General features: G+C 51.0%; 72 protein-coding genes and 1 pseudogene (1 of these 73 cut by a window edge). 60 read left to right on the plus strand and 13 right to left on the minus strand.

The window, feature by feature from the left end:
- The 31 genes from SPTER_RS05940 to SPTER_RS06090 form a co-directional block, all read left to right on the plus strand.
- Positions 1–753, plus strand: the 3' portion of a protein-coding gene (locus SPTER_RS05940; RefSeq protein ID WP_144349481.1) for an efflux RND transporter periplasmic adaptor subunit. 195 nt of this gene lie to the left of the window's left edge; only the last 753 of its 948 coding nucleotides appear in the window; the start codon falls outside the window, past its left edge; its stop codon occupies positions 751–753.
- Positions 754–1,075: 322 nt separating this feature from the next.
- The gene (locus SPTER_RS05945) at positions 1,076–4,759 is read left to right on the plus strand and encodes an amino acid adenylation domain-containing protein (RefSeq protein ID WP_144349482.1); all 3,684 of its coding nucleotides are present in this window, start codon (positions 1,076–1,078) and stop codon (positions 4,757–4,759) included.
- A complete protein-coding gene (locus tag SPTER_RS05950; RefSeq protein ID WP_144349483.1) occupies positions 4,756–5,856 on the plus strand; it encodes a saccharopine dehydrogenase NADP-binding domain-containing protein in 1,101 nt (366 codons plus the stop codon). Before SPTER_RS05945 ends, SPTER_RS05950 begins: the two co-directional genes overlap by 4 nt.
- The gene (locus SPTER_RS05955) at positions 5,853–8,126 is read left to right on the plus strand and encodes a bifunctional Gfo/Idh/MocA family oxidoreductase/class I SAM-dependent methyltransferase (protein WP_144349484.1); all 2,274 of its coding nucleotides are present in this window, start codon (positions 5,853–5,855) and stop codon (positions 8,124–8,126) included. Before SPTER_RS05950 ends, SPTER_RS05955 begins: the two co-directional genes overlap by 4 nt.
- A 22-nt stretch (positions 8,127–8,148) precedes the next feature.
- On the plus strand, positions 8,149–8,850 hold the full coding sequence (locus tag SPTER_RS05960) for a VOC family protein (RefSeq protein ID WP_170233172.1): 702 nt from the start codon (positions 8,149–8,151) through the stop codon (positions 8,848–8,850).
- Between the two features lie 27 nt (positions 8,851–8,877).
- A complete protein-coding gene (locus SPTER_RS05965; RefSeq protein ID WP_144349486.1) occupies positions 8,878–13,224 on the plus strand; it encodes a non-ribosomal peptide synthetase in 4,347 nt (1,448 codons plus the stop codon).
- A gap of 16 nt (positions 13,225–13,240) precedes the next feature.
- Entirely contained in the window at positions 13,241–14,032 is a 792-nt protein-coding gene (locus SPTER_RS05970) for a thioesterase II family protein (RefSeq protein WP_144349487.1), read from the plus strand.
- Position 14,033: 1 nt separating this feature from the next.
- Positions 14,034–15,614 (plus strand): condensation domain-containing protein, encoded by a 1,581-nt coding sequence (locus SPTER_RS05975; RefSeq protein WP_144349488.1) that lies wholly within the window; start codon positions 14,034–14,036, stop codon positions 15,612–15,614.
- A gap of 20 nt (positions 15,615–15,634) precedes the next feature.
- Complete coding sequence (locus tag SPTER_RS05980) at positions 15,635–16,723, plus strand: Gfo/Idh/MocA family oxidoreductase (protein WP_144349489.1); 1,089 nt, start codon at positions 15,635–15,637, stop codon at positions 16,721–16,723.
- Positions 16,724–16,812: 89 nt separating this feature from the next.
- Positions 16,813–17,964, plus strand: coding sequence for an isochorismate synthase (locus SPTER_RS05985; RefSeq protein WP_144349490.1), 1,152 nt, complete (start codon positions 16,813–16,815; stop codon positions 17,962–17,964).
- 16 nt (positions 17,965–17,980) lie between these two features.
- Positions 17,981–19,648, plus strand: coding sequence for a 2-succinyl-5-enolpyruvyl-6-hydroxy-3-cyclohexene-1-carboxylic-acid synthase (gene menD, locus SPTER_RS05990; RefSeq protein WP_144349491.1), 1,668 nt, complete (start codon positions 17,981–17,983; stop codon positions 19,646–19,648).
- Complete coding sequence (menH, locus tag SPTER_RS05995; RefSeq protein ID WP_144349492.1) at positions 19,639–20,454, plus strand: 2-succinyl-6-hydroxy-2,4-cyclohexadiene-1-carboxylate synthase; 816 nt, start codon at positions 19,639–19,641, stop codon at positions 20,452–20,454. Before menD ends, menH begins: the two co-directional genes overlap by 10 nt.
- A 4-nt stretch (positions 20,455–20,458) precedes the next feature.
- The gene (gene menB, locus SPTER_RS06000; protein WP_211367492.1) at positions 20,459–21,301 is read left to right on the plus strand and encodes a 1,4-dihydroxy-2-naphthoyl-CoA synthase; all 843 of its coding nucleotides are present in this window, start codon (positions 20,459–20,461) and stop codon (positions 21,299–21,301) included.
- 19 nt (positions 21,302–21,320) lie between these two features.
- A complete protein-coding gene (gene menE, locus SPTER_RS06005; RefSeq protein WP_144349494.1) occupies positions 21,321–22,700 on the plus strand; it encodes an o-succinylbenzoate--CoA ligase in 1,380 nt (459 codons plus the stop codon).
- Positions 22,660–23,052 (plus strand): PaaI family thioesterase, encoded by a 393-nt coding sequence (locus SPTER_RS06010; RefSeq protein ID WP_144349495.1) that lies wholly within the window; start codon positions 22,660–22,662, stop codon positions 23,050–23,052. The genes menE and SPTER_RS06010 overlap by 41 nt, the downstream gene beginning before the upstream one ends.
- Positions 23,053–23,073: 21 nt before the next feature.
- Positions 23,074–24,120, plus strand: coding sequence for a methyltransferase (locus SPTER_RS06015; protein WP_144349496.1), 1,047 nt, complete (start codon positions 23,074–23,076; stop codon positions 24,118–24,120).
- Positions 24,117–25,715 carry a (2,3-dihydroxybenzoyl)adenylate synthase gene (locus SPTER_RS06020; RefSeq protein WP_144349497.1) on the plus strand — a complete coding sequence of 533 codons (1,599 nt, stop codon included), beginning with the start codon at positions 24,117–24,119 and terminating at the stop codon, positions 25,713–25,715. Before SPTER_RS06015 ends, SPTER_RS06020 begins: the two co-directional genes overlap by 4 nt.
- 22 nt (positions 25,716–25,737) lie before the next feature.
- Positions 25,738–33,654, plus strand: coding sequence for a non-ribosomal peptide synthetase (locus SPTER_RS06025; RefSeq protein WP_144349498.1), 7,917 nt, complete (start codon positions 25,738–25,740; stop codon positions 33,652–33,654).
- Positions 33,655–33,674: 20 nt separating this feature from the next.
- Entirely contained in the window at positions 33,675–34,286 is a 612-nt protein-coding gene (gene epsC / locus SPTER_RS06030; RefSeq protein ID WP_144349499.1) for a serine O-acetyltransferase EpsC, read from the plus strand.
- Positions 34,287–34,374: 88 nt separating this feature from the next.
- Complete coding sequence (gene aroF, locus SPTER_RS06035; RefSeq protein ID WP_144352773.1) at positions 34,375–35,343, plus strand: 3-deoxy-7-phosphoheptulonate synthase; 969 nt, start codon at positions 34,375–34,377, stop codon at positions 35,341–35,343.
- 293 nt (positions 35,344–35,636) lie between these two features.
- Positions 35,637–37,022 carry an MATE family efflux transporter gene (locus tag SPTER_RS06040; RefSeq protein ID WP_144352774.1) on the plus strand — a complete coding sequence of 462 codons (1,386 nt, stop codon included), beginning with the start codon at positions 35,637–35,639 and terminating at the stop codon, positions 37,020–37,022.
- Between the two features lie 186 nt (positions 37,023–37,208).
- Positions 37,209–37,934, plus strand: coding sequence for a 4'-phosphopantetheinyl transferase family protein (locus SPTER_RS06045; RefSeq protein ID WP_144349500.1), 726 nt, complete (start codon positions 37,209–37,211; stop codon positions 37,932–37,934).
- Between the two features lie 564 nt (positions 37,935–38,498).
- Complete coding sequence (locus SPTER_RS06050; RefSeq protein ID WP_211367494.1) at positions 38,499–39,689, plus strand: HD domain-containing protein; 1,191 nt, start codon at positions 38,499–38,501, stop codon at positions 39,687–39,689.
- A 250-nt stretch (positions 39,690–39,939) separates the two neighbouring features.
- Positions 39,940–42,594 (plus strand): cation-translocating P-type ATPase, encoded by a 2,655-nt coding sequence (locus tag SPTER_RS06055; protein WP_144349502.1) that lies wholly within the window; start codon positions 39,940–39,942, stop codon positions 42,592–42,594.
- Between the two features lie 377 nt (positions 42,595–42,971).
- Positions 42,972–43,550, plus strand: a complete 579-nt coding sequence (locus tag SPTER_RS06060; protein WP_144349503.1) for a hypothetical protein — start codon at positions 42,972–42,974, stop codon at positions 43,548–43,550.
- 78 nt (positions 43,551–43,628) lie between these two features.
- Complete coding sequence (locus SPTER_RS06065; RefSeq protein WP_144349504.1) at positions 43,629–44,342, plus strand: metallophosphoesterase; 714 nt, start codon at positions 43,629–43,631, stop codon at positions 44,340–44,342.
- A gap of 32 nt (positions 44,343–44,374) precedes the next feature.
- Positions 44,375–44,896 (plus strand): hypothetical protein, encoded by a 522-nt coding sequence (locus SPTER_RS06070; RefSeq protein ID WP_144349505.1) that lies wholly within the window; start codon positions 44,375–44,377, stop codon positions 44,894–44,896.
- On the plus strand, positions 44,889–45,500 hold the full coding sequence (locus SPTER_RS06075; RefSeq protein ID WP_144349506.1) for an HD domain-containing protein: 612 nt from the start codon (positions 44,889–44,891) through the stop codon (positions 45,498–45,500). Before SPTER_RS06070 ends, SPTER_RS06075 begins: the two co-directional genes overlap by 8 nt.
- 426 nt (positions 45,501–45,926) lie before the next feature.
- On the plus strand, positions 45,927–47,621 hold the full coding sequence (locus SPTER_RS06080) for a ShlB/FhaC/HecB family hemolysin secretion/activation protein (protein ID WP_246105501.1): 1,695 nt from the start codon (positions 45,927–45,929) through the stop codon (positions 47,619–47,621).
- A 335-nt stretch (positions 47,622–47,956) separates the two neighbouring features.
- Entirely contained in the window at positions 47,957–69,622 is a 21,666-nt protein-coding gene (locus SPTER_RS06085; RefSeq protein WP_144349508.1) for a two-partner secretion domain-containing protein, read from the plus strand.
- 13 nt (positions 69,623–69,635) lie between these two features.
- Positions 69,636–69,956, plus strand: a complete 321-nt coding sequence (locus SPTER_RS06090; protein ID WP_144349509.1) for a hypothetical protein — start codon at positions 69,636–69,638, stop codon at positions 69,954–69,956.
- 93 nt (positions 69,957–70,049) lie between these two features.
- Here the strand turns inward: SPTER_RS06090 and SPTER_RS06095 are convergent, their stop codons facing one another.
- Together SPTER_RS06095 and SPTER_RS06100 are read right to left on the minus strand one after the other, a co-directional pair.
- The gene (locus SPTER_RS06095; protein ID WP_170233173.1) at positions 70,050–70,496 is read right to left on the minus strand and encodes an IS3 family transposase; all 447 of its coding nucleotides are present in this window, start codon (positions 70,494–70,496) and stop codon (positions 70,050–70,052) included.
- 201 nt (positions 70,497–70,697) lie between these two features.
- Positions 70,698–70,994: pseudogene (locus SPTER_RS06100) on the minus strand (IS3 family transposase); the annotation flags it as partial.
- 198 nt (positions 70,995–71,192) lie between these two features.
- Here SPTER_RS06100 and SPTER_RS06105 point away from each other — a divergent pair.
- The 3 genes from SPTER_RS06105 to SPTER_RS06115 are packed head-to-tail and all read left to right on the plus strand — an operon-like array spanning position 71,193 to position 73,482.
- A complete protein-coding gene (locus SPTER_RS06105; protein ID WP_246105502.1) occupies positions 71,193–72,884 on the plus strand; it encodes a hemagglutinin repeat-containing protein in 1,692 nt (563 codons plus the stop codon).
- 5 nt (positions 72,885–72,889) lie between these two features.
- Entirely contained in the window at positions 72,890–73,162 is a 273-nt protein-coding gene (locus tag SPTER_RS06110; RefSeq protein ID WP_211367496.1) for a hypothetical protein, read from the plus strand.
- A gap of 11 nt (positions 73,163–73,173) precedes the next feature.
- Complete coding sequence (locus tag SPTER_RS06115) at positions 73,174–73,482, plus strand: hypothetical protein (protein ID WP_144349512.1); 309 nt, start codon at positions 73,174–73,176, stop codon at positions 73,480–73,482.
- Between the two features lie 325 nt (positions 73,483–73,807).
- Here SPTER_RS06115 and SPTER_RS06120 read toward each other — a convergent pair whose 3' ends face one another.
- Positions 73,808–75,370 carry an IS1182 family transposase gene (locus SPTER_RS06120; RefSeq protein ID WP_144349513.1) on the minus strand — a complete coding sequence of 521 codons (1,563 nt, stop codon included), beginning with the start codon at positions 75,368–75,370 and terminating at the stop codon, positions 73,808–73,810.
- Positions 75,371–75,553: 183 nt separating this feature from the next.
- Entirely contained in the window at positions 75,554–75,700 is a 147-nt protein-coding gene (locus SPTER_RS24595) for a hypothetical protein (RefSeq protein WP_170233175.1), read from the minus strand.
- 49 nt (positions 75,701–75,749) lie between these two features.
- On the opposite strand from SPTER_RS24595, the gene SPTER_RS06125 reads away from it, so the two are divergent.
- The 4 genes from SPTER_RS06125 (at position 75,750) to SPTER_RS06140 (ending at position 78,552) form a co-directional block, all read left to right on the plus strand.
- On the plus strand, positions 75,750–76,097 hold the full coding sequence (locus SPTER_RS06125; protein ID WP_246105503.1) for a hypothetical protein: 348 nt from the start codon (positions 75,750–75,752) through the stop codon (positions 76,095–76,097).
- The gene (locus tag SPTER_RS06130; protein WP_144349514.1) at positions 76,098–76,400 is read left to right on the plus strand and encodes a spore coat protein; all 303 of its coding nucleotides are present in this window, start codon (positions 76,098–76,100) and stop codon (positions 76,398–76,400) included.
- 507 nt (positions 76,401–76,907) lie between these two features.
- Positions 76,908–77,558, plus strand: coding sequence for a SatD family protein (locus SPTER_RS06135; protein ID WP_144349515.1), 651 nt, complete (start codon positions 76,908–76,910; stop codon positions 77,556–77,558).
- Between the two features lie 136 nt (positions 77,559–77,694).
- On the plus strand, positions 77,695–78,552 hold the full coding sequence (locus SPTER_RS06140; RefSeq protein WP_144349516.1) for a DUF3307 domain-containing protein: 858 nt from the start codon (positions 77,695–77,697) through the stop codon (positions 78,550–78,552).
- A 591-nt stretch (positions 78,553–79,143) separates the two neighbouring features.
- Here the strand turns inward: SPTER_RS06140 and SPTER_RS06145 are convergent.
- Entirely contained in the window at positions 79,144–79,629 is a 486-nt protein-coding gene (locus tag SPTER_RS06145; protein ID WP_144349517.1) for a GNAT family N-acetyltransferase, read from the minus strand.
- 198 nt (positions 79,630–79,827) lie between these two features.
- Here SPTER_RS06145 and SPTER_RS06150 point away from each other — a divergent pair, with 198 nt between their 5' ends.
- Complete coding sequence (locus tag SPTER_RS06150; RefSeq protein ID WP_144349518.1) at positions 79,828–80,487, plus strand: hypothetical protein; 660 nt, start codon at positions 79,828–79,830, stop codon at positions 80,485–80,487.
- A gap of 61 nt (positions 80,488–80,548) precedes the next feature.
- Here SPTER_RS06150 and SPTER_RS06155 read toward each other — a convergent pair whose 3' ends face one another.
- The gene (locus SPTER_RS06155; RefSeq protein ID WP_144349519.1) at positions 80,549–81,388 is read right to left on the minus strand and encodes a site-2 protease family protein; all 840 of its coding nucleotides are present in this window, start codon (positions 81,386–81,388) and stop codon (positions 80,549–80,551) included.
- Between the two features lie 634 nt (positions 81,389–82,022).
- Between SPTER_RS06155 and SPTER_RS06160 the strand changes: the two genes are divergently transcribed.
- From SPTER_RS06160 to SPTER_RS06185, 6 genes are all read left to right on the plus strand, one after another.
- On the plus strand, positions 82,023–83,495 hold the full coding sequence (locus tag SPTER_RS06160; protein WP_144349520.1) for a TIGR02677 family protein: 1,473 nt from the start codon (positions 82,023–82,025) through the stop codon (positions 83,493–83,495).
- Between the two features lie 23 nt (positions 83,496–83,518).
- Positions 83,519–84,730: a TIGR02678 family protein gene (locus SPTER_RS06165; protein ID WP_144349521.1), complete on the plus strand. Its 1,212-nt coding sequence runs from the start codon at positions 83,519–83,521 to the stop codon at positions 84,728–84,730.
- Positions 84,723–88,901, plus strand: a complete 4,179-nt coding sequence (locus SPTER_RS06170; protein ID WP_144349522.1) for a TIGR02680 family protein — start codon at positions 84,723–84,725, stop codon at positions 88,899–88,901. The genes SPTER_RS06165 and SPTER_RS06170 overlap by 8 nt, the downstream gene beginning before the upstream one ends.
- Entirely contained in the window at positions 88,901–90,283 is a 1,383-nt protein-coding gene (locus SPTER_RS06175; RefSeq protein ID WP_144349523.1) for a TIGR02679 family protein, read from the plus strand. The genes SPTER_RS06170 and SPTER_RS06175 overlap by 1 nt, the downstream gene beginning before the upstream one ends.
- Before the next feature lie 666 nt (positions 90,284–90,949).
- Positions 90,950–91,588: an EF-hand domain-containing protein gene (locus SPTER_RS06180; protein ID WP_144349524.1), complete on the plus strand. Its 639-nt coding sequence runs from the start codon at positions 90,950–90,952 to the stop codon at positions 91,586–91,588.
- Positions 91,589–92,146: 558 nt separating this feature from the next.
- Positions 92,147–93,094 carry a Bug family tripartite tricarboxylate transporter substrate binding protein gene (locus tag SPTER_RS06185; RefSeq protein WP_144352776.1) on the plus strand — a complete coding sequence of 316 codons (948 nt, stop codon included), beginning with the start codon at positions 92,147–92,149 and terminating at the stop codon, positions 93,092–93,094.
- Between the two features lie 95 nt (positions 93,095–93,189).
- Here SPTER_RS06185 and SPTER_RS06190 read toward each other — a convergent pair whose 3' ends face one another.
- Complete coding sequence (locus SPTER_RS06190) at positions 93,190–94,749, minus strand: IS1182 family transposase (RefSeq protein WP_144349525.1); 1,560 nt, start codon at positions 94,747–94,749, stop codon at positions 93,190–93,192.
- A 190-nt stretch (positions 94,750–94,939) separates the two neighbouring features.
- Here SPTER_RS06190 and SPTER_RS06195 point away from each other — a divergent pair, with 190 nt between their 5' ends.
- Positions 94,940–95,956, plus strand: a complete 1,017-nt coding sequence (locus SPTER_RS06195; RefSeq protein WP_144349526.1) for a DUF3231 family protein — start codon at positions 94,940–94,942, stop codon at positions 95,954–95,956.
- A gap of 108 nt (positions 95,957–96,064) precedes the next feature.
- On the opposite strand, the gene SPTER_RS06200 is transcribed toward SPTER_RS06195, so the two are convergent.
- The 3 genes from SPTER_RS06200 to SPTER_RS06210 all read right to left on the minus strand — a co-directional run bounded on the left by SPTER_RS06200 (position 96,065) and on the right by SPTER_RS06210 (position 98,873).
- Positions 96,065–96,571 carry a nitroreductase family protein gene (locus SPTER_RS06200; RefSeq protein WP_144349527.1) on the minus strand — a complete coding sequence of 169 codons (507 nt, stop codon included), beginning with the start codon at positions 96,569–96,571 and terminating at the stop codon, positions 96,065–96,067.
- Positions 96,572–96,891: 320 nt separating this feature from the next.
- A complete protein-coding gene (locus SPTER_RS06205) occupies positions 96,892–97,449 on the minus strand; it encodes a hypothetical protein (protein ID WP_144349528.1) in 558 nt (185 codons plus the stop codon).
- A gap of 581 nt (positions 97,450–98,030) precedes the next feature.
- Complete coding sequence (locus tag SPTER_RS06210) at positions 98,031–98,873, minus strand: prohibitin family protein (RefSeq protein ID WP_144349529.1); 843 nt, start codon at positions 98,871–98,873, stop codon at positions 98,031–98,033.
- Between the two features lie 89 nt (positions 98,874–98,962).
- On the opposite strand from SPTER_RS06210, the gene SPTER_RS24600 reads away from it, so the two are divergent.
- Together SPTER_RS24600 and SPTER_RS06215 are read left to right on the plus strand one after the other, a co-directional pair.
- A complete protein-coding gene (locus tag SPTER_RS24600) occupies positions 98,963–99,175 on the plus strand; it encodes a hypothetical protein (RefSeq protein WP_170233176.1) in 213 nt (70 codons plus the stop codon).
- 46 nt (positions 99,176–99,221) lie between these two features.
- Complete coding sequence (locus SPTER_RS06215) at positions 99,222–99,548, plus strand: YnfA family protein (protein WP_144349530.1); 327 nt, start codon at positions 99,222–99,224, stop codon at positions 99,546–99,548.
- A gap of 117 nt (positions 99,549–99,665) precedes the next feature.
- Here the strand turns inward: SPTER_RS06215 and SPTER_RS24605 are convergent, their stop codons facing one another.
- The gene (locus SPTER_RS24605; protein ID WP_170233177.1) at positions 99,666–99,842 is read right to left on the minus strand and encodes a hypothetical protein; all 177 of its coding nucleotides are present in this window, start codon (positions 99,840–99,842) and stop codon (positions 99,666–99,668) included.
- 668 nt (positions 99,843–100,510) lie between these two features.
- On the opposite strand from SPTER_RS24605, the gene SPTER_RS24610 reads away from it, so the two are divergent.
- Both SPTER_RS24610 and SPTER_RS06220 read left to right on the plus strand, forming a co-directional pair.
- Positions 100,511–100,669 (plus strand): hypothetical protein, encoded by a 159-nt coding sequence (locus SPTER_RS24610; protein WP_170233178.1) that lies wholly within the window; start codon positions 100,511–100,513, stop codon positions 100,667–100,669.
- 124 nt (positions 100,670–100,793) lie between these two features.
- Entirely contained in the window at positions 100,794–101,111 is a 318-nt protein-coding gene (locus SPTER_RS06220) for a hypothetical protein (RefSeq protein ID WP_144349531.1), read from the plus strand.
- Between the two features lie 439 nt (positions 101,112–101,550).
- On the opposite strand, the gene SPTER_RS06225 is transcribed toward SPTER_RS06220, so the two are convergent.
- Positions 101,551–102,717 carry a glycerate kinase gene (locus tag SPTER_RS06225; RefSeq protein WP_144352777.1) on the minus strand — a complete coding sequence of 389 codons (1,167 nt, stop codon included), beginning with the start codon at positions 102,715–102,717 and terminating at the stop codon, positions 101,551–101,553.
- Positions 102,718–103,550: 833 nt separating this feature from the next.
- Between SPTER_RS06225 and SPTER_RS25600 the strand changes: the two genes are divergently transcribed.
- From SPTER_RS25600 to uraA, 9 genes are all read left to right on the plus strand, one after another.
- Positions 103,551–103,673, plus strand: coding sequence for a hypothetical protein (locus SPTER_RS25600; RefSeq protein WP_281289502.1), 123 nt, complete (start codon positions 103,551–103,553; stop codon positions 103,671–103,673).
- A 182-nt stretch (positions 103,674–103,855) separates the two neighbouring features.
- A complete protein-coding gene (locus tag SPTER_RS06230) occupies positions 103,856–104,602 on the plus strand; it encodes a DUF169 domain-containing protein (RefSeq protein WP_246105504.1) in 747 nt (248 codons plus the stop codon).
- Positions 104,603–104,658: 56 nt separating this feature from the next.
- Positions 104,659–105,096, plus strand: coding sequence for an NUDIX domain-containing protein (locus tag SPTER_RS06235; protein WP_144349532.1), 438 nt, complete (start codon positions 104,659–104,661; stop codon positions 105,094–105,096).
- Between the two features lie 602 nt (positions 105,097–105,698).
- On the plus strand, positions 105,699–106,196 hold the full coding sequence (locus SPTER_RS06240) for a hypothetical protein (protein WP_144349533.1): 498 nt from the start codon (positions 105,699–105,701) through the stop codon (positions 106,194–106,196).
- Positions 106,180–106,959: a 6-carboxyhexanoate--CoA ligase gene (locus tag SPTER_RS06245; RefSeq protein WP_144349534.1), complete on the plus strand. Its 780-nt coding sequence runs from the start codon at positions 106,180–106,182 to the stop codon at positions 106,957–106,959. The genes SPTER_RS06240 and SPTER_RS06245 overlap by 17 nt, the downstream gene beginning before the upstream one ends.
- The gene (gene bioF / locus SPTER_RS06250; protein ID WP_144349535.1) at positions 106,943–108,115 is read left to right on the plus strand and encodes an 8-amino-7-oxononanoate synthase; all 1,173 of its coding nucleotides are present in this window, start codon (positions 106,943–106,945) and stop codon (positions 108,113–108,115) included. The genes SPTER_RS06245 and bioF overlap by 17 nt, the downstream gene beginning before the upstream one ends.
- A 1-nt stretch (position 108,116) precedes the next feature.
- Positions 108,117–108,881 carry a dethiobiotin synthase gene (bioD, locus tag SPTER_RS06255; RefSeq protein ID WP_144349536.1) on the plus strand — a complete coding sequence of 255 codons (765 nt, stop codon included), beginning with the start codon at positions 108,117–108,119 and terminating at the stop codon, positions 108,879–108,881.
- Positions 108,856–110,235, plus strand: coding sequence for an adenosylmethionine--8-amino-7-oxononanoate transaminase (gene bioA, locus SPTER_RS06260; RefSeq protein WP_144349537.1), 1,380 nt, complete (start codon positions 108,856–108,858; stop codon positions 110,233–110,235). Before bioD ends, bioA begins: the two co-directional genes overlap by 26 nt.
- Before the next feature lie 202 nt (positions 110,236–110,437).
- The gene (gene uraA / locus SPTER_RS06265) at positions 110,438–111,748 is read left to right on the plus strand and encodes a uracil permease (protein WP_144349538.1); all 1,311 of its coding nucleotides are present in this window, start codon (positions 110,438–110,440) and stop codon (positions 111,746–111,748) included.
- A 104-nt stretch (positions 111,749–111,852) separates the two neighbouring features.
- Here the strand turns inward: uraA and SPTER_RS06270 are convergent, their stop codons facing one another.
- Positions 111,853–112,752, minus strand: coding sequence for an RluA family pseudouridine synthase (locus tag SPTER_RS06270; protein ID WP_144349539.1), 900 nt, complete (start codon positions 112,750–112,752; stop codon positions 111,853–111,855).
- Between the two features lie 477 nt (positions 112,753–113,229).
- On the opposite strand from SPTER_RS06270, the gene SPTER_RS06275 reads away from it, so the two are divergent.
- Positions 113,230–115,212 carry a methyl-accepting chemotaxis protein gene (locus SPTER_RS06275; RefSeq protein ID WP_144349540.1) on the plus strand — a complete coding sequence of 661 codons (1,983 nt, stop codon included), beginning with the start codon at positions 113,230–113,232 and terminating at the stop codon, positions 115,210–115,212.
- Positions 115,213–115,343: the final 131 nt, after the last annotated feature.

Here is a 115,343-nt window from a genome sequence, read left to right on the forward strand (position 1 = left end):
GTGCTGGCCGAAGGTATTGTCTTTCCGGTGCGTTATGCGCAGATGGTGATGCCGGTAGACGGCACCATCGGTGAAGTGTTGGTCGAGGAAGGGGAGCGGGTCAGGACCGGACAGCCGCTAATCTGGCTGGTACGCCAGGATTATCAGGCCCGGGTGGGCAGCGCCCGGGCCGATGTAAGCCGGGCTGACGCCGCTGTGAAACAGGCTAGGGTTAATGTGGCGGACACGGAGCGGGAACTTGAGCGGCAACTGCGTCTAGACCAGGCCGGAGCCACCTCCCGGCAGCAGCTTGATCAGGCCCGGACCGCCGCCGAGCGTAGCCGGGCCGCTTTGTCCCAGGCAGAGGCCGATCTAAAGACCCAGGAAAGTTTGCTGGTGGAGGCCGAAAGCTTACTGGATAAGACCGAATTACGGGCACCAATCGATGGTACGGTGGCCTATCTGGATGTAAAAGTCGGGGAACATGCCGCCAGCGGGACGGTGCTGGTGCGGATCGCCAACGAGGCGGCCTGGGAAGTGCGGAGCGATGATTTGACCGAATTAATGATTGCCAAGGTACAACCCGGCGATGTGGCGCTGATGACCTTTGACGGCATTCCGGAGCTGGAGATCCCCGGCCGGGTCAAGTTTATCCGGCCCTATGGGGAAAAAAAGCGGGGGGATATTACGTATACGGTGACCATTGACCCGGAACGCTGGGATGACCGCCTGCGCTGGAACATGACTGCCCAAATCGCCATCAGCGGCCGGTGAATATGGCCTATAATAGGTTGAGCCATAAGGAAATGCAGCAGAAAATCTTCGCTGCGCGCTATAGAAGTCATAAGAAGAAAGCACCGAAAAGGTTTTCTGCCTGGAGTGAATTGATGCAGCCTCTTGTATTAAGGCTGCATCAATTCTTTTTACCATAGTAACAATCCTTTTTGCCGTAGCAGTATATAGTAAATATATGGTAACATATTCCTTGTGGAGATAATGATTATCAATATCAATAAAAACGTTTGCTTTAACAAAAGAGCAGAACTATTGTTTGCTGATTTAGGATTATCAAATCACAAGGAGGAATGGCAAGATAATGTCGCGGACGGAAGCATTCATGAATATAGGGTACAAAGGTTGCCACGCTGTTTCGCAATCGGACCCTCAAAACGCCGGGACGGTTAATGAAAAAATTTCTGTTAGCCGCAATGAATGCACAATTGGCAGGAGCAAATGGCAGGAAATTGAAAAACACGCACATCTTTATCGGGTTTCCTTATTGTCGGTATTATTGACAGCCTTTGCCGAAATAGTGGGCAGGTGGAATTCCGGTTGTGAACTGACTGTGATTATAAACGGTGTCGGCAGTGAAGCGGATGGTGGGGTGAAGGCGGCACAGCAGGTAGTTTTCCGCCCTATGCCTGGCAAGTGCTGGCTTGAGGTATGCCGCAGGACTGAACGGCAAATAGAGAAAATGGCGAGCCGGGGCAAGGCTGCGGTCTCAGACATGCAACACAATACTGGGGAAGATAGCTGGAACAACCGGAAAGCCAGTGTTGTTTTTTCCAATAGCCTATCAGCGCTTAACAGTTTTTCTGCCGGGAAACCTGGGAATGCGCTTGCCGACTGTAATGAGAATTATGATTCGGGAGCAGTGAAACTCAATGTTGGCCTGCATTGCCGGGTATTTGAGCAGGATGAGGGTATTGGCATTGTTTGGGAAGCAGATGAGCAATATTTTCCTCAGTACCTGTCTGTTGCTATGCTGGAAGCCTATTATCAGCTCCTGAACTGGCTGGCCGGGGAAACCTGGGAAATGCCGGTTCCCGATCTGCTTCCTGATAAGCAGAGAGCGATGCGGACGAAAACGAATGATACGCGTGCTCCAGTTAAAGACCTATGTATTCATCAGGAATTTTTTGTGCATGCCCGGCGGCATCCCGAACGCGAGGCCCTGCTATGGACAGCGAATACAATGAGGCGGAGTATGACCTATGGCGAGCTAGCCGACAAGGCCCTCCGGCTGGCAGCGCTTTTGGTGGAAAAAGGTATTAAAACAGGAGAAACTGTTGCTGTAACCCTGTTAAAAGGACCAGCGCAGGTGATCGCCGTCTTAGCCGTACTGGCGGCGGGCGCGGTATATGTTCCGATCGGCGTTGACCAGCCTGAAAAACGCCAGCGCCGGATTTGCAAAATCGGTAGAATACGGTATTTGATTGCTGATCATACGAAGGCTGGGATGCTTGACGGACAGGGCGAAATTGCCGCTATTTCAGTTGATGAGGCCGATGAGCTGCTGCCGTTGCCGCAACCTGTTTTGGTAAATCCGGATGAGCTGGCTTACCTTATTTTTACTTCCGGGTCGACCGGCGAGCCAAAAGGCGTGGAAATTACGCATAAATCCGCTATCAATACCATTCTGGATATTAATGCACGTTTTTCCGTAAATCAATTTGATCGGGTATTTGCCGTATCCGCTCTTGATTTTGATCTTTCTGTTTACGATGTATTTGGTTTGCTTTCTGCCGGCGGCGCAGTTGTTCTGCCTGATGAAGCTGTCAGGCGGGAAGCGCCGGTTTGGTTTGACCTTATTCATCAAATGCAGGTGACGGTCTGGAATTCGGTACCGGCGCTTATGGATATGCTGCTGTTTGCTGCCGGCGAGAAGAGGCTGCCGGATTCGTTACGTCTTGTACTTGTATCCGGAGACTGGGTTGGCTTGGATATCCACGGCCGGTTGCGGGAAAAAACACAGAAGTGCCGTTTGGTTGCGCTCGGCGGGGCAACAGAAGCTGCTATATGGTCAAATTTTTTTGAGATTGAGTTTGTCCGTCCATCCTGGAAATCTATCCCTTACGGAAAACCTTTACAAAATCAATGCTTCCGCGTTGTGGACAGGCTTGGACGCGACTGCCCGGATATGGTGGTTGGTGAATTATGGATTGGCGGTGCAGGCGTGGCGCGCGGTTACCGGGGAGATCCCGTATTAACAAACGAAAAATTCATTGATATACGAAATAAGCGGTGGTATCGTACGGGCGATATGGGGCGCTACCGGCCTGACGGAAATATTGAATTTCTCGGCAGGGCGGATCAGCAGATGAAACTGAGAGGATTCCGGATTGAACCAGGTGAAATTGAAACTGTTCTGTGTCAGTATCCGGGAATTAGCCAGGCGGTTGCGACTGTTGCTGACGATGGCGCGACGAAGCAGCTTTGTGCCGCGGTTGTCGCCGAGCCGGTCCCGGTACTTTATAGTGTTGCCGCGGTAGGTCCTGATGCATACCCTGATGAACTGCGAGATTTATCGCGGGAAATACAGTCGAAAGTTGCTGAAGCTCTGATGGCAGAAATCCTTAATTTTGCTCAATTGTCAGGGGCTGTAACAGAAAATCCGCGCTTTATGGAGGTGTTGCCAGTTGCTGACGAATATAGGCCTTTACTCAGGATGTGGCTCCAATGGCTCGAAACACGGCAGGTGATCTATCGCAGGCAGGACAGGATACTTCCTGGTCCCCGAATCCGCGAGGCTTTGCAATATGCCGAAAATTTAAAATCGGATACAGCGTATTTTGTGCATCAGCATGACCCTGGTTTTTGGCGGATAGGCAGACGCTTGTTTGCGCGTCTGGATATCTACCGGGCGATTTTGGGCGGCGAGGTTTCTCCTGCTATTTTGCTTGATGATGAACTCCTGTCACCGGAAAGTCTGGCTTTGGGGGATCGGGGAACAATTGAGGGAATACGGGTGATTGCTGAAAACATTCGGCTTCTGGCCCGGACTGCCGGCAGCTCGGTGCGAGTGGCACTGATTAACGGGCGTAGCGGTATGGCGGCATTCAAGCTGCTTGAAATGCTTGATCCCCAGGATATCCGCTTCACTTTTTTCGATTCTCAGCCGGCAATGATGGAAACGGCGAGAAGACGTTTTTCCTCATTGTTTCATACGGTTTCGTGCCAAAAGTTGCCGGATGGGAATGTCCCGGCACAACTCCGGTACTCATTTGACGCAGTGTTAGCGATCAATTCCTTACATCGTTACCGGGAGCCTCAGCAGGGCGTTGCTTATGCTTCCTTAATGGTACGGAGAGGCGGCAAGCTATTTGCGCTTGAGCATAGTGAACTTACACCGTTTGCCGCGGTGACTGCCGCCGTACTTGACAGGGCATTTACTGACTTCGATTTAACACGCCGGCAGGCATGCAGTCCAATGCTCACTGCCGGGCAATGGGAAAATCTGTTTATTAAAGCCGGGCTTTATCAGGTGCGGTCTGTTTCGATCAAAGGCTCCTTTACGGAATTTATTGAAGGAACTTGTCCGGGGTCGCGAACAGAACTTGATTCTGCAGACATACTGACGTTTGCCGCCAAACAACTTCCGCCGCATATGCTGCCAGACCGAATTGAAGTGCTTCCCTGGCTGCCGTTAAGCACTAATGGCAAAGTCGACCGCGTGGCCGTTACTGCCATACTTACAGCCAGGGTTCATGCAAATGGCGGTGAAGAAATTTATGCTGGTCTGGAGCGGGAAATTGCTGAGATGTGGAAAACGCTTTTAAATATCGACACGGTTGGCAAAGAACAGGAATTTTTTGAAATTGGCGGGGACAGTCTGCTGGCGACCCGTTTTCTTGCCGGCGTAAAAACTGAGTTTGGGGTCGATTTTTCATTAAGGCAACTGATAGAATCACCGTCATTATTTCAAGTAGCCGCGGCAATTGAAAATAAACTAGCGGACATAAAACAGCAAATGGAGTTGATGGAAGGAGGGGAGATATGATTGGCGTCATCGGTGGTTATGGCGATGTCGGGTTGCAGGCAGTACGAATGCTGCAAAAATGGGGAAAAGTGAGACTGAAGATAGGTGGCAGAAATCCCGCGGAGGCCCGGAAAAATCTGGGTGTTGAGTTTGCTGAGACCGAATGGGTTCCGGTTGATGCTGAAAATGTCCAGAGTGTGGAGCACTTTCTGGCGGGGTGTGAACTGGTCATCAATTGCACCGGACCATCTTCCCGGTTGGGAGGACGAGTTGCCGGAATGTGTTTGGCAAAGGGATGTCACCATATTGACGCCGGGGTTAATAAAGAACTGGAAAGTCTGCATGGAGCGCCGTACAATACGATTTCTTTATATGCCGCCGGGGCTGTTCCCGGTTTATCAGGGCTGTTGCCGCGCTGGCTGGCGAAATCTTTCGATCAATTAGAATCCATGCTTTGTTATATTGGCAGCTTGGATAGATTTACAGCGTCCGCAGCAGAGGATTATCTTGCCGGTGCTTCAGGCCGGGGCAACAAACCCTTGGCAGCGTGGCAAAACGGTAGTTGCCGTTTATCGGTTTTGCGTCGGCGAGAAAGAATACAACTGCCTTTTTTTGCACGCGAAGTGACGTTATATCCCTATTTTGATCAGGAAGCGGAATTCGTGGCGTCTTCCCTATTGCTCAATAATGGCGAGTGGTACATAGCCAGTGACGGTAAGCAGGTATCGTCGCTCCTGGAAGAAGTGTGCGGCCAATTTCTGACTGAGCGGGAGACTGCCATAAGACGTCTTTGCCGGGCTTCCGAGATTGATTCGGCGGGGCGCCAGAGATACATTAACTTTATTATACAACTTAGCGGAAAAATAAATGGCTGCAGGATAGACCGCACACTGGTTTTACAGGCTGACCGGCCTGCAGTTTTGACCGGTTTAGCCGCTGCTGCTGCGGGGATGGCCGTACTGGCAGGAGAAATACCTCCCGGCGTGTGTCCCCTTGCAGAAATTGTTGATCCCTGCAGTGTGGTTACCCGGCTGGTCAATGCGAACGGGATAAAACAGTTAAAAGTTTTTGAAGGCCCGATTGAACAGCTTTTACAGCAAGTAGAGGGCGAAATATGAAAAAAAAGTTGCGTACTGTGGTATGCGGTTCCACCTTTGGGCAGTTTTACCTGGAGGCATTGAAGCTGCTGCCGGAGGAGTATGATCTTGTCGGGCTGCTTGCCCAGGGAAGCCGCAGGTCGGAAAAATGCGCAGGATATTACGGCGTAAATTTATATACGGAAATAAGCCAGGTTCCGGACGATATTGATCTGGCCTGCGTTGTGCTGAGATCAGGCGTTATGGGCGGCAAAGGAACCGATATGTCGTTAAAGTTCCTGGAACGGGGCGTTCATGTTATGCAGGAAATGCCTGTTCATCACAAAGATATGGCGGCATGCCTTAAAATAGCGCATCAAAAAAAGGTCCTTTTTCAAACAGGTGATCTTTATGTTCATTTGCCTGCCGTCAAACGCTTTATTGCCTGTGCGAGGGCTATGCTGGCACAACAAAACGCACTGTATATTGACGCGGCTTTTGCCTCGCAAGTATCCTATCCGCTGGTGCATATTTTAATGGAGGCTTTGCCGACAATCCGGCCATGGAAGACCGGAACGGTAAGCAGGGGTGAAGGGCCGTTTCATGTTATGACCGGAACGCTCGGAAACATTCCGGTCATAGTAAGAGTTCATAACGAAGTTGATCCGGACGACCCCGACAACTATCTTCATCTACTTCACCGTATTACCCTTGGGTCCGAGGGGGGAAGCCTGACACTAACTGATACCCATGGGCCTGTCCTCTGGCAGCCTCGTCTCCACATTCCGGAAAACTTGCATGTCCTTGGTGATCTCGCAACTGCGGAGATTGACCACATGCTGGAAAACAGCACAGAAATTCTGGGGACCCCGTTTTCAGCAAATTACCGGGATATTCTCGCCAAACTGTGGCCACGGGCCATTGCCGACAATTTGTCGTTAATGAAAGATATGATTGCCGGGAGCATTAATGCCGTAATGCGGGTTCAGCAGGATCTTCTATGTGCCCGTCAATGGCATGAAATAACCTCTGCCCTGGGATACCCTGTCTTGCGCAGCGGCTGCAGGCATCAACTGCTGCCAGTACAGGTTCTGCAGGAAGCTGTTGCGAAGATTGCGGATGAGGGTATAAAGCATACTGGTGAAGGTTCTTGCTTTCCTGTTAAAACTGAGGTTTCTGCGTGCACAGAATATGCCGATCATGAGTTTGGCGGCATAAACCGGGATTGTGTGAATGTCTTTGTTGAGAAGATGAAAGATGCTGTTTTTGGTGTGATATTATATACTCTTCAGGCCCAAGGAGCTTTGGTCGGCAAGGAGCGGGAGTACAGCATGACGGAAATTATCTCCGCTTCGTATGTTGCACCCCGGCACAGACCGCTCATCCGGCGCTGGCTTGAACTGTTGGCTGAATACGGGTATTTGAGAAGCAGTGCAGACCGTATTTATGGTACCGATGTCGTGTCCCAGGAAATGCTGAAAGAACGCTGGCAGACGGTGAGGACGCTATGGGACGGTAAACTTGGTCTACCGCTTTCTATGGATTATTTGATTCGCAGCGCCGAACAGCTTCCGCAATTGATGAGCGGAGAACAGCAGGCCGTCTATTTGCTTTTTCCTGAAGGAAAGATGGATTACGCCAGTGCCTGTTACCGTGATATCATGGCCCGTTACTTGAATAAATCAGTGGCTGAAGCGGTTATCCGCATTGGCACCGCAGCAAAGTTGGCGCGGCCGTCAAATAAGGAAGATATAGTAAGAATTATCGAGGTAGGTGCAGGCACAGGCGCAACTACGGAGGAAATAGTTCCGCGCATAAAAGAATACAGGGGAAATCTAAAAGTGGATTATTTGTTTACCGATGTCTCCAATTACTTTCTCACCGCCGCGCGCAAAAACTTCAGGGAGTGTCCGTGGATGCGGTTTCAGACTGTGGATATTGACAAGGACTTTTGGCAGCAGGGACTGGAGCCGGCCGGCGCGGATATCATTATTGCGGCCGGTGTGCTGGATAATGCGTTTGATGTTGATAAAACCTTGGCCGGTCTGATGAGGGTTCTGACTCCCTCCGGGTGGCTGCTTGTTACCGAACCGGTACGCGACTTCCCGGAAATGCTTATTTCCGAGGCGTTCATGATGGTTCACCCAGAGGATAGCAGGAAGACAAAAACAATATTTATGTCAGCGGCAGAGTGGCAGGAGATTTTTTACAACGCCGGAGCAGCGGAAGTCTTAGTACTTCCGGGAGTGGACCATCCGCTTGATCCGCTCGGGCAGAAACTTTTTATAGTGAGGAAACAGAATTATGCTTAAGTGCAGTCATATTGTATGCCGCGTGAACAATATTGCCGATACCGTCAGGGACTATGAATTATTGGGATTTTCCATGGAATGGGGCAGTATTTCCGCCAAGGCTCATAATGCTCTGCTATGGTTTGAACAAGGTCCGCATATTGAATTCTGTCAAATGCCTAAAAGGTTTTCTTATTTTGCCTTTCCCTTTGGTTTAATTTACGGGAAAGCAGCGGGCAGACGCTTACGTCACTGGGCAGGTCCAGGTGAAGGCTGGCGGGATTTGGCGTTGGAAATACAACGCGAATTTGATTCCGAACCATTAAGTGCCGAAAATAATCATCAAGAATTGCAGCTTATTAAAGAGGCTGTAAATAAGCTGGGAATTTCAACTTCAAGGATCATTAGGGGCAAAAGGGTCCGCCCTGACGGTGTTACGGTGCAGTTCAGTTTGTTTGCTCCGGATGATGTAGGCTTGCCATTTGTGACAACACCGATTCTTCCTCGTCCCCAGCCGAAAATTACACACCCTAATGGCGCTACCGGAATTGAATGGGTGAGAATCGGGGTAACAGAAGAACTTAGCCATCATTTGGCAAAGCTCATTCCGCAAGATCAATGGCTGAAGGCAGAGCCCGCAGAGCAAAATGGCGTAATAGAAGTGAGGCTTAGCGGATTAAACGAGCATTTGGCTATAAATCTCCTGCATGGAGCTGTATTCTCCTCTACTCACGATGAAAAATGAACAGAAAATAAATAGGAGGATGGAAACATGATGCAAAGCAGCAAAATTGATGCTAATAAGCTGATTGCGCGTATCCGCGGAGCCGGTGTGTTTTTATGGGCAGAAAGCGGCAAGTTGCGATACAGAGCACCGCAAGGGATGATGAATGACGGTGATTTAGAGCAATTGCGAAGGTATAAACAGGATATTTTGGGATTGCTTCAAACTGAAGCAGGAACGGCAATCGTGGAATATCATCCTGAAAGCCGGCATGAGCCGTTCCCTCTGACAGACGTACAGTCTGCTTATCTGCTTGGTCGTTCGGAAGCATTTGAATACGGGGGTGTCGCCTGCCATATTTATCTTGAGCTTACTTATCCGGAATTGGATGTCAAACGTACCGGGAAGGCATGGAATCAATTGATTTTGCGTCACGATATGCTGAGAGCAGTCATGAACAAGGATGGGTACCAGCAGGTTAAAGAGCAGACGCCGCAATTGAATATCGCTTATACGGATGTGAGTTCAAGGTCGAAAGCCCAAGTTGAGACAAAACTGAATCAGATTAGAGAGGAAATGGGACATCGTATTTACAATACGGAGTGCTGGCCGTTATTTGGTGTAGCGGTGACGAAAACTCCAGCTGGGGCGGTAATGCACTTTTCCATAGAGTTTCTTATTGCCGACTGGGCAAGCATCTGGCTGCTTCTTTCCGAGTTTGAAAGCCTGTATTACCAACCGGAGAAAAAACTGCCTGCCTTAACTCTGAGTTTCCGCGATTATCTCATGGCCGAACGCAGTCTGCGGGAAAGCCCTGTTTATGTAAAGGATAAAGAATACTGGCTCAGCCGGATAGGGGACCTGCCGCCGGCGCCGGAGCTGCCTGTGGCGAGTACGAAGGCGCGGCCCGGAAAGGCACGTTTTAGTCGCCAGTCTCTCCTAGTCGATTTGCCAGTGTGGAAAACATTTAAGCAAAAAGCCCAGCAACGCGGTTTGACGCCAACGATTGCAATAATGACGGCATATGCTGCGACCATTGAACGATGGAGCGTCAGTAATAAGTTTTGTTTGAATCTCACCGTTTTGAACAGACTGCCTATTCATCCGGAAGTCGATCATATCGTTGGTGATTTCACCTCAGTCAGCTTACTTGCTGTAGACTGGGAAGGCGGAACTACATTCACTGAACAGGCAAAAGCCATGAATAAACAACTGTTTGAGGATATGGATCACCGCTTGTTTTCGGGAGTAGAAGTGCTACGGGAACTTGCCCGCCGGCGTGGGCGGGATGCTGCGCTGATGCCGGTTGTGTTTACCAGCGCTATCGGCCTTATCGGCGCAACAGAAGAAAACCGGCTGAAGGGAAACGTCGGGGTTCAGAGCATCAGCCAGACGCCGCAGGTTTTTATTGACTGCCAGGCAATGGATAACTCGTCCGGCCTTCAGGTTAACTGGGATATCCGGGAAGGTGTTTTTCCCGACGGAATGACGGACGATATGTTTGCTGCGTTTTCCACTGCGCTGCACTTGCTGGCCAGCAATGACCAGGCCTGGGATATAGGGGCAATTACGGCTTTGCCGGCGTGGCAGCTACAGGAGCGCAGGCTGATGAATGATACAAAGGTACTGCTGCCCAAGGGGCTGCTGCACGGCCAGATCCTGGAACAGGCAGCAATATCGCCGGACTCTCCGGCTGTGGTTGACAGCGAAGGGGTAGTGACTTATGGAGAACTCATGCGCAGAGCTGCGGCCATAGCTGAAAAGCTGCAGGAATCCGGCTGCAAGCAGCAGGACCGGGTAGGTATTGTGCTTGAAAAGTCCGGGCATCAGGTGGCCGCGGTGCTGGGAGCGCTATTGGCCGGGGCCGTTTATGTTCCGATTGATACGCAGCAGCCGGAATTGCGCCGTTTGGCGATCCTGGAGACAACTCAGATCGGTTATGTTTTAACCTGCTCGGCAATGAAAATCAAATGGCCGGCGAGTGTTACCACCGTTGCGGTGGATACGCTGCAACCACTCCGGGACAATAGGTTCACGCCTGCCGGCGATCCTGAGCTGCCGGCCTACATTATTCATACATCAGGCTCGACCGGTCAGCCTAAAGGTGTTGTAATTACGCATTGTGCAGCCGCCAATACCATTCATGACATCAACAGGCGGTTTCATGTTGACAAGCATGACAAAATCCTGGGGTTGGCCCAACTGGGCTTTGATCTGTCCGTTTATGATATTTTCGGTATTTTGTCCGCAGGCGGAATCTTGATCTATCCGTCTGCTGAAAGGCACACCGACCCTTCCCACTGGGCAGAGCTAATGGCTAAATATGAGGTTACAATCTGGAACTCAGTTCCGGCAATGATGCAGATGCTGGTTGCCTGCCTGAACTCCGACAATAAAATAAACCTGCCGAATTTACGGCTTGCACTGTTGTCCGGTGACTGGATACCGCTGACTTTGCCAGACATCCTGATTAACCGGGTACCTTCGGTACAGGTTATAAGCCTTGGCGGCGCCACCGAGGCGTCAATCTGGTCGATTTTCCATGTTTATCAGGGGCTAGCGGCAGACTGGCGCAGCATACCCTATGGGCGGCCACTTGCCAATCAGGGGTTTCGTGTGCTGGATAAAAAGATGCGGGACTGCCCTGTGTGGGTAAAAGGAGATCTTTATATTACCGGTGAGGGGCTTGCCCAAGGATATTTCGGGGATACCGAATCCACGCAAACGCAGTTTTTTCATCTTGACGGACAGCGGCTTTACCGCACCGGCGATACGGGCAGGTATATTCCGGGTGGTGAAATTGAATTCCTTGGCCGCGAGGATAAGCAGGTGAAAATCCGGGGTCACCGCATAGAACTGGGGGAAATCGAGTCGGCACTGCTAAAGCACCCTGCGGTTGCCGAAAGTGCCGTTGTCCTGGATGACCCGGGTGAGAACAAAGTATTAACAGGTTTTGTGACTTTGAACAGAATGCCAAGCGATGCAGCCGAACTGGCGGAATTTCTTGCAAGGCGACTGCCTGCCTACATGCTTCCTGCCCGCATTCAGATTGTTGACAAGCTGCCGTTGACCGGTAACGGCAAGCTAGACCGGAAAGCGCTTAAAAAATGGATAACGCAATCGGCAGCAGAGCCGGCTGCATCATCAGCACCCCAAAGCGCGGATGGCCTGGAAACCAAGCTGGCAGAGATATGGGCGGAAGCACTGAGTATAAAGGCTATTGGCCGATCGCAGAATTTTTATGATCAAGGGGCTGACTCGCTGATTATGGCCCAGGTTGCCGGAAAACTGCGCGATGTTTTTGCCGGTGAACCGTTTAAACTGGATATTCCTTTTGATACGCTGCTCCGGCAAATGTTAAACTATCCGACGGTGGCTGCGCTTGCTGAATTTGTACGCTCACAAAGTAATAACACGAAGAATGATTATGGTGTGTCTCAGGGTACGCAACCGGTAAATAATGCTGGCAACGCCGTGCTTACTTTTTATGGCGGTGGCGATGAAGGGCCTCTCAGAGTGATTTTTCATGCCGGGCTTGGCACAATGAATTGTTTTCATTTGTTGCTTGCGCATCTGGATAAACAGCTTCTTGGCCCGGTTGTCGGCATAACTGTAGCGGATACTGATATATATTGTTCTATTGAGCCTGCGGAATTGATTGAACACCTAGCGGATGATTATGCTAAACGCCTTATTGAAACCGGGTATAAAGAAATGCAGCTTATCGGTTACTGTCTGGGTGGATTGATTGCCATTGAAGTGGCAAGACGGTTAATTGAAAAGGGAATACAACTGGCGGATTTGGTGTTAGTTGACAGCCATCCTCTTAATATTGACGATGATTTGATTATGGAATCGCTCTTTGTACCGAATCTGCATATTTCCCTTGCAGACGCCGGCTTTGGCGGTGTAGATCCGGAAGACTTTGTACGTGGCCTGGTGTACGCCTTTGAAGCCAACCAGCAAAGCTTTCCGGCCGGAGTTTCACTGACTATCGGCGGGGATCCAGGTCTTGACAAGGTGGGTGGCCTGTTTAGAAAGCTTTCTTCTATATCCCCCCCAGAACGTTTTACAGCTTATGTAGATGCATTGGCTAATTTAAGAGGAGAGCATATGCCTGTAGAGATGGCGGCGGGGATGTTTAAAATTTATTGCCAAAGCCTGCGGTCTTCCCGGTTCAGGCCCCAGCCGTATGTGGGCGACATCCGGTTTCTCCTGGCCCTTGAGCCTTCCATGCCGGGCATGAATGAATTGACCCTGGCTTACTGGGAGCAGGCCTGCCTTGGTGAATTTTCCGTGCAGGAAATTGCCGGCAATCATCTTACCTGCATTGAAACCGAGCCGAATGCCGGCAATCTGGCTGAAATCATAGGTTCGGCCCTTATAAAAAAATGACCATGAGGAGTTTATTATGAAACCGCAGACAATGTTTACGCCGTGGCTGCATACCTGCCCCGACGCTAAAGATAAAATCCGTCTCTTCTGCCTGCCTTATGCGGGCGGGGGTGCTTCCAGCTACCGGGGATGGGCAAAAGCGTTACCTGAGGTGGGGGTGTATCCCATACAATTGCCTGGCCGGGAAACCCGGATAGCCGAACGGCCCTTATATGAAATGAACCAACTTGTGGAGGCGGTCGCTACCGCGATTTTCCCCTATTTACAACGTCCGTTTATTTTTTTCGGACACAGCCTGGGGGCGAGAATTGCGTTTGAAATTACCCGGAAGCTCCGTAAGCGATGGAATGTTCAACCCTGCCGGCTGATTGTTTCCGCCAGCCGCGCTCCCCATATACCGGAGCCAAAGCCGCTGCATCATCTGTCGGACGTTGAGTTTATCAAAGAATTGAGCCGTTTTTCCGGCACACCTGAGGCTGTTTTACACAACCGGGAACTCATGGAGCTTTTCATGCCCATTCTCCGGGCCGACTTTGCTGTTGATGAAACATATGTTTATGCAGAAGATACGCCGCTTAATTGTCCGGTTTCAGCCTTTGGCGGTACAGGCGACAGTGAAGCCACCCGCGAAGAGATTGAGGCCTGGGCCGGCCATACCAATGGTGACTTTTCTCTTGAAATGATTGCAGGGGATCATTTCTTTCTGCAGACAAAAAGGGATGCTCTTTTGCGGTCTGTCAGGCGAATTATTGCCCGGCATCTGGCTTCAATGCCGTTATCATTACGGTTAGTGGAAGGAGGCGGGTAGTATGGTTATGGCCGAGATTATTGACAGGTATAAAGCGTTAGGTGTTCAACTTTGGGCGGATGACGGTCAATTGCGTTTTCGTGCTCCGGCCGGTGTTCTTAATGAGCAGCGTGTGGCTGAACTGCGCTCTTATAAAGAAGCTTTGATTAAACACCTGCAGGAACCGGAACAATCCACTGTGCAGGCCGATCCATTTAACCGCTATATGCCTTTTCCTCTTACCGACATCCAGGCTGCTTATTTAATTGGCCGTAAAGACGACTATGCTCTTGGCGGTGTCGGCTGCCATGGCTATGTGGAGTTAAGTATGCCTGTTATGGATAAAGCGCGTTTGGAAAAGGCCTGGCATTTGTTGATCAATCGGCATGACATGCTAAGGGCTGTTGTTTTTGCACAGGGCTATCAGCAAGTGCGTTCGGAAATAACCCTGCCGTCACTGCCGATGCAGGATGTAAGGGGGGCGAATCCCGTTCAGGTGCAGGCGGCAATACAACAGGTTAGGGAAGAACTTTCGAACAGGCAGTACATACCGGATCAATGGCCTTTATACGAGCTTTTTTTGACGACAATAGATGACACCAGTATTTTACATGTTTCCATAGATATGTTAATTGCCGATTTTGTAAGTATCAATATTATCCTCGCGGAACTGAACCATTTCTATCATCAGCCGGAAAGACCGTTGCCAAAACTGGATATTACTTACCGGGATCTGCTCCTATATCAGCAGGCGCGGCAAAAGCAGCCGGCAGTAAAGGCGCGAAAAGAGCGGGACCGCCAGTACTGGCTGGCGAGAATTGATCAAATGCCGGAAGCTCCCGCATTACCGCTGGCTGACAGGCAGGTAGATATGCAAAAAGCAGCGTTTGAGCGGCATCCTTTTTGGTTGGAGCAGAATAAGTGGACAGCCCTCTGCCGGCAGGCCGGGAAAAAAAAGATTACTCCCGCCAGTGCGGTGCTGGGAGCTTTTGCCGAGGTAATCGGCTTATGGTCGGGTCAGCCTGACTTCTGTATCAATATCACTATTTTAAATCGTCCGGACCTGCATCCGCAGATCAATCGAATTATTGGTGATTTTACCGAAGTAAATGTTTTGCAGGTCTCGCCGGCAGCAGGCAGTACATATGCAGAACGGATTCAGGCATTGCAGCAGCGATTGTGGCTGGATATGGAACATCGGTCCTTCTCCGGCATTGAAGTGCTCCGGGAGCTGAGGCGCCGGCGCAACAAGAGCGTTATTATTCCTGTTGTATATACAAGTACAATCGGGGCAGGAACTGTTGTTCCCAAGGAGGGTGAACTTATGCGCAATGCCCGCCTGACCTATGGCATAACACAGACGCCACAGGTATGGATTGATTGCCAGGTTTCCGAACAAGCCGGTGAATTGCATTTGAATTGGGATGTCCGGCGGGGCATTTTTCCCGAGGGGATGATTGAAGAAGCATTTACCTTTTTTAAACACTTATTAGCCGAGATGGTTGCAGATGAACAGGTCTGGCGAAACCAGACACCGTTAACACCGCCTGCCTCTGCCGGCCAACGGTATGCCGCGGAATTTTATAAAGAAAATTGTCTGTAGAGAAGGGAGGGAAAGCGCAGATGCTCAAAGCGGTAAAACCTTTACGGGTAGTTGTTTGCGGCACAACTTTCGGCAGAATTTATTTGCACGGCATCCAACAAATGCAAGATGAATTCGAACTGGCCGGAATTCTTGCCCGGGGCAGCCGCCAGGCGCAACAATGCGCTGAAAAGTATAACGTTCCTTTATATACAGATGTTGAGCAACTACCAAATGACAGCATTGATGTTGCCTGCGTCGTTATCAGGTCAACAGTGGCCGGCGGTCAGGGAACTCAGCTGGCCGACAATTTATTACTGAAGGGCATTCATGTAATGCAGGAATATCCGGTACATCATGATGATCTGGTAAAGTGTATGCGGAGTGCTCGCAGATCAGCCTGTCACTATCGCCTTAACAGCTTTTATCCGGATCTGGAAACGGTTCGCAGCTTTATTATTACGGCTCGCCAGGCTTTGCAGCAGAGTGAAGCCCTCTATATTGATGCTGCCTGCAGCATCCAGGTGCTTTTTCCGCTTGTGGATATTTTAGGGCAGTCGCTGGGCGGTTTTAGACCCTGGTCTTTTAGGACAGAAGCCAAGCCTTTATCAGAGAGCCCATTTTGCTCTTTGTCCGGAAAAATCAGGGGCATTCCCATCAATCTGCGCGTTCAAAACCAAGTTGATCCCAGTGATCCGGACAATCACACGCATTTGTTACATCGCATTGTTATTGGCACTAATAACGGCAGGTTGATGATGACCGATTCTCATGGCCTCGTCATATGGAGTCCGCGCATGCACGTGGCACGGGGCAATGAAAGGGTTCCTGGTCTGGATGGTTCTGATCATTTGGTTGATTTTCCGGTAACAGAGTTGGTGACGCCGTTTAAAATGCAATCATTTAAGACGGTATACAACAATTTGTGGCCTGAAAGCATTCAGCAATCACTGCGCAGATTCCGAGCAACGATTCTTTCGCGGGAAGACGACCAGCAATTACTACAATACCATTTGACTGCCTGCCAGGTATGGCAGGATATCGGCCAGCAGCTAGGCATGGCGCAGTTGATAAAAGCGCAGCCTCCTCACCCCTTATCCCTGGCGGAACTGCAGGCTTTAGCACGTTAAATGCGCAGGGTAGCCGAAAAGAAGCAGAATAGACAATTTCTGATGCTCAATAGGATGGCTTTCACTGTGTCAAATAGGAGGTAGGCTATTTGCAGTATAAAGCAAAACAAATTAAATTGGACAACCCGCTTTCCTTCTGGAAACATTTTGTAAATGAAGAACGGATGTTATTCTACAATCCTTTAAAAAAAGAGTGTATTCTTGGCGCCAAACGCTTAAAAATATTGCCCAGGCAAAATGGTTATACAGACTATCCATATATTTTTTCCGCCATGACATTTTTTGGTACCGTTAAAGATGAAAAGTGGGCAGGCTTTGGCAATGAATCTATCGCCTTTCAATATTATTTGGTGGAAAAGGACGGCAGGCAGACGCTGCATTACCATGGAGATCCCATAAAAATAGAAAACCAGGAAATGAAAAAATACAGGCACGCTTACCATTACCAAGAAGACGATTATGAAGACTGGTCGCAGTTATTTACCAGCCTGACGGCAGCCATAGCCGCCAAAGAAGTAAACAAAGTAGTTATTTCGCGGGAAGTCAGAATTGAATGCGATAGGGTAATCCATATAGAAAGCGTATTACAAAATCTTTTGCAAAAAAATCAAAACAGCAACAGCTTTATATTTGCCTATTTTAAGGACGGAAAAACCTTTTTGGGCGCAACGCCCGAGATATTGGTGCAAAAAGAACAGGACAATATCTTGAGTTATGCTTTGGCAGGCACAATTTCCCGCGACAGCCAGAATGATGAAGTACAAAAGGCAATCCTGTTACGCGATGCTAAAAACCGTTACGAACACCAGATTGTCATTGATACCATCGCTGCCGGGATAAAAAAATTCACCGGTGCGGTGCAGGTCGGCGATACCTCTGTTTTAACGCTGCGTAATGTACATCATTTGCAAACACCCATTTATGCCAAAGATCAGCGCGGAACCCTGCTGGAGTGGGCGGCAAGGCTGCATCCCACCCCGGCCTTGGGCGGTAATCCCGTACACAGGGCATTAGCCTTGCTCCGCCGCTACGAAAAACATGAACGGGGGCTGTATGCCGCTCCCCTTGGCATAACTGATGCCAAGGGTGATGGTGTTTTTGTGGCCGGGATACGGTCGGCCCTCATTCAGGGCAATCTGGCGTTTGCCTACACAGGCTGCGGTTTGGTGGCTAAATCGGAGTCCAGGGCTGAATATCTGGAAACCAATGATAAACTGCGTACGATCGTTGAAAGCTTATAACAACCGGGGGGAAGCAATGACAAATTATATGGCGGCGTTAGTTGACGAATTGTATCAACTGGGGGTGCGCGAAGTCGTAATCAGCCCGGGCTCAAGGTCTACGCCCCTGGCGATGCTGTTTTGCGAGCATGCTTTTAAAACGTTTTTAAACATTGACGAGCGATCGGCCGGTTTTTTTGCCCTGGGTATTGCCAAAGGCTGCGGGCGGCCTGCCGTACTGGTTTGTACCTCGGGTTCAGCCCCGGCGCATTATTTGCCGGCCCTCACCGAGGCCAGGCATTCACGGGTGCCGCTTATTGTTTTAACGGCTGACCGCCCGCCGGAGCTGCGGCAGGTGGGCGCCCCGCAGACCATTGATCAAAACAGGCTGTTCGGCGGGTTTGTGAAATATTATGAAGAACTGGCGCTGCCGGAGGAGCAGGAAAGCATGTACCGCTATGTGCGGGTGGTAATGCAGAGGGCCTATGCCAGTGCCGTGTCCGGGGAATATGGCGCAGCTCATATTAATATACCGGTGCGGGAGCCGTTGATTCCGGATTTAAGCAGGCTTAATTTTGCCGCCGGCCGGGGCAGGGACAATTTTAAGTATGTGGCCGGAACCATGCAGCCGGCCTTTGACCCGGCCATCCTTAAAGACAAGCAGGGAATTATCATTTGCGGCGGGGGCGCCGGCGCCGATTATCACCAGGCCGTGCTGGACCTGGGAAAGCGTTTACAGGCCCCGGTGCTGGCCGATCCGCTTTCCAATCTCCGCAATTATGCCGAGGATATCATTATCGACAGTTATGACGCTTTTTTGCAAAGCGATACTGTGAAGATGGCACTAAAGCCGGACTTTATCTTCCATTTTGGCCAGGTTCCCGTATCCAAGCGGTTGCAGCAGTTTGTGGCCCGCCATCAGGACGTTTTATATTTTCAGGTCGATGAAAGCTTTGCCTACCGCAATCCGGCGCTTTCCACCACCAGCTACATCAGCGCTTCGCCCAAATTGCTGGCCGCGTCGATCACTATGCACAATAATAATGCCGGCTACGCGGCAAAGTGGCTGACACTTCAACAACAGACACGCAACCGATTAAATCGCGCCAGAGATGAAAAACAGCTGTTTGAAGGCAAACTGATTCAACTGCTGCAAGAGCTGCTGCCGCCGGGAACCCTGCTGGCCGTGGCCAACAGTATGGCCATTCGTGATGTGGATTACTTCTTTGCCGCCCGCAGGCAAAATATCAAAGTAATGTGCAACCGGGGGACCAACGGCATTGACGGTACGGTTTCGACCGCGCTGGGTATGGCCGCCATACACAGCCCCACGGTGCTTTTAACCGGCGATGTGGCCTTTTACCATGATTTAAACGGACTATTAACCGGCAAAACGCATGCCCTGAATTTGCTGATTGTGTTGTTCAACAATAACGGCGGCGGCATATTTAACTATTTGCCGCAGCGGGCGGAGAAACACTTTGACTATTTGTTCCGCACGCCCCATGATATAAACTTCCGGGGTTTACAGACTTTGTACGGTATTACGTATTATGAAGCAACCGGTTATCCTGCCTTTGAACAGGCCTTCCAAGAGGCCCTGACCCTGAAGGGAATCAAACTGATTGAAGTGAAGATTGATGCCGCGGTGAGTAAGGCGCTGCATGATCAATATACCACAGGCTTGGTGACCACATGCTCATAGAAATTGCCGGCATCCATTATCATACGCACAGGAAAGGGGCAGGCAGCCCGCTTGTTTGTCTGCATGGTTTTTCTGAGAATATAAACACCTGGAACTGTCTTCAATTGGAAAACTGTGAATTAATCCTGGTTGATCTTGTCGGGCACGGGGCCAGTGACAAACCGCAGGCCGGCAAATATTACCGGGTAAACATTATGCTCAGACATTTACATAAGCTTATGAACCGCCTGGGTTTGAGAAAATATTCCCTGCTAGGCTATTCACTGGGCGGGCGGATTGCCCTGGCCTATGCCTTAGCTTATCCGCAGGAAGTTGATAAGCTGATCCTGGAAAGCGCCTCTTATGGGGAATGCGGCTGGCTAAACCGGTTAAAACGGCGCAGAAGCGATTCCTATCTGGCCAGGAGCATTTGCCGGAATGGCATAGAATGGTTTAATGCGTACTGGTCGGACTTAAGTATTTTTACATCGCAAAAAAACCTGCCGGCAGCTACCGGCAAGGAAATAAGGGAGAGACGTATGCAGAATACAGCCCATGCACTTGCCAATACCCTGCTGGGCAGCGGGCAGGGGAGTTTTCCCTGCCTGAAAAACAAAATCGCCGAGTTGTCAATGCCTGTCTTATATATCAGCGGTGAGCACGATGAAAAATACCGGCAGGCAGGCCATGAATTTTCCCAGCTAAATCCCCATATAAAGCATGAAATCATAAAAGGCGTGGGGCACAACACCCATCTGGAAGACGGTCAGGCATTTACTGATATTTTACAAAAGTTCCTATCCATAAAATATGCAAAGAAGGTGTAAAGAGTTGGACAAACTGCTATGGAAAGACATGCAGCGCCATTATGAGGATGTTATTTATGAAACTTGCAGCGGCATTGCCAAAATTTCGATCAACCGGACTGAAGTCCGTAATGCCTTCCGGCCCAAAACCATTATGGAATTAATAGATGCTTTTACCATCGCCCGGGACGATGATGCCGTCGGCGTCATCCTATTGACAGGCGCCAATCATGGACAGGGACAGGAGCGGGAAGCCTTTTGCTCCGGCGGGGATCAAAGGGTGCGCGGCCACGGCGGCTATGTTGGCGACGACCGGATTCCGCGTTTAAATGTGCTGGATTTGCAGCGGTTAATCCGGATCATCCCCAAGCCGGTCATTGCCATGGTCAACGGCTATGCCATCGGCGGCGGGCATGTGCTGCATCTGGTGTGTGATCTGACCATCGCGTCGGAAAATGCGAAGTTTGGGCAAACAGGACCAAAAGTGGGCTCGTTTGACGCCGGCTATGGCGCCGGCTATCTGGCGCGGATTATCGGCCATAAAAAAGCGCGGGAGGTATGGTATTTATGCCGCCAGTACACGGCTGCGCAAGCGCTGGACATGGGACTGGTAAACACGGTGGTTCCTTTTGAGCAATTAGAAGCAGAGACGGTGAAGTGGGCCAAAGAAATTTTGCAGCATTCGCCTACGGCACTGCGGTTTCTCAAAGCAGCCTTTAACGCCGACACCGACGGCCTGGCCGGTCTGCAGCAGCTGGCAGGCGATGCCACCCTGCTGTTTTATACCACCGATGAAGCCAAGGAAGGACGGGATGCGTTCAAAGAAAAACGCCATCCCGACTTTCAGCGGTTTCCCAAATTTCCATAAGGTATAACAGGTGGAGACCATGGAATGGCTGAAAAAACATTACGACGAGCGGCCGGAGCAACGGTTTATCAATCAACTGACGTTTCGCGAGGTCTATGAGCGTGTCGCTGATTTGGCCCGGCAACTCTATCTTTATGTGCAAAATGAACAGCGAGTTGCCCTTTATTCTCCTAACTCCGCAGATATGGCCCTGTTTTTTTTGGCCCTGCAGGCTTTGGAGAAAGAAGTGCTCCTGCTGAATACCCGTTTAACAGCGGCCGAACTGGGCAAACAGCTGAAAGCGCTGAACATCCGGGTAGTCTTTTCCCATAATGACAGGTTTACCGCTTTTCAGGAAGTGCAGCAGAGTAAAAAAACGGCTGTAAAACTGGCAACTGCCTGGAATAGAGAACACATAGCGGTGATTATGCACACCAGCGCCACCACCGGTGAATACAAAGCCGTTCCCCTGCGGTGGAAACAGTTCTATGCCCATGTACAGGCCTCCCGGCAGCGCCTGGGCGTGACGGCGGCAGATAACTGGCTTATGGTACTGCCGATGTATCATATCAGCGGCTTAAGCATCTTAATGCGCAGCCTGTACAATGGAACACAGACCACAGTTGTGGAAAGCTTTGATGAAGAGCAGATAATCAACCTGATTGAAAATGGCGGCATCAATATGCTGTCCATTGTGCCGACCATGCTCAGCCGGATCATTCACCGGATCAGGCAACATAACTTACGGGTCGTGCTGGTAGGAGGCGAGTTTGTTCCCGATGCCCTGGTGGCAGCCGGTATCAGGAAAAATATTCCGCTGCACAAAACCTTTGGCATGACAGAGACCACCAGCCAGGTTGCCACTTTTTCCGTAGCAGAGCATCCGGGGAAAATGGCGTCGGTCGGCTTACCGCTTGCGGGAACAGCTGTCCGTATTTTAAATCCCGATGAACAGGGGATTGGCGAAATCAGCATTAACAGCCCCATGCTCATGGATGGATATCTGGGAGCCGAGGGGCATCCCGGCTTTTTTAATACCGGGGATGTGGGCTATAGCGATGAAGATGGGTTTATTTATATAGTGGATCGGCGCAGAAATATTATCATATCCGGCGGCGAGAACATTTATCCCCGGGAAATTGAGAATGTTCTCTATCAACTGCCTGAAGTAACAGAATGCGCCGTTGTCGGCCGGCCGGATAAAAAATGGGGGCAGGTTCCCGTGCTATATGTTGTTTCTTCCCTGGATGAAGCGGCCATATACAGCTATCTGGCCAAGCACCTGGCCAGCTACAAGCTTCCGAAAACAATCATCCATTTGGCTGAGCTGCCGAAAAACGCCGCCGGAAAAATAGTAAAACGAAAGTTAGAGGTTTTGGATGGTAAGCAGCAGCAATCTGATCGACAGCTTAAATATTGAGTACATCCGTGTACAGGGCGACACCCTGGAGGCCAAAATGAATTTGACCCGGTTTCACAGCCAACCTTTTGGCTATCTGCACGGAGGGGCAACCATTGCCTTTGGCGAGACGGTTGCCGGCTATGCATCAAACCAAAAAATTGCCGGCGATCAGGCCGCCGTAGGTCAAACCATTACAGCCAACCATCTGAAACCCAAAAAAACAACAGGTTATATTGTGGCCAGAGGGAGACTGCTGCAGCAGGGAAGGCATTCCCATGTTTGGCTATTGGAAATGGTGGATGAAACTAATGCGGTAATTGCCCATATGACAGTTGCCAATGCTATTGTCGGGTTGAATAAAGTAAAGTAAAAGTACAGCGGGAGGGACGGCATGGAGGTACAGGAACGCATGATTATCATGATGCTCCAAGGATTTACCACATCCTATTTAATATGTGCTGCCTGTGAGCTTGAGCTATTTGACCATTTGCACCAGGGGGAAATATATCACGGGGAAATGACAGTCGCAAAATTGAGCAGCCAATTAGCGGTTGAAGAGGAATTGCTGTATCGTTTGCTAAGACCGCTGCTGGCGCTACAGTTGATTCAGGAAGCGGACGGCGTTTTTTTTCTCACCGCCTTAGGGAAAAGGTTATCAAAGCACTCGGAAAACTCACTGAAAGATTTGGCTTTATTTTGCGGGCGGGAATCCATGCCCTGCTGGGCTAAACTGTATGAGGCCGTAAAACTTCGTACTTTGCCTTATTTGCTGGTGGAAAAGCAGCCATTTTTTGCAGCACAGCACGGCGATCGTGAAAAATTTTCCATTTTTAATTCCATGATGCGCAATTCAAGTAAGAACCTGAATCTGTCCGCTTATTTTGCACAGCAGCCGGATAAAAGCCAAATAAATGCTATTGTTGATATCGGCGGCGGCGCCGGTGATATCATGGCCAAATTTTTGCATTTCTATCACAAGGCCACCGGAATCATTGTTGATCTGGAGCATGTAAGAGATGAAGCCCAGCGAAACCTTACAATATGTAGTATAAATCAAAGATGCCGGTTTGCCACCGGAAATTTCTTCGAAAAGCTGGCTGTGCAGGCCGACTTATTCATCTTATCGCGTATATTGCACGACTGGGATGATGAAAAGGCCGGTGAAATTCTAAAAAACACCGGCCAGGCTATGACAGAGGATTCCCGGCTGTTAGTCATTGAAAAGCTAATGCCCGATTCCATCACGCGCGACTGCCTGCCTTTGTATCTGAATGATTTATATATCTGGTCCGTGTGCGGCGGCAAAGAACGGACAGAAGCCGAATTTATAAAACTATTCCGGGCCAGCGGGCTGGTACTTAACAAAAAGTACCGGCTGACAGCCGATGAATATGTACTGGAGGTAAAAAAAGAGTATTGCGGGGAGGAAATAGTATGATTACAAGCCAGGTAAGGTTTGAGCATATTGCCAGAAGATATGAGCAACTGGGCTACTGGGAACCGCTGACGCTGGGAGAACAGTTAAAAATGGCGGCTCAAAAATATCAGCGGCAAGTAGCCGTCGTTGAAGATAATACAAGGCTTACTTATGCCGAACTGGATCTGGCGGTTGACAGGCTTGCCGCCGGCCTGTTTAGACTGGGAATTCATAGTGGCGACAATGTGGTTGTTCAGCTTCCCAATAGTATTGCCTTTATTACGGTTTGTTTTGCTTTATTTCGTATTGGCGCGCGTCCCATTCTGGCCCTGCCGTCTCACCGGGAAGCGGAGCTGGACGCCATTTTTCAGCTGGCAGAACCGGTGGCATATGTTATTCCCCCGTCTTTTTTGGGATTCGACTATGAAAAAACAGCGGATTTTTTAATGACCAGACATTCGTCGGTCAAATTTCTCATTACCGACGGCCAGGGCAGGAAGAGCATTGATCTAAACCAGCTTCCCGCCGCCCCGGTTGCCTTTGAGCGGCCGCCTTCGCATAAAGACATTGCGCTTTTTCTGTTATCCGGCGGCACAACGGGAACACCTAAACTGATTCCCAAAATTCACGCCGCCTATGCCTATAATGCCAAAGCCACGGCGAAACGCTGCGGCCTGACAGACAGGAGCGTGTATCTTGCCGTTTTATCGATTGCGCATGACTATCCGCTTTGTTGTCCCGGCATCCTCGGGACCCTGTTTACCGGCGGGACCGCTGTATTATGCAAGACGGCAAGTTACGAGGAGGCTTTTCCCCTTATCGCCCGCGAAAGAGTGACAATCACGGCCATTGTTCCGGCCATCGCTGCTGTTTGGCTTGAGGCCCTGGCCGAGGATGAAACGGCGGAGGCCGCCAGTCTGGAAGTAGTTTTGGTAGGGGCGGCCAAACTGGAGAAAGAGACGGCCAAACAATTAATCGCCGGACTGGGCTGCAAACTGCAGCAGGGGTATGGCTTAGGCGAAGGAATTACCTGCTTTACATCCCTCGATGATGACGAAGAGATTGCCTGCAGTTGCCAGGGGCGCCCGGTTTCGCCGGCGGATGAAATAAAAATTGTCGATGAAAATGGCGATGAAGTGCCGGCGGGAGAGTTTGGCGAACTGATAGAACGAGGGCCCTACACGTTTCTGGGCTACTATAAGGCGCCGGAACTGAACCGGCAATGCTTTACGGCCGACGGCTTTTTCCGCACCGGTGACCGGGCAAGGCTTACGCCGGCAGGAAATATCCAGATCGAAGGGCGGATCAGGGAGCAGATTAACCGGGCCGGGGAAAATGTAGTTCCGGCTGAAACCGAGACCTATCTCCGCAAATATAAAGGGGTAAAGGATGCGGCCGTACTGGGGCTTCCCGATGAAAATCTGGGAGAGAGAACGTGTGCGTTTCTGATAGCCGATAACCGGACCATTACCCTGGCGGATATTGGTAAATTTTTCCGCGAATTGGGTATTGCCCAGTATAAAATGCCCGATCAGATTGAATTCATTGATAGTTTTCCCCTTACCAACGTGGGGAAAGTGGATAAAAAAAAGCTGCGGGCCATGGCTAGGCAATAAGCTTTTAAGGGAGCGTGCATAAATGAATAAACCGTCTTATGAAGATACAACAACTGTGTTTATTCTGGATTATGAAGCAGTGAAAGCGCAAATTTTGGACATGTTATCAGCACCTGTTGAATTGGATGAACGGCGCAATTTACTGGAGCTTGGTCTTAGTTCGCTGCAAATTATGCGGTTGGTGAACAAATGGCGTAAACTGGGGGCAGCCGTTACCTTTGCCGAATTGATTTCAGACCCCAGCTTGGGAGCGTGGTGGTCTTTATTAAACAAACACTATAGCCCGAGTTTCGTAAGACAGATTACTAGCACAGAACAGCGGCACATTGCCGATATGTATGCCCCGTTTCCTCTTACCGACGTGCAATATGCGTACTGGATTGGACGGCGCCAGGATCAATACCTTGGCGGGGTTGGCTGCCACGGTTATCTGGAAGTGGACGGAAACGCTGTTAACCCTGAACGACTGGCGGCGGCATGGGGACAGTTAGTGAGGCATCATCCGATGCTGCGGGTCCGGTTCTTGCCCGACGGACAGCAGCAGGTATTGCCGGCGCCGGCAGCCAAGCCGATAACAGTGCATGATCTGCGGGAATGCCCGGAGGATGAACTTCCCCAGGAATTACTGGCGATACGCCGGCAGCTGTCGCATCGCCTGCTGGCTATAGAAGACGGCCAGGTTGCGGAAATTCAGCTTAGTTTATTGCCGCAGGGGCGGACCCGCATGCATTTTGACATTGATTTACTGGTAGCCGACGTACAAAGCTTCCAAATCATATTGCGGGATCTGGCCGCCGCCTATGGGCGCAATGAGAGGCCCCAGGCCCCGGACAACTGGAATTTTGCCGAATATCTAAGGCAGGAAGAACAACGGCAGGCGACAGACAAAGCGAAAGCCGCCGAATACTGGCGTAAACGTTTGCCGGCAATGCCGGCGGGGCCGGCGTTACCCTTGCAGGTAAAGCCGGAAACCCTTAAAAACCCTGTGTTCAGGCGGAGAGAGCACTTGGTTGCGGCCCCGGTCTGGGAAGCGTTAAAAAAACGTGCTGCTGCCAATCAAGTGACTCCGGCCATGGTGCTTTTAACTGTCTATGCGCTTGTGCTGGAACGCTGGAGCGCCAACTCGAAGTTTTTGATTAATGTCCCGTTATTTGACCGGCAGGCTGCCGACGAAGGGATCGACAATGTTGTTGCCGATTTTACCAATTTACTGTTGCTGGCAGTGGATTGCACCGGCAGTGAATCCTTCCTGGGGCAAGCGCAAAAGGTGCAGCAACAGTTTTATCAGGATATAGCGAATATAGCGTATTCGGGGATAAAGGTCCAGCGTGATCTGACGCGGCTGCATCCCGGGGAGAAAACGTTTGCCCCCATTGTTTTCTCCTGTAATTTAGGTGTTCCCCTGATTGAGGATGAATTTCGCCAGGCTTTTGGTGAAATCAGCTATATGATTTCGCAAACACCCCAGGTATGGCTTGATTGTCAATTATTTGACATGGACGGGGGCTTGCTGCTGATTTGGGACAGTATTGAGGAATTATTCCCCGCTGAACTGGTGGAGCAGATGTTTAACGCCTACCGGCAGTGCCTTTACCGGTTGGCGGCGGCAGGGAACAACTGGTGGGAGATCCCTGACACCGTACCGGCTTGGCAGCATACTAACCGGCAAAGGACAGTTGCCGTACCGGCAATAGAAACCTGCCTGCATATGCCGTTTTTTGCGACTGCCGCCCGGCAGCCACAACAGGTGGCTCTGATCGAAGGGGCGACCAAAGCCGAAACCTCATACAGTCGCCTCGCCGGATATGCCCTGCAGGCAGCGGCCGCTTTGCAGGCGCAGGGGGTAAAGAAGGGCGATACCGTTGCCGTTACCCTGCCGCGGGGAATGGAGCAGATTGCGGCAGTATTCGGAGTATTGGCGGCAGGGGCCTGCTATGTGCCGGTGGGTCCGCAGCAACCGGCTGTACGCCGGGCAATCATCCACCGCAAAGCCGGCATACGCTATGTCCTCACCAACGAGGCTTTAGCCGGCGGTATTGCCTGGCCGGAGAATACGGCGGTACTTACCATGGAAGCGGCTGAACACAGCTCGCCGCTGGCGGAACCGGTCACAAATCCGGCGGCAAGCTCGGCCTATATCATATTTACTTCCGGCTCAACCGGCGAACCCAAAGGGGTTGAAATCACTCACGCGGCGGCCTGGAATACCATCGCCGACATCAACAGCCGCTATGGCATGACGGTCAGTGACCGGGCCCTGGCGGTTTCCGCCCTGGATTTTGACCTGTCGGTCTATGACATCTTCGGCCTGCTGGGGACAGGCGGTTCCCTGGTGCTGCTTACCGAGGATACCCGCCGGGATGCCTCTTTTTGGCTGGAGCTAATAACAGAATATCGGCTAACGGTCTGGAATTCCGTTCCCGTTCTGCTGGCCATGCTGCTGGTGGAAGCCGAAAGCCGCCGGCAACAGTTATTGTCCTTACGGGTGGTTATGCTTTCCGGCGACTGGATCGGCCTGGATATTCCCGCGAGACTGCAGGCGGTTGCCGCCAACTCCCGGCTTGTGGCCATGGGCGGCGCCACCGAGGCGGCTATCTGGTCCAACTATTATGATGTAACCTTGCCGTTGCCGGCCCACTGGACTTCGATTCCCTATGGCCAACCCTTAACCAATCAGTTGTACCGGGTAGTGGATAAAAAGGGACGGGATTGTCCGGACTGGGTGCCGGGAGAGCTCTGGATCGGCGGCGCGGGTATTGCCAAGGGCTATATTGGCGAGCCGGAACTGACGGAGCAGCAGTTTGTAACCGCCGGGAATATGCGCTGGTACCGTACCGGCGACTGCGGCCGATTCTGGCCGGACGGGAATATCGAATTTCTGGGACGGCAGGATTATCAGGTGAAAGTGCGGGGGCACCGTATTGAACCGGGGGAGATTGAAGCCGCTATCAAAAAGCATCCCGGCGTCGACAATGCCGTAGTTGCCGCAGTTGGCGATTTGCACGGGAACAAACAGCTGATCGGCTATGTGGTTCCGGCCGCTGCGCAAGACGCTGCGCTGTTCCAAGCGGTGGAAACGAATGCCGCAAGCAGGCAGGAACGCTGGGATGCACTATTGCGCATTGGCAAAAGCCTGGCCGCAGCCGGGACGAAAGAAGATGAAACCGAAGCAGCATTTGACCTTTTCCGTGAATATAGTGAAAAATTAACGATTGTCTATATATGCCGGGCTTTACAGCAGGCCGGAGCCTGGTGCCGGGCCGGCGAGAGCTATACTGTCGCCGATTTGCTGAAGCATTGTGATATTCAGCCGCGCTATCGGGAATTGATCGGGCAGTGGCTGGACAGTCTGGCGGAAGAGGGGCTTGTAATCCAAAAGGAAGCCGGCCTGCTGACGAACACCCGGGATTTTCCCAGCGACCCGGCCGCCGTTGTAAACCAAGAGTATCCGGGTCTTGCGCGCTATCTGGAGGACCTGGCACGGTTTCTCAGGCAGTTTGACAGCAACAGTGCGGCTATGCTGCAGGGAAAAGTGGATCCGCTGGAGCTTTTTTTCGCCGAGGCACATCAGGCGCCGGACGATTTCGTCCAAAGGCTGCCGGGAGCGGAACAGAGAAATAACATTGCCCGGGGGCTGCTGGCGGCAGCCGTTGACAGCCGCCAAACCGGCAAACCGGTCAGAATCCTGGAGCTTGGGGCAAGGGGGCTGCAACTGACCGGCAGCATGCTGGCTTTACTTGCGGCTAAACAGGTTGAGTTTTCCTGCACAGATACCTCGGCGTTTTTTATCAATAAAGCCAAAACACAGTTTAAGAACTATCCCTTTGTGGAGTACCGGCAGCTGGACATCAATGAAAATCCGCTGCACCAGGGCTATGAGGCCAACAGCTATGACCTTATTATCGCGGCCAATTCCCTGCATCGCGCCCGCAATATAAAAAATGCCTTGCATAATACATTGGCGCTTATGGCCCCGGGCGGAATAGCGCTGATTCTGGAAATGACGGACAATAGCCGTTTGCAGCAGATAAGCACAGGCTTTCTGGAAAATGGCTTTATTCATTTTGAAGATGAACGGCGTTTCGTGCGCGCGCCGCTGTTTTCCGTTGCGCAATGGCAGGCCCTGCTTCAAGCCGAAGACGGTGCGGCAATGGCTGTTTTTCCGGAAGCCGGTGAACGGATGAGCCGCTATAACCAGCACGTGTTTCTGCTGCAAGCTACCCGCCGGGCAAAAGCTTTTACAGGGGCGCCAATAATAAACTTTCTGCGGGACATTCTGCCTGAGTATATGATTCCGGCGGTATTTATCCCTTTGGAGCAATTGCCGCTTACCGAAAACGGCAAAATCGACAAAAAAGCATTACCTTTGCCAGCTACATCCAAGCACGAAGTTCCGGATAAACCGTTTGTTGCTCCCCGGACGCCGGTGGAATTGTTGCTTGCCGAAATTTGGACCGAAATTCTGCGTGTGGAAGCGATCAGCATGACCGATCATTATTTTGAATTGGGCGGCGATTCCTTGCTCGCAACGCAGTTGAATGCCATGGTCCGGCAAAAATGCAACGTGGAGTTGTCGTTGGAAACCATTTTTAAGAAACCGGTATTGGCCGAACTGGTCGAGCATTTGCAAAAATTAATGGCTGATAATGAGAAAGCGGACAAAGCGGCGGCCCCTATAGCGTTGCAGCAAATCATTCCCCAGCCGGCAGAAACCTATCTGCCCTTTCCGCTAACCGATATTCAGCAATCCTACTGGCTGGGCCGCAGTGGTGTTTATTCTTTGGGTAATGTATCGGCCCATTGCTATTTTGAATTAGATGGGCAGGGCTTGGACCTGGCCAAAGTGAATGCGGCCTGGCAGCGCTTAATGAATCAGCATGGAATGCTGCGGGCGGTGGTTTTGCCTGACGGCCAGTCCCAAAAAATCTATGAACCGGTGCCGGCTTATTCAATAAAAGTTTATGATTTGCGGACAGCAGCCGATGTAGACGCCGAACTGGAAAATATCCGCGAAAGTATGGCCCATCAGATATTCAAAACAGAACAATGGCCGCTGTTCGACATCCGGGCATCTATAACCGGTACGGGGCGCGTTCGCCTGCATATCAGCTTTGACAATATCGTTCTTGATGGCTGGAGCATTTTTCACCTCTTTCGCGAGTGGAAACGGCTGTATGATCAGCCTGAGGCGCTGCTGTTCCCGCCGGCCTTGTCGTTTAGAGATTATGTTATGGCTTTGGAGGAAATCAAAAAAACAGCTGCATATCAGCGGGATCTGAAATACTGGCAGGATCGCCTGCCTGATTTGCCGTCGGCACCGGAACTGCCGCTGGCAAAAAATCCGGATTCGCTTTCCGTCCAGCGGTTTAGCCGTCTGGAAACAAGGCTTAGACGCGAAGAATGGCAAACCATTAAGAAAAGAGCCGCCGAGGGCGGGTTATCTGCCGCCGGTATTCTGCTCACTGCTTATGCGGAGGTTTTAAGCGCGTGGAGCAAACGCTCCCGCTTTACGATCAATTTAACAAGATTTAACCGGTTGCCGCTGCATCCCCGGGTGAAGGAGCTGGTTGGCGATTTCACTTCCTTGACATTATTGGCGGTAGATACCTCAACCGGCAAAACTTTTCTTGAACGGGGCAAAAATTTACAGCAGCAGCTTTGGCAGGATTTGGATCATCCTTATGTCAGCGGCGTTTTAGTGGAACGTGAGCTGGGGCGGATTTCCGGCCCGCGCCAGGCAGTCACCATGCCGGTGGTATTTACCAGTGGCCTGGGCATTGAGCAGGACAGTGAAACCGATACCGGTCAAAGTTATCTGGGAAAAATCACTTACGGAATTTCGCAGACGCCGCAGGTATGGCTGGACCATCAGGTTTCCGAACAGGCGGGAGAATTGCTGCTATCCTGGGATGCGCTGCATGATATTTTCCCGGAAGGATTGCTGGCAGATATGTTTGCGGCCTATTGCGGGCTGCTTAAAGATTTAGCCGGGGATGCGGCAGCATGGTCAAAACCGGCTGCCAGTCTGATCAATGTACCACGGCTGGCGGCAAGGCTGGCAGCCAACAGCACCGGTGCGCCGGTTTCGCGGGAGACACTGATTAGTTTATTTGCCGGTCAGGTGGAAAAAGACGGCAAGAGACCGGCACTAATAACCGCAACACGTACTTTAACCTATGCGGAACTGGCGGTCAGGGCAGACCTCGTAGCCCGGTTCCTGCTGGCAGCCGGAGTGCAGCCCGGCACTCTGGTTGCCGTGGTGATGGACAAAGGCTGGGAGCAAATTGTGGCAATACTGGGAATTCTTAAGGCGGGAGCTGCCTATTTGCCACTGGAGGCCAGTCAGCCGGAGGAGAGAGTGCAGTTACTATTACGGGACGGTAATGTCAGGGTGGTGCTTACCCAGTCGGCTGTGGCTGCAAGGAGCGTCTGGCCGGAAGATATGGTTCGGTTAGACATTGACCAAATGACGGTGAACGGGGCGGGAAACGGCGTATATACCAGTGATGTCCGGCCGGAGGATCTGGCCTACGTAATTTACACCTCCGGTTCCACCGGTTTGCCGAAAGGAGTGATGATTGAACACCAGGGAGCGGTGAATACCATCTTAGATATTAATAAGCGGTTGGACATTGGTCCCGGCGACAGGACCATAGCCCTCTCCAATCTGAATTTTGACCTTTCCGTATATGATATTTTCGGCATGCTGGCTGCCGGTGGCGCTGTTGTTATTCCCGACGCCGAACGCGTCAAAGAGCCGGCCTACTGGCTCGAACTCCTGGCAAAAGAAAAGATAACCGTCTGGAACACAGTCCCGGCCTTTATGCAAATGCTGACAGAATATGCCTCCCAGGCCGAAACACCGCTGGCGGCTTCCATAAGGGTGGTGCTTTTAAGCGGGGACTGGATTCCCCTGGACCTGCCTGACAAAATCAAAAGGCTTTTTCCCGAAGTCCGGGTAATTGGCTTGGGCGGTGCCACCGAAGCCTCCATCTGGTCCAATATGTATAGCATTGAGACCGTTGATGCAGGCTGGAAAAGCATTCCCTACGGCAAACCGCTGACGAATCAGCGCTATTATGTGCTAAATGAGGCAATGCTGGACTGTCCGGTTTGGGTGCCGGGAAATCTCTATATCGGCGGGAACGGCCTGGCCAGGGGCTACTGGCAGGATGCTGAAAAAACGCGGGCAAAGTTTATTACCCATCCGCACACCGGCGAACGTCTGTATTACACCGGCGACCTGGGGCGCTACTGGCCGGACGGTACGATTGAATTTCTGGGAAGAGAAGATTTACAGGTAAAAATCAGCGGCTATCGCATTGAACTGGGAGAAATCGAATTTACTGTCAGGCAGGTTGAAGCAGTAAAGGATATTGTGGTGGGAATAGGGGAGGAATCTCCCGGACAACCGAAGCTGGTTGGCTACGTGGTGTTGGATGAAAATCAGGAAACCGATTTTTTCAAACCCCGGCATGCGGGCGGTGAGAAGGTATTTGATCCGGAAATTTTCTCGGCAGTGATCAAAGACAAGCTTCCACGCTATATGGTACCGGAACGCTATGTGATAATGAAGGCATTGCCCCTGTCCGCCAATGGCAAGATTGACCGCAAGGCCCTGGCCCAATTGACTCCTAAACAGGAACCGGCAGCAAGTAGGCCGAGCAGGGCCCCGGCCACCGCTGCCCAGATAAAACTTGCCGCGGTATGGGGAGAAGTTCTTAACTATCAAGCTCCGGGTCTTGACGACGATTTCTTTGAATTTGGCGGGGATTCACTACGGGCCATCCAGTTTGTCAATCTTGTAAAAAAACGGTATGGTATTGAATTGTCGCTGCAAACACTTTTCCAACAATCCAAGCTGGCTTTATTGGCGCAGACTGTTGAACCCGCAACAAACTCAACAAATACAGAGGATTTTGTTGAAGGCAAACTTTGACAGGAGGCTGAGTCTGGTTTATGATTGCACTGCTGGAAGACATCCGGGCTATCTACAGGCATGATCCTGCCTGCAGGAACATCGAGTTTCTGCTTTATCCATCCCTGCACGTTATTACGGTTCACCGGTATGTGATTCATCCGCTTTACCGCATAGGGATACCCTTTTTACCACGTCTGTTTTCTCAGTTGATGCGCTTTTTCACCGGGATTGAAATTCATCCGGGAGCAAAAATCGGACCAGGATTCTTTTGTGACCATGGCAGCGGGGTGGTTATCGGCGAAACTGTGGAAATTGGTTATAATTGTACCCTGTTTCATGGCGTTACCCTGGGGGGAACCGGCAAGGAGCAAAGAAAACGGCATCCCACTATTGGCGACGATGTGTATATTGGCCATGGCACCACTATCCTTGGTCCGGTCACTATTGGCAGCAGAAGTAAGATTGGTGCGCAAACGGTCATCGTCAACCGGGATGTTCCGCCAGACTGCACCGTGATCGGTTCGACACCCAGAATTGTAAAAATGGAAGGCAGGAAAGTAAATATTTCCCTGCCTGTGGCCGGCTACCGGCAAATGGAGCAGGAACGGGAAAAAATGACGGAACTGACTGCCTGGGCAAAGCAGGGATGATCAATGCCTGCCCAATAAACTGATAAAACCTGGCAGGAACAAAGGACTTGTTCCTCAGAAGGAAGTGGTCATTGTGGCTAAAAAATTGATGGAAGCCGGCTTGCAATATCAGTTGTTCCAGGGAGACACAGCGCCGGCTAACGGTGTGAACGACCAAAAGCAGTCCGTTGCCGGCGGCATAGCAGTTGATGGTTTTCCGGGAGTTAAAAAGTCAAATCATGTAAGGGAAAGCTGCAAACTTGTCAGCCGGGAATTCCAACAGGAAGACACAGTAGTTGATGTGCAGGGAGTAAAAATAGGCGGGCTGCATTTAGGCATCATGGCCGGTCCCTGTGCGGTGGAAAGCCAGGAGCAACTGCTGGAAGCCGCCAGAGCGGTTAAAAGAGCCGGCGCGCAGTTCTTGCGGGGTGGAGCCTACAAACCCCGTAGCTCGCCCTACTCTTTTCAAGGCTTGGAAGAAAAAGGATTGAATATGCTGGCAAAGGCCAGAGAGCAAACCGGTTTAAAAATTGTGACGGAAGTTATGGATGCCGCGGCAGTTGACATTGTCAGTCAATATGCTGATGTATTGCAAATCGGCACAAGAAATATGCAAAACTTCCATTTGCTTAAAACTGTCGGCAAGACCGATAAACCCGTGCTGCTTAAGCGCGGCCTGGCGGCTACCATCAGTGAATGGCTGGATGCGGCGGAATACATTATGTGCGAAGGCAACTATAATGTTATCCTCTGTGAACGCGGCATCCGTACTTTTGAGACTTATACCCGCAATACGCTGGATCTGGGGGCCGTCGTTGCTGTAAAGAGATTAAGCCATTTACCAGTCATTGTCGACCCCAGTCATGGCACCGGACGCTGGAAGATGGTAAGACCTATGGCCTGCGCGGCAATTGCAGCCGGTGCCGACGGGTTGATTATTGAAGTGCATCCGAATCCGGATGTGGCTTTGTGCGACGGCAAACAATCCCTGACGCCGGCAAACTTTTCCCTGCTAATGACAGAGGTCGGGGCTATTGCCGCAATCAGAGGCAAAACTATCCTGTATAGAGAAAAATAAGGTCAGCCCAAACCGGAACTGCTATTTCCTGCCGGTCAGTAAGGCCAACGGCGATTTGTTTTGGAAGCGTAATTACATTTGCAAAGCGTTGCTAATCTATATTTTTGGCACAGGCAAGCAGGGCACTTCCTGTGCCGAAAATACGTTTTAGCATAAAGATTTATCCTTTTTGTCATTGAGGCAAAAGGGGTAAACAGATATAATTATATTGATAATGAATATCAATTTCGCTTTGATCAGGCAACAATGACTGATTCGCTAATTCATTAAAAAAGTCAGGAGGAATTTCTTTGATGCAGGCAGCTGTGAGTGACAAAGAACAAGAGAAATATTTTATTTTAAACGGAAATCTGTGGAAGGTGATGACCGACTTGTCTTGGCCGGCAATTATCGCCATGATTCTTTATGGCTTGAACACTGTCATTTCGGCAGTTTTTGTCGGCCATTTCGTGGGTGAAACCGCGTTGGCGGGAGTTTCCGTAGCCTACCCGTTGACGCAGATCAGCATCGGGATAGGTTCCCTGGTTGGTGTTGGCGCCGGTGCCGTACTGAGCATTGCCATCGGCCGCCAGAACCAAACTACCCAGGAGCGCCTGCTGGGGACGGTCAACTATATTTCTGTGCTGGTAACGGCGGTATATATGGTACTAGGACTGGCATTTTCCACACAATTGGTGAAAATGATGGGGGGAGCCGGCGAAGTATTGATTCTGGGCGATATCTATTTCCGGATTACAGTGATTGGCGCTTTTTTCTGGATCTACGGGCTGGCGGCGAATATGATCGTCCGGGCCGAGGGCAAGATGAAGGCGGCGGCGGTGATGATGGGCATTGGCCTCTTAGCCGACGTGTTGGCGAACTACCTGCTAGTCGCGCTTCTCGGCCTGGGAGTAAAAGGGGCGGCCTGGGCAACCAATGTCGGCATGCTGGTATACACTCTGCTGGGCTGGTTTTATTTTGGCCAGGGTTTTGCGTCCTTCAGGGCCAAGTTATTTACCTTTAACTGGGATAAAAACACGGTTAAGTCCATATTCAGCCTGGGAATGTCTTCATTCATTATGGTCGTTATGAGCCTGGTGCAGGGGGTTGTTGTGTTTAACGCCCTGGCCCGTTATGGCACGGTGCTGGATATAGCCTTTTATGGCGTGGTTTACCGTATATTTATCTTTGCGTTGACTCCGATATTCGGCTTAATGCGGGCGCTGCAGCCGGTTGCCGGCATAAATTACGGCGCCGGGCAATATGAGCGGGTTATAAGCGCATATAAGATATTTACGGTTGCGTCCCTGCTGCTGACCCTGCCTTTCTGGCTTATTTCCATGGCGGCGCCGGCCTGGGCGCTGAACCTGATGCTACCTGACCAGGCCTTTACCGACACGCAGTTGATGTATTTCCGGATCTATATGGTGTTATTGCCCCTGCTGTCGTCTATCTTTATGGCGATGACTTTTTTTCCGTCCATTGATAAAGGGAAACCAGCGGCCATGATCGGGATTGCCCGGCAACTGGTTTTCTACATACCGGTCATGTTGATCCTGCCACAAGTGCTGGGTGTTGCCGGCATTTATATCGGCTCACTGGCCATCGACGCGGTGATTGTACTATGGACTGCCGTCATGGTGAAAAAAGAATTTTTGTTGCTCCGCACTGCCGGTCAAGCAACCGCTTTAAGTACATAACGCATTACAGAATATAGGCGGCTGGCTGGTCAATTAGCTGCGACCCCTGCCGGTTTTACAGAGGCCGGTGCGGTGGAAGGGGGGCGCTGGCCTGTCCGGTTTCAGCCTGCGGTGGTACTGCGGATATAAAGGCTGGCCCGGAAGAAATCGGGGTGTGGACGGGTCATACAAGGAGGGAGTTTATTTTTGCTAATCCGGATTATGGAATTGACTGCCACCCAGTTTATTTCAGACTCGCCTTTGCTGTTGCCGGCCGGTGAAGTCCAACTCTGGCCGGTTTCTATACAAGACTTCGCGTGCGGGAGCAAGGAACTGGCTATGCTGCTTTCGGCAGAAGAAACCGGCCGGATGAAGCAGTTTCGTTTTCCCCAAGACCGGTTGCGTTTTCTTGTGGCCCATGGACTGCTGCGGCGGATGATCGGGCAATATCTGAATATTGCTTCCGGCCGGATTTTGCTCGAAAGCGGCTCTAAGGGCAAGCCTGAACTATATGGAAAGCACGGCCAGGAGCTATTTGCCTTTAATATTTCCCACTCGCATAATCTGGTAGTTTTGGCTTTTGCCAGAGCTCACAAACTTGGTGTTGATGTGGAACATATCCGGTGTATGCCGGATTTCCCGGAAATAGTGGCGTGCTTTTTTCATCCCCAGGAAAAAGCAGCTTTTCAGCGCCATCCCTACGGTGCAAGGCAGCAGGCTTTTTTTGATTGCTGGACATGTAAAGAGGCATTTGTCAAGGCGACAGGGGAGGGTTTGAACCGTTCCTTAGATTCCTTTTGCATCACGAGCAACAGTGAAAATAACAATACCAGGCTCAACGTGACCGGCGAAGGGATCAGTACTGCAAGCTGGAATATTGCTCCCTTTAGACCTGCCCCAGGTTATGCCGGTGCTGTTGCTTTCGAGGTTTAACAGGAAAACCTGCGGCATACCGGGCCGGGGAACAGGATAACTGATCGGCTTGCGGCTAGGCCAGCAACCCGTATTCGTGCCAGGTGGTGTTTGCGCTATTTAACGCTCTACTTGCTGCCTGGCTAAAGCACTGGTGCAGCTATCAACCAGTGTCCCTTACGTTTGCAACAGAAGGTAAGGTGCTTGGGCAGCAGAAGGCCAGGTTGTTTGGGTAAGTAAAATTTGACAAAGAAAAAGAATGACCATATAATTAAACGCTGGATAGATAATGATAATCAATGTTATAAAAAGAGGGGTTTATTGCAGTGAGTAAACAGAGCAAAAATATCTCTTATCCGGCATTTATGCCCACGAAGCTATCTAAAGCCTAGCTTTTTGCAAGTGACTGTCAATAAAATATAGCCCACAGCCTGCAAATTCTTGAAGTCTTGCAGGATTTTTGTATTTTCCTGGGAATGTATTGGGTATGACGATCCGCAGTAGGAAATGGCAGTTTGCGCGAATTCGGCCCATTTGGCTAAATCTGAACAAATAAAAGGTAAATGGGACAAAGGCGGGATAGCAGTGATTGGAAAAACCTTTATTGAATTAGTGTATGAAAGTGCCCATATTCAGCGGTGGAATGACCATATCCGGCCCAAAGGCTTTACGGAATTGGACAAGCAGGCCCACAAAATGATTATTGCTTTTGTATTGGCCAGATTTGAAGAGGATGACCGGGGCGCGGTCATTAACTGGGTCAATTTAATTGAGGGGGGAATTTTCGAATTTCTGCACAGGATTTGTTTAACAGATATAAAACCTTCGGTTTTTCGTGAGCTGATGTCTACCCATGGTGATAAACTGAACCGCTGGGTATTGAATGAATTAAAGCCGAAAATAGACTGTATTGGAGAAGCGTTTTACAATAAATTTGCCAAGTATCTCCTAGAGGCACAATATTTTCACAAAGAAAAGAAAATCCTGCGGGCCGCCCATTATCTGGCGACTAACTGGGAGTTCCAGATTATCCACAACCTTAATTCGAACATCTATGGCTTAGAAGAAACAAAGGCCAGAATTGACAATGAGATTGAAGATCATTCCGACCTGGTTGGCGTGCAGAAAATCTGGTTAGGAAAAAAGACTAATCATTTTATCAATCTCGTCGGGCAATTAAGATTTCAGCAAAGGTGGGCTCAAGCGCCCAGAGTGCCGGAGACCTCGGTGATGGGGCACATGTTAATTGTAGCAATACTTGCCTATGTATTTTCGATACAGACCGGGGCTTGCGCCCAACGGATTGCCAACAACTATTTTGGCGGGTTGTTTCATGACCTGCCGGAGGTTTTGACCAGAGACATCGTTTCCCCGGTGAAAAGATCAGTACAAGGGCTGGAAGATCTGATCAAGCAAATCGAGAGCCGCCAGATTCAGGAAAAGCTGCTGCCGCTGTTGCCTTCAGGCTGGCATAAACAGATCTATTATTTTATTCAGGATGAGTTCAGCAATAAGGTTATTGTCGACAACCAGATAGTAATTGTGGGTTCAGGGGAAATAGCCGCTAACTATAATGAAGATCAATATTCGCCGATTGATGGTGAATTGCTGAAAGCCTGTGACCATTTTGCCGCCTACATCGAAGCCAAGCTTTCTTTAGCCCATGGCATTAGTTCGCGGCACCTCCGGGAGGGCGCTGATGATCTGTACAAGATTTATGAAAAGAAAAAAATAGCAGATATTGACTTTGGCCGGCTTTTTGATTATTTTAAGTAATAGGGATGATTGCTGCAAAATCAAATTGTAGCATAAGTTTTCAGGACAGGACCACCGTCCCGCGGCTTTTTGCCGGCCCAATTATCATACATAACCTGATAGACCGCGGGTTAAACTTCTAACACTGTATCACAGCATGCAAGCTAAGCCCCCTGTGCATTTTTGCCGGCCAAGATGACAGTAACGGCTGTCCTCACGGGCGGGGCTTGGTTATTTGTATGTATCATCGTTGAAAGGTATGTGACTGCATATGTGGTTCTCAAAAGCACCGGAACAGGCGCTGAACGAATTTACTGTCAACCCGGCGACCGGGCTGACTACGGAAGAAGCCAAAGCCAGACTGGCCAAGTATGGCGAAAATAAGCTAAAGGGCAAACCCAAGAAAGGGTTAATCGCGTTATTTTTCACCCATCTGCAGGATATGCTGATTTACGTCTTGCTGGGGGCAGCAGTTATTACTGTTTTTATTGGCGAATATGTTGACGCGGTTATTATCCTGCTGGTAGTTGTTTTAAATGCAGTTATCGGTGTTGTGCAGGAATACAAAGCGGAAAAGGCCATCGAAGCCCTGCAGGACATGACAACCCCCAGAGCACTTGTAAAACGTGATGGCGAGGTCAGGGAAATTAATTCCGAGGAGATTGTCCCCGGTGATATCATCGTCCTTGATGCCGGCCGCTTTGTCCCTGCCGATCTCAGGCTGATCGACAGCGCCAATCTTAAAATAGAGGAATCATCGCTTACCGGCGAATCTGTTCCGTCTGAGAAAAATGCCAATGCTATACATGAAAATTCTAAAACCCCGATTGGGGACCAGTCCAATATGGCATTTATGTCAACTTTAGCCACCTATGGCCGGGGGGAAGGCGTTGTTGTCGCCACGGCGATGGCTACGGAGATTGGCCGGATTGCCACGATACTGGATGAAGATATTGAAGAAATGACGCCCTTGCAAAAGCGGCTTGATGAGCTGGGCAAAATCTTAGGGTTTCTGGCTATCGGCATATGTGTGCTTATATTTATTATCGCCCTTTTCCAACAACGTGATTTATTCGAGATGTTCATCACCGCCATAAGTCTGGCAGTGGCGGCTATTCCGGAAGGGCTGCCGGCTATTGTTGCCATTGTTCTGGCCCTGGGGGTTACCAGAATGTCCAAAATCAACGCCATCGTCAAAAAACTCCCGGCCGTGGAATCACTGGGGTCTGTAAACATTATTTGTTCAGACAAAACAGGAACCCTGACTCAGAATAAGATGACAGTGGTAAAACTTTATACTTTCGGCAATGTAAAGGATATCCCGGCGGCGGGCACAGGACTGGAAGCCGGACAGGACGAGCAGGAGCTGATAAAATCCTTTGTATTGTGTTCTGATGCAACCTATGAAAATGGACAAAGCACCGGTGACCCCACCGAGGTGGCATTGGTTGTCCTGGGGGAAAAATATGACCTGGCCAGGAGAACGCTGCATGCCGAGTATAAACGGGTTGGCGAAAAACCATTTGATTCGGAACGGAAATTAATGTCGACCCTCAATAAAGAAGAAAATGCCTATCGGGTTCATACCAAAGGGGCGATCGATAATATTCTGGAATTATCAACCACGGCCTTAGTGAATGGCCGGATTGTTCCCCTAACAGCCGAGATGAAAGCAACCTATCTAAAGGTTGCCGAAGAAATGTCAGATCATGCCTTGCGCGTTCTGGGCGCGGCCTTTAAAAACACAGACCGTAAGCTTGAGCAGGCCGACATGGAAACAGACTTAACCGTGATTGGGTTAGTGGGTATGATTGATCCGCCCCGGATTGAGGTCCGCGATTCCATCCATGAAGCGATAAATGCCGGCATTACACCGATTATGATTACCGGCGACCATAAAAATACGGCAGTAGCCATCGCCCGGGAACTGGGGATCGCCACCAGCATCGAGCAGAGTATTACCGGTGCCGAGCTGGATCAATTATCGGAGGAGGAGTTTTTAAGTAAAATAAACAATTACCGGGTCTTCGCCAGAGTGTCGCCGGAGCATAAGGTCAAAATCGTAAAAGCCTATCAGGCCCACGGCAACGTTGTGTCTATGACCGGTGACGGCGTCAATGACGCTCCCTCATTAAAGAACGCCGATATCGGTGTCGCGATGGGGATCACCGGGACTGACGTTGCTAAGGGTGCCAGTGATATGATTCTTACCGATGATAACTTTACAACGATCGTCCATGCCATTGAAGAAGGCCGGAACATTTACAACAATATCAAGAAATCGGTTATATTCCTGCTTTCCTGCAATCTGGGCGAGGTTGTGGCCATATTCGTTTCCGTCCTGTGCTACTGGCCGTTACCGCTTATGGCCACTCATTTGCTGTGGATTAACCTGATTACAGATACCCTGCCGGCGATTGCCCTTGGTATTGATCCCGGCAATAAAGATGTCATGAAGAAAAAACCCCGTGACCCCAAAGAAAGCTTCTTTGCCAACGGAGACGGCTTCAGAGCGGTCATGGGCGGCCTCCTGATCGGGAGCCTTACGCTCGCCGCCTTCTATTTTGGCTTGCGGGAATACGGCTACAGCCTGGGCTCAAGGTCTATCCCGGACGAGGTGCTGACCTATGCCCGAACGATGGCGTTTGTAGTCCTGGCCGGTTCCCAGTTATTCTACTCCTTAGCCATGCGCGACCCGGACAAGTCCATTTTCCAAATTGGCTTATTCTCTAATAAGTTTCTGATTGGTGCAATCCTGGTCGGGTTTATTTTACAGTTTGCTGTCATCTCCGTACCGTTCCTGGCTGCGGCCTTTAAGGTCCAAATGCTTTCTGCACACGACTGGGGCCTGGTTATCCTGTTTAGTCTGGTGCCCTTGGTATTAAAGGAAAGCTCTAAATTATTTACGCGTACAAGTGGCAATTAGCATGGAAAAAAGCCGGAATTGACCTCCGGGAACCCGCTTTGTCTGGCAACGGACAATAGCGGGTTTTTTTTCCGGTTGCCCGGGACTCGGAGCAGCAGGCCTGACCACCATTGCTTTCGCCGAAGGATATTGGAATTTTATGGCGAACTAGTACCTTGTCAGCCCTAATCCAGTGAATACTGCCGGTCTATTTCCCGCAACCCTTCGTTGTCGTCAGTCGGCATACGTCCGGTATGCCTCCTTCCTCCGCCTTGGTTTGCGAAAAATAGCCTCGCCATTATTCTACCGTTTTAAGGCTGCCAAGGTACTAGTACCTTGACCACATTATATTTTAAAGCCCTCTTCCTGTTGGAGGGTTTTTAAGGAGATGATGATCAATGAGCCTGTGCCGGCAAATTTTATTATGGCTTCTCGTCCTTTGTTTCGCAACGGTTGCCGGGCCTGTTTATGCGCTTACCCCGCTCACAGTGGCCGTTTTGCCTGTTATCAATACCGCCCAGTACCGGTACGCGGATGATGTGCAGATCGTGCAGGACCTTATAAAAAAGCCGTTCAAATACCCTTATTATGCGCTGCTGCCGGCAGATACGGTTGCCCAAGCCACGCAGGCCGTTAGCACTGATAAGCATCCTTTCAGACTAACGGATGAGCAGGCTATGGCCGGTCTTGCCACCACCTTGTCCGCTGATATCGTTGTTGTTGTCGAATTGTCAAAAGTCCGGCTGAAACGGTTATATCTGCCCTGGTATGATGATACCTACATTGACTCCGACATCGTGCTGAAAGGGTATGCCTATTCGGCCGTAACCGGCAAATATGATGTAATCAAAGTGTCTAAAGCCAAATGGGAACCGGAAAGCATTTATACAGATGCCGCCTTTGTTTTTACCGAATTGACCGAGCAAATACTGGTTAAGCTGCCTTATAAACGCATCCCGGTGCAGGCCGGGCAATGAACCGGCTGCCGCCCGGCCTGCCATACGGCTTGCAGACAGCCGGAATACACCGAGTGAAATAGGAGAGAAGGGGACGGAATGCGGACCGTTGATCGTATCTTAGCGACTTCAGACCTGCACGGCCAAAACACACGCTTTGTTAACCTGTTGAAAAAAACCGGTTACGAACCAGACCAGGACCTGCTGGTGGTATGTGGCGATTTGATAGACCGGGGCGAGGAAAACCTGGACTGCCTGGCTACTTGTTTGGAGTTACAGCAGCAGGGGGCCGTCCTGCTTAAGGGCAATCATGAGCAGTTCTTAGAACACAGCCTGGTTGAAATGCTGACAACCGATACCTGGCGTACCCGGCCCTCTGACAGCCTGTATACCTGGATTAAGCATAACGGCGGCGCCCGGATGTACGAGGAAATAAAAGATTTGTCACCAGGCCGGCTAACGGAAATCCTGCAGTTTGTCCGCAGCCTGCCCCTTTATCTGGCTGTCGGCAAGTTCATTTTCAGCCATGCCGGCGCCAATACCGCCAAACCGATTGAAGCAAATACCGAAAATGAACTGGTATGGATGGAGGCAAACTTTCCTTTTTGCCCGGCCTATGCCGGCAAAGTTCTTGTATTCGGGCATATTCCCACCTGGCTTTTATATCATTACAACGACATCAAAAAGAGAAAACAGGCCAGGATCTGGTACGACCGCCAGCACCAGGACAAAATCTGCCTGGACTGCGGCGGGGTATTCGGCGGACAGCTGGCCGCCATCGAGCTGCCAAGCTGCCGCGAGTTTTATAATTAAGTCGCCTTATTTTATTGAAAGCGGTGATACCTGTGAAACTGCTGTATTGTCCCCAATGCCATGATATGTTTAGTCTGAGCTTTGTCGAGAAGCAGTGTACCTGCGGCGGCACTTACGGCCATTATGAAGCCGATGGGCTGCAGGCTGTATACAGTGGACCGGGAATCCCGCTGGGTATAGGTAATGATAGCTTCAGGGCAGCAGTCAGCCGGCAGCAGGAACTGAATCTAAGGCAAGAAATCCCCTTTCCTGGTGCTAAGTTTGAGGCCTGGATCGTGCCGGCTAACAGCAGTACCTTTACCGGCGTTTGTGGAGAGCCAAGGCTCAAGTTGTCAGGCGTACAGCTTATTATTGAAACCCTGCAACAGCAGATCACAGCCTATGATCAGGCGGCCGATGAATTCCCTGGTAATGATGATGCCTACTTAGGGCTGGAAGCAGAGCTGGACCGGCTTGAGAAAATATTAAAATACATCCGGAAACTAAAACACCGGCAGGATAAAATGCAGGCGGAAGCCCGCCAAGAGAGGAGCAAGACAAGATTAGATGAATGAAGTATTCTCTAATTTGATTGTTAAGTTACATTTTACGGGTAAGATTGAGACAGACGCCATAAACCTGCTGCAGGAATATGATTGCGGTAATATTGCCGACCATAGTCGCAAAGTTGCTGCTGAAGCCCGGCGACTGGCCGGCCGGTGTGGTGCCAATGAGCAGCAGGCTGTTATTGCCGGCTATCTGCATGATATTGGCGGCATTATCCCGGATGCTGAGAAAATTGCTGCGTGCAATAAGCTGGGAATTGATATATTGGCGGCAGAGCACCTTGTACCGGCTCTTTTGCATGGTAAAATCTCAAGGCTTATGGCTGCTGAGATCTTTAACATTAAGGACCCGGCCATTCTAAGTGCCATTGAATGTCATTCGACCTTAAAAGCCAATGCCACTTTGGCTGATATGATATTATTTGTGGCCGATAAGCTGCAGTGGGATCCTGCGCATAATGCAGGTTTTATAACAGATATTAAAGCGGCCCTGGAGGTTTCAGTGGCAGCCGGGGCTTTTGCCTATCTCCGGTATTTATACGACAACCGGCAACAGCTTAAGGCTTATCATCCCTGGGCTTTTGAAGCCTATCGCGATTTACAGGGGAAATAGGGGCAAGGTGCTTACAAGTGCATTAAGGTAGTACGTTGAGGGGCGTTGCTTGCGTATGTTTCCAAAGTAAAGGGTAATAATTTAAAAATATATTGACAAAATTTGCAATAAAGGGAATAATTAAACGTATTCATATGCCTAAAATTTAGTGGTGTATAGGTACGCAGAGGACTTGGCTGGAGGTTGATATTTTCTGGCACAATCCCGTTATTGAATAGGAAATACTTTAAAGCTGCATTGAGTTAGCCTGGAAACATGTAAGCATGGTCCGGACTGCCTGCGTAACAATCACCATTCGACCTGTGAGCGATGGGAAGGGGATTGGCTTCCTAAACGGTCATTTTCAATCTTTTGAGCAATCAGAAGATTTTTTTGTTTTAATCGGCAATAATCCAAATCATTTTACCATTTGAGGAGCTGAAGCAATTGATCTGCGACAAAAAAAATACCTGCAAACAAATTCTGCAAACTAGCCTGATTCTCTTTATTCTGCTGCAAATAAGCCTAAGCTCAGCCTGGGCTGCGCCGACTGTAGCCGACAAAGAAGAACAAAATCGGCGTGTCCGGCAGGAAGCCCTGGATAAAAAAGAACGCCAGGGACGCAGCGATGTCTTCCTTCAGCCCCCAAGCGAGGCCAAACCAGAAGTTGGATTGCCAGAAGAAAGCTTGAGCTTTCCTATTCAAACCATCATATTGCAGGGAGAGCACCTGGAGCAGTTTGCATGGTTGCAGGAGGCGCTGCGTAAGTACCAGAACCGTAATATCGGTCTGCAAGGGATTAATCTGATCGTAAAACAGGCCACCAATCTTCTCATTGAGCGGGGCTATGTCACCAGCCGTCTGCTTATCCCCGCGCAGGACCTTTCCACAGGGACCTTAACCCTTGTCCTTGTACCAGGTATTATTCACGACATCCGATTTCAGGACCCTGAACAAAAAGGCAACTGGCATACTGCTTTCCCCGTCCGCCCGGGCGATATACTCAACCTGCGTGACCTGGAACAAGGACTCGAGCAACTCAAGCGGGTACCCTCACAGGATGCCGAAATGCAACTGGTGCCGGCTGAAACCCCAGGTCAGAGCGATGTTGTAATTAATCTTAAACAGACCAAACCCTGGAAGGTTATTCTCTCTATTGACGATTCCGGCAGTAAAGCCACAGGCGAGCTGCAGCTCGCCCAAACCTTTATCTATGATAACCTGTTACAAGCCAACGATCTTTTCCATTTTTCCTTTAATCAGGACGGAGAACAAAGCGGCTCTCAATATGGCACAAAAGGCCATAGCATCTATTACTCCCGGCCGGACGGTAATTTCACCTACACTATAAGTCAAAACAGCTATGATTATCATCAGACTGTCCTGGCCGGATCCCAGCCCATTAGCTACTCCGGGACTAACCGGGATACGAGATTCACTGTTGAAAAACTTATCCAGCGCGATCAAACCAGCAAAACCCATCTGGAACTGGGGCTCGTTAAAAGGAGCAGCCAAAACTTCGTTGAGGATACTGAGATCCTCGTACAAAGAAAAAATACCACCGCTTTAACCCTTGCCTTACATGAGCGCCGCTATTTGGGACAAACCACTCTTGATACCCGTATTGCCCATCAGCAGGGCGTGCCCTGGTTTGGCGCCCAGGCTGATCTGACAGGCAGTAATCTGCCTACCACCCGCTACCATATCTGGACAATCGATGCCGCCATCGTCAAACCAGCTGCTGTTGCCGGCATTAAAAGCCAGTATAGAATGAGTATTAGTGGTCAATACAGCAACAATCGCCTGTATGCTGCTGACAGCTTTAGCATCGGCAACCGCTATACCGTGCGGGGGTTTGACGGGGAACAAACACTATCTGCCGAGAATGGTTGGTATTTACAGAATGAACTCATGGTGCCGGCAGGTGTTGCCAGTATCTATTGGGGGCTTGATTATGGGCAGGTCAGTGGGCCGCCAGCCGCCGGCTTAAGCAGCAAAGCCCTGGCCGGAACTGTTGTTGGAGTCAGAGGTGGAAGCGGCGGTGGGAGCTATGATCTCTTTATTGGCTGGCCGCTCAAAAAGCCGGCTGGTTTTACCAGCGCCACCCCCACTTACGGCTTTCAGTGGATCCAACAAATATAATAAAGCAATTTGGCGAAAAGAGAGCTAACGTAAAGCAGGCTGCTATCATGTAGAAAAGCATGTATAGCAGCCTGCTTTTCTGTTGCTAGAAACTGTTATCCGAGGACGATCAAAACGGCAAATTCAAGATAAATGAAGAATTAGCCTTAAGAAAACAGGACAGTAGTCCTACTAAAATCATATTTAAAACAAGTTATAATATAAACAACCATATGTTTCCAAAAATGGATTAAATTTTTGGAAACATACAATGATAATGATAATGATAATCAATTCAATATTGACAAGCCGTATGGATATTCAAATAGGTAACATCATATTGCAAGGAGGAAATTATGAAAAGCCCTGTCACTTACATAAAAAGCGCCAAATGGAAGAAAGCCATTGCCTGGACCACCTTAGCCGTTTATCTAACGCAGCCGGCCTTAGCTGCCGCGCAGGTAACGGCTGATGCCAGCGCCGCCGCCCAAAACCGTCCGGTTATCGAAAAAAGCGCCAATGGAACGGAAATTGTGCAAATTGCCGCACCATCGGCAGCCGGCGTATCAAGAAACCAGTACCTCATCTTTAACATTGACGCGCAGGGACTCGTCCTAAATAACGCAAAAATCATTACCCAGACGCAGCTGGCCGGCTATATCACCGGCAATCCTCACCTCACCGGCGAGGCAGCGCGGATTATCCTCAACGAAGTTACCGGCTCGGGACCAAGTTACCTGTATGGATATACCGAAATTGCCGGCCCAAAAGCCGACCTTATTATCGCCAACCCTAACGGTATTAGCGGGGCTGGGTTTGGCTTTATCAATGCAGGCCGTACTACCCTCACTACAGGCACGCCTGTCTTTGGCGGCAGCGGCAGCTTAGAAGCCTTCCGCGTCACCAGAGGCCAAATAGCAATAGCAGGAGCAGGGCTGAACGCCGGCGGCGTTGACCGGGTAGATCTCATCAGCCGGGCAGTCAGCGTCAATGCCGGCCTCTGGGCCAAAGACATCAACGTTGTTACCGGCGCTAACCAAGTAGGCTATGACAAGCTGACCACTCAGGCAATCGCCGGCGAGGGCGACCGGCCGGCCGTGGCTTTGGACGTTAGTGCCTTAGGCGGCATGTATGCCGGCAAGATCAAACTGGTCGGAACTGAAAAAGGTGTTGGTGTTAATAGCCAGGGAGTTTTGGCAGCTGATAGCGGTGACCTTATGTTAAGTCAGACAGGAAAAATCACGCTGGCCGGGATAACATCGGCAGCGGGAAACATAGATATTACAGCAAGCGAAGGTATTAGCGGCAGGGGAACGATTTATGCCGGGGAAAACAATAAATTAAGTGCAGGCGGGGTAATTGAAAACCGTGGGACCATCGCCGCCGGGAAAAACACCGAGCTGAGTGCCGCGGCCATAGACTCAAGCGGGACGCTGGCAGCGGGAACTGACAGCGAGGGCAGGCTAGGAGCAGCCGGTAACCTTAAGCTAACGGCCAGCGGGAACATCAGCGCCCACGGCCGGAATCTGGCTGGCGAAAACTTAACTATGACCGGGGCAAAGCTTGATTTAGCGGGCGCAACCAGCTATGCCGGGCAGGCTGCCAGGCTCAAAGCCACAGGCGGCAGTATCGACAGCAGCGATGCCAGGCTGGAGAGCGGGGGCGGGTTAAGCCTTTCGGCCGTTGACGGCATCAGTAATCAAAACGGACAAATACGAAGCGGCGGCGAACTGCAACTGGCCGCGCAAAACCTGGATAACGTTAAGGGCCAAATGAGTGCCGGGGACAAACTGGCTATTGAGGCGCAGACCATTGCCAACCAGGCCGGGTCTATGCAAAGCGGCGGGGCTTTGGCAGTGAAGGCCAGCGGCAGCGTGGATAACCGGGGCGGCCAAATGGAGGCCCGGTCCGGCCTGAAACTGGCTGCCCAGGCAGTGAATAACCAAACCGGCCGGCTTGTTAGCCTCGATGAGAGAGGGCTAAGTCTGACGGTACAGCAAGGCTTGGATAACAGGGCCGGTGTCATTGGCGGTAACGGCGCGGCGGACATCAGCGCCGGCCAGCTGGATAATGCCGGCGGTGAGCTGACGGCCCAAGCTGAGCTTACGGTTAACGTTGCCGCTGCTTTAGACAATGATAAAGGACTGCTTGCCGCCGGGAGCAATCTTACTCTAACGGCAGGCAGCGCGGCCAACAAAACCGGGCAAATCATGGCCGGAAAAAACCTTAACGTGACTACTGGCACTCTGGCAAATAGCGGGGCGATTAGCGCCGGCCAGGATGTTGCCGCAGCTATCGGCCAGACAGTGGTCAATACCGGCAAGATCCAGGCTGGCAGCAACATTAACATCCAAGCTGACGGGCAGATAACGAGCAGCGGCGCCATCGCCGGCGGCGGCAATGTGGCCTTAACGGCCTGGAGCCTTGATGCCAGCGGCAGCCTGGCCGCCGGCGCAACTGCCGACGGCAGCATGGGAACCAGCGGCAGCCTCATCATTAAGGCCGGAGGACAAATCAAAGCCACCGGCCAAAATCTGGCCGGCGCCGACCTTGAACTCAGCGGGACAAGTATTGATCTAACCGGCGCTGCTACAACCGCCGGCGGCAATATTATTCTCAAAGCGGCCCAAGGAGGACTAAACAACACGGGCGGGACAATTGCCGCCGGTAAAGAATTCAGCCTGCAGGCGGCCGGCAGTCTGATCAACACAGATGCCGCCCTCAGCGCCGCACAGCTAACCGTCAGTGCGGCCGCTATCGACAACCAAAGGGGCTTGATGAAACAGAGCGGGAGCGAAACAGTCAGCATCAGCACCGGCGGCAGGCTGGATAACCGCGGCGGACAAATCGCCGTCAATGCGGACCGGTTTATCCTTGCGACCGGCAGCCTCGATAACCGCCAGGGAAAAATCAGCCAGGCCGGAGCCGGGCTACTTAATGTGCAGGCCGGTACGCAGCTTGATAATCAAGACGGACAAATTGCCGCCAACGGCGAGATTCACCTGACAGCCGGGGACCTGGACAACAGCCGGGGGGAAATCCTCGCGCAACGGCAGTTGACAGTAAACACCGGTGGTTGGCAAAATCACAGCGGAAAATTAGTGGGTAAACAGGATATACAAATAACAGCCCAGGAGATTGATAATGAACAAGGCCTGGTTGAAGCGGGAGAAGGCTTAACCCTGCAAGCCCGGACACTTGTCAATGACCACGGGAAAATTACCAGCCTGGATGCAACCGGTTTAACGGTGAACGTCAGCAGGGAACTGACGAATAGCCAGGGGCTGATTGGCGGTAATGGTCAGGTAAACATAGCCGCGGCAGCAATAGATAACAGCGGCGGTCAACTGATTGCCAAACAAAAACAGAGCATAACCACTGGGGACCGGCTGACCAACACGGCCGGCACCATCTCGGCCGGTGCCGATTTAACCATAAGGCAAGCAGACGGAATTATCGTAAATCAACAAGGCCTTATAGCAGCAGGCGATTACCTCAGCCTCGCAGCCGGTGCTGCCGACGTCAGTGGCGGCGAGTTTGCGGCCGGCAGCAATCTGCAGATCAGCGCCGGCAACCTGACGGGCGACAAGCTGCTGGCCGGAAAAGATATTGACCTCAAGGTGCAACAGGACGTCGGCATCCGGCAAAAGATTGAGGCCAATGGCGCCCTCACCGTCAATGCCAAAGGGAAAGTAGTCAATGACGGCGCGATAACAGCAGGCAAAGATATTTCCATAGCGAGCAGCGTTTTTAACAATCAAACCGGCGCGGCGGCAAAAAGCGGCGGCAAACTTGCCGTGAGCGCAACTGCGGTAGAAAACAGGGGCACACTATACGGCAAACAAGCGGTGACGGTTACGGCGGAAAACGAGATAACCAGCAGCGCAACGCTGGCCAGCGGTGGTAATCTGGCCCTGCAGGCCGGAACAATTCAATCCACCGGCACGCTGGCAGCCGGTCTGGCAGATGACGGTGCGGTAGAAAGCGCCGGTGATCTTACCATTAACGCAACCGGAGCGGTAACGGCCACCGGCAGAAATCTGGCCGGCGGCGATCTTGTCATTAGCGGGACAGATATTACGCTGCAGGGGGGACAAACCCAGGCCGGTCAGTCGGCGCAGGTTATAGCGACCGCCGGGGATATCAATAACAGCGGCGGCAGCCTGGCGGCTCAACAAGAGCTTGCGCTGGCGGCGAAAAATAAATTGGTCAATGATGCCGGTCTTAGCAATGCCGGTCAATTGCAAATTGCTGCTCAACAGATTAGCAATCGCGGCGGTGTTTTGGCCCAATCCGGCGAGAGTGACCTTAAGATCATTACCGGCGAGCTGGACAACACGGGCGGTCAAATTGCCGCCAATAGCGCGAACCTGACCCTGGCGGCGGGAACCTTAACCAACAGCCAGGGCCAGATTCAGCATGCCGGCAAGGGAGCGCTGGCAATCGCGGTAGATGGCAAGTTAGACAATGCCACCGGCGAGATTGTCGGCAACGGCGGGACCACCATAACGGCAGCAGCTATCGACAATACAGCAGGAGCCATCTTTGCCCAGCGGCAGCTGGCTATGCAGGCCGAGCAGCTAACCAACAGGCAAGGTCAGATTAGCGGTAACGAGAAAACCGAACTTCACGCCGGTGTCATCGACAACAGCCAAGGCCTGCTTGAAGCCGGCAGCGGTCTTAGCGTCAAGGCCCGGACGCTGGACAATGCCGGCGGCAAGCTGGCCAGTCTGGGGGCGGCGGCTCTGACTGTGGAAGTCAGTGGCAAGCTGTCGAATGCCGCCGGCCTCATTGGTGGCAATGGCGCAGTGAGCGTGGCAGCAGCAGAGATTGACAACACAGACGGGCAAGTGAGCGCCAGGACTGATCTGGCAGTAGCCACTGGTAATGGGCTGAACAATACCGGCGGTGCGCTGGCGGCGGGCCATGATCTGACCGTGGCGCAGGCGAGCGGCATTTTGGCTAATGAAGAGGGAACCATGCAGGCCGGCAACAATCTTACGCTTGCGGCCAAAGCAGCGGATATCGCCGGCGGCAGCCTGGTAGCAGGCCAGGCTGTGGATATCGCTGCCGGCAGCCTGACGGTGAATCAATTGCAGGCCGGTGGAGATGTACAGATCAGTACCCTCAAGGACTTTGCCAATAAGGAGCAGGTGCAGGCCAATGGCCACCTGCGTGTCAAGGCCGGCGGCAAGCTCATCAATACTGGCGCTATGACGGGTCTGAATAGTGTAAGCATAACAGCCGCTGCGGTAGAAAACGCGGCCGCGGCGGCAATCAAAAGCGACGGCAATTTGTATATAGACGGCACAAACGTAGACAACCGGGGAACGATCTATGCCCGGCAGGCAGTGAACGTTGCCGTTGCTGACAAACTCAGCAGTGACGGCGCCATCGCCGGGGGCGAAGATGTTGCGCTCAGCGGGAAAAGCGTTGCCTCGACCGGAACGCTGGCCGCCGGTTTGAACAGCGACGGCTCGCTAGGCGCTGCCGGCAACCTGACGGTGACTGCTGGGGAACAGATCACGGCGCAAGGACAGAATTTGTCCGGCAGTCATCTTGTCCTGCAAGGCGCGAGCGTGGACTTAAGCGGCGCCAATACCCGGTCCGGCCAGTCTGCGAGCATTACGGCGACGGTCGGAGATATCGTAACCAGCGGGGGCGCTCTGAGCGCGACAGAAACGCTGCATATTTCCGCCTCCGGCCGACTGACCAATGAGGCGGCGGAGCTTAAAGCAGACCGGCTGACCCTGACGGCGGCGGCCATCAGCAACCGGGGCGGCACAATAGCCCAGTCCGGGCAGGAAAATTTGGCGCTCAGCACCGGCGAGTTGGATAATACCGGCGGGCAGATTGCGGCCAACAGCCGGAATCTGACGATTGCAGCCGAACAAATAACCAACCGTCAGGGCGTGATTCAGCATGCCGGTACAGGCCGGCTGTCCGTGGAGGCTGGTGGTGAATTTGACAATGCCGGCGGCCAGGTGGCCGGCAACGGCGAGACCACAATAACCGCTGCCAGCCTGGATAATAGCGAGGGTGTCATTTTCGCGCAGCGGCAGCTGGCTATCCGGGCCAGTCAGCTGAACAACCGGCAGGGGCAGATTGTCGGCAGCCAGGTGGTTGAGGTTAGCGCTGCCGTTGATAATGCCGGTGGTTTGATGGAAGCCGGCGACGGACTCAGCGTCAGTGCGCAGATCCTGAACAATGACGGCGGCAAGCTGACCAGCCTGGGGGCCGGCGGTCTGGTGGTGGACGTCAGCGGCAAGCTATCGAATGTGTCGGGGGTCATTGGCGGCAACGGCGCCGTGAGTGTGTCGGCAGACAGTATTGATAACACAGATGGGAAACTAAGCACCAAGACGGATCTGACGGTAGACAACGCCAGCGGGCTGAACAACAGGGACGGCGTGCTGGCAGCAGGCCAGGATCTGACTGTTACGCAGACGAGCGGCGTTTTGGACAATAATGCTGGAACCCTGCAGGCCGGGAACAACCTTCATATTGCGGCCGATGGCGCAAACATCACCGGCGGCAGCCTGGCTGCCGGCCAAACAGCGGGCATTAGGGCAAAAAACCTGACAGTTGCTGGGCTGCAGGCAGGTGCTGACATAGACGTTAGGACAGAACAGGACTTTGTCAATCAGGGCCAGATCCAGGCCAATGGCGAACTGAGTGTTGCCGCCGGCGGGAAAGTAACCAATACCGGCAGCGTGGAAGGATTGGACAAGATCAATGTGACTGGCACCGTGGTAGCCAATGAAACAGGCGCGGCGATCAAAAGCGGCGCGGCGCTGGCCGTGACTGGCGGCAACGTAGACAATCAGGGCCTGCTTTATGGCCGGCAGGCAGTGAAGGTAGTAGCCGCGGATCACCTGACGACAACCGGCACCATTGCCGGTGGGGAAGACGTTGTCCTTAGCGGGAAAAGCGTGGTTTCCGCCGGCACGCTGGCCGCCGGCTTGCATAGCGATGGTTCGGTAGGAAATACCGGCAATCTGAGAGTCACGGCCACAAAAGAGATCCTGGCGACAGGGCAGAATGTAGCCGGTGCCGACCTTGTCCTGCAAGGCGGCCAGGTTGACCTCAGCGGCGCCTCTACTCAGGCGGGGCAGTCGGTGCAGGTAGCGGCGTCGGCCGGGGATATCAAGCATAATGACGCAAGCCTGACCGCCCAAGGCCAGGTGAGACTTGCGGCCCAGGGCGCTGTAGTTAATGACGGGGCCGTAGTTAAAGCCGCCCAATTAGCCATAGAGTCCCACGGGCTTAGTAACCGGAGTGGTGTGCTGGCGCAATACGGGCAGGAAGAGTTAACGATTACTACCGGCGAGTTGGATAATACCGGTGGCCAGATTGCAGCCAATGGGGAGCAATTGACTATTGTAGCCGGAAAGGTGAACAACAGCCAGGGCGTGATTCAGCATGCCGGTGCCGGCACGCTGGCCGTTCAGGCTGGTGCTGAATTCGACAATACAGCCGGGCAAGTGGTCAGCAACGGCCAGGCCAGCCTAGTCGCCGCCAGTCTGGACAATACGGAGGGTATCATTTTCGCGCAGCGGCAGCTGGCTATTCAGGCCAGTCAACTGAACAACCGGCAGGGGCAGATTGTCGGCAAACAGGCCGTTACAGTTAGCGCTGCCATCGATAATGCCGGTGGCTTGTTGGAAGCCGGCGACGGGCTCAGCGTCAGCGCCCAGACGCTGAGCAATGACGGTGGCAAGCTGACCAGCCTGGGGGCCGGCGGTCTGGTGGTGGATGTCAGCGGCAAGCTGTCGAATGCCGCCGGCCTCATTGGCGGCAACGGCGCCGTGAGTGTGTCGGCCGAGACGCTTGATAACACGTCCGGGCAAATGAGCGCCAGGACGGACCTGACGGTAGCCAGCGCCAGCGGGCTGACCAACAGGGACGGCGTGCTGGCGGCAGGCCGGGATCTGACTGTCACGCAGGCGAGCGGCGTTGTGGACAATAACGCCGGCACCCTGCAGGCCGGGAACAACCTGCTTATGGCGGCCAAGGGAGCAGACATCAGCGGCGGCAGCCTGTTAGCAGGCCAAACAGCGGACATTAGCGCCCGGAATCTGACGGTCGATATATTGCAGGCAGACGCTGATGTGAAAGTTAAAACAGAGCAGGAATTTACCAATCGCGGCCAGGTGCAGGCCAATGGCGAACTGAGCGTTGCCGCCGGCGGGCAGGCAATCAATAGCGGCAATATAATCGGCTTGGAACAAGTCAGTGTAACCGGCGCAGCGGTAGCCAATGAAAGCGGCGCGGCGATCAAAAGCGGCGGTGCACTGGCTGTGAGCGGGCAAAACGTAGACAATCAGGGTATGCTTTATGGCCGGCAGGCAGTAACGGTTGCGGCCGGGGACAACCTGACGACCAGCGGCACCATTGCCGGTAGTGAAGACGTTGCCATTAACGGGAAAAGCATTGCCTCAACCGGAACGCTGGCGGCCGGCTTGAACAATGACGGCTCGATAGGAGCTGTAGGCAACCTGACGGTGACGGCTGGGGAACAGGTCACGGCACAAGGCGACAATTTGTCCGGCAGCCACCTTGTCCTGCAAGGAGCGAGCGTGGACTTAAGCGGCGCCAATACCTGGTCCGGCCAGTCTGCGAGCATTACGGCGACGGCCGGGGATGTCATAACCAGCAGGGGGGCAGTGGGTGCGCAAGAAACGCTTCATATTTCCTCAGCCGGCCGACTGAACAATGATGCGGCGGAGCTTAAGGCGGCGAGGCTGACCCTGGAAGCGGCGGCCATCAGCAACCGGGGCGGCACAATAGCTCAGTCCGGGCAGGAAGAGTTAACGATCAGCACCGGCGAATTGGATAATACCGGCGGCCAGATTGCGGCTAATAGCCAGAATCTGTCGATTGCCGCCGAACAAATAACCAACCGTCAGGGCGTGATTCAGCATGCCGGTACAGGCCGGCTGTCCGTGGAGGCTGGTGGTGAATTTGACAATGCCGGCGGCCAGGTGGTCGGCAACGGCGAGACCACAGTAACTGCTGCCAGTCTGGACAATAGCGAGGGTGTCATTTTCGCGCAGCGGCAGCTGGCTATCCGGGCCAGTCAGCTGAGCAACCGGGAGGGGCAGATTGTCGGCAAACAGGCGGTTGCGGTTAACGCGGCCGTCGATAATGCCGGTGGATTGGTTGAAGCCGGCAATGGTCTCAGCGTCAGCGCCCAGACCCTGAACAATGACGGCGGGGAACTGACCAGCTTGACTACCGGCGGTTTGACCGTGGCTGTCAGCGGCAGGCTGTCGAATGTGTCGGGGGTCATTGGCGGCAACGGCTCCGTGAGTGTGTCGGCCGAAACGATTGATAACACAGACGGGCAAATGAGCGCCATGATTGATCTGACGGTAGACAGCGCCAGTGGGCTGGATAATACGGACGGTGTGCTGGCGGCAGGCCGGGATCTGGCGGTGAAACAGGCCGGCGGTGTCATCGACAATAGCGATGGAACCATGCAGGCCGGGAATACGTTCACCCTCACGGCAAGTGAGGCTGATGTCTTCCATGGCCGGCTGTTGGCAGGCCAAACAGCGGACATTAGCGCCCGGAATCTGACTGTCGATGTGCTGCAAGCCGTTGCAGATGTACGTGTTAAAACAAAACAGGACTTTGCCAATCAAGGCCAGGTGCAGGCCAATGGCGAACTGAGCGTTGCCGCCGGCGGGCAGGCAACCAATAGCGGCAGCATGGTCGGCTTGGAACAAGTCAGTGTGACCGGCGCCGCGGTAGCCAATGAAAGCGGCGCGGCGATTAAAAGCGGCGGTGCGCTGACAGTGAGCGGCGGCAACGTAGACAACCAGGGAATGCTTTATGGCCGGCAGGCAGTGACAGTTGCGACAGAGGACAACCTGACGACAACCGGCACCATTGCCGGTGGCGCCGATGTTGCCCTTAGCGGAAAAAATGTAGCTTCTACCGGAACGCTGGCCGCTGGCTTAAACAGCGATGGTTCGCTAGGAAATACCGGTAATTTAACAGTTACGGCCACAAAAGAGGTCACAGCAACCGGACAGAATCTGGCCGGGGCCGACCTTATTCTGCAAGGAGGCCGGGTTGACCTTAGTGGCGCGTCTACTCAGGCGGGTCAGTCGGTACAGGTGAAGGCAACGGCCGGGGATATCAAGCATAGCAATGCCAGCCTGACTGCCCAGGGCCAGGTAAGCCTTGCGGCCCAGGGCACTGTTGTCAATGACGGGGCCGTAGTAAAAGCCGCCCAATTAGCCATTGAGGCTCAAGGCATCAGCAACCGGAGCGGCGTGCTGGCCCAGTACGGGCAGGAAGAGTTGACGATTACTACCGGTGAGTTGGACAATACCGGCGGCCAGATTGCGGCCAACAGCCGGAATCTGACGATTGCCGCCGAGCAAATAACCAACCGTCAGGGCGTGATTCAGCATGCCGGTACAGGCCGGCTGTCTGTGGAGGCTGGTGGTGAATTTGACAATGCCGGCGGCCAGGTGGTCGGCAACGGCGAGACCACAGTAACTGCTGCCAGTCTGGACAATAGCGAGGGTGTCATTTTCGCGCAGCGGCAGCTGGCTATCCGGGCCAGTCAGCTGAGCAACCGGCAGGGGCAGATTGTCGGCAAACAGGCGGTTGCGATTAGCGCGGCCGTCGATAATGCCGGCGGATTGGTTGAAGCCGGCAATGGTCTCAGCGTCAGCGCCCAGACACTGAACAATGACGGCGGCAAGCTGACGAGCCTGGGGGCCGGCGGTCTGGTGGTGGACGTCAGCGGCCAGCTGTCGAACGCCGCCGGCCTCATTGGCGGCAACGGCACTGTGAGTGTGTCGGCCGAGACGATCGATAACACGTCCGGGCAAATGAGCGGCAAGACGGACCTGACGGTAGCCAGCGCCAGCGGGCTGACCAACAGGGACGGCGTGCTGGCGGCAGGCCGGGATCTGACTGTCACACTGGAGAGCGGCGTTGTGGACAATAACGCCGGCACCCTGCAGGCAGGGAACAACCTTCATATGGCGGCCAAGGGCGCAAACATCAGCGGCGGCAGCCTGGTTGCCGGCCAAACGGCGGACATTCGGGCGAAAAACCTGACAGTGGCTGGGCTGCAGGCGGGCGCTGACATAGAAGTTAGGACAGAACAGGACTTTGTCAATCAGGGCCAGGTGCAGGCCAATGGCGAACTGCGCGTTGCCGCCGGCGGGCAAGTAACCAATAGCGGCAGCATGGTGGGCTTGGAACAAGTCACTGTGAACGGTGCAGCAGTAGCCAATGAAAGCGGCGCGGCGATCAAAAGCGGCGGTGCGCTGGCAGTGAGCGGCGGCAACGTAGACAATCAGGGCACCCTCTATGCCCAGGAGACAGTAACGGTTGCCGCTCAGGAGCAACTGACCACCAGTGGCACTATTGCCGGTGGGGAAGATGTTGCCCTTAGCGGGAAAAGCGTGACCTCCGCCGGAATGCTGGCCGCCGGCTTAAACAGCGATGGTTCGCTAGGAAATACCGGTAATTTAACAGTTATGGCCACAAAAGAGGTCACAGTAACCGGACAGAATCTGGCCGGGGCCGACCTTAGCCTGCAAGGCGGCCGGGTTGATCTCAGCGGTGCGTCCAGCCAGGCGGGGCAGTCGGTACAGGTGAAGGCGACGAACGGGGATATCGTAACCAGCGGCGGCATGGTGACGGCCCAAGACAAGCTAACCCTTGCAGCCACCGGCAATCTAATTAATGATGAGGCTGTAGTAAAAGCCGCGCAGCTAACCCTTGAGGCGCAAAAAATCAGTAACCGGGGTGGCGTTCTGGCCCAGTTCGGTCTGGCAGATTTGGCGATTATCACCGGCGAGTTGGATAATACCGATGGGCAAATTGCGGCTAACAGCCAGAATTTGTCCATTGAAGCAGGAACCCTTGATAACAGTGGGGGGAACATTCAGCATGCCGGTACAGATAAGCTGTCTATTCAGGCTGAGTCTAAATTTGACAATGCCGGCGGCCAGGTGGTCGGTAACGGGGAGACCACAATAGCCGCTGCCAGCCTGGACAATAGCGAAGGTGTTATTTTTGCGCAGCGGCAGCTGGCTATCCGGGCCAGTCAGCTGAGCAACCGGCAGGGGCAGATTGTCGGCAAACAGGCGGTTGCGATTAGCGCGGCCGTCGATAATGCCGGCGGATTGGTTGAAGCCGGCAATGGTCTCAGCATCAACGCCCAGACCCTGAACAATAACGAAGGCAAGCTGACGAGTCTGGGGGCCGGCGGTCTGGTGGTGGACGTCAGCGGCCAGCTGTCGAACGCCGCCGGCCTCATTGGCGGCAACGGCACTGTGAGTGTGTCGGCCGAGACGATCGATAACACGTCCGGGCAAATGAGCGGCAAGACGGACCTGACGGTAGCCAGCGCTAGCGGGCTGACCAACAGGGACGGCGTGCTGGCGGCAGGCCGGGATCTGACTGTCACGCAGGCGAGCGGCGTTGTGGACAATAACGCCGGCACCCTGCAGGCCGGGAACAACCTTCATATGGCGGCCAAGGGCGCAAACATCAGCGGCGGCAGCCTGGTTGCCGGCCAAACAGCGGACATTCGGGCGAAAAACCTGACAGTGGCTGGGCTGCAGGCAGGCGCTGACATAGAAGTTAGGACAGAACAGGAATTTGTCAATCAGGGCCAGGTGCAGGCCAATGGCGAACTGAGCATTGCCGCCGGCGGGCAAGTAACCAATAGCGGCAATATGGTGGGCTTGGAACAAGTCAGTGTGACGGGCAACGCGGTAGCCAATGAAAGCGGCGCGGCGATCAAAAGCGGCGGTGCGCTGGCAGTGAGCGGCGGCAACGTAGACAATCAGGGCACCCTCTATGCCCAGGAGACAGTAACGGTTGCCGCTCAGGAGCAACTGACCACCAGTGGCACTATTGCCGGTGGGGAAGATGTTGCCCTTAGCGGGAACCAGGTAGCTTCTACCGGAACGCTGGTGGCGGGGCTGAACAGCGACGGTTCGGTAGGACCTGCCGGCAAGCTGACCCTCACTGCTATGGAGCAGGTTACCGCAACCGGACAGAATCTGGCCGGGGCCGACCTTGTCCTGCAAGGCGGCCGGGTTGACCTTAGTGGTGCGTCCAGCCAGGCGGGTCAGTCGGTACAGGTGAAGGCAACGGCCGGGGATATCAAGCATAGCAATGCCAGCCTGACTGCCCAGGGCCAGGTAAGCCTTGCGGCCCAGGGCGTTGTAGTTAATGATGGATCTGTAGTAAAAGCCGCCCAATTAGCCATAGAGTCCCACGGGCTCAGCAACCGGAGCGGCGTGCTGGCCCAGTACGGGCAGGAAGAGTTGGCGATTACTACCGGTGAGTTGGACAATACCGGCGGGCAGATTGCGGCCAACAGCCGGAATCTGACGATTGCCGCCGAGCAAATAACCAACCGTCAGGGCGTGATTCAGCATGCCGGTACAGGCCGGCTGTCCGTGGAGGCTGGTGGTGAATTTGACAATGCCGGCGGCCAGGTGGTCGGTAACGGGGAGATCACAATAACCGCTGCCAGTCTGGATAATAGCGAGGGAGTTATTTTCGCGCAGCGACAGCTGGCTATCCGGGCCAGTCAGCTGAGCAACCGGCAGGGGCAGATTGTCGGCAAACAGGCGGTTGCGATTAACGCGGCCGTCGATAATGCCGGCGGATTGGTTGAAGCCGGCAATGGTCTCAGCGTCAGCGCCCAGACCCTGAACAATGACGGCGGCAAGCTGACGAGCCTGGGGGCCGGCGGTCTGGTGGTGAACGTCAGCGGCCAGCTGTCGAATGCCGCTGGCCTCATTGGCGGCAACGGCGCCGTGAGTGTGTCGGCCGAGACGCTTGATAACACGTCCGGGCAAATGAGCGCCAAGACGGACCTGACGGTAGCCAGCGCCAGCGGGCTGACCAACAGGGACGGCGTGCTGGCGGCAGGCCGGGATCTGGCTGTCACGCAGGCGAGCGGCGTTGTGGACAATAACGCCGGCACCCTGCAGGCCGGGAACAACCTTCATATTGCGGCCAAGGGCGCAAACATCAGCGGCGGCAGCCTGGTTGCCGGCCAAACGGCGGACATTCGGGCGAAAAACCTGACAGTTGCCGGGCTGCAGGCGGGCGCTGACATAGAAGTTAGGACAGAACAGGACTTTGTCAATCAGGGCCAGGTGCAGGCCAATGGCGAACTGCGCGTTGCCGCCGGCGGGCAAGTAACCAATAGCGGCAATATGGTGGGCTTGGAACAAGTCAGTGTGACGGGCAACGCGGTAGCCAATGAAAGCGGCGCGGCGATCAAAAGCGGCGGTGCGTTGGCAGTGAGCGGCGGCAACGTAGATAATCAGGGCACCCTCTATGCCCAGGAGACAGTAACGGTTGCCGCTCAGGAGCAACTGACCACCAGTGGCACTATTGCCGGTGGGGAAGATGTTGCCCTTAGCGGGAAAAGCGTGACCTCCACCGGAACGCTGGCTGCCGGCCTGACCAGTAGCAGCGCCGTGGGCAGCAGCGGCAACCTGACCGTGACGGCCAGCCAACAAGTGACCGCCAGCGGCCAGAACCTGGCCGGCGGCAACCTGGCTATGGCCGGGACCGGCGTAAATCTCAGCGGCGGCAACACCTACGCCGGCCAAGCAGCCAGCATCACCGCCACTGCCGGGGGCGTGGAAACCAGCGGCGGCACTCTTGCCGCCCAGGAAACGCTCACAATCAAGGCCAAAACCAAACTCAGCAATGAGCAAGCTGTGATCAAAGCCAATCAGCTCAGTCTTACCGCCGGGGCGATCGACAACCGCGGCGGCCTGCTGGCCCAGTACGGCCAGGGCGATCTGGACATCAGCACCGCTAGCCTTGACAACCGGGGCGGTCAGCTCGCCGCCAATAGTCACAACCTAACCCTGAATGTAAATCAACTTACCAACAGTCAAGGACAAATTCAGCACGCCGGTACGGGCCGACTTACAGTAAACGCCAGCGGCCAACTCGCCAATGACGATGGCCAACTGGTCGGCAACGGAATCCTTGACTTGAGCGCAAATCAAATCGACAACCGTCAGGGAACCATATCGGCCCAGGGCGATGTAACCGCTCAGGCCGTCGGTTTCGACAACCAAGCCGGCGTTCTGGTCAGCAGCGCCAGCGTCAGTCTGGAAACAAACAATGCGCTGCTTAACCAAAGCGGCACCGTCGAAGCCGGCCAGGGCCTGACCATTGCCGCCGGGGCCCTCAATAATGACGGCGGCAAGCTGACTAGTCTTGACCAGAGCGGCCTTACTATAAACGTACAACAAGGGCTCAATAACCGGCAGGGCCTGATCGGCGGCAACGGCGCGGCTAACATCCGGGCCAAGACACTGGACAATCGGGCTGGACAGGTAGTAAGTGCGGCCAGCCTGGACCTGGTGGCGGCAGGCGGCATTAACAATGAGGCCGGCAAACTGGCGGCCGGTCAGGATGTAACTCTGGTACAGCCAGAAGCGGACTTCAACAACCGCCAGGGAACCGTGGAAGCCGGACGTAACCTTAGCCTGCAGGCGGAAACCATCGCTAACCTCCAGGGCAAACTCGCCGCCAACACGGATACCAGCCTCAGCTTCACCGCCCTAAGCGGCGCCGGCAACATCAGCGCCGGCCGCAATCTGGGCTTGAACATAAGCGGCGACTTCACCAACGCCCAGAGCAACACCTGGCAGGCGGTTAACGATCTTACCCTGAATGCCAGCGGCACAGTCACCAACAGCGGGGCGCTGGAAGCCGGCGGCAGCCTGAGCGTTAGCGGCCAGCAGGTAAGCAATAGCGCCGGGGCCAGCATGGTGGCTAATGACCAGTTGAACGTAACGGCCGCAGAAACTGTCCTTAACCGTGGCAGTCTGTTCGGCGATACTGTCAAAGTAACGGCCAATAACATTATCAATGAAAGCAACACGGCTGCCATAGCGGCAACAGACAGTGTCAAGCTGTATGCCGGGGAGGCGATAAACAACCAGGATGGCGCGCTCATTTACAGCATGGGCGACATTGATATTGCTGGCAGCGAGACGAAAAGCAACGGGGTCTATGCCGTAAGGGCGAAGACTCTCACCAATCAATCGGCCAATATTGAGTCTGACGGGGATATTGCCATTTATGCCGATGATGTGGTGAATAAGAAGAGTGTGTTTGAGGTTGAGCAGACAGTGGTTTCGGATGAGTGGTATCCTTTGGAAGATGGCGGGCGGTATGAATTTGTCAAAGACATGCTTGGCTTCGACATAAATTCATTTTTTACCGAACTACAGGTTCGAGAATCAAAACTTCAAAGATTTTATGAAGGGGAATACGGAATTTTTAGGCCAAGAAGAGCGGATTATTTATTATTCCTAGGGCAAAGTGGCACTACAACTACAATATTTAAAGATTCGTCAGTGGGAAAGATTATTGCTGGTCAGAATTTAGTTCTTCAAACCAACAATACTCTAAATGATAATAGTTGGTTATTGGCTGGGCAAAATTTACTCAGCAGTGGCAGTGTTACTAATCAAGCGGTGAGCGGCAGTAGTGGTACGGTAAATCATTATGCGTTGGTTTATGTTGAAGATTATTTTGATGACCTTGATCAAGTTTTTATAACGATTAAAGTGAACGATCTTTACAACGAAGTAGCAGAGGATGAAGCGGCACTGGAAAGCATTACCACCGCCCGCTTCGGCGGCGGTCAGCAGGTCGTCATCGACGGTATGAGCGTCAGCAACGTTACTGTCACCCCCGGAGGCAGCGTCGGTCCGGTCAAAACTATCAATTCATCGGGTAAAACTGGTAATGCTACTAAAGTTCAAACAGATGGTAAAATAGTCAATACCGGCGTCAATACCAGTGTCAGCGGCGCGGCGGTTCAAGGTCCGGCTGTGGGCAGCATCACAGGATCCAGCCAAACCGGCGGTGCAAGTGTTGTCAAAGCTACAGCCGGCGATGCGGTAAACACAGGCATCCATACAGGAGTCAGCGGCACAACCATACAGGGTCCGTCAGTAGACGCCATCACCGGAGCCGGCCAAAGCAGCGGGGCTAGCGCAGTCGAAGCGGCAGCCGGTAATGCGGTCAACACGGGCATCCATACGGGAGTCAGCGGCACAACTGTACAGGTACCGTCAGTAGATGCCATTGCCAGCGCCGGCCAAAGCAGCGGGGCCAGTGTAGTTGAAGCGGCAGCAGGCAACTCAATCAATACCGGCATCCACACCGGAGTCAGCGGCACAACCGTACAAGGCCCGACTGTGAGTGCCATCACCGGTTCCAGCCAAAATAACGGGTCCGGCGCAGTGGAAGCGGCATCCGGTAATGCGGTCAACACGGACATCCATACCGGAGTCAGCGGCACAAATATACAAGGCCCGGCTGTAGACGCCATCACCAGCGCTGGTCAAAGCAGCGGGGCAAATACAGTCGAAGCCACAGGCGGCAATGGAGTAAGCACCGGCATCCACACCAGTGTCAGAGGTACGACCATACAAGGTCCGGCCGTAGATACTATCACCAATGCTGGCCAAACTAGCGGGGCCAGCGTGGTCGAAGCCGCGTCAGACACTGCGATAAACACCGGCGTCGAAACCGGCATCAGCAGTACGACCGTACAGGGCCCGGCAATGGATAACATCTCCCGCTCCGGTCAGCCCGATCCTGCCGCGGCAGTCGAAACCGGCAGCGGCAGCAATCACGGTGCCATGATCGACACCAGCGTGCCCATAGCCCAACCGGCAGCTCAGCCTGCCGGTGTTACCGCCCATACCACTGCCAGCGGCGTCAGCCAGGTAACGCCAACACCGGCCGGCGGCCAAGGTGCAGCAGGCAGCGTGGACCCTGCGGCCATCGCCGCCCTGCTGCCTGCCGCCCAGACGGCAGAAGTCAAAGCTCCTCAGACCAATGGCGGCAGCACTATCACCTTGCCCCAAAACGGCCTGTACACCGTAAAGACAGACCCTACCGCCCAATATCTGGTCGAAACCAACCCCAAATTCGCCAACTACAAAACCTTTATCTCCAGCGACTTCCTGCTGGACAAGCTCAACTATGACCCAGCCGCTGTTATGAAGCGCCTGGGTGACGGCTTCTATGAACAGAAACTGGTGCGCGAGCAAATCACTGACCTGACCGGCCGGGTTTATCTCAACGGCTATGACAGCGCTGACGCCCAGTATCAGGCCCTGCTGCAAAACGGTGCAGCCCTGGCCGGTAGTTTAAACCTGACCATTGGCACAGCCCTGACCGCCAAGCAACAGGCCGCCTTGAACCAGGACATCGTCTGGCTCGTTGAACAGGAAGTGGAAGGGCAGAAAGTTCTCGTTCCGGTTGTCTACCTTTCCGTCCTGCATGAAGGCGACCTAACGCCAAGCGGGGCCATCATCAGCGCCGACAACGTCCAAATTAACGTCAGCGGCGCCGTCACCAACACCGGGACCATCCAGGCGTTGGAGAGCGTCAAAATCGGCGCTGCTAACGTAAGTAACATCGGCGGCACCATCGACGGCGGTCAGCTCAACCAAATCAACGCCAGCCAGGACATCCTCAACCTGAGCGGCAGCATCAGCGGGGCTGACGTCAGCTTAATTGCCGGCGGCAATATTACCAGCCAGACCTACAGCACGGTCAATGAAAACCCCTATCTGTCCCAAACCATCCTTGGCAAAACAGCAACCATTACCACCGACAGCAGCCTGACCGTGAATGCAGGCCAGGACTTGAATCTACTTGGGACAGACATTAACGCTGGCACCAACATTGACCTCAGTGCCCAACACATTAACGTGGGCGTGGTTACTGACACCGACAGGCTGAATTTATTTAAAGCCACTGAAACAGTGACAAACTTAGGCACTACCATCACGGCCGGCGGCAATCTCAGCCTGCAGTCCGGCCAGGACATGAATATTCAGGCGGCCGAACTTAAAGCCGGCAGCGATCTCACTCTTATCGCCGGCGACAGCCTAACCCTCGGCGCCGTCGCTGATACCTCAACCTCCGGCTACAACCTGAACGCCTATAACTTCAATAGCCAAAGCACCGTTACCCAACAACTCACTACGTTAGACGCCGGCAGCAACCTCAAGCTCAGTGCCGGCGACGACCTCACCTTAACCGGCGTCCAGGCCGCAGGCACTACTATCACGGCCCTAAGCGGCGGCGACCTGACCTTAAACAGCGTCACCGACAGTAGCTTCAGCGACATCGCCACAGGCTCCAGCCGCAACTACCAGCGCAATATGACCTATGACGAAACTGTCATTGGGACAAACCTTGTTGCCACCGAGGAAATTAGGCTATCGGCAGCCGATTCTATCACTATTTCCGCCAGTTCCGCTATCAGTGAACAAGGGGGAATAAACCTGACTGCCGGGCAAGACATCACCATTGAAGCCGTAACCGGGCAGCATGAAGCCCTGACCGAAGCCAAGAAAACAAAATCCGGTTTCTTGTCCAAAAAAACCACCACAACACGTGATTACGCCTTGCTCAACGAAGTGGTTGGCAGCATGATTTCCGGTGAAACTGTTGATATGACAAGCGGCAATGACCTTACCGTTAGCGCTAGCAACATCGTGTCTACCAATGACCTCAACCTCACCGCCGGCAACGATCTTACCATCACCAGCCTGGCCGAAACCGGCGCGGAAGACCACTACAAAAAAACCAAAAAATCCGGCCTCTTCTCCGGTGGGGGCTTAAGCTTCACCATTGGCAGCAAAAGTGAAAAACTCACTGTTCAAGAACAAACGCTGGCCGAAATCGGCAGCACCATCGGTTCCATCGCCGGCGATGTTACCTTAACCGCAGGCAACCAGTTTTCCAGCGCCGGTGCCATCCTAAGCGCCGGACTCGACCTTGACATCACCGGGAAAAAAGTAGCGATAGACAACACCCTGGACATCTATGACAGCACCACCAAATATGAAGTCAAGCAAAGCGGCCTGAGCGTCTCCTTTGGCGGGAACATTATAAACAAAGGGATGGACGCCGTAAACAATATCGAACGGGCCAATCAGGTAGCTGATGAACGGCTGCAAGCTCTCTATGCTTATAAAGCCTATGAGGACCTTAAAGATCTTAATAAGGTGCAAGATCTCAAAGAAGAAGACCTGAAACAAGATATTAAGGTAAGCGTAAGCATAGGCAGCAGCAAAAGCAGCTCCGAGCAGACCGTTCATATCGAAACCGTGAACCCTGCCAACATCAGCGCCGGGAATACGGTAACCATAACGGCAACCGCCGGTGATGTGAACCTTACAGGCACAAAAATAGACGCCCAGGATATCACGATCAAAGCGGTTGGTGATATCAACCTGAAGGCCGCCCAGAATCAGCAGCAGGTACAAAGTGACAGTAAAAGCTCCGCCTGGGGCGCAGGCCTTGAGTTAGGCACCGGCATCTTCGGCAGCTATCAACAAGGCCGCAGCAATGAAAACGCCAGTACAACCACCCACAGCGGCAGCAGCTTAATCGCGGCAGATACAATCACCCTGGTTTCGGGACAAGACACCAACCTCATTGGCTCGCAGGTCGAGGGGGCCAAAGTAGTCGCCGTAATTGGCGCCGACCTCAATATCGCCAGCTTGCAGGATATTGACAACTACAGCGCGAACAGCAAAAATACTGGAATACGCGTTGGTATTGGCAGCGGCATAACCGGCTCCTTCAGTAAAGGCCAAACAAATTCCGCTTATCAAAGCGTGACCGAGCAGGCCGGAATCTACGTAGGCAAAGACGGCTTCAACATTGAAGTCGGCGGCAACACCGACCTGAAGGGTGCGGTCATTGCCAGCGACGCGACTCCAGATAAAAACATACTCTCTACTGAGACTCTTACGTACTCGGATATTCAAAACCATGCGGAGTACAGCGCAAGCAGTACAGGATTTAGTTTTGATATCAAAGGTAAGATACCTATTTCTCCTACTCCTGGTATGCCAGTAAGTGGTGATGGAAGTAGTACTACTAAATCTGCAATTGAAGCAGGTGCTACTATTACGATTACTGGCAATCAAACACAAGATCTTAGCGGACTTAGTCGCGATACTGGTAATTCATTAAACGTTCTTGGTAAGATCTTTGATAAGAAAACGGTTCAAGAGAAACAAGAATTAGCGAATCTATTTGGTGAAGTAGCCTATAACGAAATTCACCGATTAAGTGTACGAAATGGCTGGGCAGAAGGTGGACCAGAAAAAGAAGCTCTTCATGCAATAGTTGCTGGATTTATGGCCCAATTGGCGGGAGGTAATTTTGCTTCTGGTGCTGCTGCTGGGGCACTAAACGAAGCTCTTGCGGTTCAATTACTCAACATTAAAGATCCTGGTCTTCGGGAAGTTGCAAGTGCAATCATCGGCGCAGCAGCGGCAAAAGCCGTTGGTGGTGATGCACAGATTGGTTCCGCTGTCGCAGCGAGTGGAACAAAAAATAATATCAATCTTGTTGAACCACAGACGGTTCTTATTAATGGAGTAGCGACAGTTGTTGTTGGCTATGTATTATTGCAGGAAGGAACAAAATATTTATGCGATAAGGCTGGAACGGTTATAGCAACTTGGAATTCCGATTCTGATTCTTGGATAAGTAGCCCTCCTCCTACAGATACTTCTAGTGCTAATAGTCCCTTTAAATTGGATAATCCATTGAATCCTCTATCTCCAGGCAGTACGACAATTGAAGGGGAATTACAAGCATCAGGTTCAACGACTATTCCATTCGGTGACCCAAACAATAGAACCAGTACGACGATTCCTCTAGTGCCACAGGATAATAATCTAGTTATTTCATCTAGCTGGAACCAGGGAAGTTTTAACAATGCTGATAGTTCCCTTGAATGGCACTTTAATAAACATGGTGCCGAAGTTGGAGCGCAAGATGTTGAACAATATGTTAGAAAAGCGGAGGCTTTCAAACAGAACTTGAGAGGTGCTAATTCATATCCTGTATACGGAGAAGTTCCAGGTGTAACAAGATATGTAAAAAACGGAAGATATATTGATTTAGCTCCAGACGGAAGTATAGTATCTTTTGGTACACGATAAGGAGTGAGTAGAAATGGGAGACTGGAAAACAATTAATATCCAAGGAATAGCGTTCATTGAAAAATGTGTTGCTGAGTTCAATGTTGGAGAGCTTGTAAAAACCCCTTATTCAAAATTCAAAGTAAAAATCTTTGAGAAAAAAGATGGAACATATGTAGGTTTTACTAATCTTCAATTGAAAGACGAAGATAATATTCCGTATGCAGGGGTAGGTCATGGGGAAACAATAGAAACAGCACTCGAAGATACAATAAAATACTTTTTAAATATGATTAATAATAAAAGAGACTTATCTAATGATGATTTTGAGTGTGTTGATTCGTATGATTTTTAGATGAAAAGATAAACTTCATGTTCCAAAAGAGAAAAGGTCAGTGGACGTAAAAAGGGCTTGTTGACAAAAGGGTAGTAGATGAACCATATTGGCCTACGCGGACAGATTAAATGGCGAGTTTCTTCTGATCTCATAGCATAGCGGCGAAATGCCACCCAAAGCACTATGCCTTCTTCGGGTATTGTAATAGCTGATCCAGGCCTCGATACTGGCCGCAGCCTGTCCTTGCGTAGCAAAGGACCGTTTTTTAACATGCTCCACTTTTAAAAGCCGGAAGAAGGATTCCATCGGGGCGTTATCATAGGGATTGCCTTTCCGACTCATACTGCCAAGGATGTTATGTTCTTTCAGCAAGTCTTTATACTTGTGCGATGTATATTGACTGCCCCTGTCGGAGTGATGGATGAGACCTTCAGCAGGTTTTTCTTTTTCAATGGCCATTCTAAGCGCTTTACAGGCAAGGTCTGCTGTAGGGCGATTGCCCAGAGCCCAGCCAACTATTTTGCGTCTGGCTAAATCTAAGACACAGCTAAATAACACCACTGACCACCCACACGGATGTAGGTGATGTCAGCCAGCCACACTCTGTTTATTTCTTGCACCTCAAAGTTTTGATTTAAGGTTGTCAAAGGCTTGTTCGTTTGGGTCAGCTTTGGTGGTTTGCGGCGTCCCCCGTTCAATAGACAGAAAAAGCACAAGGATAACATAGTTTTTCACAGGATAGCTTACTATTTCGCTGATTTAAGCAGCCATAGCCAACAAATAGTACTCTTCGGGAGTTCGGTATCCATTGGTGGCATGAATTCGTTGCCGGTTATAAAAGATTTCCACATATTCAAATACGGCGGCCCTGGCCTGTTCGCGGGTCTGAAACCGTTGCCCGATCAGCCATTCATATTTCATCTTGCCCCAAAATGCCTCCATTGGTGCGTTGTCCCAACAGTTGCCCTTCCTGGACATGCTGCAAATAAATCCGCGCTCTTTGAGTACATCCTGATAATCCTTAGAGCAATACTGGCTGCCACGATCGGAGTGAATGAGTACGCCGTGGGGCGGCCGAGCTCGCTTGTGACTCAAGGGGACGGTTCTCTTGAGTCATTTGTTCTTCTACAGCCTGCAGTCCAGCCAGGACATGAAGACCTGAAACAAGCTATTAAGGTAAGCGTAAGCATAGGCAGCAGCAAAAGCAGTTCCGAGCAGACCGTTCATATCAGCGCCGGGAATACGGTAACCATAATGGCAAACGCCGGTAATGTGAACCTTACAGGCACAAAAATAGACGCCCAGGATATCACGATCAAAGCGGTTGGTGATATCAACCTGAAGGCCGCCCAGAATCAGCAGCAGGTACAAAGCGACAGTAAAAGCTCCGCCTGGGGCGCAGGCCTTGAGTTAGGCACCGGCATCTTCGGCAGCTATCAACAAGGCCGCAGCAATGAAAACGCCAGTACAACCACCCACAGCGGCAGCAGCTTAATCGCGGCAGATACAATCACCCTGGTTTCGGGACAAGACACCAACCTCATTGGCTCGCAGGTCGAGGGGGCCAAAGTAGTCGCCGTAATTGGCGCCGACCTCAATATCGCCAGCTTGCAGGATATTGACAACTACAGCGCGAACAGCAAAAATACTGGAATACGCGTTGGTATTGGCAGCGGCATAACCGGCTCCTTCAGTAAAGGCCAAACAAATTCCGCTTATCAAAGCGTGACCGAGCAGGCCGGAATCTACGTAGGCAAAGACGGCTTCAACATTGAAGTCGGCGGCAACACCGACCTGAAGGGTGCGGTCATTGCCAGCGAGGCCACGGCGGATAAGAATAAGCTCAGTACCGATACGCTGACCTTTAGCGATATTGAGAATAAGGCCGAGTACAGCGCCAGCAGTACAGGAGTAAATCTGGATACCAGAAAAACGGCAGATACAAAAGATGCTGGATACACTCCCAATATTGGTGTAAAAGTGTCCGATGATGCCGACAGCACGACGACATCAGCCATAGCGGCAGGAACCATTGAAATACGGAGTAATCCGAATCAGGATGTAAGTGGATTAAGTCGCGATACAGCTAATTCCCTGAATGCCTTGGGTAAAATATTTGATAAGAAGACTGTGGAAGAGCAGCAGGAACTGGCGCAGTTGTTTGGCGAGCTAGCCTATGAGCAAGTCCATAAAATCAGTAAGGACAATGGCTGGGATGAAAGCAGTCCTCAAAAGATAGCTTTACATGCTTTTGTTGGAGCAGTAATGGCTGATCTTGGAGGTGGGGATGCTTTATCCGGTGCTGCCGGCGCTGGAGTCAATGAAGCTGTACAAAAAGAATTAGCCAAAATATTCAAAGATAATCCTGATCTTCATCAATGGGCAAGTGCGATTATTGGCGCTGCTGCTGCGACAGTAGTAGGTGGCGATGCACAAACTGGCGGATCAACTGCAGCTAGTGGAACAAAAAATAATTTCCTCTCTGATTGGCAGAAGGAACAAAGAGAGCAAGCGATAAAAGATAAAGACTGGGAGACAGTAGCCTATTGGGATGCTATCGATAAAGCTCAAGACTTAGCGATTTACGATTTGGGGCTATATGGAGTGAATTTAAATGCTCCAGAGAATTCTGGTTTATTGCAAACAGTATCCAAACTGGGACAAGAAATAGCAGCAAGTCCTGATTTTCAGGGTTCACTTCTATCAAATGCTCCAAGTGTAGATTCCTCAACGTTAATAGCAGCAGGCGTTATAGGAACGGCTGTAGTTGTAGCAGGGGTTACATTATATAAATATAATGGTGTTTGGGTAAAAGTTGCTGGGTCAAGCACGGGAACTGCAGTAGTGACATTAAAATCACCGGAGCTTCTTAATGAATTGTCTCAAAGTGGGGCTAAGTATACAGCGGAGAATATTGTAGCGATAGAACCGCAAATGGTCAATTAGTTTGGTTGGAAACAGGAAGCACTGGAAGTAGAGGGGCGGGATTATTACACATTCTGGAGAAGCATGCAAGTGATTTTGTGGCTAAAGGTATTGAGAGTAATCAAATACCAGAGTTTATTATAACGGCATTAAGTAAGGGACGAATTGTTGGTTATCAAGGTCAGGGAACTGGAAGGCCAATATATGAAGTCATTTATCATGGTGTAAAGCAACAGGTTGCAATTACTGTGGGAAATAATGGTTTTATTGTAGGTGCAAATCCAACAACATTACCATAGGGGAGTGCAGAATGAAAAAATTAAGATTACTATTAGAATATCAGTGCTATCCATTATGGATCTATAATGAAAAGGGTGAAATAATACTAAATGATTTACCGGATGAGTTAAAAACCGAAGTTGATATACAAAACCTCATAAAAGATATTCAAGTTACATATAATAGCTTATTTATTGATAACAAAGTTGAATTTAGATATAAAGGATTTGATAACGAGGCAGAGGAAAATGAGTTCCGAGATAAACTAACTAAAATGGTTCAAGCGATTGAAAAAAATATGGGAAATATTTATAAAATAGAAAATAGTATAGATTTCTGATATCAACAGGAATCGAGTTATTGACATCCTTTCCCGATTAAATCAAAAGAGGTCAGTGGACGTAAAAATCCGCTGACCTCTCTTTTCCTCTCTGGTGTCGTCTGGTGAACAAACAGCAATTGGATAATATTACCTATTGGCATTCCATAAATTAGAATGACTTAGTCTCATTACCGCCACAAAACGGACACATAGCCCATAACCATTACCGGAGCAATTACCACAATAAGTACCACCACAAGGTGCATCACTATTCGGAAATTTCCTCACGTTATCAAAATGACTCAAGGGGACGGTTCGAAACCACTGATATATCCCCGTTTTTTTAGCCTGCTTGCCTAAATAGCGGAGTCAATCGGCGATAAACTGCAAAAGTGGCCATCCGTTTCCAAACTGCATGGCCACAAAAGGATATCAGGGCTGCTATCCTTTTCAAATTTACGGCTAAGGCCGTCAGTTTAGCTTGCAGGGACATGCTTTTTAGACCATACCCCCGTGCACGGTCTAATCCATGGAAACGTTTCATTTCCCCGTTCTTCCACTCATGGCTGGCTCGCTTTTTGTACTTTAGCTTGAACTGATCGCTCTTGGCAAGCTGACTATGTTCGTAATATTGCGCGCAGTGTTCACTGACGCGCAGTACTTTTTTCTTCGTATTCTTGCCAGCACAGGTCAGCCGTTGCGGACACTGCACACAGTGCGATTTCACAAAATGATAGCGGTACACGTCATTTTTGTTCTTGTATTTTTGGCGCACTTTCTTCTCGGTATGATTGCCCATTTCGCAAAACCACTGGTCGCTGTCTTTGTTGTAACTAAACCGGCTTTCGTCTAGCTTGTAGACACAGGCGTTTACGGGAATGATGGCTTCTACCGCCTCGGTTTGTAAGGTATCTAAGATCGGTTTGCGAAAATAGGCCTTATCTCCATACACCTCTTGGATGGGTAAGCCGCAGGCTTTACTTCGCTGATACAATTCCTCAAATTGGCTGCCGTCCACATAGGCGCCGCTTTCCACTGTTACCGCCGTAATGATCCTTGTTTCCGGGAGCATGGCAAATTCTACTTTATAGCCGTAAAAGCTGTCTGTTTTTGATTTGTAGCCTACGCGCGCCTCTTTGTCTACCAGCGATCGGACTCCTTTTTGGACCATAAATTTCGGATCTTCCAGGATTTCTTTGGCTTCGTTAACCGCTTGTTGGCTGTTGGGCAGGATAGACAAATCGACATGGCTTTCGGTTTTCCCGATCAGTTCTTCCACATAGGACTTCATTTTCTGCTTCGCTTCGTTGTGGTCTTCTATGAGCTTATAGTCGGGAACTTCGCTAATGAGCTCGGCGGGGATTACCCCGTTTTCTTTCTCAATGGCCCTTATGATTCTTCTTCCCAGATGCTTCATGATTCTTTCCGGCACTTTTTTTTTAGTATTGGCCTGGGTATGCGTGGCGTCAATGCTTAGTCCGGTTCCTTTAATTATGCCTTTTTCCACACACTGGCGAACCACTTCCTGAATCATATCATCCACACTGGTTTCTTTTAGTCTATGTTTCCTAAACTTGGCCAGCAGGCTGGCGTCCGGCAGATCCTCTTCGGGATTGAGTCCCAAAAACCACATATAGGCTAAGTTTAATCGGGCTTCTTCTATGACTTTGACATCGGATAAGTTATATAGATATTGCAAAATGAGGATCTTGGCCAGCATTTCCGGTTCTTTGGCCGGCCTCCCCAGATGCTGGCAGTACGAATCCTTCAGCAACTCGTTAATGAAGCTAAAATCCACATTACCAGCGATAATCTTCAGAATATGATTACTGGGAATTTTATCATAGAGCACGCTATATATACTTAATTGGTGCGGCACATTTTTTAGCAAGGCAAGCCCCTCCATTACGCAAATATCTACCGTTATATTTTACCATAATTCAGGGGCGCTTGCTTTATTGACTTTTTCAGTGCTTTCGGACGGTTCTGTTGAGTCTAAGTGATATTAATATAAAAGCAAAAACGGCGACAAAAGCCGCCGTTTCCGGGGAAGAAATAGGGAGATGCGGAGATTGATACTATGAGAACGTTACCGTTTGCCACCGCAGCCACCGCCACAATCTTTTTCATTGCGGCGTTCTTCTACGTTAGCTAACTCACAGGCGAAATCAAGGTTCTTATGAGCCTTTTCATTACGGCGCTGCTCATTATTTTTATTTTGGTTTTCGTTTCTCATAATCTATCACCTCCGCTATTTATTGTGTCCGTTTTCGGAGATTTGATTGATGGAAAATAAAAGTAAGACACTTTTTTGTTATATTAATTCAGGTTTTGGAAAATATATAAATATCCTGAAATATTCAGCAGAAAGGGGAATTACATTGCGCCAATTAACAGCAGTTGAAGTGCTGTCCTTAGCAAAACTGCTAGAGCTGGAAACGAATGCACTAACTGTAGCTCAAGCCAGTTTGATGGCGATATCGGACGAGCATTTAAAAACCATGACCCAGGCGGGAATTGCTGCAACCGAGGCCAGGATTGCGGGCTTACAGCAATTTGTGGTGGAGAACAAAATCACAGCTGCAGGTTCTGCCTTGGAAGCGCAAACGCAAGTAAGCAGGGAGGTGCAATAAATGGTTTCACTGATGGGATCAATTTTTCCCGAAAGTAGCGGTGAAGCTGGCGATAGAACGATTGCCTATAACGCTACCTATGGTGCCGCTGCCACGGCGCAAGCCTATTTTTCCGCAGCCCTGGCGGCAACTACCCCTGAGGTCCGGGCCTTATTGGCAGGGTATTGTTCGCAAGGCCTAACAGGCCATGAGGGAATCATGAACTATATGATTCAGAAAAAATGGGTAAATCCCTATGATCAGCCGGAGCGCCAATTATCAACGGCTGTCCAGGAGTCCCTGTCCTCCTTTAAAGCTCACTAATCACAGTACCACTAATTTTCAAAGGGCTGTTGCCTGTTTTTGCCGCTCATCTCCTGGAGATAGCGGCAATTTCATTGCTCTTGCCGGCTGGATAGCAGTTGTGTACCACAAGCCTTACACCTTTCATTAGCGGCTATAAAAAGTTTGGGCGCCGCATTGCTAATCGTCTTAAAGTGTTTATGTATCCTAAATATCGACGTCCCACCGTCTGTCAGGCAGGCGGTATTACTATTGTGGGTTCAGTATGACAGCGCCTGCCGGCGGGAGACTCCGGCCGGCTGCTGTCGATACAGCCGGTGAAGCGGTAGTGTGAAGAGACCGGGAGCGAAACTCCTGCTGAACTTTATTGCAGTTTAGCAGGAGTTTCTTTTTTTTGACCGGAATATTATAGTAGCAACCCTGGCCTTGATTTAGGTGATATACTTGCAGTTAAACTATTGAACGGAGGTATGTTTTATACCGGGTGGTCTTACTAATTAATGCAGATCTACAAACGGAGGGATAGATATGCTCTATTGCGCAATCATTGGGGATATGGTCAGATCCCGCCAAATAACGGACAGGCAGTTTGTGCAGCGGCAGTTTTTGGCAATGGCAGCTGAGGCGAGCAGGCTTTATGCGCCAGCGATTGAGTCTCCTTTTACGGTAACAATCGGTGATGAGTTTCAGGTGCTACTGAAAACCATAGACAGTGCCCCGCAGATTGTCGAGCATGTGGTGCAGACCATGAAACCGGTGGAGCTGGTATTCGGGCTTGGGATTGGTACCATTCATACAGATATTAATCCCCGGCTGGCAATCGGCATGGACGGGCCGGCCTTCCATCTGGCCAGAGAGGCGCTGACGCAAGCAAAAAAGAAAAAACCAAAAATTGTCTATAGGTCTGATGCTGCCGCCATTGATATGGTTAACTCCCTGAACTGTTTTATAGAAACCTGTGAGGAGCGGCGGACCAAACGGCAGCAGGCAGTTTTGCAATACTTACAGCAGGGGTATACGCAGGCGGCTATTGCCGGGCAACTGGGGATCAGGCAGCAGAGTGTCCACGATATTATCAACGCTGCTTATGTACCGGAGATCAAACAGGCTAAACAGGCGATCGCCCGTTATCTGGCCAGTATTCAGCAAACCGGACAGCTGGTTAGCCGGTCACAATAAAAAACAGGCTGCAAAACCTGTAAATTAAAATACAGGGGTATGAACCTGTAAGTAAGGCTGCAGGCTTCTGAACCTGTGTCGCTGACATCAGGTTTATACCGATAGGGGTTAGCCGGAGTATGGGGGTGGAGTGGGCGTGGATGTGTACATCGTGTTGGCTTTGATGCTGTTAAGCCATGTAATAACAGACTTTGTTTTACAAACAGACCGAATTGCCGAAGGCAAGCGGACCAATTATAAAATTATGGACAGCCATGTAGGCTGTTATTTGCTGACCAACCTTATCCTGTTAGCTCCTTATCTCAGCTTTGCCAATTACCTGTGGTGCCTTATAATCGGCCTGACGTTTGCCCACTGGCTCATTGATGTGCAAAAGGTCGAGTATGATCAGGGGCACAATAGTAATGGGCTGGCGTCATTTTTCCTGGACCAATTCGTCCATATCAGCTTAATCGGGCTAAGTTATCCCCTGCTTAGGGATATTCAGCCCACCGAATTATTTACGGCCCTGGCCAGGTTCTTCTCGGCCCACTATCCGGTATTTGACCTGCTGACCAAACAAGCTATATGCGTCTATATCTTAATCCTGTCAGGTTACCTTTTTAATTTTAAAGGGGCAACCATTATTACGAAGATGGTGCTTGATAAATATCTTCATTTAAAAGCACCGGCTAAGTTCTCCGTCAACCAACCAGCGGACAGCCGTACGGCTGTGGCCGAGGCGGCTGCTTCACACCTGCCGGCCGCGAATGCTAAAAATGCCGGCGAGACGATTGGCAATCTGGAAAGGCTTATCATCGTAACCATGGTAATACAGCAGAACTATCCCGCTATTGGGCTGGTGTTTGCTGCAAAAACCATTGCCAGATATAAACAACTGGAAGAAAAGAACTTTGCCGAATATTTTCTGATTGGTACCTTTACTAGTCTTGCTGTGGCTCTCTTCATCGGGGAAGCTATTGTGGCGCTGCAGGCTTTTGCCGGCCAGCAGTAACTGCTGACGGCAGAGGGCAAGCTGGATTTATTAACTTAAATGGGAGGGTTACGAACAGGGAAAATTGCGTATCCAGCGTGACCGGCAGCAGTTTTCCTTGCCGATATCGGTAAAGCTCATGCATACCTGGAAAGCCGCAAGGACGTCGGCAAGAGCTCCTTGATCAATTCGTTCAGCAATTAGGGCGGATAGTATGAACGCGGCGGCTGTTGGCCAATAGCCCTGTCCGTTTTTTTTGCATCTCCGGCCGGATAAAGTGCGATAACAGGAGAGCATGACACAAAAGAACCGTCCCCCTGAGTTGCCAGTTGCCCCTGAGTTGAAACAAAATCCCTGTCCCTGCGTTTCTATTTCATACCTGGAAAGCCGCAAGGCCGTCGGCAAGAGCTCCTTAATCAATTCGTTCAGCAATTAGGGCGGATAGTATGAACGCGGCGGCTGTTGGCCAATAACCCTGTCCGTTTTTTTTGCATCTCCGGCCGGATAAAGTGCGATAACAGGAGAGCATGACACAAAAGAACCGTCCCCCTGAGTTGCCAGTTGCCCCTGAGTTGAAACAAAATCCCTGTCCCCGCGTTTCTATTTCTCCGTCTAAAAATAGTTAGGGATAACATCTACACCAGCATTTATCAATTCAGGCCATACAAATTCATTGCAATAGGCCATACAAACACTGTTCTCGTATTTTTGCAGTTCTTTAGGCAATATTTGAAACCCCAATTTTTCGTAATATGATGGATTTATGTCAGAGTACAGAAAAATAATTATATTGTTATTTGGTATCAGATTAATACATTTTTTTACGAGTTCGCTGCCATACCCTTTACCTCTGTGGTTTTTCGAAGTCAATATAGAGCCTAAACCGTAAACGTCCTTGCCCTTAATGCTGTTTAATCGCATTAAAACTGCCGAGCTAAGGATTTGGCCGCTTTCCTCAATAACATATCTTGTACCGATAGCATCGTCTTTACTGTTATCAATACAATATTGCTCGAAAGTTCTAGATTTACTCCATTCTTTGTAGCCTTCTTGAAAAAGAAACGGTATTTCCGCTTTGGCTGCCTGTCTAAAGAGCATTAATCATCTCTCCTTACTTTGTTTGGTACATTAACCCGGCATACAATTAAACTAGGTACTAGTTTGGACATTATAATAAACAGCGTCTTTTTTGGCGCTGTTTGTATTTTATTGTTAAGTATTTCGGTGTAATTTTCGATGCATTATTTAATAAGGGATTTAGCGTGATGAAATAATGATTATTGGAGTGGATATATAATGCCTGTCGATCAAATGGGCTTAAATAACTTATTGGCTAAATTGAACCCTAAGAATAATTTAACTGCGTTAAGAGACTATCGCGATGGTTTACAAAAAAAGCTTGAACAAGAAGCTATTGGCAACAAAGAAATGCATGCTAAGCCAGACGCTAATCATACTACTACTGATATTAAGCAAGTTATCGTAGAACTGCAAGCGGCTGACAAGCAGATCCAGCAAACCATATATAAAGAAGAAACCAGGAAACTTGAGCTAGAGAGGTTGAAAAGAGAAGAGGCGGCGGCAAAAAAACTGCGTGATCGGGAAAAGGCCTTAGCCAGGCATGAGCGTGTTCTACTCAACGCCAGTATGGGTAAACTGCTTTCGGCTGCTGTCAAAGCGTCCCAGGGTAATACTATAGGCGGGACGGGTATGGTGGTTGCCTGTAGCCCGTCAGCAGCAAAGCCAAGCAATACCGAAAATTCGCCATATAGCCTGACCGGAAAGAGCGATGAAATCGAAAGAGATCTTAAAGAATCTGTTGAATTTGGGATTGCGGCAGCCGAGGTTGCCCGCAGGCGGAAAGCTAATGAGCTGAAGGCTGACCGCGAAGAAGCTGCTGGCAAAAAGGCCAAGAAAGAAAAAGCTAAAAAACGCAACATAAATATAACTATATGAAAAGCGGCGGTTTACACTAAAAATTGCAAGAACTGAAGAGAATTGGGTTCATATAGAAGCGCTAAAGCCTTGGGCGCAGCGCCTCGGCCGTAATGTGGGCTTCGTAAGTCAGCACTCCGCTCAATACCAGCAGGGACAGATAGGCAATGCCTATCTGCAGGCGAAACCCGGCAGCGGTGTCATAATAGGGATCATTGCGGTGCTTCCAGAACTCCCAGGCCCGGTGAACCGCCCCGAACAACACCAGGATTAGGATCGGGCTGAAGCTAACCCAAATTAGAATTACGATCAGGGGAATGCCCAGAAACCAGATATAGGGTGAGACAGCCCCGGCAATCCGCCCGCCATCAAGGGGCGAGGCCGGAATGAGATTAAACAGGGTCAGGAAATAACCGGTAAACGCCAGGGAGAAGAGGAGGGGCGACTGCAAGCCATAGGCGGCCGCATGCACACAGGCTGTCGCTGCAAAACCAAACAACGGGCCGCCTAAAGCGATGATACTTTCTGTTGCCGCATCCTTAGGCGGTTCTTTAATGCCAATCATTGCCCCCAGGAACGGGATAAAGACCGGCGCGGTTACGGCGATATTCTGCCGTTTCGCGGCAAACATATGCCCGTATTCATGGATGGCAATCAGCAGGATAAAACCGGCTGCCCACTGGAACCCATAGAACCAGGCGTACACGCCGATCGTCGCCAGCATCGATAAGGTTGTGACCCCAAACTTGCTGAACTTAACCACCAGAAAGATTCCTTTGAGAAAACTGAGAATGCTCTTCCATTTCAGCAGCGCCAGCAGTACTGTAACTGCCCCGCCCAGCCCTATTCTTTTATACCAGGGCTTCTGCGCCGGCGGCTGGGGATTGTCCCGCGACTCTATTATTTCATCTTCTCTATTCAAAGCAATACCTCAATTCTTAATTAATCGTATCGCAGGGAACTGGTTCGTCCCTTGGTTACTGACGAAATTCCGCCTTACATCACTTACCTCCATACACAAAGTTTACCATTGACTTGTATAGGTGTCTACACTCGGCGGTGAAGTCTGAAATATTGTCCTAAGGAATTCAAGCAGGAAAATGCGCATAGCAATAAACCATCAGCAAGACGCCCGATGGTAAAAAATGTAATTGATAAATGGCCGTTAACAGCATGCGCTCAATGGCAATGATGGCTCGCTTGTGGCCCCTTCTTTAATTGCAAATAGCGGTTCCCAGTTGAATGTTGCTATCCCTGTATTGTAAGCATACAAAAAAATCGCTCCAAGCTAAACGGATTTCATTCCGTTTTGTGCCTTGAGCGTAGCGAAAGGAATGGTTATAAGTATGAAAACAAGTATTATTGTTTTCAGTATATTGCTGAGTTTTTGCTTTTCCAGCCTCTCATTGGCTGCAGGCAGCAGAGTTTGCACATAACCGTCTCCTGCGTCATTGGTTGTTTTGGGAATATAAAATATAAAGGGATTAGAATATTATTTGTAGAAAATTACGTTAAACAAACTTAAAAAGCAATTTAAGCAAAGGAGACATTTTACCATGGAGGCGCGAGATCTGAGGCCAATCACTGAGGTCGCTTATCTAACAACTGAAAATGCCTGGCGCTACCGGTCAATATTGCGCTATTTTTATACCCAGCATGAAAAGCTGCGGCATTATCTCTATCCTGAGGAGCTTTACAGCCATCTAAAGCAAAATCCGTATTTTGACCAATATACTGTCGAACAGCTGCAATCAGACTTAAAACAACTTAGTGACTGGAAAAACATTATTCCCCGCCAGGAAACAGGACGGGTAGCAACCATTGAGGATTTTAAAAAAAAGAAATTTCGTTATCAGTGTACTCCCTACACCGTAGAGATTGAACGGATGGTAGAGCGGTTAAGCGAATTGGGTCAGTCGTTTGGCGGTTCGCTTGAAGCCACGCTTTTTGACAGGCTGCTGGCTGCTCTCAGACAGTTTGTGGCAGCGGCCGACAGCCCGGACGGTGCCCAGCTCAACCAAGCTTGGGAGGATGTCTATAGTTATTTTCGCAAAATTGTCGAAAATGCCTCAGACTATATTGCCTACTTAAAAAGTGAAAAAGTGGAAGAACGTATGATGAGTGAGGCGTTTCTTGTCTATAAAGATGCGTTTGCCGACTATATTAAGCGGTTTATTCTGGGTTTGCAAAAAACCTCCTATAATATAGAAACGGTGTTAAAACAACTTAATGCTGAACAGTTCGTCCGGGCTGCCGGTCGAATTGCCGACTATCAGCTCAGTATTCCCCGGCTGGATGAACGGCTTGACCATACCGGACTGGTGGAAAAGTATCAGGAGCAATGGGCAAGCCTGGGGGAGTGGTTTTTTGGTTCGTTCGGGCGGGACAGCGAATTGGCGTCGTTGGAACGGGAAACAACCGAAACGATTCGCCGTATTACCCGGTTTGCCCAACGGGTGGGCGAAAAACATCAGGCGCTGCGCAGCCGGCACCGGGACTACCTGTTGCAGGCAAACTGGTTTGCCTGTATTGAAAATGTCACCGAAGCCCACGAAGTGGCGGCCATGTTATTCGGTACGTCCGGCGCCCGCCACATCTATGCCGAACCTGCGGCCAGTGATGATATGTACCGGGAGTTATGGGAAAGTCCGCCAACGGTAGTCACGGTAAAACCCAGCCTTGCCGGTTACCGGGAGAAAACCAGACCGGGGGCTGTCCTCAATCACCTGGCCCAGCAACAGGCGGCTTTGGCGGAGTATCTCAGGGAGCGGGCGGCGGAGGAAGCCTTATTAAACAGTCTGGTTGTAGACAAGCGAATTACCATTGACAGTCTTGCCTGTCAGTCTCCTTTTGTCCGTAAGACCTTGTTGAATTGGGTTGGCCGGTGTATGGCCAATAAAGAGCGAATAACCAAGACTGAGACCGGGCGCAAGGTGCGGCTTATCACCTTAAGCAGCCGCCAAATTACCCTTGATAGTACGGATGGGCGGTTGACATTGCCCGATTTTGCTTTTGAGTTTTTAGCGTGACAACAGGACCGGAGGGCTGAAACATGGCCAGTTTGATCGAAAAATTTGATGATGACGACCGCGAAGCGGCGTATTACCTGCTGGAAAACTTCTGGATACTGCGGGAGCGTCAGCCTGAAGTCTACCAGCTGATTAGAGAGCGGGAACATAAGCTGCGCAACTATTTTTCGGATAAATGCGGCTTTCAGCTTATCCTGAACAGGCAGTTTGCTAAGCTGGAAAAGATCCCCGATAAACCGGAAAGCTGGATGGGGGTAACAAGCTTTCAGCACTGCCGGGACTATGCCCTGTTGTGCTGTCTCCTGGCTTTTTTAGAAGAAAAAAGTGTTGACGAACAGTTTTTGCTGAGCGAGCTGTGTGAGACACTGCTGTCTTTATACCCGGCAGAGGCCGACACCGGCGCGACTGTGATCAACTGGGAAAGCTATGAGTGCCGGAAATCATTAGTGCGGGTGTTGACTATGGCGATTGACTACGGCATTGTCGTAAGCGTAGACGGCGACATTGCCGGCTTTACCAGCAGTGCCGACAGTGAGGCTTTGTTCGAGGTTCCGGTGATGGCGCGGTATTTCATCAGGTCAACCCCTAAAGACTTAGCTCAGTATAACAGTATAGATGCCCTCATCAGGGCCGGCAGCCAGGAGGAAGAGGAATTAACCGGCCGCAGCCGCAAGCAGCGGGTGTACAGACAGTTGTTTCTAACTCCGGGATTTGAACGGCATGAAGCCAAAGATGAGGATTTTCTCTATCTTCGCAATCTGCGCAACCGGCTGCGGGAAGATATTGAGGACCATACCTGGTTTCGCTTTGAATTATATAAAAATGCTGCCTTACTCACTGTTCCCGCCGATAAACGGTTTCAAATGACATCTTTCCCGGACCGGACCGGCATGAGCGGCGTTATGCTGCATTTTGCCGCCACTATCCGTGATTATGTACACGCGGCTGAGCAGCGGCGGGACAGGGACTGTCTGACGCTGACACCAATAGAGTTCGACCGGATATTGGCTGCTTGCCGTCAGGCTACCGGTTCAGGCTGGACCAAGGAATACCGGGACATGAGTCAGAGTAAGCTGGTCCAGGAACTGGTCAGATCTCTGTCGGACTGGAAGCTGGCCCGGCAGGACAGCGAGCTTAACCTGATTGTGATAAGTCCGCTTTTAGGCCGGACAATCGGGGCTTATCCTGCTGATTATCAGCAAACCAAGACGGAGGAGAATGCTATAGATGAGTGAAAACAAGTGGGTTATGCACCGGGCCGGTCTGATTAATTTTTGGTATTACAGTGATGAAGAATATCATTTTGCCAATGGCAAGCTGCTTTTAAGAGGTCTCAACGGTTCCGGCAAGTCAGTCACTATGCAGAGCCTGATTACGGTACTGCTGGATGGTAAGATTACCGCCAACCGGCTTGATCCTTTTGGCTCGAAGGACAGACGGATGGAGGACTACCTGCTTGGTGAAAAGGATATTATCGACCGGGATGAGCGGACCGGTTATCTCTATCTGGAATATAAACGGGAAAATAGCGACCAATATCTTACGACCGGTGTTGGTTTAAAGGCGCGGCGTGGCGGCAGTCTGGATTTCTGGGGGTTTGTTGTCACTGATAACCGGCGGATTAAGCAGGAGCTGCAGTTGTTAAAAACCGAGTTTAGTGCTGTAGACGGTCAGGAAGAGCGAATTCCGCTGACCCGCCCTGAGCTTGAGCGCCTTATCGGCCCGCAGGGCGGTTTTGTCGTACGCAGCCAGGGGGAATATGCCGCCCTTGTGAATAAATATGTATTTGGCTTTGCCACAGTGGACGCCTACAAGGATTTAATGGAGCTGCTAATTCAGTTAAGAAGCCCCAAATTGTCCAAGGATTTTAAGCCCAGTGTCATTCATGAAATACTTACCAATTCCCTGCCGTCCCTGTCTGATGAAGAATTGCGGCCCCTGGCGGATACTATTGAGAATATGGAGCAAACGAAACAGCAGATTGCAGAGCTGCTACGCGATCAGGCCGCATTGGCGAGGCTTAGCCGCCAGTATCGTGAATATAATGCAGCCGTATTGGCGGAAAAAGCACGGGAAGTGGTCCAGTCCGGAAAAAGCAGGCACAAAGTCGAGCAGGCCTATCTGGAAAAGTCCAAAGAGCGGCAAATCAAAACCCAGGAGCTGATACAGCAGCAGGAACAGCGGCTGGTTTATGAACGGGAGACCGAGGTTCTGACAAGACAAAAAGAAGAACTGGACAGCCATGATGTATTTAAGGCTGAAGTCAGGAAACAGAATGTAGAAGAAACCATCAGGGTTATCCAACAAAAGCAACAGGATAAGGCCGCTGCTCTGGCCGGCAAGCAACAGATTGAAATTCGGGAAAAGTCTTTGCTTACCCGGGAAGAGGAGCAGCTGGACCAGGCCGAGACGCAAATGCTGGAAGTGCTGGATGAATTGAGTGCCCTTGCTGCCGAAAACTGTTTTACCGAGCATGATGCTTTGGCCGGCAGCTTTGAAAAAAACTACGCCGGCGATTATAGCTTCAGGCAGTGGAAACAGGAACAGAGCACTCACCAGCGGCGGCTGGAGGATATCCTGGCTAAAATCCGCAGTCATATTGCCGCCAAACGGGAGCAGCATGAAGCAGCGGTGAGTGCTGAAGCGGCGCAGCTGGCGTTTGACAGTGTGCGGGAGGCGGCAAGAAAGGCTGAGCAGGAGTTCTTTGATAACCGGCAGGAAATACTCGCTGCCCTTTATCAATGGATAACAGCCTGCCGGGAGGTCTTGCCGCTGGAAGCGGGAACGATCAGCCGTGTGGCCGGTGCTGTTCAGCAGTTATATGAAGGCGCTGACTGGCGCAGTGTGAAGGAACCGGTAGAGCAGGCGTATAAACAGCAGGAGGATTGCTGGCGCCGGCAAGCGCTTGAACTGGCTGTACAGGAGCAGCAAAAACAAGCGGAACGCCAAATACTGACAACTGAACTTGCCGGGTGGAAGACCAAAAAAGAACCGGAGCCGCCGCGGCATCCTGAACTGGTGGCAACCCGTAACAGGCTTGTTGAGGCAGGGATTCCCTTCGCACCATTTTATGCGGCAGTGGAGTTCAGGGCTGGTGTTCCGGCTGGCGAGCGGGAGCGAATTGAGGCAGTTTTGGGTGAAATAGGACTACTGGATGCTCTGATCGTGCCGCGTGAAAGTCTAAAAAAACTGCCTGACGGGATGATTGACAGAGTAATATATCCGGAGCCTGCTATTTTGAGCGCCACGTTAGCCGATTATCTGGAGCCAACGCCACCGGCAACCGGAACAGTCCGGGCAAGTGACATTGATGAGGTACTGCGCAGCATTATTGTCAATGAAGTTGAACCGGCCGGATTAACAGCAGCAGGTGCGATAACCCCTGTGGTATCTGTTCAATGTGGAACCTACCGGAGCGGCATTGTGGCCGGCCGTGCCCCGACGCAGGCTACTGCCCTGTATATCGGACAGGAAGCGCGGCGGCGGCATCGCGAGCAGGAAATGGTTAAACTGGAGGCCGCTATTGCCGCCATTGATGATGTCCTGAGAGGTCTGGCGGCAGAACAAACTGCTGTTAGGGAAGAGATAATTGCACTGGCAGCGGTATTGGACCTTTTTCCTCAGGCGCAGCCGGTGGAAGCCGCCTACAATCGCTGGCAGGACAAGCTGCGGGAGTCCAGGGTGGAAGAGGAAAATGCAAGACGTAAAAATGTTTTACTGCGGGAGATTATGAATAAAGTTCAGGTAATTATGAACCAGCTGCGGCAGGTGTCTGCAGGACTACAACTGCCACTCGGCGAGGAAGCTTATGTTGCTGCCTGCCGGCAGGCAGCGGCATACCGGGAGGAACTCTATAAGCTTGAGCTTGCCAGGCAGACCTATCTGCATAGTTTGAAAAATACCGAGCAAACAAAACTCCGGCTGGTGGAAGCGATGGATGATGTCAATGCGCTCAAAGGGGAATGCCTGGTATTGGCCGGTGAGTTAGCCAAATATGAGCTGGAGTACCAGCACCTGCTGGCCCTGCTGGTCGAAATGGGAGCCGCTGATATCCGCCGCCGGAGCGGGGAGATTATCAGGCGTCTGGCAGAACTTCCCAGTCAAATGGAAAATACGATTGAAGCGATGGCCCAATGTAAAGCAGCTCTTAGCGAACTTGACCGGCAACTGGCCGGCCTGGAGGAAGAACGAATCTTCAGTCAGCAAATCCATGACTGCTGGCGTGAGATTTATGCCGGAGAAGCCGCCCTTAGGCTGACTGACGAACAGCGCGATGGCGAAGGGGAGCTGCCTGAACCGCTGGCAGTAATCAGCCGGTATGACCCTGCCAGTCTGGCTGACTTAGACCGGCCTAAGCTGGCTGAACGTCTCAATGAAAGCTATTACCGCGAACAGGCCGTACTGGTAGAATACCGGCTGGAGCTTAATGATCTGTTTACCGAGGAGGTAGCGGTTCCGGAACTGCCACCTGCCGGGGATAACGAAAGCTATCAGCGACGGGTCAGTCTCTTAAAACAGGTGGCCCGCCGTAAACAGGTGACGCTGGAGTATGATGGCCGGCGCGTGAGTCCGCCGGCGGCGCTGGCCCTGATTGAACAACATATTGCCGAGCAGCAGGCCGTGCTCTCGGAGCAAGACCGGGAACTCTACGAAGAGGTTATCATGAACAGCATCGGGCGGCTTATTAGTCGGCGCATTAACAGTGCGGAAAAATGGGTGGCCCAGATGAATGACCTTATGGAAAGTTTGGATACCTCAAGCGGACTGGCTTTTTCCCTGCAGTGGAAGCCGCATACGGCAGATCATGACGACCAGCTTGATACCCAGGAGCTTGTCAGCCTGCTCCGGGCCGATCACCGCTTATTGAAAGAGGAGGATATTAAACGCGTTGTCCGGCATTTCCAATCCCGTATTGAGCAGGCTAAAGCGCAGGCTGCCGCCAGGACGGCCTCCTTTCAGCAGGTTGTGAAGGAAATGCTGGATTTTAGGCAGTGGTTTGCTTTTACCCTTTATTACCGCCGGGAAGGACTGCCCAAGAAAGAGCTCACCAACAACGTCTTTGGCAAATTCAGCGGCGGGGAAAAGGCGATGGCGATGTATACACCCTTGTTTTCGGCTGCCTATTCACGCTACCGCGAAGCCAAGCCGGATGCGCCGCATGTAATCTCACTGGACGAGGCATTTGCCGGAGTGGACGAGAATAATATCAGAGAAATGTTTGATTTGGTTGAAAAAATGGGTTTTAACTATATTATAAATTCCCAAGCCCTATGGGGCGATTACGATACTGTTCAGCAGCTGTCAATCTGTGAACTGGTCAGGCCCAAGAACGCTCCTTTTGTTACCGTCGTAAGGTATTTGTGGGATGGCAATTGCCGTCGCCTGCTCTATAATGAGGTGAGTTGATGGATACTGAAGCAAGGGAAAAGGCTGCCCAGGCGGCCGCTTTTTTCCGCAGTCAGCCAGGGTTTACCCGCTTTTTTGAGTTGCTTGGCCAGAAGTACCGGCGTCTGGGAAGATCGGGCGGCAGCATCAGGCTGCTGAAGCTTACTGCTGAGGAACGGCAGGCACTATCTGCTTTTTTTCGCATCAATTTTGAGGGTAAAGATTCGATCCGGATATCGTTTTCACAGTTTGCGGCCGGCTTGGGACAGACCTGCTTCTTTGACATTGATGTTATTGCGTTGCTTCAGGCTTATCACGGTGGTCAGTTGCTAACAAATCATGAACAGCTGGCGGCAGCAGAGACCGCCAGACAGCAGTTTTTTACTGAACTACGGGCAGCCAGCCGGGAATCGCTTAGTTTACTATGGCTGTCCGGGGTCGAAGCCAAATTGCCAGGCACCAGGCGGGCCCAGGCTGTGTACGAACAAGGCCGGCCGGAAAATATCGCCGTCTTCAAGGTAGTACTGTCAGCGCTGGACAGTCTGCCGGCAGACTACCTGCGGTTACCCTTATTTGCCCAGCAGATCGCAGGTCAGCCACACGCTCTTGATAACAATACCGGGGCGGGGCGACTATTTTTAGAAGCACTGCGAGTCATTAAGCAGGAACAGGGAGAGGCCACTGAAGGCGAAACCCAGGCAGGGCTTACAGCGGTGGAGCAGGAAGCAGAATTGCTATACAGTGTTAAACTGCTCAGGGATGATTTGCTTAATTTCGTAACCTGTGCCGGACTTGTGGCTTACGATAACCAAACCGGCGGCTGGCGGCCTGTTGCTTATTGGCAGCAGGCTTGGGAGACCGGGGCGGTTCTTAATGTACCTTTAAGGGAAACTGTAAAATATTCCGCGCTAGTCCCGGCTCAGCGTAGCGATACGGCTGAACAAACAGCGAAAAGGGTGTTTATAGTCGAAAACTCCGGTGTATTTTCGGCCATTGTGGATAAAGCCGCCGGGCAGGGATACCCCCTGCCGCCGCTTGTTTGTCTGCACGGTCAGTTTAAACTGGCATCATGGGCCGCCCTGGACCTGCTGGCGGCTGGTGGCTGTACTCTATATTACTCAGGGGATTTTGATCCTGAAGGGCTGCTCATGGCTGAGCGTCTCGTAAAGCGTTATCCTGAGGCCCAGCTTTGGCACTATAGTGTTGATGAGTACAATACCAGCCTTCTGCGCAACAATACCGGCTATGGAGATGAAGCAATTAGTAACAGTCGCCTTAAGCAACTGGATGGTTTGACTATACCCCAGCTTCGTGCTATTGCCGGCCGCCTGCGGGAAACAAAACGTGCCAGCTATCAGGAATCTTTTATCGAACGGCTCGCAGAAAACTGTATTTTGGGCTAGTCACTAGTGCCTTGACCACATTATCTTTTACCGTACTAGCCTCATTGCTGAGTAACTAAGGGGGGACTGCTGATTTTTATTTGCAAGTAGGTATAGCGAATTCCTATAGCCCACATTTGGGCCAATGTAATAAAAATGACTCAAGAGAACCGTCCGAAAGCACTGAAAAAGTCAATAAATAAAACAAGTACCCCTTTCATTATGGTAAAATATAACTGTAGATATTTGGCGTAATAAATGAACAAACCTGCGGCCGAAGGAATTTTTAATAAAGGAGACAAAAAATGGGTAAAGTTGCAAAATGTATGAAATGCGGAAAAGTATTTGATACCGAGGGAACGGTATTGAGACCAATAGGTGACGGTGGATATCTAGAATGTTGTCCTACATGCGGTAGTACTAATGTTTATTATACGGATTACTTCCCCAGTGAAGAGGAGAACTCATGGCGAGGTTTTTGAGCAGGAAATAAAAATGTTTATTATTTAAGGATTTGACAGCCGATTTAGCTAACTGTCTGCCGGATCTGGTGGGCGGCTGTTGTTGCCTGGGCCCCGGACTTTGGTTTGGGGCTTTTTATTTTGCAATAATTAAACATTATTTGTAAAAAAATGAAACATAATTGTAATATTTAGATGGTAAAATTCTCAAAAAGGAGGCTATAACATGAGTATATCGTCCATAGACAGTAGTAGCATGGCGGAATTATTGAGCCAGTATTACTACCAGAATCGAACAGCTAATAACAACACGAATTGCAGTAACAGCACGTCAACTGTTGACAGCCTGAAAGGAGTAACATCCATCAATTCCGATGGTGACACTTTTCAAATGTCTGGGCTGACGCAGCTGTCAATAGCGGTAATGTATAGTAAAATGGACACCGACGGTGATGATTCAGTAAGCAAGTCGGAATTTGGGGCATTACGTCCCAGTGATGTTACCGAGGAAAAGGCAAATAATCTTTATAGCAGCTTCGACACCGACAGTTCAGGATCATTGTCAGAATCGGAATTTGAAACGGCCATGAACAATGTACTTTCTTTAAATACAGTTTCAGCAACCAGTACCAATAACAGCACCGCATCTACTCAAAGTACAAGTGCGGGTGGCGGTGGTATGGCCGCAGCCAGTAGTTCATGTCCTGTAGGTAATAGTACCTGCACAAGCTGTGGGCAGTGTGGCAAAACAACACTAAGCAGCTCCAGTTCTACTCAGAATACAAATACCCAAACAAGTATATCTACCGATTACCTTTCATCTATTGCCATGATGGCTTATGAAATGAATTCTGTATATTTATAGGATTGTGCCGTTCCATATTTTTGGATGGTACGGCTTTTTTATTTTGGGCAACCCACATTGCTTTGGCGAATGCTTTTTTACCGTTTAACACAGATATAAATGTCGAAATTATAATCTTTATGGTATAATTTTAGCAGATATCAGTGGCTGGATGGTGATTCACTCTGAAATGGCTAATCGGTTGTATCCTATCAGGAATACTGGCTTTAGCGGGAGCTGTAGCTGTACTGACTTCTGAAGTAGGGGGGGAGAACTCTGCGAATAGTTTTCTGTTTACCATATTAATGTTTTTTGTTGGAATATGGTTTTATATGAAGTATGAGAATTCCCAATGATGATAAAATGTCTGCAGTTGTGCAGACATTTTTTGTTTCCATGCCTCGAATGACAATTTATTACATGAGAATTATCATATAATTTAATTAATAATTTGTCCACTTGTGGAAAGTAGTAATATTTTGCAGAACAAGGGGGAGGCGTACAGTGCGGAGAAAAGTACTGGTTTTATTGTCAGTAGCATCATTGGTTATTTCTATCATAATCGGAGGTTGTAGCGAGGTGGAAAAGGTGGCAATACCTGTGAAAACTGAAAAATATCCCGAGAGGCCTATTACTGTAATCGTTCCATACAGTCCTGGCGGTGGTCTGGATCTGACGATACGTTCATTAGAAAAATTTGCTATTCAGCATTTGGGACAACCATTGGTCATTATTAATAAGCCCGGGAGCGCCGGCGCCATTGGCTGGAATGAAACAGTGGCCGCGCCGACTGATGGCTACACCATGGGAGCAACTGCGATTGATATGCTATTATTGTCACTATACGACACCGGTAAATACAATTACGTAACAGCATTAAGCCCAATTGCCCAAGTCACAGCACTGCCGATGCTGCTGGCAGTTCAGTCTGGTCAACCATATCAAACCCTGAACGAGCTGGTTGAATATGAGAAAAAGCACCCAGGGAAAATAAAATTTGGCAATGTAGGCACAGGTTCATTTGGGCATGTTCTATGCGAGATGCTTAATCGTGAGGCCGGAATTAACATTGAGCAAGTTCCTTTTTCCGGCGGGGGTGAGACAATACCCGCGTTATTAGGTGGTCATGTTCAGCTTATATTTATTAATCCCGTATCCATCAAAGAGCATGTAAAAAACGGCACGGTAAGAATCCTGGCCGTAACGGGTGAACGCCGTATGGCTGACCCAGTATTTGCCCATGTGCCAACTTTAAAAGAACAAGGTCTTAATATCACTATAGACAACTGGCAAGGAATCGCGGTCCCGAAAGAAACGCCGGTTGCGATAAAAAATAAGCTGGCAGAAGGGTTTAAGGCTATTATCAATGACCCTGAATTTAAAGAAAATATGGAGAGGGTCGGAAATCAGGTCGAATATTTAGGACCACAAGAGTCAGTAGCCAAATGGCTTGCTGATAGCCAAAAGCTGCAGAAAACATTGCAAGAAAGCGGTATATTAGAGCAGATTAAAACCCAGAAAAAATAATATCGTCATTGAATGACTCACGGGGACGGTTCGAAACCACTGAATGACTCAAGGGGGACGGTTCGAAACCACTGATATAAGCCTGTTTTTTTTAACTAACCTTGGGTAAAAATCGGAGTCAATCGGCAATAGGCTGCAAAATTGACAATTTGTTGCATAAACGCATGGCCGCAAAAGGATATCAGGGCTGCTATCCTTTTCAAATTTACGGCTAAGGCCGTCAGTTTGGCTTGCAGGGACATGCTTTTTAGACCATACCCCCGTGCACGGTCTAATCCATGGAAACGTTTCATTTCCCCGTTCTTCCACTCATGGCAGGCTCGCTTTTTGTACTTTAGCTTGAACTGATCGCTCTTGGCAAGCTGACTATGTTCGTAATATTGCGCGCAGTGTTCACTGACGCGCAGTACTTTTTTCTTCGTATTCTTGCCAGCACAGGTCAGCCGTTGCGGACACTGCACACAGTGCGATTTCACAAAATGATAGCGGTACACGTCATTTTTGTTCTTGTATTTTTGGCGCACTTTCTTCTCGGTATGATTGCCCATTTCGCAAAACCACTGGTCGCTGTCTTTGTTGTAACTAAACCGGCTTTCGTCTAGCTTGTAGACACAGGCGTTTACGGGAATGATGGCTTCTACCGCCTCGGTTTGTAAGGTATCTAAGATCGGTTTGCGAAAATAGGCCTTATCTCCATACACCTCTTGGATGGGTAAGCCGCAGGCTTTACTTCGCTGATACAATTCCTCAAATTGGCTGCCGTCCACATAGGCGCCGCTTTCCACTGTTACCGCCGTAATGATCCTTGTTTCCGGGAGCATGGCAAATTCTACTTTATAGCCGTAAAAGCTGTCTGTTTTTGATTTGTAGCCTACGCGCGCCTCTTTGTCTACCAGCGATCGGACTCCTTTTTGGACCATAAATTTCGGATCTTCCAGGATTTCTTTGGCTTCGTTAACCGCTTGTTGGCTGTTGGGCAGGATAGACAAATCGACATGGCTTTCGGTTTTCCCGATCAGTTCTTCCACATAGGACTTCATTTTCTGCTTCGCTTCGTTGTGGTCTTCTATGAGCTTATAGTCGGGAACTTCGCTAATGAGCTCGGCGGGGATTACCCCGTTTTCTTTCTCAATGGCCCTTATGATTCTTCTTCCCAGATGCTTCATGATTCTTTCCGGCACTTTTTTTTTAGTATTGGCCTGGGTATGCGTGGCGTCAATGCTTAGTCCGGTTCCTTTAATTATGCCTTTTTCCACACACTGGCGAACCACTTCCTGAATCATATCATCCACACTGGTTTCTTTTAGTCTATGTTTCCTAAACTTGGCCAGCAGGCTGGCGTCCGGCAGATCCTCTTCGGGATTGAGTCCCAAAAACCACATATAGGCTAAGTTTAATCGGGCTTCTTCTATGACTTTGACATCGGATAAGTTATATAGATATTGCAAAATGAGGATCTTGGCCAGCATTTCCGGTTCTTTGGCCGGCCGCCCCAGATGCTGGCAGTACGAATCCTTCAGCAACTCGTTAATGAAGCTAAAATCCACATTACCAGCGATAATCTTCAGAATATGATTACTGGGAATTTTATCATAGAGCACGCTATATATACTTAATTGGTGCGGCACATTTTTTAGCAAGGCAAGCCCCTCCATTACGCAAATATCTACCGTTATATTTTACCATAATTCAGGGGCGCTTGCTTTATTGACTTTTTCAGTGCTTTCGAACCGTCCCCTTGAGTCACGTCCCTTGAGTCGTGGCGAGGAGAATAGCGTCCGGCATCTTTTATACTTCTGGTGGGCATGATATAACTATTCTACAAATCTAGGAGGTTATTGTACAATGCCGACAGCAAATAAATTGCCGTTGACTTCTGCCGAGATTAGTAATTTATGGAACATGTATATGAGTGATACCCTGGTGGTGTGTGTGAAGAAATATTTGCTTGCCAAAGCGGAAGACCAGCAGATACGGACGATCCTGCAACAAGCGCTAACCGTCTCGGAGAAGCGTTCCCGCGACATAGCCGCTATTTTCAGTAGTAGTAATGTGGCCATTCCGGTTGGCTTCAGCGACAAAGACGTAAATATAGAAGCCCCCCGTCTGTATTCGGATACTTTTGCGCTCTACCATGCTTTATCAAGAGCTAAATATGCCTTGCAAATGTCGGCCCTATTTCTTTTTCTAGCCGATCGCCCAGATGTAAGGAACCTGTTCCAGGAAGCGATTGCTGCTTGTGCAAAATTACTCGAAGACGCGAAGCAGGTTGCACTAACAAAAGGGATACTAATACGATCACCTATTGTCAGTATACCGCAAACGCCCAATTTTGTGGAAAAGCCTAGTTATATCGGTCACATAATTGGTGGACAGCGTCCGCTCCATGTCGTGAGCCTCATGCATATTTTTCTGTCTATTCAAGAGAATCTCTTAGGTAAAGCATTAATTTCCGGGTTTAGCCAGGTCGCCCGTGACACGGAATTAAGGAAGTTCTTCCTCCGGGGAGTGGAAATTGGGGCAAAGCAGATTAAAGGGCTAAGCTCCTTTTTGAGTGATGAGGACGTTCCGATACCGTCAAGCCCGGACTCTATGCTCACCAGTTCTACCATACCACCTTTTTCCGATAAACTCATGATGAATCACATCATCTTGCTAAACCAGTTTAACCTAGCTGATATTGGGGTTGCTGTAGGACAGAGCACCAGAACGGACATCGCCGCTGATTATATGCGTATGGCCGCGGAAATTATTCAATATGGAGAAGATGGGATAAATATTGCAATCAAGAACGGATGGATGGAAGCGCCCCCGCAAGTTGTGAGTCATAGGGAACTGGCTATGAGCGGTAAAAGCCGGTAGGCAAAGGGGGGCGTGTACAGCTGGTGGTTAATAAACGAACCGTCTCCTGCGTTAGCTGGCGCCAACCGGACTTGACACTTGCTATGGGCCTGAGGACGTCTGTAGGTATTAATATTTTTCATAGTGGATTCTAGATGAATCAAACCGATCGACAAACTTGTTAGCAGGGGAATAGCCAATGGCCAGCATGGAAAATGCTTCTACGCCCGGGGGGAGTTTAAACAATTCCCGGATATAGGACATTCGCTCTGCTGCCGGTGCAAGCCCCAGCCATACAGCTCCTAATCCAAGTTCTACTGCCGCCAGCAGGATATTTTCTGTGGCTGCTGACAAATCCTGCTGCCAGTATTTATCAGCTATTAAGTACTTTGCATTTAATAACACGATAATTCCCAGCGGTGCGTTTTTCATAGGGGTAGCATACATATGTGCATTGGCTAATTTTATCAGAGTTTCTTTATCTTCAACCACAATAAACTCCCAGGGTTGTTGATTGGCTGCGGATGGTGCCTGCATGCCCGCTTTTAATAACTTCGCAATAATTTCTTTTTCTACTGGCCGGTTCTCATACTGCCGAATACTCCGCCTGGTTTGTATTCCCTCGTATAAATTCATAAGTAGCACTCCTTTACTGGTTTATTTTACAGATGAACATACTTTAGGCTGAGAAAAGGTAAGCTTTTCGGTCTTGAGTCTTCATTGCGCTGCGCACGGAGTAACGGCTGCAGTCCAGTCCGAAGGGGCGGTTAAAGCCCCGCGTGGTTGGGGCAGCATCAGTCAAAATTATAGTAGTCGCGATGGCCGGTGTCACAATGGCCAAGGTTGTGTTCAGAGATATACCGGGGCTTCTCAAGACTAGTAATGCTGGATAAGGAAAAAGTGACTCAAGAGAACCGTCCGTAACCACTGAAAAAGTCAATATTAAAACCGATTTCCTACAATATATTGAGAATGAAATTATATTGGACAACTATATATAGTATGTATTCGAGGACGAGTGGCACTTTTTCAGCAGTTTCGAACCGTCCCCTTGAGTCTTGCTGCTGCAGGAAGGTCATAAGCTCCTGGCGGACCTGGCTGCTGTCCTTTAACCCCTGCCTGTAGGCAATTTCCGCCGCCTGCCCGGACTCCAGCGCCGCCCAAGCCTCGAAATCCATGACCAAACCGGTCATTTCCGGCTGCTCGGCCTTCAGGGCCCGGGCCAGCACCAGCAGCCGGTCCAGGGCGGCGCTGACTTCCCGGGCCGTTTTACTGTAGCCGGCATCGTTGGTGCCGGCCCGGTTGAGGATATGATCGACTCTGGTAAAAATGTACTGGTCAAAAGCCTGGGTTAACGTCCTGGTTAGCATTAGCCAATCCTCTTGTCCGGCCCCGGGCTGCTGGCGCCCCAAGCCCGGCGCCGGGCGCCGGCGGCCCGGCCGGCAGAGCGACCGCCGTCTGGATCTGGACGCGTAGACCGCTGGCCGGAGTTGGGTTCCGTTTTTATCAAACACATGTATACCCCCCATACTGAGGCTGGGGCAGAGTGCTGCAGGGCAGCACTGCCGCCAGCTTTTTACAGGGGGAAATCAAAAAACGCATGCGAGGTTTTTACCCTACACATGCGCTTGGCTTTGATGTCTGTTACATCCTCCATCCCAATAAGGCCGGACATAGCGGCCTGGCCAACAAGTTAGTCAGTGTTGGCCCTGCGGCCGACAATTGGCTGGTGAGGAGAGGCTGAATGCGCTGCTGCGTCCAATCGCACTCACAGCCCGGCGCCGGCGGCAACGTCTTTTATACCTGTTCTCCCGGCTTGTCTTCCAGGCGAACGCCAGTGTATAATAGAAATGTCGTCGTGGACAGCTTGGCTGTTACGTGTAGGTGCCTTGGTTCACCTGCGCGGGCCTGGAAGTGGTGGTGACACTTTCAGGTCACGGCGATTTTTAATTTCCACCTATTTCTAATTATAGCCTGTTTGCGGGGAATTGCAAGTACAGTTCAGCCGGCCGGCAGGGATTTTTCCTGAAAGGACGGAGACCGAAACTAACCCCCTGTAAAAGCAGGGGGTTAGAACTGTTTAATGCAGGCAGAGCTATTTCACTGAATTGGCATCAATGAACGGGGTCACGCCACCTGTTACAGAAGGTAGTTTACCGTCCCATTTCTCAATGGCTCGCATTTGCGTTTCAATTCGTCTTAAGTCAATCAGTTCCTGGGTAACCTCTTGTTTTTGCAGACGCAGGGATTCAGCCTCCGCTTTAGCCCGTTCAATTGTTTGCTGGGACTCAACTTCGATCCGCTGCAGGTCAAGTTTCGCTTTTAAGGCGTTTTGCTCAGCGATTTGTTTTTGCTCAATGGCGTTATTGTATTCTGTACTAAACTTGAACTCGGTAATGTTGATTTCGTCAAGCGCCATATAGTAGGTTGACAGTTTAGAGGCCAGGGTTTCCTTGACCTTAGAGCTAACCTCTGAACGTTTGGAAATCAGTTCTTCCGCCGTATATTGGGCAGTAACCGCTTTAACGGCTTCGCCAATGGCCGGGGCGACGATGCGGTCATCATAGGCTAAACCAACATTTTGATACAGCTTATTGACTTCGTCCGGCACCAGGTGAAAGTTTACCGCAATTGTGGTGGTAACAATTTGCAGGTCCCGGGAAGCCGCAGTCTGATCGGACTGGGCTTTGCCAACCCGCACGTCAATGGGGATAACTTTTTGAATGAACGGAATTTTAAAATGAAGTCCTTCATTCAAGACCAGCGGTTGCACTGCACCTAGCTGGAGTACGATTCCACGGGTACCGGCTTGGACAATAACGATGGAGTTAAAAGCCAAAAAAAGCAGAATAATCCCTACAGCAGCAATAGGAATTAATACTCTAGTCATTTTTTCGCTAGGCCTGAGATTCATTTTTAATACATTATCCTTGTCCATTAGTCAGCCTCCTTAATAAATCAGTAATTTTACTGTACTTCAGATTATAGCAGCATTATACAGAATATGCAAAAAGTTCTGCTTGTTTTATGCAAAAATTTATAGCAAACACTGCTTGCTATACCCTAAAGCTGCGTCGGAATGCTATGCTGCCTGCATCTGGGGCAGGTTTTCCGGAAGCCCCGGCGTCCAGGTCGGGCCAGGACCGCTGCGGTGGGCCGGTTAAGGAAAAGATTAAGCTGACAGAGGGGCTTCAAGCCATTGTTACTGATCCGGAATTTGCCAGGCAATATGTTTTTTAATGGTATAATTAGTTTAAATAAAAGAGATTCTCAATGGGAGGCAGTTATGGAAGTATTAAAATCCATGGGCTATTTTATTCTTGCCGGTTTGTTTGAAATCGGGGGTGGTTATCTGGTTTGGCTGTGGCTGCGGGAGGGAAAAGGGATTACTTACGCAATTGCGGGGGCGATCATACTTGTTATGTATGGCGTGATTCCCACACTCCAGCCAGCCAGCTTTGGCCGGGTTTATGCGGCGTATGGCGGCGTGTTTATAGTCCTGTCCATTTTGTGGGGCTGGGGTATAGATAAGGTTGCGCCGGATAAATTTGATATTATTGGCGGCTTTATTTCCTTAGTCGGGGTATTGGTGATTATGTACTGGCCGCGATAACTCCCGGCCGAACTTACTATGGCCGCAGTAAAGCCTGCCGGCAGGAGGCTTTTTTTACCCCGGCAGAATTTATAAAAATTTGCTGCTATTATCTAAGGGATAAGAAAAATCTTTACCCTAAAGGTCACAGGCGGCTTCTACCGGCAGCCAGGTTTTTCTAAAGTGATTATTTATCAGGTCCTGCCGACAACCGGATAATACAGGCAAATCAACCCCCGGGCAATGCGCCCGGGGTTGATTAAAGAGGTTAGTCGCGGTCATGGTGCCAGCGATGCATGGTTCTGAAGCCGACATACATCAGGGCGCCCACAGCCATGACTTTTAATAATGAGGAGCCTCCCATGTCGCAGCGATGACGGCGCGAATGCTTGTGACAGGACATTATTAACCACCTCCTAAGCTAGTTTGCCAATTATCGTGATAATTTATTGCTGGCGATGATAACGATTGCAGTTACAAGCGGGCAGCGGCAACCGCGGCGCAGAATTACCGGCCGCAAAATTTCACTAACCGTCACAGCCGGTGGTGCATACATTGCAATAAAAGCAATCGGAACCGGGAGTGTGACGTGATGGATATGGTTATTGAGAAACTATACATGACAGTGGTTATTGGCGTAATATCCTATTGTGCCTACAGTTTTGCGCAGGTGATAGGAGCTTGCGGGTAAAGGCGGGAATTTTATTTGGCCGGCAGCAGCGCCGGGAAGAAAAAAGTCTTCCCCGAGCAATAGAAAGCTGTTTTTTATCCTCAAAGTATAGTATAATAATATTGTTGCAACGGAGTGTGGGGGGCCGATAAGGTTGTGGAAGGCTTTAAAGGCTGGGTGGAGCTCCGTTGCTCGGTCGCTAGTCAGAGTCCTCGCTGTGGCGGGGGCTTTTTTGTCTTGCTAAAAAGGTTGATTTTCTCCCCGGGGCAGCATAGTATATATATAACTCAGCAATAAGTAAGGGGATGGTTATATGGCGTTCCTCTTTAACAACTGTAAGGGGGCCTTTCCAGGCAATTGCTGCAATTGTGGCGGCAAGTGCCGGCACGGTAACGGCTGGGGGATTATTATCATCATTGTTGTTATCCTGATCTTTCGCTGGTTTGAGGATACCTGCACTTCCGTATTTTAATTAAAATAGTTTAGGTGATGACAAAACAATCCATAATTTCTAAATTTATTCTAAAAATACTGGGTTATTATTAAGTCAGCTGATATCATTGATACCAGATAAAGGCAAAGGAAGTGGAGATATAATGAAGAGTACCGCCAAAAAACTAGTTATTTATTCAATGGTAGGGCTTCTGCAATTAGGGTTATTTGCTTCGGCGGCCGAAGCGAAAACCAGACACCCTGAACCGCCGCGTTATGAGCAGCGCAACGATCATCACCGGCAAGACCGGGAAAGGGAAAAAGAAAAAGAGCGCCGGCTGCACGAAGAAAATAAGCGGCACGAAAAAGAGATGAAGCGGCGTCCTTTTGAATCGCAGCGGAAATGGCATGACCGGCAAAAAAAAGAGATTGAACGTCATAAGAGAGCGATACACGACATAATGAGGATGGGCCGCAGGTAGCTTAATTTTGTACATAAATCAGCCTCTGGCCAACGCCAGGGGCTGATTTCGTTTTTGAATTTTTGGGGGTGAAGCTGGTATTGGCAGTAAAAATGGATAATAATAGAAAATTTTTAATGCAATGGTAAGAAAATAATGGTATAATAATATTAGTTATTTAATAATTAATGGCAATTACTATAAAAAATATATTTTAGGAGGGAATGAAAATGCCAGTTGATGGTAAAAGACCGGAGAAAAATTCCTGGCCGGTAAAAGGAAGTATCGCTGTGTTTGCCAGTATCATGTACTTGGTCCTAATGCTGGTATAGTGAGCCGGCGTTAGGGACAGGCTCCTGTTGACAATTTGAGAATACTTGATGCAGCCGCTCTTGTTGACCAAGAGCGGCTTTTGGCCTGCCGGCGGGGCTGCTGCAGGCGTTATCCCGGTGCCAAACGTTTATTTACTGCCCGCTTTGGCGCTGCTGCCAAGCTTAATGCCAAGGTCGACCAGCCGGCATACTCTGGCCGTTGCCGCCCGGATCAGCTCCTCGGCTGAAGCCATGCATTCACTAAGGGGCATGGGGCGGGGAACGATGCTCATCAGTCCGGTAATCCCCTGTTCGAGTACTTGCTCGGCCCCCTGGCCCAGGCTTCCGGAAAGACATATTGAAGGAATGTTATACTGGCGGGCAACTTTAGCCACACCTACCGGCGCCTTGCCGCAGGCTGTCTGGAAATCGGTAGAACCCTCGCCGGTAATTACAAAATCGGCCTGTTGCACAATATCAGCAAACCTGGTAGCGTTGAGGACAATCTCGACCCCTGGTTTTAGTTCCGCATTCGTAAAGAAGAGCAGGCCGGCCCCTAACCCGCCGGCGGCGCCGGCACCAGGCAGCCGGGCCACATCTTTGCCGGTTGCCGTTTGGGCAACAGCAGCAAATTGTTGAAGCGCCTGGTCCAATTCAAGGACCATTTCCGGTGTGGCGCCTTTCTGGGGACCATAGACCGCCGCTGCTCCCTGCGGCCCGCAGAGCGGGTTGTCGACATCGCAGGCCACCAGGATGGCCGCTTCTGTTAAGCGCGGGTCGATACCGGCCAGGTCAATACTCGCCAGTCCGGCCAGGGCGGCGCCGCCGGGCAGCAGCAGGTTGCCGCCGCTGTCAAGGAATTTGACGCCCAAGGCCTGGGCCATGCCGGCCCCGCCATCATTGGTAGCACTGCCGCCAATGCCGATAATAAGCTTGCGGATACCCCGGTCAAGGGCAGCTTTGACAAGCTGGCCGGTGCCATAGGTAGTTGCGGTCCGGGGATCGCGTTTATCTTTGGTTAGCAGAGTCAGGCCTGAAGCGGCCGCCATTTCGATCACGGCCGTTGTGCCATCACCCAATATTCCCCAGCAGGCTTCGGTACTGTCGCCCAATGGACCTGTTACATATTGCCTGATGATTTGTCCGGCCGTGGCTGTGACTAAGGCCGCCACTGTTCCTTCGCCGCCGTCGGCAATCGGTACTTTAGTTACTTTGGCCCGGGGGTAAACAGTGAGAATTCCCTGCTCCATGGCTGCAGCCACGGCAACCGCCGTCAGGCTGCCTTTATACGAGTCCGGCGCTACAACGATATGCACTTTACCACGTCCTTCTTTGGCTTCTGGATAACCTACACTAATTGTACTCATTACGGCCGTTTTTTTCAATTGTCTACAGGTAAAAGGGTGATTTAGGTCGGCTGATCCGTCACAACAGGCTGGAAAAGAAATATCCCCGGGCTAGATACTCGCCGGGGATTGCAAAGGAGAGAGTAATGTTACTTTACAAGTATTTCCGGAAGCAGGTAAAAATAACCGTTAAATATTAATTATTTATAAATAATTAATATTGACAAACTCTAGTAATTAAGGTAGTATTTAGTCAAGAAAGCAAATGCCGCTTTCTCCTCTCCTTTTGAAGCATGCATTTTCATGTAAGCCCTTTGCTGTTGCAGAGGGTTTTTTTGTCCGGGACGGTGCCAATAAGATCGCGCTAATTAATAAAAAGGCCCAGGTAGCAAAATCTCTTACTACATCATACTATACAATATCTCCCCCTACTATACAGTAAAGGAGGTCTACCTATGGGATTTGGATTTGGTGGCGGTTGTGGTGGCCGCGGTGGTGGCAGCTGGATTATTATTATCATTATCATTATCCTGCTGTTCTGCTGCTTTGAGGACGATTGCAGTCCAACCTGCTGATAAGTTAAGTGTTTTATCTGCGTTAAACACAACTAATCTGTAAGTACCGCCCGCATAGTTAGTTAGTTAGTTGTGTCAAAAGCCGTCTGCCTGAAGGCAGACGGCTTTTTTCGGCGGCAGCCGGTTTTTCCGATTTGCGGTGATAAGAAATATGACCAGTGGCAAAATACCGCAATGATTCATACTATACAATATCTCATCCTACTACATAATAAAGGAGGTATATCTATGGGATTCGGATTTGGTGGCGGTGGCGGCGGCGGCCGTGGCGGCAGCAGTTGGATCATCATAATAATTATTATTATCCTGTTATTTTGTTCATTTGACAATGATTGCAGCCCAACCTGTTAATAAGTAATAAGCGCTTAGTGGGTAACACCATGGCCGTCTACCTTTGGGTAGGCGGCTTGTAGTTTTTCCGGTGGCCTGGATATTGTTCAGCGTGATGAATTCACTAAAAATGAAATAATTGGCAGGATAATGGGGGTAGATAGCCAATATGTATATTGAATATTCAAATAAATAGGAGGCCGATGATGGAAAGTGAAATTGCGAACCGTTTAAAACTAAGGTACTCACCGATTGCGGTTTTATTTGCCAATGCGAAGCCAGCGGCGGCGCTCGAGTTTGCGGCCGGGCGCTGGGGTTGTGTCGCTGCTCTGTTAACAGCAGCCGCTAAGGGCCGCCAGGCCGTCTTTAGCCGCAGCAGCTTCGGCTGTTTGGGCGGCGGGGTAGGCTTGGGCTTTGGCAATATGTATCCGCAATTTCCCGGCGGCTTTGAGCACTTTCTTTCCACCGGAAAAGAGGGCTACCGCGAGGGGGAGGCGTACAAAAAAACACCTGAACTGGCCAAGAGTTTTGTTGAATCCCTGCCAATTACTGATATCCCTGAACAATTCGTTGTTTTTAAACCACTGTCTGCTGTCGAGCCACAGCGGGAGGAACCGCGGGTTATTGTGTTTTATGCGAATCCGGACCAGCTTTCGGCGCTGGTTGTTCTGGCTAATTACGGGCGCCCCGGCCATACCAATGTTGTTATCCCTTTTGGTGCCGGCTGCCAGAGTACCTGTTTGCTCCCCTGGCATGAAGCAGGTCAGGAATATCCTAAGGCCGTTGTCGGGATGACGGACATATCGGCGCGCCCGGTAATCGACGCCGATTTATTAGCTTTTAGTGTACCCTGGGTAATGTATCAGGAAATGGAAAACAATGTACCAGGCAGCTTTCTGGATAAGCCGGCCTGGCACAAAGTCGCTGAACGTATCCCTGAAGCTAAATAGTTATAACGGCAGGATGCCGTAGCTGCAGGAGACTTGAGAATTGCAGGTGTAGTTAGATGGAGTTTGTTGTGCATGTCAGTACGCTCATTGAACGTAACGGTAAGATTCTGTTTGTGCAGGAAAAAAAGCCCCAGGCCTACGGGCAATATAATTTGCCTGGCGGGCATCTGGAGCTGGGGGAGGATATCATTGCCGGCGCTAAACGGGAGGTGCAGGAAGAGGTTGGCTTTGCTGTCGAGCCCGCCGGCTTTCTGGGGGTCTTTGAGGGGGCCAGTGATAATCATTATATTAATTTTGTTTTTTATGCCCAGGCCAAAGCCGGTGATACTCCCCGGCCACAGGCTGATGAAATCCTGGATTGTCACTGGTTAGCGGTTGCCGATATTGAAGCCATGGCTGATGCGGAATTTAGAAATGCCAGGCGAATAAGGCTGATTGTCCGTGAGTTTCAGCAAGGCAGAGTATATCCCCTGCCGGTACTTCACCGGATTTAAAGCGGCGTTAGCAGCCGCCACCGCTAAGTGTTAGCGTAGGTGGTGGGAGTGTATGCCGGAATTTATAAAAATTCGGGGCCATGTCTAAGGGATAAGAAAAATCTTTACCCTAAAGGGCACAGGCGGCTTCTGCCGGCGGCCTAAAGGGACTTGGCATAAGCCGAGTTTTTCTAACAGATAACAGGCGGGGAGATTATGAGGCTGGAGCAGATCTGAGGACAGGCCTGCCCATATGCGCGGGAATACTGGGGGCTGGATTTTGCTGCCGTCATTGGCGTGAAGCCGGTCTTGGCAGCTGAACTGGAAAGAATTGGGGCCGGCAGCTGGACCGACCCCCTTAGGGCAAACTGTATACGGAATTTTATTTACGCCTGACGATTGGCCCAAATTGCTGCTGTTTTATAGGGGAATTTATCAAAAAAAAGTTAATATTTACAGAATGGTTACAGTCATTGTATAATTTCAATGTTAACCAATTTTATTTTCATGGTTGACAAATAGTAAATTGGTTAACCGAATTTTATATTTTGGTTAACGATGGCGGCTGATAAGCGGTATGGAGCAGGCCGGTAGGGAATAGTGGGACAAAGAGGGGGGCTAAGATGCAGAAAAAGGTTGTCTGGATAACTGAAGTCAGCCTGCTGGCTGCTTTTATCACAATCACCGGGATGTTTAAGTTGCCGGGGCTGATGCCGGGAACCGAATTTCAGTTGTCAGCCCCGCTGGCGGTGGGGATTTGTGCGGTGTTTGGGTTTAGCAAATACATGGCGGCCGGGATGGTGTCAAGCACAGCCGGCCTGATTCTTGGCACTCAGTCTTTATTCAATGTGTTTGTCGCGATGGTATTCCGGGTTACTGTTGGCTTAATTGTAGCACTAGGGGGACGGTCATGGCCGATACTGGTGCTGGCCGGTCCGGCCGCTTCCGCGGTTGCCAGGCTGGCGCTGAGTGGAATGATTGGCAAAGCGGCGATTCCGCTCATGCTGGCAGCTGTGCCGGGAATGCTGTACACAGCCCTGCTGGCATGGCCTCTGACAGCCCTGCTTAGCCGGGTGAGAGACCAGAAAGGAAAGGTTAGACGTTATGCTGTACAGCGTTAGGATGCGGGCCGCGCAAGGGGGGCCGCATGAACGGGGCGGAAAACATATTGCGGGAGCTGAACGGCTGGTAGAGCGAGAATTACTGACGGCGACAGCAGCGGCCATGCTGGAGCGGGCCTTGTCCCATAGCCGGGGAACGGCCGACTTTACAAACCTTATTGTGGAAGCGGTTCCTGCCGGCGATATCCGGACAGTAAGCTGCCTGCCTGTTATTTCAGTGGCGGCCGCCGATGTGAAGGCTGGCCGGGCGTTGGCCCTAGCTGCATTAATTAAGGCCGGGGTTACGCCGGCAGCAGCGGCGGCGGGCCTCCAGGTATTGCAGGATACGAATAATAGGCGGGGGGCCATCATTGCCGCTGCCTGTACCGGTGTCAGGCTGGATACAAGCGGCGAACGCGGTATTCGCGTATCACGGATGGATAGTGCGGATCAACCGGCGTATTGGCGGTGGCTGGAGAGACAGGGGTATACCAATGTCCATATCAGGGAAGCTCTTATTCTGGCCACCAAGGTTATGGCGGCACCGGGGATAGTAGCTGAACTGTGCTGGTCAGATGACCCCGAATATATGGCGGGCTATGTCGCTACACCAGCCGGGTATACCCGGTTTACCCGGCTAAAGCCCTATGGCAGTGACAGCGGGGGCCGGATTCTTTTTGTTAAGAAGAATACCGATATGGCTGAGCTTATCAACTACCTGAGGTTTCAGCCTGTATTTATCAGGGTGCCGGAGGAGGAGGGAGCCAATGCAATTCCTGGCTGATTATTTAGAGCAGGTAAAAGCAGCGCGTTTATATCGTCAGACGGTAGTCTACAAACCGGTTAGTGCTGCCCATGTACAGCTTAACGGCCAGACCTGCCTGCTGCTGGCCTCTAACAACTACCTGGGATTAACGCATGATCCGGCAGTGCGGCAGGCCGCTGTTGATGCGATCAGGCTGTATGGTACAGGGGCAGGCGGTGCCAGGCTGACCACCGGGACGTTCCCGCTGTATGAACAGTTAGAACAGGAGCTGGCGGCATTTAAGGGGGCGGAGGCGGCCTTGGTGTTTAACTCCGGTTATATGGCCAATACCGGCATTATCAGTGCGCTGGCCGGTCCGGCTGATGTTATTTTCAGTGACGCGCTTAATCATGCCAGTTTGATTGACGGGTGCCGGTTAGCCAGGGCCCGGGTCGTTATATACCGGCATGCAGATATGGAACATTTGGCGTATCTGCTGCAAATGACAGCCTGCGCCGGTAAGCGGCTGATCATTACCGATGGCGTTTTCAGTATGGATGGCGATATAGCACCACTGGGGTCAATCGTTCAAATCGCGGCCAGGTACAAGGCCCTTATTGTTGTTGATGATGCCCATGCAACCGGCGTGCTTGGCCCGGGCGGCCGGGGGACGGCGGCTTATTGCGGCGTGGCTGATAAAGTCCATGTCCAGATCGGCACTCTGAGCAAGGCCCTGGGGGCGGAAGGCGGTTTTGTCACAGGCAGCGGGGACTTGATTGATTACCTGAAAAATAAAGCCCGCAGCTTTATTTTTTCAACAGCATTAGCGCCCGCGACGATAGCGGCGGCCCTGGCAGCGCTGCGGGAGCTGTCAGCCAGACCGGAACTGGTGGCGAAGTTAACCGATAATGTGCTGCATGCCCGCACCCTGCTGCAGGCGGCAAAGATACCGGTGCCTGCGGGCATAACACCGATAATCCCGGTTATCGTGGGCGATAGCGGCATTGCTGTCCGGATAACCTCTGAACTACAGCAACAAGGCCTAATAATTACTGCTATCAGGCCGCCGACAGTACCGGCCGGCACCAGCCGCCTGCGGCTGACGGTAACCGCGGCTCACACGCGGGAGGAGCTGACGGCTGCCGTACACGCTATCAGGCGGACGCTTACCCTGTGCGGGAAGCGGCGGGAATAAAATGCAAACAGGTTTATTTATTACGGCAACAGATACGGATACGGGGAAAACATTTATCACCGGTGCTATTGCCGCGGCGATAAAAGCACGCGGCATTACTGTCGGCGTTGTCAAACCGGTGGCATCAGGCGGTACCGCCGACAGTAGCGGCCGGCTGGTGTCGGCAGATGCCACTTTTTTGATGCTGGCGGCCGGTATGGGGGAAGCACGGCGCCAGCAAGTCAATCCTGTTTGTCTGGCCCCGGCGCTGACCCCGGCGGTAGCGGCAGTTGAGAGTGGGGTGACGATTGATGTTGCTCAGCTTATCGGCATTTCCCGGGCAATGCTTGCCTGCTCGGCAGTAACCCTGATTGAAGGGGTGGGTGGGATTACCGCGCCGCTCTGGCAGGACTATCTGGTTGCCGATATGATGCTGGCCCTCGGGCTGCCGGGGCTCCTTGTTACCAGACCCGGCCTGGGAACAATTAACCATACCGTGCTGACTGCCAAATACGCCAGCCAGCGGGGCATACAGCTGGCCGGCATTATTATCAACCGCTGGCCGGAAGAAAGGGTTACGGTGCGGGAACGCAGCAATCTGGAGTATATTGAACGCCTGACCGGCTTGCCGGTATTGGGCAAATTTCCTGCGGTGCCGGGGGTTATTTCCGATCAGACGGCAATGGCCCGGCTTGCAGTACTGGCAGAAAAGCATCTGCCGATTGATCATTTCATAAAATTGATGACAGGAGGGGGTTGCTCTGCAGACGGCAACACGGCAAGATAAACAATATGTCTGGCATCCCTTTACGCAGATGCAGGATTGGATATCAGGGCCGCAAACCATGATTGCCGCTGCCAACGGCATCAAGCTTATTGATACTGAAGGCAATGAGTTTTTTGATGGTGTATCGTCACTCTGGGTCAACATTCACGGCCATCGCAAGGCCGCGATTGATGAGGCCATAGTCAGGCAGCTTGGTCAGGTGGCGCATACGACAATGCTGGGGTTAGCCAATCTGCCGGCTTACGAATTGGCCGGACAGCTGGTCGGTATTACGCCGGCCGGTTTGAATAGGGTATTTTACTCGGATGATGGTTCAACCGCGGTGGAAGTGGCCCTGAAAATGGCATTTCAGTACTGGCGGCACCAGGGGAAGCCGGACAAGCAAAAGTTTATTTCGCTGGAACAGGCTTATCATGGCGACACTGTGGGTACAGTCAGCGTTGGCGGCATTGATTTGTTTCACCGGGTATTCAAGCCGCTATTGTTTACGCCGGTCCATATACCGGCTCCGTCCTGTTATCACTGCCGGCTGGCTGCCGACCCGGCTGAGTGCGGGCTAAAGTGCGCAGCCGTATTAGAGCAGGTCCTGGCAGAACAGCATGAGGAGGTGGCCGGCCTGATTATTGAACCCCTGGTCCAGGCGGCCGCCGGCATGCTGATGTCGCCGCCGGGCTATCTGGCTAAAGTGCGTGAAATTACCCGGAAATATGATGTTTTGCTTATTGCTGATGAAGTGGCGACAGGCTTTGGCCGCACAGGCACAATGTTTGCCTGTGAGCAGGAAGCCGTAGCGCCGGACCTGATGGCATTGTCCAAAGGCATCACCGGTGGCTATATGCCCCTGGCAGCAACGCTGACTACCGACGAAGTCTATAATGCTTTTTTAGGTGATTATGCTGCTAAGAAGACCTTTTATCATGGCCACTCCTATACCGGCAATCCTCTGGCCTGTGCCGCGGCGCTGGCTAATCTGAGGATATTCCGGGAAGAAAAGGTGATTGAAGGGCTTGGTCCTAAGATCGCTGCTATTGCAGACCGGCTGGCCGAAATGGCAGTCCTGGCCCATGTGGGACAAGTACGCCAGTGCGGCCTGATCGTCGGCATTGAGCTCATGCTGGATAAAAGCAAAAAGGTTCCTTACTCCTGGGAACAGGCCGCAGGCGCCAGTGTGTGCCGGCAGGCGCGCAAGTATGGGCTCATCATCCGGCCAATCGGCGATGTTGTTGTTTTTATGCCACCGCTGGCGAGCACGGTGGCTGAGATTAATACGATGCTGGCTATTATCAAACGCTCTGTCACTGAGGTTACTGCCGCCGACTGGGCTGATGATGGCCTTCAGCCAACTGATTTATAGGGAACCGGCTAAGCAGGGAATTTTGGATAAACAATTGACAAAGTTGGCAGCGTTTACTATACTGGAATAAATGAACCTTTAAGACGGTCCAGAGAGGCCGGCAAGGTACGCAATGACAGTCTCTTTATGCGGACTTTACAGCCTCTCGCCTATGCGAGAGGCTTTTGTATTGTGTACCGGGGTATAAAAAGGAGGAATTTCAATGTCCAGACGCATTATTCAGGTTGAAGACAAGCTTCCCCTGCTCCAGTCTATTCCCCTGAGCTTACAGCACTTATTTGCCATGTTTGGCGCCACTGTCCTGGTTCCGTTTTTATTCAAGGTTAACCCTGCTACCTCGCTGCTTATGAATGGTATCGGCACCCTGATTTATCTGTTTGTGTGCAAGGGGCGGATTCCTGCTTATCTTGGTTCCAGCTTTGCTTTCATTTCACCGGTGTTTCTGATTATGTCCCAGTATAGCTATGCGGCGGCCCAAAGCGGCTTTATTATGTTTGGTATCTTTTTTATGCTGATGGCTTTGCTTGTGAAAAAAGTAGGCGTCAAATGGATAGACGTCGTCTTCCCGCCTGCCGCCATGGGGGCCATTGTGGCCACGATTGGTCTGGAACTGGCGCCAACTGCGGCCGGGATGGCCGGGCTGACCGGCGATTTAATGCAGCAATTGAATATCCCTGCCGATAAGGCTGTTATTGTCTCCGTCTTCACTCTAGCCGTTACGATTCTGGGGTCGGTGCTGTTTCGCGGCTTTTTTGCGGTAATCCCGGTGTTGATCGGGGTACTGGCAGGCTATGGTTTGTCACTTATTCTGGGTATTGTTGACCTTAACAGCATTGTGAACGCGCCCTGGTTTGAGGTTCCCACCCTCTACACGCCTGAATTCAATCTCCAGGCGATCATTATTATCCTGCCGGCGATGCTGGTGGTACTGGCCGAACATATCAGCCACCTTGTTGTTACCGGGAATATTGTTGAGCGGGATCTGATCAAACAGCCCGGTCTTCACCGGTCCTTGTTTGCCGACGGGGTGTCCAATGTTCTGTCAGGGTTTGTCGGGGCGACACCCAATACTACCTATGGTGAAAACATTGGGGTCATGGCAATTACGCGAGTCTATAGTGTGTGGGTTATCGGCGGCGCTGCTGTCTTTGCGATTGGCCTGTCTTTTGTCGGCAAGCTGGCTGCCCTGATTCGCAGCATCCCGGTGCCGGTTATGGGAGGGGTATGCCTGTTGTTGTTCGGTGTAATCGCGGCGGCCGGTATCCGGATGCTGGTTGAGAAAAAAGTTGATTATACCCAGGCGAAAAACCTGATTCTGACCTCGGTAGTGCTTGTTCTGGGGCTAAGCGGCGCCGCCGTTACGCTGGGCGCTGTTGAACTGAAAGGTATGGCGCTGGGGACCGTGGTTGCAGTGCTGGTTAGCCTGGCCTTTGAACTGTTTGACAAGCTGGGGCTCCTGAACGACAAAAATGAGGCTGTTGCTGAGACCGCGGCGCAGAAAGCCAAACCCTGATAAAAGATATAATTTTATAAATTAAAACAGTGCCGCTGGGCAAGCGGCACTGTTTGCATTAGCAGAATATGTATCTACAGACACCTCTGCGCGGTTTTTTAGACTTAGTTGCTGTTGGCAAAAGCTTGAAGGGCGTGGGTAAAATCGGCAGGCAGCGGGGCATTAACGGTAATTTGCTGATTATCTCCCAGCCGCTCGAAGGTGACCGAAGCGGCATGCAGGGCTTGCCTGGGCATAACCGGCGAGCGGGCCCCGTACATGCGGTCGCCAATAACGGGGTGCCCGAGGTGGGCCATATGGACCCGGATTTGATGGGTTCGTCCGGTATCCAGCATTAATGCCAGTAAAGCGGTGCCGGTAAAACAACGGATTGTCCGGTAATGAGTCACGGCCGGTTCCCCGGTTTGGCTGACGGCCCGGCGATTGGCTAAACTTGGGTGGGGGCCGAGAGGCGCGTTGATTATGCCGGCCGGAGGCTCAACGCGGCCTGTAATTAAGGCCCAATAGCTGCGTTTTAATACCCGGGCCTGTAGCTGTTGTTCAAGCAGGAACTGGCTGCGGGCGTCCTTGGCGCAGATGACGCAGCCTGATGTGTCCCGGTCCAGGCGGTGGACAGGGCGAATTGTGCTGACTATGCCGCGGCCGGCTAGATGATACGCTAAATAGTTGGCCAAGGTACCGCTGGTCGTCCGGCCGGCCGGATGTACAAGCTGATGAGGGGGTTTGTTCAAGACCAGCATGTAGTCGTCCTCATACAGGATTTCAATATTTCCCGGTTCAGGCTGAACGCCATAAGCTAAGTCTTCGATAACCAGAACCCGCAAGGTGTCCTGCGGTTTCAGCGGCTTTTGCAGGAAAGCCGCTTTGCCGTTTAGGTAAATGCCTTTTTGCCGGGTTAATTTTTGAAGCTTTCGCCCCGAATAATGCAAGACTTGTTTCAGGTAGTTTTCGATAGTGATGCCGTTATGGTCTGGCGTGATTTTATGGGTCTGAAATGATTTCATGGAGCTGCCTTCTTTCCTGATGTGAGTGTAAACTGAAGTCTTGAACGGCGTGGCTGAATTGCCTGCTATAGCAGCTAAATTCCGGGGAGTGCTTTCAAAAGGTGGATTTTCTTGCTAAACTTAATATAAAGGAAAAAAGTAAAATTGGCAAATTCATTTGTTATATAGTCTGTACAAGTTAATTTAAAGTTAAATTTTGAAAAGATCAGTAATTTGACGATGCTGATTATTGACTTTTAAAAATTTAAATGGTAAAATTTTCACAAATGCATAGTGCGCTTCTGGGCTGCTGATCAGGAGCAAAGGCCAACTCAATCAAATATATATTCAGAGCTTGCCTGCATAAGGCTTTTTTTAGTCTGCAGAATTTATAAATGGATTCAGTGGACATAAGAACGACTATACCCTAAAGGGCTTTGGCACAAGCCAGGTCTTTTCTTATTTTGACAGGGTTAGCAGGGAAACGGAGGGATTTTTATGTCATGTAAGACACTGTTTAACAGTTTGCAGAGTAAGATGACGGCGGTATGCGTGCTGATGGCCCTGGTGCCGGCGATCATTATCGGGCTTGTTGCCAGTCAGAAGGCTAATGCGTTATTGGATACTTCCGGCAGAATGACCCAGGCGAGTAAGGCAACACGGGTTGCAGACCGCTTAGATCAGTATTTGCTGGATGGCCAGGCTAATATCAGTGCCCTGGCTAAAACCCCGTTTATAGCGGCCATGGGTTCGCGGGAACAAGCACAGACATTGCGGGCTTTTTACGAGGGAAACGGCATGTTTGAACTGCTTTTCTGTGTAAATCCCCAGGGTATTATCCAGGGTACCTGGCCGCACTCCGATTTTGGCGGCAAGAGGGATTTTACTGACAGGCAATGGTTTAAGGATGTTATCAATGCTAAGAAAACTGTCATTTCGGACACCTACGTGTCGGCTTTTACCCAGCAGGCAACGGCGCCGATTGTCGCCCCGATTTTTGATGAACAGGGACAGCTGCTTGGTTATGTTGGCGGCAATATCAAGCTGGACAATGTAACAACACTAGCCAAAGAGTTAAACGAGGGCGCTACCGGCAAAGCCATTATTCTCGATAAAAAGTTCTTTTATCTTACTGACAGCCGCGATGAGGGCAAAGCGAAAGCCCACGAATTATATAAAGATGAGCAGATTTTACCGATCCTGTCGAGTGGTACCGGCCAGGTCACTGTTATCGGGTCTGATCTGGTCAGTTATGCCCCGATCGGGCAGACCGGCTGGTCGGTGTTAAAACTGCAAAGCACGGACGAGGCAATGGCCAGTGCCGGCGATTTGCAAAAGTTTATTATGGTGATACTGCTGATTTCCGGCTTAGGTATTGGTGTGGCCGGTTTTTACCTGGTAAAACGAATTAGTAAGCCGATCACTGCGATTGCGGCCGCTGCCGAACAGATTGCCGCCGGCCAGATTGTTAAGGCCGATATTGACTATCAGGGCGAGGATGAGTTAAAGCGCCTGATCAATTCTTTTGGGACTATGACGGAAAACCTCCAATCCTTATTACAGCAAACAAGCCGTTCGACCGTACTGGTGGCTAATGCTACCGGGTTTTTGGCAGCCAATGCCGAGCAGTCGGCCCAGGCCTCGAATCAGATTGCGATAGCCATTGGTGAAGTGGCCGCCGGTTCGGAAAAACAGATTTATGCCGTGCAGAGCACGGTGGCTGTTGTGGATGAAATGGCTAAGGGCCTGAACGGGGTTGTTGCCAGCATGAATGAAGTGGCGTCAGCTTCGCAGCAAACGGCACTGGCGGCTAATGCCGGCAATAAAGAAATTGTTTCGGCAGTTACCCAGATGAATCATATTGAAACTACGGTAACCAATCTCGCCCAGGTTATTACCAAACTTGGCGAGCAGTCCCAGAAAATCGGCCAGATCATCAACACAATTTCCGGTATTGCCAGCCAGACTAATCTGCTGGCCCTTAACGCCGCCATTGAGGCCGCCCGGGCCGGGGAGCAGGGACGAGGTTTTGCTGTTGTTGCCGAGGAGGTGCGCAAACTGGCTGAACAATCGGAAGACGCTGCCAAACAGATTGCCACTCTGATCAGGGAGGTTCAGCTTGATACGGCAAGCGCCGTTGCGGCCATGAGCGACGGCAGTAAACAGGTGCAGGTTGGCTCAGCGGTGGTTAACTCGGCCGGGAAAGTCTTTAGTGAGATTGAGACGCTAATTGCAGCTGCAACCGATAAGATTCATACTGTTTCTGACGATGCGCGGCAAATGGCCGCACGGGGCGGCCAGATTGTGGCGTCGGTAAGGGAGATTGAGGAGATAAGCAAGGAGAATGCCATGCATACCCAGTCTGTTTCGGCTGCCACTGAAGAACAAACGGCTGCTATGCAGGAAGTTGCCTCATCAAGCCAGGGGTTGGAAAACATGGTGCAGGAACTTAATGCAGTAGTAAAGCGATTTAAAATTTAGGCGTCCGGCTATAGGGGGGCGGCTAGAAACCTCAAGGGTACTGCCAAAAACAAGTATAGCCCGGTTAGCGGGTTATACTTGTTTTTTGTACAGCAGCACTTTTTAGGCGGCTGTAGTTATGGTATGATACA

Origin of the sequence: Sporomusa termitida (genome assembly GCF_007641255.1) — a bacterium.
In the GTDB taxonomy this organism is placed as follows: Bacteria; Bacillota; Negativicutes; order Sporomusales; family Sporomusaceae; genus Sporomusa; species Sporomusa termitida.

What these genes read in the sequence shown, in the direction of transcription:
- SPTER_RS05945 (WP_144349482.1), top strand. Translation starts at nt 1,076, where the DNA reads ATGTCGCGGACGGAAGCATTCATGAATATAGGGTACAAAGGTTGCCAC.
- SPTER_RS05950 (WP_144349483.1), top strand. Translation starts at nt 4,756, where the DNA reads ATGATTGGCGTCATCGGTGGTTATGGCGATGTCGGGTTGCAGGCAGTA.
- SPTER_RS05955 (WP_144349484.1), top strand. Translation starts at nt 5,853, where the DNA reads ATGAAAAAAAAGTTGCGTACTGTGGTATGCGGTTCCACCTTTGGGCAG.
- SPTER_RS05965 (WP_144349486.1), top strand. Translation starts at nt 8,878, where the DNA reads ATGATGCAAAGCAGCAAAATTGATGCTAATAAGCTGATTGCGCGTATC.
- SPTER_RS05970 (WP_144349487.1), top strand. Translation starts at nt 13,241, where the DNA reads ATGAAACCGCAGACAATGTTTACGCCGTGGCTGCATACCTGCCCCGAC.
- SPTER_RS05975 (WP_144349488.1), top strand. Translation starts at nt 14,034, where the DNA reads ATGGTTATGGCCGAGATTATTGACAGGTATAAAGCGTTAGGTGTTCAA.
- SPTER_RS05980 (WP_144349489.1), top strand. Translation starts at nt 15,635, where the DNA reads ATGCTCAAAGCGGTAAAACCTTTACGGGTAGTTGTTTGCGGCACAACT.
- menD (WP_144349491.1), top strand. Translation starts at nt 17,981, where the DNA reads ATGACAAATTATATGGCGGCGTTAGTTGACGAATTGTATCAACTGGGG.
- menH (WP_144349492.1), top strand. Translation starts at nt 19,639, where the DNA reads ATGCTCATAGAAATTGCCGGCATCCATTATCATACGCACAGGAAAGGG.
- menE (WP_144349494.1), top strand. Translation starts at nt 21,321, where the DNA reads ATGGAATGGCTGAAAAAACATTACGACGAGCGGCCGGAGCAACGGTTT.
- SPTER_RS06010 (WP_144349495.1), top strand. Translation starts at nt 22,660, where the DNA reads ATGGTAAGCAGCAGCAATCTGATCGACAGCTTAAATATTGAGTACATC.
- SPTER_RS06015 (WP_144349496.1), top strand. Translation starts at nt 23,074, where the DNA reads ATGGAGGTACAGGAACGCATGATTATCATGATGCTCCAAGGATTTACC.
- SPTER_RS06020 (WP_144349497.1), top strand. Translation starts at nt 24,117, where the DNA reads ATGATTACAAGCCAGGTAAGGTTTGAGCATATTGCCAGAAGATATGAG.
- SPTER_RS06025 (WP_144349498.1), top strand. Translation starts at nt 25,738, where the DNA reads ATGAATAAACCGTCTTATGAAGATACAACAACTGTGTTTATTCTGGAT.
- epsC (WP_144349499.1), top strand. Translation starts at nt 33,675, where the DNA reads ATGATTGCACTGCTGGAAGACATCCGGGCTATCTACAGGCATGATCCT.
- aroF (WP_144352773.1), top strand. Translation starts at nt 34,375, where the DNA reads ATGGAAGCCGGCTTGCAATATCAGTTGTTCCAGGGAGACACAGCGCCG.
- SPTER_RS06040 (WP_144352774.1), top strand. Translation starts at nt 35,637, where the DNA reads ATGCAGGCAGCTGTGAGTGACAAAGAACAAGAGAAATATTTTATTTTA.
- SPTER_RS06055 (WP_144349502.1), top strand. Translation starts at nt 39,940, where the DNA reads ATGTGGTTCTCAAAAGCACCGGAACAGGCGCTGAACGAATTTACTGTC.
- SPTER_RS06060 (WP_144349503.1), top strand. Translation starts at nt 42,972, where the DNA reads ATGAGCCTGTGCCGGCAAATTTTATTATGGCTTCTCGTCCTTTGTTTC.
- SPTER_RS06065 (WP_144349504.1), top strand. Translation starts at nt 43,629, where the DNA reads ATGCGGACCGTTGATCGTATCTTAGCGACTTCAGACCTGCACGGCCAA.
- SPTER_RS06075 (WP_144349506.1), top strand. Translation starts at nt 44,889, where the DNA reads ATGAATGAAGTATTCTCTAATTTGATTGTTAAGTTACATTTTACGGGT.
- SPTER_RS06085 (WP_144349508.1), top strand. Translation starts at nt 47,957, where the DNA reads ATGAAAAGCCCTGTCACTTACATAAAAAGCGCCAAATGGAAGAAAGCC.
- SPTER_RS06090 (WP_144349509.1), top strand. Translation starts at nt 69,636, where the DNA reads ATGGGAGACTGGAAAACAATTAATATCCAAGGAATAGCGTTCATTGAA.
- SPTER_RS06105 (WP_246105502.1), top strand. Translation starts at nt 71,193, where the DNA reads ATGGCAAACGCCGGTAATGTGAACCTTACAGGCACAAAAATAGACGCC.
- SPTER_RS06115 (WP_144349512.1), top strand. Translation starts at nt 73,174, where the DNA reads ATGAAAAAATTAAGATTACTATTAGAATATCAGTGCTATCCATTATGG.
- SPTER_RS06120 (WP_144349513.1), bottom strand. Translation starts at nt 75,370, where the DNA reads ATGGAGGGGCTTGCCTTGCTAAAAAATGTGCCGCACCAATTAAGTATA.
- SPTER_RS24595 (WP_170233175.1), bottom strand. Translation starts at nt 75,700, where the DNA reads ATGAGAAACGAAAACCAAAATAAAAATAATGAGCAGCGCCGTAATGAA.
- SPTER_RS06125 (WP_246105503.1), top strand. Translation starts at nt 75,750, where the DNA reads ATGGAAAATAAAAGTAAGACACTTTTTTGTTATATTAATTCAGGTTTT.
- SPTER_RS06130 (WP_144349514.1), top strand. Translation starts at nt 76,098, where the DNA reads ATGGTTTCACTGATGGGATCAATTTTTCCCGAAAGTAGCGGTGAAGCT.
- SPTER_RS06135 (WP_144349515.1), top strand. Translation starts at nt 76,908, where the DNA reads ATGCTCTATTGCGCAATCATTGGGGATATGGTCAGATCCCGCCAAATA.
- SPTER_RS06145 (WP_144349517.1), bottom strand. Translation starts at nt 79,629, where the DNA reads ATGCTCTTTAGACAGGCAGCCAAAGCGGAAATACCGTTTCTTTTTCAA.
- SPTER_RS06150 (WP_144349518.1), top strand. Translation starts at nt 79,828, where the DNA reads ATGCCTGTCGATCAAATGGGCTTAAATAACTTATTGGCTAAATTGAAC.
- SPTER_RS06160 (WP_144349520.1), top strand. Translation starts at nt 82,023, where the DNA reads ATGGAGGCGCGAGATCTGAGGCCAATCACTGAGGTCGCTTATCTAACA.
- SPTER_RS06165 (WP_144349521.1), top strand. Translation starts at nt 83,519, where the DNA reads ATGGCCAGTTTGATCGAAAAATTTGATGATGACGACCGCGAAGCGGCG.
- SPTER_RS06170 (WP_144349522.1), top strand. Translation starts at nt 84,723, where the DNA reads ATGAGTGAAAACAAGTGGGTTATGCACCGGGCCGGTCTGATTAATTTT.
- SPTER_RS06175 (WP_144349523.1), top strand. Translation starts at nt 88,901, where the DNA reads ATGGATACTGAAGCAAGGGAAAAGGCTGCCCAGGCGGCCGCTTTTTTC.
- SPTER_RS06180 (WP_144349524.1), top strand. Translation starts at nt 90,950, where the DNA reads ATGAGTATATCGTCCATAGACAGTAGTAGCATGGCGGAATTATTGAGC.
- SPTER_RS06190 (WP_144349525.1), bottom strand. Translation starts at nt 94,749, where the DNA reads ATGGAGGGGCTTGCCTTGCTAAAAAATGTGCCGCACCAATTAAGTATA.
- SPTER_RS06195 (WP_144349526.1), top strand. Translation starts at nt 94,940, where the DNA reads ATGCCGACAGCAAATAAATTGCCGTTGACTTCTGCCGAGATTAGTAAT.
- SPTER_RS06200 (WP_144349527.1), bottom strand. Translation starts at nt 96,571, where the DNA reads ATGAATTTATACGAGGGAATACAAACCAGGCGGAGTATTCGGCAGTAT.
- SPTER_RS06210 (WP_144349529.1), bottom strand. Translation starts at nt 98,873, where the DNA reads ATGGACAAGGATAATGTATTAAAAATGAATCTCAGGCCTAGCGAAAAA.
- SPTER_RS24600 (WP_170233176.1), top strand. Translation starts at nt 98,963, where the DNA reads ATGCAAAAATTTATAGCAAACACTGCTTGCTATACCCTAAAGCTGCGT.
- SPTER_RS06215 (WP_144349530.1), top strand. Translation starts at nt 99,222, where the DNA reads ATGGAAGTATTAAAATCCATGGGCTATTTTATTCTTGCCGGTTTGTTT.
- SPTER_RS24605 (WP_170233177.1), bottom strand. Translation starts at nt 99,842, where the DNA reads ATGTCGGCTTCAGAACCATGCATCGCTGGCACCATGACCGCGACTAAC.
- SPTER_RS24610 (WP_170233178.1), top strand. Translation starts at nt 100,511, where the DNA reads ATGGCGTTCCTCTTTAACAACTGTAAGGGGGCCTTTCCAGGCAATTGC.
- SPTER_RS06220 (WP_144349531.1), top strand. Translation starts at nt 100,794, where the DNA reads ATGAAGAGTACCGCCAAAAAACTAGTTATTTATTCAATGGTAGGGCTT.
- SPTER_RS25600 (WP_281289502.1), top strand. Translation starts at nt 103,551, where the DNA reads ATGGGATTCGGATTTGGTGGCGGTGGCGGCGGCGGCCGTGGCGGCAGC.
- SPTER_RS06230 (WP_246105504.1), top strand. Translation starts at nt 103,856, where the DNA reads ATGATGGAAAGTGAAATTGCGAACCGTTTAAAACTAAGGTACTCACCG.
- SPTER_RS06235 (WP_144349532.1), top strand. Translation starts at nt 104,659, where the DNA reads ATGGAGTTTGTTGTGCATGTCAGTACGCTCATTGAACGTAACGGTAAG.
- SPTER_RS06240 (WP_144349533.1), top strand. Translation starts at nt 105,699, where the DNA reads ATGCAGAAAAAGGTTGTCTGGATAACTGAAGTCAGCCTGCTGGCTGCT.
- SPTER_RS06245 (WP_144349534.1), top strand. Translation starts at nt 106,180, where the DNA reads ATGCTGTACAGCGTTAGGATGCGGGCCGCGCAAGGGGGGCCGCATGAA.
- bioF (WP_144349535.1), top strand. Translation starts at nt 106,943, where the DNA reads ATGCAATTCCTGGCTGATTATTTAGAGCAGGTAAAAGCAGCGCGTTTA.
- bioD (WP_144349536.1), top strand. Translation starts at nt 108,117, where the DNA reads ATGCAAACAGGTTTATTTATTACGGCAACAGATACGGATACGGGGAAA.
- uraA (WP_144349538.1), top strand. Translation starts at nt 110,438, where the DNA reads ATGTCCAGACGCATTATTCAGGTTGAAGACAAGCTTCCCCTGCTCCAG.
- SPTER_RS06270 (WP_144349539.1), bottom strand. Translation starts at nt 112,752, where the DNA reads ATGAAATCATTTCAGACCCATAAAATCACGCCAGACCATAACGGCATC.
- SPTER_RS06275 (WP_144349540.1), top strand. Translation starts at nt 113,230, where the DNA reads ATGTCATGTAAGACACTGTTTAACAGTTTGCAGAGTAAGATGACGGCG.